This is a genomic window from Kitasatospora sp. NPDC086801, assembly GCF_044745805.1.
Lineage (GTDB): Bacteria > Actinomycetota > Actinomycetes > Streptomycetales > Streptomycetaceae > Kitasatospora.
The window spans coordinates 1-114,647 of sequence record NZ_JBIVAX010000004.1 but is presented as its reverse complement, the minus strand read 5'-3'; the positions used below and the strand labels follow the sequence as shown (position 1 = coordinate 114,647).

Annotated in this window: 100 protein-coding genes and 2 tRNA genes (1 of these 102 running past the window's edge); 58 read left to right on the top strand and 44 right to left on the bottom strand. The window is 73.0% G+C overall.

Features of this window, described 5'->3' with window-relative positions:
• From ACIPLC_RS07410 to ACIPLC_RS07380, 7 genes are all read left to right on the top strand, one after another.
• Nucleotides 1-420 carry the 3' end of an ROK family protein gene (locus ACIPLC_RS07410; protein ID WP_400471983.1) on the top strand. 771 nt of this gene lie to the left of the window's left edge, so 420 of the gene's 1,191 nt are visible here — the last part of the coding sequence; its start codon lies off the left edge, out of view; its stop codon occupies nt 418-420.
• 172 nt (nt 421-592) lie between these two features.
• Complete coding sequence (locus tag ACIPLC_RS07405; RefSeq protein ID WP_400471981.1) at nt 593-1,948, top strand: ABC transporter substrate-binding protein; 1,356 nt, start codon at nt 593-595, stop codon at nt 1,946-1,948.
• Between the two features lie 23 nt (nt 1,949-1,971).
• Nucleotides 1,972-2,970, top strand: a complete 999-nt coding sequence (locus tag ACIPLC_RS07400; protein ID WP_350884764.1) for a sugar ABC transporter permease — start codon at nt 1,972-1,974, stop codon at nt 2,968-2,970.
• Nucleotides 2,971-3,011: 41 nt separating this feature from the next.
• The gene (locus ACIPLC_RS07395; protein WP_400471978.1) at nt 3,012-3,920 is read left to right on the top strand and encodes a carbohydrate ABC transporter permease; all 909 of its coding nucleotides are present in this window, start codon (nt 3,012-3,014) and stop codon (nt 3,918-3,920) included.
• Complete coding sequence (locus tag ACIPLC_RS07390; protein ID WP_400471976.1) at nt 3,920-5,209, top strand: 6-phospho-beta-glucosidase; 1,290 nt, start codon at nt 3,920-3,922, stop codon at nt 5,207-5,209. The genes ACIPLC_RS07395 and ACIPLC_RS07390 overlap by 1 nt, the downstream gene beginning before the upstream one ends.
• 153 nt (nt 5,210-5,362) lie before the next feature.
• Entirely contained in the window at nt 5,363-6,382 is a 1,020-nt protein-coding gene (locus ACIPLC_RS07385; RefSeq protein ID WP_400471974.1) for an N-acetylglucosamine kinase, read from the top strand.
• Nucleotides 6,383-6,568: 186 nt separating this feature from the next.
• Complete coding sequence (locus ACIPLC_RS07380; protein ID WP_400471972.1) at nt 6,569-7,147, top strand: hypothetical protein; 579 nt, start codon at nt 6,569-6,571, stop codon at nt 7,145-7,147.
• 97 nt (nt 7,148-7,244) lie between these two features.
• Here the strand turns inward: ACIPLC_RS07380 and ACIPLC_RS07375 are convergent, their stop codons facing one another.
• Nucleotides 7,245-7,907 carry a response regulator gene (locus ACIPLC_RS07375; protein WP_400471970.1) on the bottom strand — a complete coding sequence of 221 codons (663 nt, stop codon included), beginning with the start codon at nt 7,905-7,907 and terminating at the stop codon, nt 7,245-7,247.
• 23 nt (nt 7,908-7,930) lie between these two features.
• Nucleotides 7,931-9,106, bottom strand: coding sequence for a sensor histidine kinase (locus tag ACIPLC_RS07370; RefSeq protein ID WP_400471968.1), 1,176 nt, complete (start codon nt 9,104-9,106; stop codon nt 7,931-7,933).
• A 134-nt stretch (nt 9,107-9,240) separates the two neighbouring features.
• Here ACIPLC_RS07370 and ACIPLC_RS07365 point away from each other — a divergent pair, with 134 nt between their 5' ends.
• Together ACIPLC_RS07365 and ACIPLC_RS07360 are read left to right on the top strand one after the other, a co-directional pair.
• The gene (locus ACIPLC_RS07365) at nt 9,241-10,155 is read left to right on the top strand and encodes an ABC transporter ATP-binding protein (protein WP_400471966.1); all 915 of its coding nucleotides are present in this window, start codon (nt 9,241-9,243) and stop codon (nt 10,153-10,155) included.
• Nucleotides 10,152-11,015, top strand: coding sequence for an ABC transporter permease (locus ACIPLC_RS07360; RefSeq protein WP_400471965.1), 864 nt, complete (start codon nt 10,152-10,154; stop codon nt 11,013-11,015). The genes ACIPLC_RS07365 and ACIPLC_RS07360 overlap by 4 nt, the downstream gene beginning before the upstream one ends.
• An 87-nt stretch (nt 11,016-11,102) precedes the next feature.
• On the opposite strand, the gene ACIPLC_RS07355 is transcribed toward ACIPLC_RS07360, so the two are convergent.
• Nucleotides 11,103-11,861: a tyrosine-protein phosphatase gene (locus ACIPLC_RS07355; protein ID WP_400471963.1), complete on the bottom strand. Its 759-nt coding sequence runs from the start codon at nt 11,859-11,861 to the stop codon at nt 11,103-11,105.
• Between the two features lie 219 nt (nt 11,862-12,080).
• Between ACIPLC_RS07355 and ACIPLC_RS07350 the strand changes: the two genes are divergently transcribed.
• Nucleotides 12,081-12,884, top strand: coding sequence for a GntR family transcriptional regulator (locus tag ACIPLC_RS07350; RefSeq protein WP_400471962.1), 804 nt, complete (start codon nt 12,081-12,083; stop codon nt 12,882-12,884).
• Nucleotides 12,885-12,995: 111 nt separating this feature from the next.
• Nucleotides 12,996-14,111: a PucR family transcriptional regulator gene (locus ACIPLC_RS07345; protein WP_400471960.1), complete on the top strand. Its 1,116-nt coding sequence runs from the start codon at nt 12,996-12,998 to the stop codon at nt 14,109-14,111.
• A gap of 95 nt (nt 14,112-14,206) precedes the next feature.
• Here ACIPLC_RS07345 and ACIPLC_RS07340 read toward each other — a convergent pair whose 3' ends face one another.
• Nucleotides 14,207-14,500 (bottom strand): hypothetical protein, encoded by a 294-nt coding sequence (locus ACIPLC_RS07340; protein WP_400471959.1) that lies wholly within the window; start codon nt 14,498-14,500, stop codon nt 14,207-14,209.
• A 75-nt stretch (nt 14,501-14,575) separates the two neighbouring features.
• On the opposite strand from ACIPLC_RS07340, the gene ACIPLC_RS07335 reads away from it, so the two are divergent.
• From ACIPLC_RS07335 to ACIPLC_RS07320, 4 genes are all read left to right on the top strand, one after another.
• Nucleotides 14,576-15,079, top strand: a complete 504-nt coding sequence (locus tag ACIPLC_RS07335) for a hypothetical protein (RefSeq protein ID WP_400471957.1) — start codon at nt 14,576-14,578, stop codon at nt 15,077-15,079.
• Between the two features lie 109 nt (nt 15,080-15,188).
• Nucleotides 15,189-17,207 carry a flotillin family protein gene (locus ACIPLC_RS07330; RefSeq protein WP_400471955.1) on the top strand — a complete coding sequence of 673 codons (2,019 nt, stop codon included), beginning with the start codon at nt 15,189-15,191 and terminating at the stop codon, nt 17,205-17,207.
• A 97-nt stretch (nt 17,208-17,304) separates the two neighbouring features.
• Nucleotides 17,305-22,116 carry a DNA repair ATPase gene (locus ACIPLC_RS07325; RefSeq protein WP_400471953.1) on the top strand — a complete coding sequence of 1,604 codons (4,812 nt, stop codon included), beginning with the start codon at nt 17,305-17,307 and terminating at the stop codon, nt 22,114-22,116.
• 666 nt (nt 22,117-22,782) lie between these two features.
• Nucleotides 22,783-23,484, top strand: coding sequence for a hypothetical protein (locus ACIPLC_RS07320; protein ID WP_400471951.1), 702 nt, complete (start codon nt 22,783-22,785; stop codon nt 23,482-23,484).
• Between the two features lie 212 nt (nt 23,485-23,696).
• Here the strand turns inward: ACIPLC_RS07320 and ACIPLC_RS07315 are convergent, their stop codons facing one another.
• From ACIPLC_RS07315 to ACIPLC_RS07305, 3 genes are all read right to left on the bottom strand, one after another.
• Nucleotides 23,697-24,887 carry an SDR family oxidoreductase gene (locus ACIPLC_RS07315; RefSeq protein ID WP_400471949.1) on the bottom strand — a complete coding sequence of 397 codons (1,191 nt, stop codon included), beginning with the start codon at nt 24,885-24,887 and terminating at the stop codon, nt 23,697-23,699.
• Nucleotides 24,888-25,788: 901 nt separating this feature from the next.
• Nucleotides 25,789-27,564, bottom strand: a complete 1,776-nt coding sequence (locus ACIPLC_RS07310; protein ID WP_400471947.1) for an FAD-dependent oxidoreductase — start codon at nt 27,562-27,564, stop codon at nt 25,789-25,791.
• Between the two features lie 69 nt (nt 27,565-27,633).
• Nucleotides 27,634-28,563 carry a diiron oxygenase gene (locus tag ACIPLC_RS07305; protein ID WP_400471944.1) on the bottom strand — a complete coding sequence of 310 codons (930 nt, stop codon included), beginning with the start codon at nt 28,561-28,563 and terminating at the stop codon, nt 27,634-27,636.
• Nucleotides 28,564-28,805: 242 nt separating this feature from the next.
• Here ACIPLC_RS07305 and ACIPLC_RS07300 point away from each other — a divergent pair, with 242 nt between their 5' ends.
• Entirely contained in the window at nt 28,806-29,498 is a 693-nt protein-coding gene (locus ACIPLC_RS07300) for a tyrosine-protein phosphatase (RefSeq protein WP_400471942.1), read from the top strand.
• Between the two features lie 94 nt (nt 29,499-29,592).
• Here ACIPLC_RS07300 and ACIPLC_RS07295 read toward each other — a convergent pair whose 3' ends face one another.
• Both ACIPLC_RS07295 and ACIPLC_RS07290 read right to left on the bottom strand, forming a co-directional pair.
• On the bottom strand, nt 29,593-30,645 hold the full coding sequence (locus ACIPLC_RS07295) for an alpha/beta hydrolase (RefSeq protein ID WP_400471941.1): 1,053 nt from the start codon (nt 30,643-30,645) through the stop codon (nt 29,593-29,595).
• A gap of 573 nt (nt 30,646-31,218) precedes the next feature.
• The gene (locus ACIPLC_RS07290; RefSeq protein WP_400471940.1) at nt 31,219-32,040 is read right to left on the bottom strand and encodes an SDR family oxidoreductase; all 822 of its coding nucleotides are present in this window, start codon (nt 32,038-32,040) and stop codon (nt 31,219-31,221) included.
• A 95-nt stretch (nt 32,041-32,135) separates the two neighbouring features.
• Between ACIPLC_RS07290 and ACIPLC_RS07285 the strand changes: the two genes are divergently transcribed.
• Nucleotides 32,136-32,753: a TetR/AcrR family transcriptional regulator gene (locus tag ACIPLC_RS07285; protein WP_400471939.1), complete on the top strand. Its 618-nt coding sequence runs from the start codon at nt 32,136-32,138 to the stop codon at nt 32,751-32,753.
• Here ACIPLC_RS07285 and ACIPLC_RS07280 read toward each other — a convergent pair.
• The 3 genes from ACIPLC_RS07280 to ACIPLC_RS07270 form a co-directional block, all read right to left on the bottom strand.
• Nucleotides 32,670-33,068 (bottom strand): alpha/beta fold hydrolase, encoded by a 399-nt coding sequence (locus ACIPLC_RS07280; protein WP_400471938.1) that lies wholly within the window; start codon nt 33,066-33,068, stop codon nt 32,670-32,672. The genes ACIPLC_RS07285 and ACIPLC_RS07280 overlap by 84 nt on opposite strands.
• A 181-nt stretch (nt 33,069-33,249) precedes the next feature.
• A complete protein-coding gene (locus tag ACIPLC_RS07275) occupies nt 33,250-33,864 on the bottom strand; it encodes a DUF6596 domain-containing protein (RefSeq protein WP_400471936.1) in 615 nt (204 codons plus the stop codon).
• Nucleotides 33,752-34,828: an RNA ligase family protein gene (locus ACIPLC_RS07270; RefSeq protein ID WP_400471934.1), complete on the bottom strand. Its 1,077-nt coding sequence runs from the start codon at nt 34,826-34,828 to the stop codon at nt 33,752-33,754. The genes ACIPLC_RS07275 and ACIPLC_RS07270 overlap by 113 nt, the downstream gene beginning before the upstream one ends.
• A gap of 779 nt (nt 34,829-35,607) precedes the next feature.
• Here ACIPLC_RS07270 and ACIPLC_RS07265 point away from each other — a divergent pair.
• The 4 genes from ACIPLC_RS07265 (at nt 35,608) to ACIPLC_RS07250 (ending at nt 39,427) form a co-directional block, all read left to right on the top strand.
• Nucleotides 35,608-36,825 (top strand): alpha/beta hydrolase family protein, encoded by a 1,218-nt coding sequence (locus ACIPLC_RS07265; RefSeq protein ID WP_400471932.1) that lies wholly within the window; start codon nt 35,608-35,610, stop codon nt 36,823-36,825.
• A 162-nt stretch (nt 36,826-36,987) separates the two neighbouring features.
• Nucleotides 36,988-37,278: a hypothetical protein gene (locus ACIPLC_RS07260; protein ID WP_400471930.1), complete on the top strand. Its 291-nt coding sequence runs from the start codon at nt 36,988-36,990 to the stop codon at nt 37,276-37,278.
• Nucleotides 37,279-37,703: 425 nt separating this feature from the next.
• Nucleotides 37,704-38,345, top strand: a complete 642-nt coding sequence (locus tag ACIPLC_RS07255; RefSeq protein ID WP_400471928.1) for an RNA polymerase sigma factor — start codon at nt 37,704-37,706, stop codon at nt 38,343-38,345.
• Nucleotides 38,342-39,427 carry a CU044_5270 family protein gene (locus ACIPLC_RS07250; RefSeq protein WP_400471926.1) on the top strand — a complete coding sequence of 362 codons (1,086 nt, stop codon included), beginning with the start codon at nt 38,342-38,344 and terminating at the stop codon, nt 39,425-39,427. Before ACIPLC_RS07255 ends, ACIPLC_RS07250 begins: the two co-directional genes overlap by 4 nt.
• A 182-nt stretch (nt 39,428-39,609) precedes the next feature.
• Here ACIPLC_RS07250 and ACIPLC_RS07245 read toward each other — a convergent pair whose 3' ends face one another.
• Complete coding sequence (locus tag ACIPLC_RS07245; RefSeq protein ID WP_400471925.1) at nt 39,610-40,440, bottom strand: lysostaphin resistance A-like protein; 831 nt, start codon at nt 40,438-40,440, stop codon at nt 39,610-39,612.
• Nucleotides 40,441-40,807: 367 nt separating this feature from the next.
• Entirely contained in the window at nt 40,808-41,182 is a 375-nt protein-coding gene (locus ACIPLC_RS07240) for a VOC family protein (protein WP_400471923.1), read from the bottom strand.
• 106 nt (nt 41,183-41,288) lie between these two features.
• Between ACIPLC_RS07240 and ACIPLC_RS07235 the strand changes: the two genes are divergently transcribed.
• Nucleotides 41,289-41,657: a winged helix-turn-helix transcriptional regulator gene (locus tag ACIPLC_RS07235; RefSeq protein ID WP_400471921.1), complete on the top strand. Its 369-nt coding sequence runs from the start codon at nt 41,289-41,291 to the stop codon at nt 41,655-41,657.
• Between the two features lie 570 nt (nt 41,658-42,227).
• Nucleotides 42,228-43,523 (top strand): RICIN domain-containing protein, encoded by a 1,296-nt coding sequence (locus ACIPLC_RS07230; protein ID WP_400471919.1) that lies wholly within the window; start codon nt 42,228-42,230, stop codon nt 43,521-43,523.
• 304 nt (nt 43,524-43,827) lie between these two features.
• Here ACIPLC_RS07230 and ACIPLC_RS07225 read toward each other — a convergent pair whose 3' ends face one another.
• The 4 genes from ACIPLC_RS07225 to ACIPLC_RS07210 all read right to left on the bottom strand — a co-directional run bounded on the left by ACIPLC_RS07225 (nt 43,828) and on the right by ACIPLC_RS07210 (nt 50,157).
• On the bottom strand, nt 43,828-44,496 hold the full coding sequence (locus tag ACIPLC_RS07225; protein WP_400471917.1) for a Type 1 glutamine amidotransferase-like domain-containing protein: 669 nt from the start codon (nt 44,494-44,496) through the stop codon (nt 43,828-43,830).
• A gap of 478 nt (nt 44,497-44,974) precedes the next feature.
• Nucleotides 44,975-47,827, bottom strand: coding sequence for a CARDB domain-containing protein (locus ACIPLC_RS07220; RefSeq protein ID WP_400471915.1), 2,853 nt, complete (start codon nt 47,825-47,827; stop codon nt 44,975-44,977).
• A gap of 415 nt (nt 47,828-48,242) precedes the next feature.
• The gene (locus ACIPLC_RS07215) at nt 48,243-49,037 is read right to left on the bottom strand and encodes an alpha/beta fold hydrolase (protein WP_400471913.1); all 795 of its coding nucleotides are present in this window, start codon (nt 49,035-49,037) and stop codon (nt 48,243-48,245) included.
• A gap of 316 nt (nt 49,038-49,353) precedes the next feature.
• On the bottom strand, nt 49,354-50,157 hold the full coding sequence (locus tag ACIPLC_RS07210; RefSeq protein ID WP_400471911.1) for an alpha/beta hydrolase: 804 nt from the start codon (nt 50,155-50,157) through the stop codon (nt 49,354-49,356).
• Nucleotides 50,158-50,292: 135 nt separating this feature from the next.
• On the opposite strand from ACIPLC_RS07210, the gene ACIPLC_RS07205 reads away from it, so the two are divergent.
• Nucleotides 50,293-50,871, top strand: a complete 579-nt coding sequence (locus ACIPLC_RS07205) for a TetR/AcrR family transcriptional regulator (RefSeq protein ID WP_400471909.1) — start codon at nt 50,293-50,295, stop codon at nt 50,869-50,871.
• Between the two features lie 291 nt (nt 50,872-51,162).
• On the opposite strand, the gene ACIPLC_RS07200 is transcribed toward ACIPLC_RS07205, so the two are convergent.
• Nucleotides 51,163-52,215, bottom strand: a complete 1,053-nt coding sequence (locus tag ACIPLC_RS07200) for an alpha/beta hydrolase (protein WP_400471907.1) — start codon at nt 52,213-52,215, stop codon at nt 51,163-51,165.
• Between the two features lie 114 nt (nt 52,216-52,329).
• Here ACIPLC_RS07200 and ACIPLC_RS07195 point away from each other — a divergent pair, with 114 nt between their 5' ends.
• A complete protein-coding gene (locus tag ACIPLC_RS07195; protein ID WP_400471905.1) occupies nt 52,330-52,935 on the top strand; it encodes a TetR/AcrR family transcriptional regulator in 606 nt (201 codons plus the stop codon).
• A gap of 86 nt (nt 52,936-53,021) precedes the next feature.
• Here ACIPLC_RS07195 and ACIPLC_RS07190 read toward each other — a convergent pair whose 3' ends face one another.
• The 7 genes from ACIPLC_RS07190 to ACIPLC_RS07160 form a co-directional block, all read right to left on the bottom strand.
• A complete protein-coding gene (locus ACIPLC_RS07190) occupies nt 53,022-54,275 on the bottom strand; it encodes a serine hydrolase (RefSeq protein ID WP_400471903.1) in 1,254 nt (417 codons plus the stop codon).
• A gap of 403 nt (nt 54,276-54,678) precedes the next feature.
• A tRNA-Leu gene (locus tag ACIPLC_RS07185) sits at nt 54,679-54,762 on the bottom strand.
• Between the two features lie 62 nt (nt 54,763-54,824).
• Nucleotides 54,825-56,153, bottom strand: coding sequence for a hypothetical protein (locus ACIPLC_RS07180; protein ID WP_363618795.1), 1,329 nt, complete (start codon nt 56,151-56,153; stop codon nt 54,825-54,827).
• Nucleotides 56,154-56,299: 146 nt separating this feature from the next.
• Nucleotides 56,300-56,548 carry a DUF397 domain-containing protein gene (locus ACIPLC_RS07175; protein ID WP_400471901.1) on the bottom strand — a complete coding sequence of 83 codons (249 nt, stop codon included), beginning with the start codon at nt 56,546-56,548 and terminating at the stop codon, nt 56,300-56,302.
• Between the two features lie 21 nt (nt 56,549-56,569).
• On the bottom strand, nt 56,570-56,821 hold the full coding sequence (locus ACIPLC_RS07170) for a DUF397 domain-containing protein (RefSeq protein WP_400471900.1): 252 nt from the start codon (nt 56,819-56,821) through the stop codon (nt 56,570-56,572).
• Nucleotides 56,822-56,839: 18 nt separating this feature from the next.
• Nucleotides 56,840-56,974 carry a DUF397 domain-containing protein gene (locus tag ACIPLC_RS07165; RefSeq protein WP_400471898.1) on the bottom strand — a complete coding sequence of 45 codons (135 nt, stop codon included), beginning with the start codon at nt 56,972-56,974 and terminating at the stop codon, nt 56,840-56,842.
• On the bottom strand, nt 56,934-57,884 hold the full coding sequence (locus tag ACIPLC_RS07160) for a Scr1 family TA system antitoxin-like transcriptional regulator (RefSeq protein ID WP_400471896.1): 951 nt from the start codon (nt 57,882-57,884) through the stop codon (nt 56,934-56,936). Before ACIPLC_RS07160 ends, ACIPLC_RS07165 begins: the two co-directional genes overlap by 41 nt.
• Before the next feature lie 159 nt (nt 57,885-58,043).
• Here ACIPLC_RS07160 and ACIPLC_RS07155 point away from each other — a divergent pair, with 159 nt between their 5' ends.
• From ACIPLC_RS07155 to ACIPLC_RS07130, 6 genes are all read left to right on the top strand, one after another.
• Nucleotides 58,044-58,493, top strand: coding sequence for an ATP-binding protein (locus ACIPLC_RS07155; RefSeq protein WP_400471895.1), 450 nt, complete (start codon nt 58,044-58,046; stop codon nt 58,491-58,493).
• Between the two features lie 13 nt (nt 58,494-58,506).
• On the top strand, nt 58,507-59,067 hold the full coding sequence (locus ACIPLC_RS07150) for a hypothetical protein (RefSeq protein WP_400471894.1): 561 nt from the start codon (nt 58,507-58,509) through the stop codon (nt 59,065-59,067).
• Nucleotides 59,068-59,214: 147 nt separating this feature from the next.
• The gene (gene tgmA / locus ACIPLC_RS07145) at nt 59,215-59,490 is read left to right on the top strand and encodes a putative ATP-grasp-modified RiPP (RefSeq protein WP_400471892.1); all 276 of its coding nucleotides are present in this window, start codon (nt 59,215-59,217) and stop codon (nt 59,488-59,490) included.
• On the top strand, nt 59,490-60,455 hold the full coding sequence (gene tgmB / locus ACIPLC_RS07140; RefSeq protein WP_400471890.1) for an ATP-grasp ribosomal peptide maturase: 966 nt from the start codon (nt 59,490-59,492) through the stop codon (nt 60,453-60,455). Before tgmA ends, tgmB begins: the two co-directional genes overlap by 1 nt.
• Nucleotides 60,452-61,597 (top strand): ATP-grasp peptide maturase system methyltransferase, encoded by a 1,146-nt coding sequence (tgmC, locus tag ACIPLC_RS07135; protein ID WP_400471889.1) that lies wholly within the window; start codon nt 60,452-60,454, stop codon nt 61,595-61,597. The genes tgmB and tgmC overlap by 4 nt, the downstream gene beginning before the upstream one ends.
• Nucleotides 61,598-61,767: 170 nt before the next feature.
• The gene (locus ACIPLC_RS07130; protein WP_400471887.1) at nt 61,768-62,025 is read left to right on the top strand and encodes a hypothetical protein; all 258 of its coding nucleotides are present in this window, start codon (nt 61,768-61,770) and stop codon (nt 62,023-62,025) included.
• Here ACIPLC_RS07130 and ACIPLC_RS07125 read toward each other — a convergent pair.
• Nucleotides 62,009-62,470, bottom strand: coding sequence for a nuclear transport factor 2 family protein (locus ACIPLC_RS07125; RefSeq protein ID WP_400471885.1), 462 nt, complete (start codon nt 62,468-62,470; stop codon nt 62,009-62,011). The two genes, ACIPLC_RS07130 and ACIPLC_RS07125, sit on opposite strands and share 17 nt — an antisense overlap.
• 368 nt (nt 62,471-62,838) lie before the next feature.
• On the opposite strand from ACIPLC_RS07125, the gene ACIPLC_RS07120 reads away from it, so the two are divergent.
• Nucleotides 62,839-63,357: a hypothetical protein gene (locus ACIPLC_RS07120; RefSeq protein WP_400471883.1), complete on the top strand. Its 519-nt coding sequence runs from the start codon at nt 62,839-62,841 to the stop codon at nt 63,355-63,357.
• A 126-nt stretch (nt 63,358-63,483) separates the two neighbouring features.
• On the opposite strand, the gene ACIPLC_RS07115 is transcribed toward ACIPLC_RS07120, so the two are convergent.
• Nucleotides 63,484-64,263, bottom strand: coding sequence for an SDR family NAD(P)-dependent oxidoreductase (locus tag ACIPLC_RS07115; RefSeq protein ID WP_400471881.1), 780 nt, complete (start codon nt 64,261-64,263; stop codon nt 63,484-63,486).
• 166 nt (nt 64,264-64,429) lie between these two features.
• Nucleotides 64,430-64,960: a hypothetical protein gene (locus tag ACIPLC_RS07110; RefSeq protein ID WP_400471879.1), complete on the bottom strand. Its 531-nt coding sequence runs from the start codon at nt 64,958-64,960 to the stop codon at nt 64,430-64,432.
• A gap of 207 nt (nt 64,961-65,167) precedes the next feature.
• Between ACIPLC_RS07110 and ACIPLC_RS07105 the strand changes: the two genes are divergently transcribed.
• The gene (locus ACIPLC_RS07105; protein WP_400471877.1) at nt 65,168-66,088 is read left to right on the top strand and encodes a sigma-70 family RNA polymerase sigma factor; all 921 of its coding nucleotides are present in this window, start codon (nt 65,168-65,170) and stop codon (nt 66,086-66,088) included.
• A gap of 130 nt (nt 66,089-66,218) precedes the next feature.
• On the opposite strand, the gene ACIPLC_RS07100 is transcribed toward ACIPLC_RS07105, so the two are convergent.
• On the bottom strand, nt 66,219-66,794 hold the full coding sequence (locus ACIPLC_RS07100; RefSeq protein WP_400471875.1) for a nucleosidase: 576 nt from the start codon (nt 66,792-66,794) through the stop codon (nt 66,219-66,221).
• Nucleotides 66,795-67,112: 318 nt separating this feature from the next.
• On the opposite strand from ACIPLC_RS07100, the gene ACIPLC_RS07095 reads away from it, so the two are divergent.
• From ACIPLC_RS07095 to ACIPLC_RS07050, 10 genes are all read left to right on the top strand, one after another.
• The gene (locus ACIPLC_RS07095; protein ID WP_400471874.1) at nt 67,113-68,603 is read left to right on the top strand and encodes a hypothetical protein; all 1,491 of its coding nucleotides are present in this window, start codon (nt 67,113-67,115) and stop codon (nt 68,601-68,603) included.
• A 15-nt stretch (nt 68,604-68,618) separates the two neighbouring features.
• Complete coding sequence (locus tag ACIPLC_RS07090; RefSeq protein ID WP_400471872.1) at nt 68,619-69,575, top strand: transporter substrate-binding domain-containing protein; 957 nt, start codon at nt 68,619-68,621, stop codon at nt 69,573-69,575.
• A 193-nt stretch (nt 69,576-69,768) separates the two neighbouring features.
• The gene (locus ACIPLC_RS07085) at nt 69,769-71,124 is read left to right on the top strand and encodes a hypothetical protein (RefSeq protein WP_400471870.1); all 1,356 of its coding nucleotides are present in this window, start codon (nt 69,769-69,771) and stop codon (nt 71,122-71,124) included.
• Between the two features lie 5 nt (nt 71,125-71,129).
• On the top strand, nt 71,130-73,778 hold the full coding sequence (locus ACIPLC_RS07080; RefSeq protein ID WP_400471868.1) for a tetratricopeptide repeat protein: 2,649 nt from the start codon (nt 71,130-71,132) through the stop codon (nt 73,776-73,778).
• A gap of 3 nt (nt 73,779-73,781) precedes the next feature.
• Entirely contained in the window at nt 73,782-75,134 is a 1,353-nt protein-coding gene (locus tag ACIPLC_RS07075) for a protein phosphatase 2C domain-containing protein (RefSeq protein ID WP_400471866.1), read from the top strand.
• Nucleotides 75,135-75,252: 118 nt separating this feature from the next.
• Complete coding sequence (locus ACIPLC_RS07070) at nt 75,253-76,611, top strand: VWA domain-containing protein (protein WP_400471865.1); 1,359 nt, start codon at nt 75,253-75,255, stop codon at nt 76,609-76,611.
• Nucleotides 76,612-76,684: 73 nt separating this feature from the next.
• On the top strand, nt 76,685-77,956 hold the full coding sequence (locus tag ACIPLC_RS07065; protein ID WP_400471863.1) for an FHA domain-containing protein: 1,272 nt from the start codon (nt 76,685-76,687) through the stop codon (nt 77,954-77,956).
• Between the two features lie 143 nt (nt 77,957-78,099).
• Nucleotides 78,100-79,017 carry an ABC transporter ATP-binding protein gene (locus tag ACIPLC_RS07060; protein ID WP_400471862.1) on the top strand — a complete coding sequence of 306 codons (918 nt, stop codon included), beginning with the start codon at nt 78,100-78,102 and terminating at the stop codon, nt 79,015-79,017.
• Nucleotides 79,014-80,162 carry an ABC transporter permease gene (locus ACIPLC_RS07055; protein ID WP_400471861.1) on the top strand — a complete coding sequence of 383 codons (1,149 nt, stop codon included), beginning with the start codon at nt 79,014-79,016 and terminating at the stop codon, nt 80,160-80,162. The genes ACIPLC_RS07060 and ACIPLC_RS07055 overlap by 4 nt, the downstream gene beginning before the upstream one ends.
• An 86-nt stretch (nt 80,163-80,248) precedes the next feature.
• Nucleotides 80,249-80,653 (top strand): globin, encoded by a 405-nt coding sequence (locus ACIPLC_RS07050; RefSeq protein ID WP_400471860.1) that lies wholly within the window; start codon nt 80,249-80,251, stop codon nt 80,651-80,653.
• A 15-nt stretch (nt 80,654-80,668) separates the two neighbouring features.
• On the opposite strand, the gene ACIPLC_RS07045 is transcribed toward ACIPLC_RS07050, so the two are convergent.
• From ACIPLC_RS07045 to ACIPLC_RS07025, 5 genes are all read right to left on the bottom strand, one after another.
• A complete protein-coding gene (locus ACIPLC_RS07045) occupies nt 80,669-81,361 on the bottom strand; it encodes a hypothetical protein (protein ID WP_400471859.1) in 693 nt (230 codons plus the stop codon).
• Nucleotides 81,362-81,394: 33 nt separating this feature from the next.
• Complete coding sequence (locus tag ACIPLC_RS07040) at nt 81,395-81,838, bottom strand: acyl-CoA thioesterase (protein ID WP_400471857.1); 444 nt, start codon at nt 81,836-81,838, stop codon at nt 81,395-81,397.
• Nucleotides 81,839-81,947: 109 nt separating this feature from the next.
• Entirely contained in the window at nt 81,948-83,612 is a 1,665-nt protein-coding gene (gene ettA, locus ACIPLC_RS07035; protein ID WP_079135893.1) for an energy-dependent translational throttle protein EttA, read from the bottom strand.
• Nucleotides 83,613-83,882: 270 nt separating this feature from the next.
• The gene (locus ACIPLC_RS07030) at nt 83,883-85,373 is read right to left on the bottom strand and encodes a Cys-Gln thioester bond-forming surface protein (protein ID WP_400471855.1); all 1,491 of its coding nucleotides are present in this window, start codon (nt 85,371-85,373) and stop codon (nt 83,883-83,885) included.
• Between the two features lie 354 nt (nt 85,374-85,727).
• A complete protein-coding gene (locus ACIPLC_RS07025) occupies nt 85,728-86,327 on the bottom strand; it encodes a single-stranded DNA-binding protein (protein ID WP_400472173.1) in 600 nt (199 codons plus the stop codon).
• Between the two features lie 644 nt (nt 86,328-86,971).
• Between ACIPLC_RS07025 and ACIPLC_RS07020 the strand changes: the two genes are divergently transcribed.
• Nucleotides 86,972-87,047 (top strand) — tRNA-Arg (locus ACIPLC_RS07020).
• 371 nt (nt 87,048-87,418) lie between these two features.
• On the opposite strand, the gene ACIPLC_RS07015 is transcribed toward ACIPLC_RS07020, so the two are convergent.
• Nucleotides 87,419-88,036: a TetR/AcrR family transcriptional regulator gene (locus ACIPLC_RS07015; RefSeq protein WP_400471853.1), complete on the bottom strand. Its 618-nt coding sequence runs from the start codon at nt 88,034-88,036 to the stop codon at nt 87,419-87,421.
• Nucleotides 88,037-88,143: 107 nt separating this feature from the next.
• Between ACIPLC_RS07015 and ACIPLC_RS07010 the strand changes: the two genes are divergently transcribed.
• Nucleotides 88,144-88,692 (top strand): GNAT family N-acetyltransferase, encoded by a 549-nt coding sequence (locus ACIPLC_RS07010; RefSeq protein ID WP_400471851.1) that lies wholly within the window; start codon nt 88,144-88,146, stop codon nt 88,690-88,692.
• Nucleotides 88,693-88,819: 127 nt separating this feature from the next.
• Here ACIPLC_RS07010 and ACIPLC_RS07005 read toward each other — a convergent pair whose 3' ends face one another.
• Nucleotides 88,820-90,304 carry an MFS transporter gene (locus ACIPLC_RS07005; RefSeq protein WP_400471849.1) on the bottom strand — a complete coding sequence of 495 codons (1,485 nt, stop codon included), beginning with the start codon at nt 90,302-90,304 and terminating at the stop codon, nt 88,820-88,822.
• A gap of 149 nt (nt 90,305-90,453) precedes the next feature.
• Between ACIPLC_RS07005 and ACIPLC_RS07000 the strand changes: the two genes are divergently transcribed.
• The 3 genes from ACIPLC_RS07000 to ACIPLC_RS06990 all read left to right on the top strand — a co-directional run bounded on the left by ACIPLC_RS07000 (nt 90,454) and on the right by ACIPLC_RS06990 (nt 92,822).
• Nucleotides 90,454-91,143: a TetR/AcrR family transcriptional regulator gene (locus ACIPLC_RS07000; RefSeq protein WP_400471847.1), complete on the top strand. Its 690-nt coding sequence runs from the start codon at nt 90,454-90,456 to the stop codon at nt 91,141-91,143.
• 35 nt (nt 91,144-91,178) lie between these two features.
• The gene (locus ACIPLC_RS06995; protein ID WP_400471845.1) at nt 91,179-91,988 is read left to right on the top strand and encodes an enoyl-CoA hydratase/isomerase family protein; all 810 of its coding nucleotides are present in this window, start codon (nt 91,179-91,181) and stop codon (nt 91,986-91,988) included.
• Between the two features lie 231 nt (nt 91,989-92,219).
• Entirely contained in the window at nt 92,220-92,822 is a 603-nt protein-coding gene (locus ACIPLC_RS06990; protein ID WP_400471843.1) for a hypothetical protein, read from the top strand.
• A 69-nt stretch (nt 92,823-92,891) separates the two neighbouring features.
• Here ACIPLC_RS06990 and ACIPLC_RS06985 read toward each other — a convergent pair whose 3' ends face one another.
• Complete coding sequence (locus ACIPLC_RS06985) at nt 92,892-94,118, bottom strand: acyl-CoA dehydrogenase family protein (RefSeq protein ID WP_400471841.1); 1,227 nt, start codon at nt 94,116-94,118, stop codon at nt 92,892-92,894.
• 127 nt (nt 94,119-94,245) lie between these two features.
• Between ACIPLC_RS06985 and ACIPLC_RS06980 the strand changes: the two genes are divergently transcribed.
• Both ACIPLC_RS06980 and ACIPLC_RS06975 read left to right on the top strand, forming a co-directional pair.
• Complete coding sequence (locus ACIPLC_RS06980; RefSeq protein WP_400471839.1) at nt 94,246-94,881, top strand: TetR family transcriptional regulator; 636 nt, start codon at nt 94,246-94,248, stop codon at nt 94,879-94,881.
• Nucleotides 94,882-94,933: 52 nt separating this feature from the next.
• On the top strand, nt 94,934-96,445 hold the full coding sequence (locus ACIPLC_RS06975; RefSeq protein ID WP_400471838.1) for a cellulase family glycosylhydrolase: 1,512 nt from the start codon (nt 94,934-94,936) through the stop codon (nt 96,443-96,445).
• Nucleotides 96,446-96,500: 55 nt separating this feature from the next.
• Here ACIPLC_RS06975 and ACIPLC_RS06970 read toward each other — a convergent pair whose 3' ends face one another.
• A complete protein-coding gene (locus ACIPLC_RS06970) occupies nt 96,501-98,525 on the bottom strand; it encodes a M3 family metallopeptidase (protein WP_400471836.1) in 2,025 nt (674 codons plus the stop codon).
• Between the two features lie 156 nt (nt 98,526-98,681).
• Here ACIPLC_RS06970 and ACIPLC_RS06965 point away from each other — a divergent pair, with 156 nt between their 5' ends.
• Complete coding sequence (locus tag ACIPLC_RS06965; protein ID WP_400471834.1) at nt 98,682-100,397, top strand: bifunctional 3'-5' exonuclease/DNA polymerase; 1,716 nt, start codon at nt 98,682-98,684, stop codon at nt 100,395-100,397.
• An 81-nt stretch (nt 100,398-100,478) separates the two neighbouring features.
• On the opposite strand, the gene dhaM is transcribed toward ACIPLC_RS06965, so the two are convergent.
• Nucleotides 100,479-100,871, bottom strand: a complete 393-nt coding sequence (gene dhaM, locus ACIPLC_RS06960) for a dihydroxyacetone kinase phosphoryl donor subunit DhaM (protein ID WP_400471832.1) — start codon at nt 100,869-100,871, stop codon at nt 100,479-100,481.
• 154 nt (nt 100,872-101,025) lie between these two features.
• On the opposite strand from dhaM, the gene dhaK reads away from it, so the two are divergent.
• Nucleotides 101,026-102,021, top strand: coding sequence for a dihydroxyacetone kinase subunit DhaK (gene dhaK, locus ACIPLC_RS06955; protein WP_400471830.1), 996 nt, complete (start codon nt 101,026-101,028; stop codon nt 102,019-102,021).
• A 13-nt stretch (nt 102,022-102,034) separates the two neighbouring features.
• The gene (locus tag ACIPLC_RS06950; RefSeq protein WP_400471829.1) at nt 102,035-102,721 is read left to right on the top strand and encodes a DAK2 domain-containing protein; all 687 of its coding nucleotides are present in this window, start codon (nt 102,035-102,037) and stop codon (nt 102,719-102,721) included.
• A 111-nt stretch (nt 102,722-102,832) separates the two neighbouring features.
• On the opposite strand, the gene ACIPLC_RS06945 is transcribed toward ACIPLC_RS06950, so the two are convergent.
• The gene (locus ACIPLC_RS06945) at nt 102,833-104,005 is read right to left on the bottom strand and encodes a PP2C family protein-serine/threonine phosphatase (protein ID WP_400471827.1); all 1,173 of its coding nucleotides are present in this window, start codon (nt 104,003-104,005) and stop codon (nt 102,833-102,835) included.
• 160 nt (nt 104,006-104,165) lie between these two features.
• On the opposite strand from ACIPLC_RS06945, the gene ACIPLC_RS06940 reads away from it, so the two are divergent.
• The 3 genes from ACIPLC_RS06940 to ACIPLC_RS06930 all read left to right on the top strand — a co-directional run bounded on the left by ACIPLC_RS06940 (nt 104,166) and on the right by ACIPLC_RS06930 (nt 107,896).
• Nucleotides 104,166-105,104, top strand: a complete 939-nt coding sequence (locus ACIPLC_RS06940) for a PrsW family intramembrane metalloprotease (RefSeq protein WP_400471825.1) — start codon at nt 104,166-104,168, stop codon at nt 105,102-105,104.
• 38 nt (nt 105,105-105,142) lie between these two features.
• Nucleotides 105,143-105,472 (top strand): heavy-metal-associated domain-containing protein, encoded by a 330-nt coding sequence (locus ACIPLC_RS06935; RefSeq protein ID WP_400471824.1) that lies wholly within the window; start codon nt 105,143-105,145, stop codon nt 105,470-105,472.
• An 81-nt stretch (nt 105,473-105,553) separates the two neighbouring features.
• Nucleotides 105,554-107,896, top strand: coding sequence for a heavy metal translocating P-type ATPase (locus ACIPLC_RS06930; RefSeq protein ID WP_400471822.1), 2,343 nt, complete (start codon nt 105,554-105,556; stop codon nt 107,894-107,896).
• An 84-nt stretch (nt 107,897-107,980) separates the two neighbouring features.
• Here the strand turns inward: ACIPLC_RS06930 and ACIPLC_RS06925 are convergent, their stop codons facing one another.
• From ACIPLC_RS06925 to ACIPLC_RS06915, 3 genes are all read right to left on the bottom strand, one after another.
• Nucleotides 107,981-108,700, bottom strand: a complete 720-nt coding sequence (locus ACIPLC_RS06925) for an SDR family NAD(P)-dependent oxidoreductase (RefSeq protein WP_400471820.1) — start codon at nt 108,698-108,700, stop codon at nt 107,981-107,983.
• A 535-nt stretch (nt 108,701-109,235) separates the two neighbouring features.
• A complete protein-coding gene (locus tag ACIPLC_RS06920; RefSeq protein WP_400471818.1) occupies nt 109,236-110,525 on the bottom strand; it encodes a citrate synthase in 1,290 nt (429 codons plus the stop codon).
• Nucleotides 110,526-110,750: 225 nt separating this feature from the next.
• Nucleotides 110,751-112,985 (bottom strand): ATP-dependent RecD-like DNA helicase, encoded by a 2,235-nt coding sequence (locus ACIPLC_RS06915; RefSeq protein WP_400471816.1) that lies wholly within the window; start codon nt 112,983-112,985, stop codon nt 110,751-110,753.
• 206 nt (nt 112,986-113,191) lie between these two features.
• Between ACIPLC_RS06915 and ACIPLC_RS06910 the strand changes: the two genes are divergently transcribed.
• Entirely contained in the window at nt 113,192-113,983 is a 792-nt protein-coding gene (locus ACIPLC_RS06910; protein WP_400471814.1) for a VOC family protein, read from the top strand.
• A 94-nt stretch (nt 113,984-114,077) separates the two neighbouring features.
• Nucleotides 114,078-114,530, top strand: a complete 453-nt coding sequence (locus ACIPLC_RS06905) for a GNAT family N-acetyltransferase (protein ID WP_400471812.1) — start codon at nt 114,078-114,080, stop codon at nt 114,528-114,530.
• The last annotated feature ends 117 nt before the right edge of the window (nt 114,531-114,647 follow it).

Here is a 114,647-nt window from a genome sequence, read left to right as displayed (position 1 = left end):
GTCGTGCGGGACGTGCGCCGCCGCAACTTCGGCGGGTTCCAGGACCTGGTCGGCGCACCCGCCGTCCGGACCCTGGCCCGCGAACACGGGATCGGCGCGCCCACCGCCGAGGAGTCGATCGCCAAGGCCCTGGAGACCCCGGGCGCCGGCGACGCCTTCCTCGCCGAACTGGCCGGCCGGCTCGCCGTCGGACTGGCCGCGATCGTCGCCGTCGTCGACCCCCAGCTGGTGGTCCTCTCCGGCGCGGTGCCCAGCGCGGGCGGCGAACGCCTGCGCGCCCTCGTCGAGGACGAACTGGCCAGGCTCTCCATCGCCCGGCCGGAGGTCCGCAGCAGTGCCCTGCCCGGCTCGCCCGTCCTGCTCGGCGCCCTGCAACGCGCCCTGACGGACGCCCGCGAGGCGGTCTTCTCCACCCACTGACAGCCACCCACCGACGCCCACCCGCCGACGCAGCCGCCCACCGACGCCCACCCGCCGACGCTCCCCCGGTCGCCCGCCACCCCGTACGCACCCCGCACCCACCTCTCCCCACCCCCGAACGCGGGCCCCGAGGCAATGACGCCTGCCCGCGCACCCCCAGGAGGACCTCGAAGTGCACTCCACCACCTCCCGCAGAGGCCGCCGCACGATCGCCGCCGTCACCGGCAGCGCCGTCCTGGCCCTGCTCGCCACCGCCTGTACCGGCAGCAGCGAGAGCAGCGGCAACGACGACTCGGCCAGCGGCAAGGACGTCACCATCACCTTCTGGCACGGCTGGAGCCAGGACAACGAGGTGAAGGCGATCAACGAGAACATCGCCGCCTTCGAGAAGGCCCACCCCAACATCCACGTCAAGGCCGTGGACAACATCGCGGACGACAAGCTCAACCAGGCCCTGCGGGCCGGCGGCAACGACGCGCCGGACGTGGTCTCCTCCTTCACCACCAACAACGTCGGCATGTTCTGCTCGACCAAGGCCTTCGCCGACCTCAAGCCCTTCCTGGACAAGAGCGGCATCGACCCGGCCAAGACCTTCCCGGCCGCGATGCTCAACTACACGCAGTTCCAGGGCAACCAGTGCTCGCTGCCGCTGCTCGGCGACGCCTACGGCCTCTACTACAACAAGAAGGCCTTCGCCGACGCGGGCATCGCCAACCCGCCGAAGACCTTCAGCGAGTTCGCCGAGGACGCCAAGAGGCTGACCCTCGCGGACGGCGACGGCTACAAGCAGCTCGGCTTCATGCCGCTGTACCACGGCTACGAGTCGACCAGCGAGCACTTCCTGGGCCAGTACGGCCCGACCTACTTCGGCGCCGACGGCAAGTCGAACATCGCCACCGACCCGAAGGTCGCCGCGATGCTCACCTGGCAGAAGGGCCTGGTCGACCAGCTCGGCGGCTACGCCAAGCTGGAGAAGTACCGCGCCACCTTCGGCGAGGAGTTCAGCGCCAAGAACCCCTTCCTCACCGGCCAGGTCGCGATGGCCATCGACGGCGAGTGGCGCACCGCCGCCCTCGCCGACAACAAGCCCGACTTCGACTGGGCCACCGCCGCGTTCCCCGTCCCGGACGACCAGGCCGACACCTACGGCCGCAGCTACCAGACCGGCACCATCGTCGGCATCGCCAGCAGCAGCAAGAAGCAGGCCGCGGCCTGGGAGCTGGTCAAGTACCTGACCACCGACACCGATGCGGTCGTCAGCTTCGCCAACGCGATCCACAACGTGCCCAGCACCTTCGACGCGCTCAACTCGCCGAAGCTGACGAACGACCCGAACTTCAAGACCTTCATCGACGTCGCCAAGAACAAGTACTCGGGCACCACCCCGGCGGCCGTCAACGGCAGCGGCTACATCGCCTCCCTGCAGAACCTCGGCTACGACTACGAGTCCGGCAAGCAGACCGATCTCGCGGCCGGCCTCGCGGCCACCGCCAAGGAGATCGACGCCGCCATCGCCCAGGCGAAGTAGCGGGAACGGTCCACGGAGCTCCCATGTCACTCGCGTTCGGCACCCGCAAGGGCACCGGCTCGACCGACCCGGCGGCGCCCTCCACGCAGCACCTGCTGCGCCGGAAGCGCCGCCGGGAGGCGGCCCGCAACCTCGCCTTCCTCTCCCCCTGGCTGATCGGCTTCGGCGTCTTCTTCCTGTACCCGCTGATCTCCACCGTCTACTTCTCGTTCACCAAGTACAACGGCTTCGGCGCCCCCTCCTTCAGCGGCCTGAAGAACTGGGACTACGTCTTCAACGACCTCCCGGCGTTCTGGCAGGGCCTGCGCAACACCGTGTGGCTCGTCTTCATCATGGTGAGCCTGCGGGTCGCCTTCGGCCTCGGCATCGGCCTGCTCATCACCAAGGTCAAGACCGGCGTCGGCTTCTTCCGCACCGCGTTCTACCTGCCGTACCTGGCACCGCCGGTGGCCGCGACCGTCGCCTTCGCCTTCCTGCTCAACCCCGGCACCGGCCCGGTCAACCACTTCCTCGGCGAGATCGGCCTCCCGCAGCCCGGCTGGTTCGCCAGCGCCGACTGGTCCAAGCCCGCGCTCACCATGCTCGCCATGTGGGGCATCGGCGACCTGATGGTCATCTTCATGGCCTCGCTGCTCGACGTCCCCAAGGAGCAGTACGAGGCGGCCGAACTGGACGGCGCCGGCCCCTTCCAACGGTTCCGGTACGTCACGCTGCCGAACATCTCGCCGATCATCATGTTCGCCGTGGTCACCGGGGTCATCCAGACCATGCAGTACTACACCCAGGCGATCGTCGCCGGGAAGGTCGCCGGCGGCATCGCGGGCAACTCCGGCCAGCAGTTCGAGCCCGGCTTCCCGCAGGGCTCCACCTGGACCCTGCCGCAGATGGTCTACAACCTCGGCTTCCAACGCTTCAACTACGGCGCGGCGTGCGTCGTCGCCCTGGTGCTGTTCGCCATCTCGATGGCCGTCACCTCGCTCCTGCTCCGCCGCAAGTCCGGCTTCATGGCGAGCGACGACTAGTCCGTGTGCTGCGGACCCAGCGGACCGATGAGGACCCGATCATGACTCTCAGCTCCACACTCACCAAGGCGCCCGCCCCGGCCGGCACCTCCCGCGCCTCCGGCCCGGCCGCCCGGGCGGCCCGCCGCCGCGCGATGCTCAACTGGGTGGCCGTGCACTCGCTGGCCATCGCCGCCGCGCTGTTCTTCCTGCTGCCGTTCGTCTTCGCCTTCCTCACCTCGGTGATGACCGACCAGCAGGCACTCACCACCGACTACTGGCCCACCTCCTGGCAATGGGGCAACTACGGCAAGGTCTGGGACACCCCCGGCTTCCTCACCTGGTGGCGCAACACCCTGATCTACGCGGGCCTCGGCACGGTGCTGACCATCGTCTCCAGCCTGCCGGTCGCCTACGCGCTCGCCAAGTTCCGCTTCCGGGGCCGCAACCTCGCGCTGATGGCCGTCATCGCCATGATGATGCTCCCGCCGCAGGTCACCGTCATCCCGATGTACCTGTTCTGGGCCAAGCAGCTCGGCCTCGGCGGCTCGCTCTGGCCGCTGATCATCCCGATGGCCTTCGGCGACGCGTTCTCGATCTTCCTGCTGCGCCAGTTCCTGCTGACCATCCCCAAGGAGTACATCGAGGCCGCCCGGATCGACGGCTGCAGCGATCTGCGCACCCTGCTGAAGGTCGTGCTGCCGATGGCCAAGCCGGCCATCGCCGCCGTCGCCCTGTTCCAGTTCTTCTACTGCTGGAACGACTACTTCGGCCCGCAGATCTACGCCAGCAACAACCACGAGGCCTGGACGCTCTCGTACGGCCTGGAGTCGTTCAAGAGCGCCCACCACACCAACTGGAACCTCACCATGGCCGCCACCCTCCTCGTGATGGCACCGGTGATCGTCCTCTTCTTCTTCGCACAGAAGGCCTTCATCGAAGGCGTGACACTGACAGGGGTCAAGGGCTGATGTCCGCACTCAAGTTGGCCATCGTCGGCGGCGGTTCGACGTACACACCGGAGCTGATCGACGGATTCGCCCGGCTCCGCGACAGCCTGCCGATCGGCGAGCTGGTGCTCATCGACCCGGCCGCCGACCGGCTGGAGCTGATCGGCGGGCTCGCCCGGCGGATCTTCGCCAAGCAGGGGCACGGTGCCGTCGTCACCACGACCGTGGACGTCGAGGCCGGTGTCGCCGACGCCGACGCCGTGCTGCTGCAACTGCGCGTCGGCGGGCAGGCCGCCCGCAACCAGGACGAGACCTGGCCGCTGGAGTGCGGCTGCGTCGGGCAGGAGACCACCGGCGCCGGCGGCCTCGCCAAGGCACTGCGCACCGTCCCGGTCGTCCTCGACATCGCCGAGAAGGTCCGGCGCACCAACCCGGACGCCTGGATCGTCGACTTCACCAACCCCGTCGGCATCGTCACCCGCGCCCTGCGCAACGCCGGTCACAAGGCCGTCGGCCTGTGCAACGTCGCCATCGGCTTCCAGCGAAAGTTCGCGACCCACCTCGGCGTCGACCCGGAGCTGATCCGGCTCGACCACGTCGGCCTCAACCACCTCACCTGGGAGCGCGGCGTCACCCTGCTCGACGCGCCCGGCGCGGCGGGCGGCCGGGAGGTGCTGCCCTCGTTGCTCCGCGACTTCGGCAAGGAGATCGCCGAGGACCTGCACCTGCCGCAGCCCGTCATCGAGCGGCTCGGCGTCGTGCCGTCCTACTACCTGCGCTACTTCTACCAGCACGACGCCGTCGTCGAGGAGCTCAAGGTGCAGGGCTCGCGGGCCGCCAAGGTCGCCGAGATCGAGCGGCAGCTGCTGGAGATGTACGCCGACCCGGCCCTCGACACCAAGCCGGAACTCCTCGGCCAGCGCGGCGGCGCCTTCTACTCCGAGGCGGCCGTCCAGCTGATCGCCGCGCTGCTCGGCACCGGCGGCGGGACGTCCGTGCAGGTCGTCAACGCCCCGAACAACGGCGTGCTGCCGTTCCTGCCCGACGACGCCGTCATCGAGGTCCCGGCCGAGGTCGACGCGAACGGCGTCCGGCCGCTCCCCCAGCGGGCCGTCGAGCCGCTGTACGCCGGCCTCATCGCCGCCGTCACCTCGTACGAGCACCTCGCCCTCGACGCCGCCCTGCACGGCGGCCGCGACCGGGTCTTCGACGCCCTGCTCGCCCACCCGCTGGTCGGCCAGATCGAACTCGCCGACCAGCTCACCGATCGGCTGCTCGCCCACAACCGCGAGCACCTCGCCTGGGCCTGACGGCCCGGGGCCTGTTCTCGCACCCAGGCTCCGCCGGGAAAGCCTCCCGGCCCGCGATATGAGGGTGTCGCGGGCCGGGCACTGCGAGGAGACCGACCACCCCCGGCCGGGGACAACGCCACGGCCGGGCCACGTACGAGCCGCGGGGACCTGATGACCCACCAGCCCGATCCGATCCTGCCCGGCGTCCTCGCCATCGACGCCGGCAACTCCAAGACCGACGTCGCCCTGATCGGCGCCGACGGCACCGTCCACGGCACCGCCCGCGGCGGCGGCTTCGCACCCCAGAAGATCGGCGGCGCCGCCGCCGTCGCCGGCCTCGCCCCGCTGGTCGAGCAGGCCGCCGCCGAGGCCGGCCACCCCGTCTGGAGCGGCGTCCTCACCAGCCACGTCAGCGCCTGCCTGGCCAACGCCGACCTGCCCGTCGAGGAGGAGGCCCTACGCGCCGCGCTGGAGTCCCACCCCTGGGGTGCCAGCAACACCGTCGTCAACGACACCTTCGGCCTGCTGCGGGCCGGCACCGACGGCCCGCGCGGCGTCGCCGTCGTCTGCGGCGCCGGCATCAACTGCGTGGGCCTGCTGCCCGACGGCCGCACCGCCCGCTTCCCCGCCCTCGGCGAGCTCACCGGCGACTGGGGCGGCGGCGGGGGCCTGGCCGTCACCAGCATGTGGCACGCCGTGCGCCACGAGGACGGCCGCGGCGGCCCCACCGGGCTCTCCCGCGCCATCGCCGAGCACTTCGGCCTGCCCAGCGCCGGCGCCGTCGCCGAGGCCGTCCACCTCGGGCACCTGCCGACCAGCCGGCTGCACGAGATCGTCCGGGTGCTGTTCGCCGTCGCGGAGCAGGGCGACGAGGTCGCCCTGGGGCTGATCGACCGACAGGCCGACGAGATCGTCCGGCTCGCCGTCGTCGCCCTGCGGCGGCTGGAACTGCTCGACACGCGGACCCCGCTGGTGCTCGGGGGCGGCGTGCTCGCCTCCCGGCAGCCGCTGCTGCTCGACAACCTGACCGCCCGACTGGCCGAGGCCGCGCCGCTCGCCGAACCGCGGGTCGTCGTCGCGCCGCCCGTCCTGGGCGCGGCGCTGCTCGGGCTCGACCACCTCGGCGCGGGCCCCGAGACCCAGGCCCGGCTGCGCGAGGCGTACGAGGCGCAACGGCCCGTCGCCGTCTGAACGGCCCGTCACCGCCCGAACGGCCCGTCACCACCTGAACGGCCGTTCGCCGTCTGACGGTTGCGCCGTTTCCAAGACTCCCGCCCCCGCCGGATCCGCACATCCGGCGGGGGCGGGAACCACGGTCCGTGCAGCAATCGTGTACCTGCGTGACGAGATCCGCCGCCGCCCGGGGAGACTAGTGCCATGGCCGTGCCCCGAACCCTCCTCGCCGCGCTGCTCTGCTGTACCGCCGCAGCCGCCCTCACCGCCTGCACTCCCGCCGACTCGGCGCCCACCGTCGCCGCCGCCTCCGCCGCGGCCGTCGCCGACGGGGCGTACGACGACGAGGACGACCTGCTGGACGACGACCTCGCCGACCCCGAGCCCAGCATGGACACCTCGCCCGCCACCCCCGTCGCCGACTGCGCCACCCCGACCCCGACCGAACGCCCCGGGCACACCGTCCTCGTGGTCACCGCCACCGAGGACGGCGAGGTCACCGCCCAGCCCGCCCGCTACCTCTGCGACGAAGCCCGCTACGAGGGGACGGGGGAAGCCGCCCGCTACGGCTTCGCGACCGCCGGCGTCGAGGCGACGCTCGTCGACCGCCCGCACGCCGACCCGACCAGACCGGTCCGGCTGGAGGAGGTGCTCGGCCATCTGGAGGACTGCCTGGTCGAGCACGGATCCGACGCGCCGGACGGGTGCTACGGCAACGTGTACGACGTGGTGCTGGACTCGCACGGGCGGATCATGCGGATCGGGGAGCTGGTCGGTCCGTGAACCGGTCGGGTGCCGGTCGGGTACTGGTCGGGTGCCGGTCGGGTGCTGAACCGGCTGAGCCCCGGTCTGGTGCCGGCCGGGCCGTGAACCGGCCCGGTCAGGACGGGGCGACGAGGCCGAACTCGTAGGCCTGGATGACCAGGTGGACCCGGTCGCGGGCGTCCAGCTTGGTGAACAGCCGGGCCACGTGCGCCTTGGCGGTGGCCACGCTGATGGTCAGCTCCTCGGCGATCTCGCCGTTGGACAGCCCGCGGCCGACCAGCGTCAGCACCTCGCGCTCGCGCTCGGTGATCCCGTCGACCCTCGCCCGGCCGGACTGGGCGGCGGCGGGCTGCGGGCGGGCGGCGAACTCGCCGATCAGGCGGCGGGTGATGCTCGGGGCGATCAGGGCGTCCCCGGCGGCGACCACCCGGACGCCGTCGAGGATGGTCTCCAGGGCGAGGTCCTTGACCAGGAAGCCGCTCGCCCCAGCCCGCAGCGCGCCGTACACGTAGTCGTCGTCGTCGAAGGTGGTGAGGACGAGGACGTGGGTCGGCAGGTCGGGGTCGGCGGTGATCCGGCGGGTCGCCTCGATGCCGTCCATGCCGGGCATCCGGATGTCCATCACCGCGACGTCGGGGCGCAGCCGGCCCACCAGGTCCACCGCCTCGGCGCCGTTGCCGGCCTCACCGACCACCTCCAGGTCCGGGGTGTCGGCGATGAGCACGCGCAGACCGGTGCGGATGAGCGGCTGGTCGTCGACCAGGACGACACGGATCATAGGAATCACGGGTATCACGGGGATCACGGGGAGACCTCCACGGGGAGCGGCAGTCGGGCGGCGACCTGGAAGCCGCCTTCGGGGCGCGGGCCGGCGCTGAACTCGCCGTGCAGCAGGCCGACCCGCTCGCGCATGCCGGCGATGCCGTAGCCCGAGCCCGCGGACGGCCCGGCGGCGCCGGCGCCGAGGTCGACGACGGTGACGGCGACCTCCTCGGGGCCGTAGTCGACGGTCACCCGGCAGTCCCGGGTGCCGGAGTGCTTGACCACGTTGGTGACCGCCTCCTGAACGATGCGGTAGGCGGCGAGGTCCACCTCGGGCGGCAGCGTACGGGGCTCGCCCAGGCGGGTGAGCGCGACCCGGACGCCGGCGCCGGCCGTCTGCTCGATCAGCCGGTCCAACTCGCCCAGCCCCGGGGCGACCTCCATCGGCGCGGACTCCGGCTCGGCGTGGCGCAGCGCGCCGAGCATCCGGCGCAGCCCGGCCAGGGTCTCCCGGCTGGTCGCCTCGATGGCGTTCAGCGCGTTGCGGGTCTCGGCGGGCTGGGTGTCCATGACCCGGCTGCCCATCCCCGCCTGGATCGCGATGATGCCGATGCTGTGGGCCACCATGTCGTGCAACTCGCGGGCGATCCGCAGCCGTTCGGCGGTGATCGCCTGCTCGGTGGCGCGGCCGCGCAGGGCCTCGGCGTGCGCGCGGTTCTGCCGGACGGTGTTGCCGACCAGCCAGGCGATCGCGGCGGTCGAGGCGAACGCGGCCTGGGCGACGAGGTCGGTGTGGTAGTCGTTGGCCACCCGCCAGACCGCCAGGACGGCCACCATGGCGACCGGCATCGCGGCGGCGCACAGCGACATGACCCGGGAGCGGGTGGCCGTGCAGTAGCCGATCGCCACCTCGGCGAGCAGCAGCTGCACCACGGCCGTCTCCTGGATCCGCATGCCGATCGTGAAGACGCACGCCACCAGCGGGATCGCCACCGCCAGCAGCGGCAGCCGGACCAGCAGCGAGGCCATCAGGATCGTGACCACCGCGGTGACCAGCAGCGGCATGTCCTCGAAGTTGCCGTTGTAGCGGAACAGGTGGGCCAGCTCGTCGCTCCGCTGGAAGCTGCGGAACGTGATGACGGCCACCCAGAACGCCGCCACCCAGACACTCGGCGGCAGGCGCCTGAGCAGGGGCGGACGCGGGTTGGTGATCATCGCCCGATGGTAGCGGCGGCCCGCGCGGCGACACATCGGCCCGGGGGCGTAATCCCCCGGGCCGGTGCGGCCGCCGACGGTTGTGGCCCGCGGCCCGATGCCCGGCCGGGACCCCGGGCGGCACCGTTGTCCCCGTGATCGAGATCGAGCGACTGACCAAGCGGTACGGCGCCACCACGGCCGTCGACCAGTTGACCTTCACCGTCCGGCCGGGCACCGTCACCGGTTTCCTCGGCCCCAACGGCGCCGGCAAGTCCACCACGCTGCGCATGATCCTGGGCCTCCACACCCCCACCGAGGGGTCCGTCACCGTGGACGGCGTGCCCTTCGCCAACCGGCCGCGCGGGCTGCGCCACGTTGGCGCCCTGCTGGACGCCCAGGACGTGCACGGCGGGCGCAGCGCCCGGGCCCACCTGTCGGCGCTCGCCCGCGGCAACCGCATCCCGCTCCGGCGGGTGGACGAGGTGCTCGCCGAGGTCGGCCTCGGCAAGGCCGCCGGGCGCCGGATCGGCGGCTACTCGCTGGGCATGAAGCAGCGGCTCGGCATCGCCGGCGCGCTGCTCGGCGACCCGCCGGTGCTGCTGTTCGACGAGCCGCTCAACGGCCTCGACCCGGAGGGCGTGCTGTGGGTGCGCGGCCTGTTCCGGCGCCTCGCCGAGGAGGGGCGGACGGTCTTCGTCTCCAGCCACATGATGGCCGAGATGGAGCACACCGCCGACCGCCTGGTGGTGATCGGCCGGGGCCGGCTGATCGCCGACGAGAGCCTGGCGGAGTTCTCCGCCCGCGACGCCGTCACCAGCGTGGCCGTCCGGACGCCCGAACTGTCCTCGCTCGCCAGGGTGTTGCGGGCCGAGGGGGCGGACGTACGGCAGGCGCAGGAGCCGGACGAGGCCGTGGTGACCGGGCTGCCCGCCGCCCGGATCGGTGAACTCGCCCTGCGGCACGGCCTGGTGCTGCACGAGCTCGCCACCCGTACCTCGTCCCTGGAGTCGGCGTTCATGTCCCTGACCGCCGACAGCGTCGAATACCCGGCAGGAGATGCCCGATGAGTACCGCCGCCCTCGCCCCCGCCCGCCCCCGCACCCGCCCGGCCGAGCAGCGACCCCGGTTCGGCGACCTGCTCGCCGCCGAGTGGATCAAGCTGCGCTCGCTGCGGTCCACGTACTGGGTGCTGGCGCTCGCCTCGCTGGCCGCGATCGTGGTCAACCTGAACGCCGTCCACACCGACCTGACCTACATCGACCATCCGCGCCCACCGGTGCCCGGCTTCCCCCCGTTCAAGTACGACCCGCTCTACCACGGCCTCAGCAGCATCTCCGGCGCCCTGATGGCCGTCGCGGCCGGCAGCCTCGGCGCGATCACCGTGTTCGGCGAGTACACCACCGGCATGATCCGCACCACCTTCGCCGCCGTGCCCGACCGGCGGGGCGTGGCCGTGGCCAAGGTGGTGCTGATCGCCGGCATCACCTCGCTCGCCGGGGCGGTGGTGTCCGCGGTGTCCTTCTTCGGCAGCAACGCCATGCTGGCCTCCCGGCACGTCGGGCTCTCCATCACCGACGAGGGCTGCCTGCGGGCCGTCCTCGGCTACGCGGCGCTCGTGCCCGTCTGCGCGCTGATCGGGATGGCCCTCGGCGCCCTGCTGCGGCACGCCACCGCCTCGATCGTCTCGCTGGTCATGCTGCTGTTCATCGTGCCGATGCTGTTCGGCGGCGACCGCTACCGCTGGCTGAAGGAGATCGGCAACCACCTGCCGCTCGCCGCCGAGGGGCGGCTGACGATCAACCCCAACTCCTCGACGACGATGGGCAAGTACGCGCCGAGCGTGCTCGACTCCTGGATCACCTTGGGCGCCTGGGCGGCCGTCGCGCTGGCGGCGACGGTGGTCCTGATGCGGCGGCGGGACGTCTAGGGCCTTGTCCGGCCCCTGCTCCGGCCCCCGCTCCGGCCCCTGTCCGGCCTCGGGCGGCTATCCCGACCTCGGGCGGCTGCAGCGGGCTCAGGCGGCCGCGGCGGCCGCCTTGGCGCGGAAGGCGCCGAGGGTGGTGGCGGGGACTCCGCAGGAGGGGAGGAAGGCCTCGGCGCCGCCGTGGCGGGTGCGGACGCGGTCGAGGAAGACGGCCATGGCCTCCGCCGGGGCTTCCAGGAGCGGGGCGGGGATGGTGAGTTCGCGGCCCTGGGAGTCGGTGACCCGGGCGCCGCGGGCGTTGAGGGCGGTGCGGTGGCGCTCGGCGAGGCCGGCGAAGATCTGCGGCAGGGCGTCGGCGGTGCGGGCGTAGTCGGCGACGATCCGTTCGGCGGGCACGCCGAGGAGGTCCAGCAGCAGGGCGGTCAGCAGGCCGGTGCGGTCCTTGCCTGCGGCGCAGTGCAGCAGGACGGCACCGGGGCGGGCGGCGGCCTCGACGGCGGCGGTGACGGCCTCGGGCGCGGACTCCGCCAGCAGCACGTAGTAGTCGCCGAGGTCGGCGGCGGTGGCCATGGTGCGCATCCGGGCGGCGAGGCCGTCGCCGGTGGGGTTCACCGGGGCCGCGACGACGGCTATCCCGGCGGCCTCGGCGGCGGCCCAGTCGGCGGGGTCGGTCTCGCGGGTGTCGCGCAGGTCGACGATGGTGCGGATGTCGCAGGCGCGCAGCTGGGCGACGGTGGCCTCGTCGGCGGCCGGGAACGGCTGGGCGGAGCGGTACAGCACGCCGGGGCGGATCCGCCGGCCCTCGGGGTCGCCGAGGACGGCGGGGTCGCGGAAGTTGACCAGGGACATGCGCGAGGCCTTTCGGTGGAGCCGCGGGAGGAGGGGGTTGGACATCTAGACGTCTAGATGTCTAGCCCCTCCCCGGGGTGCGGGGCAAACCGCGGCCGCCCGTACCCCTCCATCCCACTCCCCCGCTCTGGTCCCGTCGACCGGAGGGAGGGGTGGGATCGCGGGCGGGGAGCCCGGCGGCGGGCAGGCGGCGGGCCCGGGGTTCGTAGGATCGGGCGTGTGGCGACGAACCCTCCCAGCACCCCGCTCTACCGACGGCTGGCCCGGCGGCTCCAGGAGCGGATCGACGCCGGCGCGTACCCGGCGGGCGCCCGGCTGCCGAGCGAGCCCGAGCTGAGCGCCGAGTTCGGGGTGAACCGGCTGACCGTCCGGCAGGCGGTGGCGGAGCTGGAGCGGGCCGCCGTGGTGGAGATCCGGCGGGGCGTGGGCACGTTCGTCCGCCCGCCGGCCGTCCGCGTCTCGATCGCGGTGGACCCGCGCAGCCAGCGCTTCGACCTGGGCAGCGTGCACGCCGCACTCCCCGACGCCGGGGACGGCGAGTTCGTGCTGGGCACCCCGCCGGTGGCCGGGTCGACCGAGGACGAGGAGGCGGCCCGGCAGCTGGGCCGGGCACCGGCCGAGCTGTCCCGGGTGGACACGGTGATCCGGCTCGGCGGGCGGGCCCGGGCGGCGTGCAGCTACTGGGTGCCGTTCGGCCCGCTGCCGGACGCCCTGGTGCGGCCCGGCCGGCCCGGGAACCTGGTGCTGGACCTGGCCCGCGCGGCCGGGGTGGAGCTGGAGTACGACTGGCGGGCGTTCGGTGCGATCGGCGCGGACCTGGCCGACGCCGAGCTGCTGGGCGTCCCGCCGGGCACCCCGCTGCTGGTCCGCGAAGGGGTCAGCTGCACCCCGGACGGCGCCCCGGCGCTGTACGTCCGGCGGCGGATCGACGGCAGCAGCGCGCGCTTCGTCCTGAACTTCCGCGAGCCCCGGCCGGAGCCGCCGCCCGGCCCCACCGCGGACCAGCCGCCCGGCCCGCGATAACCCCAGGTCGAGCGCCAGGTCAGCCACCCACCCCGCACCCGTTGGCGCCGTATCAATCCTGCTAAAGTTCCGCGCCGGATCATCACGCGTCACGGGGGGCGGAGTACCGCGGTGTCCGAGGGGACCGAGCACGACATACCCACCGAACTGACCGAGGTCTGCCTCGGGCTGCTGGCCGACGCCTCCCGCACCGGGAGGCTGCTGCGCCGGGACGAACTGGAGTGCCTGCGCACGCTGGGCGAGCACTGCGCCGAGGCCGGGTACGGGCTGCGCGAGGTGGTCGCGCACTGCCTGTCGGCCACCCGGCGGGCCTGGCAGACGCTGCCGGGCATCACCGCGGCGGGCGGCGTCGGGGAACTGCGCCGGATCGGCGACGCCGTGCTCGCGGCGACCGAGGCCGCGCTGGCCGCACTCGGCGAGGGGCACGAGCGCGCACAGCGCATGGCGGTCCGTCAACAGGAGTCCGCGCGGCGGGAGTTCATCGACGACCTGCTGTACGGTCGCAGCGACCTGGGCCTGCTGGCGGAGCGCGCGGAGCGGTTCGGGCTGCGGCTGGCGGGCGCGTACTCGGTGGCGGTGGCGGTCGGCGACGCGCCGTTCGCGGACGTCCATCCGCTGGTGCACCGGGTGGAACGGGAGCTGGTCGGGCGGTTCGGCGAGCGGGACGTCCTGCTCGCCAGCAAGGACGGCCGACTGGTGTGCATCGCCCCCGACACCGAGCGCGCCGTCCTGGAGGCCTTCACCGACCTGGCGCTGCGCCCCGGCCCCGGTTACCGCCCGGTGCTGCGGGTCGCGACCGGACGCCGGCACTCCGGGGCCAGCGGGGTGCTGCGCAGCTACGAGGAGGCGCTGGGCGCGCTGGACTACGCGGACCGGCTGGACCTGCCGGCGCAGCAGCTGAAGGCCGAGGAACTGCTGGTCTTCCCGGTGCTGATGCGCGACCGGGCGGCGATGGCCGACCTGGTGCGCAGCGTGCTGGGCCCGCTGACCGAGGCGCGCGGCGGCGCCCGCCCGCTGCTGGACACCATCGTGGTCCAGGCGGAGGCGGCGTACGTGAACGCGGAGGCGGCCCGGCGGCTGGGGCTGAGCGTGCGCACGCTCGGCTACCGGCTGGAGCGGATCAAGGCGCTGACCGGCTACGACCCGTCGGACGCGCTCCAGCGGTTCACCCTGGAGACGGCGGCGATGGGGGCCCGGCTGCTGAACTGGCCGGAACAGCCGCTGTAGGCGGCGGCCAAACGCCTCCGGCCGGTGCGTTCCAGGGTGTCAAAGGGCCGTAAAGATTGCCGGATCCTGGCAATGTGCGAACGCCCCCTCCGCTGTCACGATCTCCATGGCGCCGAGGTGCGGCGCCGTGGGAAAAGCGGGGGAGCGTGGCCGGGATGGGGGGATTCGTCGCGGCCGCGCTGGCTTTTCCGACGGCGCTGTTCAGCTTCGCGCTGGTGGTGGTCGTCGGGTACTGGCTGCTGATGCTGGTCGGCGGCCTCGGCTTCGACGCCCTGCACGGGGGGCACGGTGTCGGCCATGCCGGTCACGTCGATCACGTGGGCCACGTCGGTCACGACGGTCATGTGGGCCACGTCGGTCATGTGGGCCACGTCGGTCACGTCGGTCACGCGGGCGACCTGGGGCACGGTGTCGGGGCCCACGGTGCCGGGGGGCACCCGGCCCACGGGGGACACGGGGGACCCGTGAGCCAGGACGGGCACGGCGCCGACGGCCGGGGCGTCCACCACCACGGAGGCGTGCTGGGCGCGCTGGGACTGGGCGGGGTGCCCGTGACGGTGGCGGTGTCGCTGCTGGTCGCGATCGCCTGGTTCGTCAGCCTGGCCGGCACCGTCCTCACCTCGGGGGCACCGGCGCGCGGCGGCGTGTTCGCCGTCGCGCTGGTCGCCTCCTGGGCGGGCACCCGACTGCTGGTCCGGCCGCTGTCCCGGCTGTTCCCCGAGGACCGCCCGGCGACCCGGGGGGACTTCGTCGGCCGCGTCTGCGTGATCCGGACCGGCCGGGTGACGGCCGACTTCGGGCAGGCCGAGGTCACCGCCGAGGACGGCTCCACCGCGACCGTCCAGGTGCGGACGCTCACCGAGGAGCCCGGGCTGGCGGCCGGCCGCACCGCCCTGATCTTCGACTACGACGCCGACGGCGAACACTTCCTGGTGGCGCCGTTCGACCCGGCGCTACCGGGCGGCTGACGGCCCCCGGGCGCCTGACGGCCGGGGCGTCACCACTTTCCTCTCATTCCACTTCTTTTCTTTCCGCTCGACCTCGCACCATCTCGTCATCTCGTCAAAGGACTCCGTGATGGACACCATCGCCGTGGGTTTCGGCGTTCTCGTCGCCGTCGTCCTGCTCATCGTGCTCGCCATGCTGCTGTTCGTGGGCCGCCTGTTCCAGAAGGTCGAGCAGGGCAAGGCGCTGATCGTCTCCCGCACGAAGAAGGTGGACGTCACCTTCACCGGCACGATCGTCCTCCCCGTGCTGCACAAGGCCGAGTTGATGGACATCTCGGTGAAGACGGTGGAGATCCACCGCGCCGGCCGGGACGGGCTGATCTGCCGGGACAACATCCGGGCGGACATCCGGATCTCCTTCTTCGTGCGGGTGAACAAGACCGTCGAGGACGTCATCAAGGTCGCGCAGGCCATCGGCACCGCCCGGGCCAGCGACCCGTCCGCGATCCAGGACTTCTTCGCGGCCAAGTTCGCCGAGGCGCTGAAGACCGTCGGCAAGCAGTTGGACTTCACCGACCTCTACACGCACCGGCACGAGTTCCGGGACCAGATCATCGCGGTGATCGGCACCGACCTCAACGGCTACACCCTTGAGGACGCGGCCATCGACCACCTCGAACAGACCCCGATGAACCAGTTGGACTCCGACAACATCCTCGACGCCCAGGGCATCCGCAAGATCACCGAGCTGACCGCGATCGAGCACGTGCGCACCAACGAGTACCAGCGCACCGAGGAGAAGGAGATCACCCGGCAGAACGTGGACGCCCGGGAGACCGTCCTGGAGCTCCAGCGCCGCCAGGCCGACGCCGAGATCCGCCAGCGCCGCGAGATCGAGACCCTGCGGGCCAAGGAGGACGCGGTGATCTCCCGGGTCCAGGAGGAGGAGCGGCTGAACGCCCAGACCGCCTTCCTGCGCACCGAGGAACTGCTCGGCGTTCAGCGCGAGAACCAGGCCCGCGAGGTCGCGGTGGCGCAGAAGAACCGCGAGCGGGTGATCGCGGTGGAGAACGAGCGGATCGAGAAGGACCGCCTGCTGGAGGTCGTCGGCCGCGAGCGGGAGACCGAACTCGCGGCGATGGAGAAGCAGAAGGAGGTCGAGTCCCGTCGGCGGGAGGTCGCCGACGTGGTCCGCGAGCGGGTCGCGGTGGAGCGGACCGTCGCCGAGCAGGAGGAGGCCGTCAAGACGCTGCGCGCCACCGAGGACGCCGAGCGCACCCGCCGCGCGGTGATCATCCAGGCCGAGGCGGAGGCGCAGGAGAAGCTCGTCAAGGACATCAAGGCCGCCGAGGCCGCCGAGCAGGCCGCCTCGCACAAGGCCCGCGAGGCGGTCGTGCTGGCCGAGGCCCGGCAGCAGGCCGCCGAACTGGACGCCGCCGCCAAGATCCGGATGGCCGAGGGCATCCGGGCGGAGGCCGCCGCCGAGGGGCTGGCCCAGGTGCAGGTGCGCGAGCAGGAGGCCGCGGCGGTGGAGAAGGTCGGCCGCGCCGAGGCCGCCGTCCAGGCCGAGAAGGCGAAGGCCGCCGCGCTGGAGATCGGCGCCAAGCTGAAGGCCGAGGCCGAGGGCCTCACCGAGAAGGCCGCGGCGATGGCGAAGCTCGACGAGGCCTCGCGCGGGCACGAGGAGTACCGGCTGCGGCTGGCCGCCGAGAAGGACGTCCGGCTGGCCGGGCTGGACACCCAGCGGCAGATCGCCGAGGCACAGGCCGCACTGGTCGCGGCCGGGCTGGAGAAGGCGAAGATCGACATCGTCGGCGGGGACGGGGTGTTCTTCGACCGCCTGGTGCAGTCGGTGACGGCCGCCAAGAGCGTCGACGCCTTCGTCGGGCACTCGCAGACCGCCCAGGCCCTGGCCGGGCCCTGGCTCGACGGCAGCGCCAGCTTCACCGAGGACCTGACCCGGGTGCTGTCCTCGGTGTCCACGGCGGACGTGCAGAACCTGACGGTGTCCGCGCTGCTGATGCGGATGATCGGTGCCGGGGGCGGCGAGCAGGCCGGGCAGCTTCGTCAACTCCTCACCTCGGCACAGAAGTTGGGGATCGCCGAGACGCCGATCGGGGCGCTGGGCGCGGTCAACGGCTCCAAGTGAGCGCCTGAGCACCCCGTCATCCGAGCACCCTGCCATCCGAGCTCCCTGCCATTAGAGCTCCCTGCCATCCGAGCACCTGAGTAGTTGAGGAACTGACGTGGTGGACGCCCTCGACGCCCGGCTCGACGCCGGCACCTACGAGGTCCTGCGCGACCGGATCGCCCGGTCCGCCGCCGAACTCGCCGACCGCGCGCAGGCGTTGAACGCCCGCCGGGTCGAGGAGTTCGGCGGCGGGGAGCTGCGGCTGGCCGGCACCGGGCGGCTCACCACCGGCCGGGCCTGCCTCCCGCAGGACCTCACCGCCGCCGGCGGGCTGCTGCTGCTCGGCGCCCGCCCGGGTACGGCAGCCGACGCCGCCGCCTCCGTCTCGGGCTCCGCCTCGGGCTCCGCCGACGCCCCGGCCGAGGGCTCCCCGGGCGCCGGGCTGCTCGGGGAGGTCCTCAGCGTCCACCACCCCGACCTCACCCCCGCCCCCGCCCCCGCCGAGGGCACCCTGCTGGACGACCCGCGCCTGCGCCAGGACCTCGCCGACCTGCACCGCTACTTCCGCGACGCCCGGCTGGAACGGCTGCGCCCCGTCGGCGGCCGCCTGCTCGCCGTCTTCCGCACCGGCCCCGCCGCCGCCGACGTCCGGGTGCTGCGCTGGCGCCTCGCCGACGACCTCGCCGACGACCGGCCCCCTGCCTACCAGGACGGCCGCGGCGAACGCGACCACACCCCCGCCGACGGCCAGCAGCTCGCCTGGACCGCCCTCACCCGGGACGACCAGCTGCCCGCCGCCCCCGGCAGCCCGCCGCGCGCCGACCTCGGCGGCGAACTCCGGCTCGGCGTCGACGGCGGCCGGCTGACCATCGCCGCCCCCGACGGCCGCGAGCTGCACCACGAACCCCTCGCCGAGGCCCTGCAGACCCTCGCCGACGCGCAGATCGCCCACGCCCGGCTCGGCACCCTGCTGCTGGTGCGCGTGCGCCCGTACCAGGAGGAGACCGTCCGGCACCTGGTCTGCCACCTGCCCACCGGCCGGGTCACCCGGATCGACGCGCTCGGCCAGGCCTGCCTGCGGCTGCCCGCCGACCAGGGCCTCGCCTTCCCCGGCGGCTGCCACCTCGCCGACGGCACCGTGCGCCGCTACGACCAGCCGGTGGACGGCCTGGCCTACGAGCGCACCCTCGTCTCGCCCAACGGCGAGGACGTGCTGTACGAGTTCCGCTCCCCCGTCGACGGCCGCGCCCTGCTCCAGCCGTACAACAGCGTCCGCCAGGAGGCCGCCGCCCCGCTGCCCTGCCAGGGCTACGCGCTGCTCGCCGACGGCACCCTGATCGCCCTCCGCCCGGCCGAGGACGGGCCCACCCGGCTGCACCCCGTCCAGCTGTGGCAGACCCCGTTCACCAGTGAGCGCCACGCCGCCGCGCAGCCGCCCGGCACCGGCCCGCTCGCCCGGATCGGCAACGCCGACCTCGTCCGCGGCCTCGCCGACTGCCTCTCCCTGGCCCGGCTCGCCACCGCCGGCGCCGACACCCCGGCCGGCCACCAGGCCGTCCTCGCCGCCTGCACCCGCACCGCCGACCGGCACCACTGGCTGGGCCAGCCCGACCTCGGCGACCTCGCCGCCCCGCTCGCCGAGATCCGCGACACCGCCCGGCAGGTCATCGCCGAGTACGAGGCCGTCGCCGAACTCACCGCGCACGCCGCCCGGCAGACCGAACAGGCCGCCGAGCACGTCGAAGGCCTGCTGCGCACCGCCCGCGGCGAGACCCTCGCCGACGCCGCCGAATGGGTCGACCGGCTCGCCGGGCTGCGCCGCGCCCAGGGCCGGGTCGAGGCGCTGCGCGACCTGCCGCGCGCCGACCACGCCCGGATCGACGCGCTCGCCGCCCACCTCGCCGAGGGTCTCGCCGAGGCCGCCGCCCGCGCCGTCGGACACCTCGCCGAACCCGAGGCCTTCGCCCCGCACCGCCGGCGCGCCGGCGAGCTCGCCGACCGCTGCGCCGCCCTCGCCACCGCCGCCGAGGCCGCACCATTGGGCCTTCAACTCTCCGAGCAGAGCGAGGCGTTGCAGACCGTATCGGAACTCGTCGGCACCCTCGACCTGGCCGACGCCACCACCCGCACCGCCATCCTCGACCGGCTCGCCGACGTCCTCGGACTGCTCAACCGCGCCCGCGCCGCCCTCACCGTCCGCCGCCGCGACCTGCGCACCCGCGAGGCCGCCGCCGAGTTCGCCGCCGAAACCGCCCTGCTCGCCCAGGCCACCACCGCCGCGCTCGCCGCCGCCGACACCCCCGAGGCCTGCGACGACCAGCTCGGCCGACTCCTGCTGCGCATCGAGCAGTTGGAGACCCGCTTCGCCGACGCCGACCCGGCGCTGAACGACCAGCTCGCCGACCGGCGCACCGCGATCCACGACGCCCTCACCGCCCGCCGCCAGCATCTGCTGGAGGAACGGGCCCGCCGCGCCGACCGGATCGCCGCCTCCGCCGAACGCATCCTCGACACCCTGCACCGGCGGCTCACCGCCCTCGACACCGCGGCCGAGATCGACGCCGCCCTGGCCGCCGACCCGACCGCCGTCAAACTCCGCGACCTCGCCGCCCAGTTGACCGCACTCGGCGACCGCGTCCGGGCCGAAGAGCTGACCGGACGACTGCGCGCCGCCCGCAGCCGCGCCCACCGGGCCCGGCGCGACCGCGCCGAACTCGCCGGCGACGGCCCCGGCACCCTGCGACTGGGCCGCCACCTGTTCGCCGTCACCACCCAGCGCCCCGAACTCACCCTCACCCCCTGGCGCGGCCGCCCCGCCTTCACCCTCACCGGCACCGACTACCGCTCCCCCGTCACCGACCCGGCCTTCGCCGCCACCGAGCGCTACTGGGGCCGGCCGCTGCCCTCCGAGACCCCCGCGCTCTACCGGGCCGAATACCTCGCCGCCAGCCTGCTGCTGGCCGCCGAACCGGACGGGCTGGACGCCCTGCGCGCCGAGAGAGACCTGCTGGACTTCGTCCGCCGCGCCGCCGAACAGCGCCCGGACGAGGGCTACCAGCGCGGCGTCCACGACCACGACGCGGCACTGCTGCTCCGTGCCCTGCTCGAACTCCACGCCGAGGCAGGCCTGTTGCGCCACCCGGCGGGCGCCCGGGCGGCCGCGCAGCTGTACTGGGCGTACGGCGCCGACGAACGGCAGCGGCTGGTCTGGCACACCCGGGCCCGCTCGCTCGCCCTCGCCCGGCAGGCCTTCGGCGCCGCCCCCGCCCCGGCCGCGCTGGCGGCCCTGGACGCCCTGGCCGACGAACTCAGCTCCGCCGTGGCGGAGTTCACCCCGTGCCCGCAGCCCGCCGGCGCCTACCTGGCGGCCGAACTCGCCGCCGCCACACCCACGTTCGCGTACGCGCCGGGGGCCGCCGCGCTGCTCGACAAGTTCCACGCCGCACCCGAGTCCGCCGGCCTCACCGAAGCGCTGGCCGCGCTGCCCGCCGAGCCCGCGCTGCTGCCCGCACGGCGCCAACTCGCCCAGGCCTGGCTGGAGTCCAGCGCCATCGACGCCGACCCCGGCGACCTCGCCGAGGCCGCCGCCGCCCTCCTCTGCCCGTCCCTGCCGCGCCGCGCCGCCGACGGGGCCGCCGCCACCCGCCTCACCGGCCTGCGCGGCGACCACCCCCGGCTCGCGGGCGGCGCACTCGACCTACGACTCGACGAACTCCTCGCCCGCGTCCAGGAGTTCGCCGCCACCGATGCCCCCGAGTACCGCGCCTACCAGCGGCTGCGCGCCGACCTGCTGACCGCCGAACACACCCGGCTACGGCTCGACCAGTACCGGCCGGCCCCGCTCAACGGCTTCGTCCGCAACCGGCTCATCGACCAGGTCTACCTGCCGCTGGTCGGCGACAACCTCGCCAAACAGCTCGGCACCGCCGACGCCGGCGGACCGGTCGACCGCAGCGGCCTGCTGCTCCTGGTCTCCCCGCCCGGCTACGGCAAGACCACCCTCGTCGAGTACCTCGCCGAACGGCTCGGCCTGCTGCTGGTCACCGTCAGCGGCCCCGCACTCGGCCACCGGGTCACCTCCCTCGACCCCGCCGAGGCCCCCGACGCCACCTCCCGCCGCGAGATCGAGAAACTCAACTTCGCCCTGCACGCGGGCGACAACGTGCTGCTCTACCTCGACGACGTCCAGCACACCTCGCCCGAGCTCCTCCAACGCTTCATCCCGCTCTGCGACGCCCAGCGCCGGATCGACGGGGTGTGGGACGGCGAGGCCCGCGAGTGGGACCTGCGCGGCAAGCGCTTCGCCGTCGTCATGGCCGCCAACCCGTACACCGAGTCCGGCCGCCTCTTCCGGCTGCCCGACATGCTCGCCAACCGCGCCGACGTCTGGAACCTCGGCGACGTCATCGCCGGCCGCGACGACCTCTTCGCGCTCAGCTTCGTCGAGAACGCCCTGCCCGCCAACCCGCACCTGGCCCCGCTCGCCACCGCCGACCGCGCCGACCTGGACACCCTGCTGGCCCGCGCCGCCGGCACCCCGGGCGGCCCCCTCACGGGCGCGTGGCCCGCCGCCGAGGTCGAACGGATGACCGCCGTCCTCGCCGGACTGCTCCACCTGCGCACCACCGTCCTCGCCGTCAACCGCGCCTACCTGGCCTCCGCCGCGCAGGACGACCGCACCCGCACCGAACCCCCGTTCCTCCTCCAGGGCTCCTACCGCAACCTGGCCAAACTCGCCCAGCGCCTCGACCCGGCCCTCACCCGCCCCGAACTCGACGCCCTCCTCACCGACCACTACCGCGCCGAAGCCCAACCCCTCGGCGCCGACGCCGAAGCGCAGCTGCTGAAGCTGGCCGAACTCCGGGGCGGCCTCACCCCCGCCCAGGCCGCCCGCTGGGAGGAGCTCAAGCACACCCGGCGGGGGTGAAGGGGCGGCGGCCGACCTGGATCCACCGGGGTCGGCCGCCGAAAGCTCGGCTTGGCTACGCCCGGCCGAGGACGTCGCCCACGAGCTCCAGCCACAGGTCGAGTTCAGGCGCCGCGAGCTTGAAGATGTGCTTCGAGCCGCGCAGCCGCTCGTAGGAGGCGACCAGCCGGTGGGCAACCCGCTCGGTCTCGGCCGCTCGGTCTCGGCCGCTCGGTCACCGTGGATGAGGTCGTTCCAGCGCGGCGGGTTCCTGCCGCCGTCGTAGAGCTTCTCCAGCGGAAGGATCCGGCAGGCCGTCCAGGTCACCAGTTCGGGTGCGTACTCAAGCAGCTTGTAGTAGCCCGTGTTGTGGTGCTTTCGGATTCGGCCGATGACCTTCTGTGTCTCGCGCCTGGCCTCGACCGCGACCTGCACGCTGATCGCCCGCAGGTTCTCATGCACGAGGCTCCGGTAGGAGGCACTGGCGATGTCCGACCAGAGCGCGTCCAGGCCTTCAGGGGCCTGGAGTTGATGACTCAGACAAGGGCGCGGCGCAGCCGAGAGCGCCGCGAGCGACCGGAACACGTCCGTAGGCGTGAATCCCACCGGGTGCGGCCCCGCCACAATGCCTCGCCGGGGGTCGAAGTAGCTCCCTTCCGCCTGGAACTCGGCCTGCACCGTGAGCAGGTGCGGGCAGCGAGCGAGGTTGTCCTGCCGCACGGCGGAGTTGACGTAGCGATCGCCGTGGTCATAGAACTCGCGAACCCGGTGGTGGTCGTCACCGGTCACGACGATGACCGACAGGACGGCCTTGGCCAGGTCTGCGGGCGGCAGTTCGCGGGAGATGTGGGCGATCGTGACAAGTCGCTGGAACCCGTCGAAGCACTGCACACCCGCCAATCCGAGCCGCCCCGCCCCGGCCGCCCGGTCCGGTTCCCAGTGCAGGCTCTGCGCACCGAGGATGATGGGGCCGACCAGCCCGAACTCCTCCGGCCGTTCGCGCAGCAGAGCCGCGAGGGCCCGGTTCTCCGGGCTGTCCGCCAAGTAGCCCCGTCGGCTTCCGAGCACGACGGCCGCATCAGGCATGGCGGCCAGGCCCGCCAGCTCGGTCGCGCTGATCTGGGTGAACCACCGGTTGCCGAACGTCGCGGCATGAAGCGCCCTGAGGATATGGCGGTCGGGAACCCAGCCGGTCTCTGCCGCCAACGAGAGTCCTCCCCGAGCACCGAGCGGTGCGGCATTGTTGTCCATGGCCGGTTCAACGTCGTAGCGGCGGCCGGGTTGCGGCGCACGGTGCCCCTGTGCGGGAGAGTTTCGATCAAGCCGGCTGCGGCCTCCTGGCCCCAGGCAGCCGTTGACGATAAGGCAGCTGATCGGCTCGCCGGCTGAAACGATCAAAGCCTCCCGAGGAGGCATTCCGCCGGGCTGCGGTGCGTGGCGTCGGTGGGCGCCGGTGGTTCTCCACCCGGGTGGCCAGGAACGCCCGGCACTGGGGGTGGACGGAGCCGGGGCAGTCCAAGTGGCGGCCGTGGCGGGCGCAGCGGCGGCAGCGGCAGCGGCAGGACGAGCTGAGGCGCAATCCGGCGCTGGGTGCGGCAGTTCTATCTGGGCGCCTGTCCGGCTGCCTGTCCGGACGCCGATTCGGACCCGGACGGCTCCCGCTGGACCCCGCCGCGTCGCGGACCGAAGGCGTCGGCGAGGTATTCGCCGTCCAGTGGCCCGGGCGGGGCGATGCCGGCGGCCCGGTCGGACCGGTCGAGGGTGGCGCGGTCGTACCGGCGGGTGAGCAGCGCGTACCGCTCGCCGCCGTACCGGAGCGCGCACAGGTAGGACTCGACCGGGCCGAACGGGACGGGCTCCGGCTCGATCCGCAGGTCGAGCCACGGGATCCGGGCGGCCATCGCGGCGAGCCAGCGGCGCACCGGCGTCCCGGTCGGGTGGACGACGTGGTGCGTGCGGACGCCGGGCCGGTGCGGGTCCAGCGCGGCCAGGCGCAACATCGCGTCGGCGGCGTAATCGGCGGGGACGAGGTTGAGCACGCTGCCCGGCGCCGTGTGCACCCGGGCGGGGAGCCTCCCGTCCGCGTCGAGCGGGACGCCGCACTGCCCGGCCAGCCAGGCCGGCCCGCGCGCGGCCGCCAGCGCCAGTTGCACGCCGACGGCGCTCTGCGGGTGGTGCGGCGCGCCCGGGGGGACGGGGCGGTGGCTGATCAGGACGCTCGGCCGCAGCACGGTGACGGCGGCGCCGGTGCGCTGTGCCCAGGCGCGGAGGAGAAGTTCACCGCGGTACTTGGTCTCCTCGTACGGCAGCAGGAAGCCGTACCGGTCGGTCAGGTCCTCCTCGCCGACGATGCCGTCCGGCCGGCCGCCGGCGACGAAGGCGGTGCTGACGTGCACCACCCGGGCGGGCCCGCCGGGGCGTTGCCCGGCGAGGTCCAGGACGCGGCGGGTGCCGTCCACGTTGGACGGGAGCAGGGCGGCGAGCGGGGCGTTGAGGTCGATGCCGGCGGCGCTGTGCCAGATCTCCTCGGTGGCGGCGGCGAGTTCGCAGTGCTGCGGCGCGGTGAGGCCTAGGCGGTCGACGGTCAGGTCGGCCCGGAGGAGGGTGACGTGCGGCAGCCGGGCCAGGTCCTCGGGCTGCGCTCCGGCGGCCTTGAGCGCGCGGGCGAGGCGTGCCCGCGCGGTGTCCGGTTGCTGCCGGACCAGCGCGGTGACCGGCCGGCCCTGCCGCAGCAGGCGCAGCAGGAGGTGGGAGCCGAGGAAGCCGGTGGCACCGGTGATCAGTGTGGACACGCCCACCCAACGAGGCCGGCGGCACGCTGGTGGCGGATGCGGTAAGCGGATCACCCGAAGGTGTGACTGGTCGGCTCCGCCGGAGCCGCCGTTTCCCACACCGGTTCTTCCCACACCGGATCCGGCAACCCGGGGACCGCCCGACCCGCGGCCTGCCACATCCGAGCCAACTCGGCGTAGATGGGCGCCCCCAGGTCGGGTTGCGGCCGGCTTCCCGCACTGTGGAGGATCGTTTCTTCGACCGACCGCCACCGCGGAGCCGGCATCACCCCAGGACTACTCACGCCCGCCCAACACGCCCCGCTCACCCCGGGACACGGCCACGTCAACCCCACAGCCCCGCAACAACCCGGCGCGGGCCCATACTGCTCCCGGGAAAATATGTAGACCGGTCTACATTTGACTGCTCGACGGGGCCGGGGGGGGGGGGGGGGGGGGGGGCCCCCCCCCGCCCCCCCCCCCCGGGGGGGGGGGGGGGGGGGGGGGGGGGGGGGGGGGGGGGGGGGGGGGGGGGGGACGTACGNNNGCGGGGGCCCAATCCGCCCCCGGTTAAAATTTGCCCCCCGTTCTAATTTGCCGGGCCCGCGGGGGCGGGCGCGCCGGTGGGGGGGCGGCCCGCCTCCCGGCCCGCGGCGCGGGCGGGCCTTGAGGGCGAGCGGGGTTGGGTCGAGGGAAGAATCAGTAGACCGACCTACATATTCTTGTCGCGCGGGCGAAAACTCAGTAGACCGGCCTACATATTTCTTGCTGGCCTCTCCCTGCCACGCGCAGGAAGTCGGATGGGCCGACTTCCTGCGCACGCCCCGCTCAGATTAAGTAGACCGACCGACATATTCCTCGGCTCCGGACCGCGCCCCGCCGCCCACACGCCTGCACGCCTGCGTACCCGGCCGCCCCCCGCCTATCGTCGGCGGGCGGCCGCCAGTAGGTCGGGGACGGTGGCGAGCTTGACGCGGGGGCGGCCTTCCGCCTCGCCCCGGGCGCGTTCCGCCCGCTCCACTGCGCGCAGTTCCTTCAGCCCGACGGCGTCCGGACGGCGGTGGCGGACGAGGCGGTCGAAGTCCGCGCGGCTCGCCGCCGGGGCGGCCAGGGCGCGGGCCGCCGCATCGTCGAGGAGTGCGTCCACGGTCTCGCGGGCGCAGGCCCGGTTGGCACCGATCCCGCCGGACGGTCCGCGTTTGGCCCACCCCACCACGTACGCCCCCGGCAACGGCCGCCCCGTCGCCGGGTCGACGACCCGCCCGCCCCGGTGCGCGACCGTCGCCGTCCGCTCGTCGAAGGGCAGCCCCGGCACCGGCACGCCCCGGTGCCCGATGGAGCGCACCACCAGGCCGGCCAGCAGTTCGTCGGTCTCCCCGGTCGGTTCGGCGGTCCGGCCGCCCGCAAGGGTGGTCCGGGCGACGGTCAGGCCCGTCACCCGCCCGCCCTCGGTAGACCCACCAGGCTCGGTGAGCGCGGTGAATGCGGTCGGCACGGACAGGAAGCGCAGCACGATCCGCCGGCCCGGCGCCGGCTCGGCGCCCCCGTCGAACGGCACCAGCGGCAGCCCGACGAGCAGCGCGGCCCGCGAGTCCGACGCGGTCGGCGCAGCAGTTGTCCCGGCGGTCGCCCCGGCGGTCGCCCCGGCGGTCGCCCCGGCGGTCGTCCCGATGGCCGTCCCAGCGGCCGCCTCGATCGCCGCCCGCACCTCCGGGTGGTCCTCGACCACCACTTCGACGCCCGGCAGTTGCCGCAGCGCCAGGAACTCCGCCTCGGTCCAGGCCGCCTGGGCGGGCCCGCGCCGGGCGAGCAGGACGACCTCCCGCACCCGGCTGCGGCGCAGTGCGGCGAGGGCGTGGTCGGCGATGTCGGTGGTGGCGAGCCGGTCGGGGTCGGTGAGCAGGATGCGTGCGATGTCGACGGCGACGTTGCCGTTGCCGATGACGACCACCCGTTCGACGCCGGGCCGGGACAGTTCCACCGCGTCGGCGGGCACCGTCGGTTGGGCGTTGTACCAGCCGACGAAGGTGGTTGCGGGCAGGCTGCCCGGCAGGTCCTCGCCAGGGATGCCGAGCCGCCGGTCGGCGGCCGCGCCGACGGCGTACACGACGGCGTGGTGGTGGGCGGCCAGTTCTTCGTGGGTCACGTCGGTGCCGATGTCCACGTTGAGGTGCATCCGCAGCCGGGGGTCGTGGAAGACGCCGGCGAAGCTGTCCGCGATGCGTTTGGTGGACTGGTGGTCGGGCGCGACGCCGTGCCGCAACAGGCCTCCGGTGACGGGCAGCCGGTCGATCATGGTGATCTCGGCACCGGTGCTGCGCAGCAGTTCCTGCGCGGTGTACCCGGCGGACGGGCCGGTGCCGACGATGGCGACGCGCAGTGCGCCGAGCCCGTCGGGCAGGCTGCGCGGGAAGCTGGGCGCGCCCCAGGCGTGGTCGTTGGGGTGGTCGCGGTACCAGTCGCGGTTGAGGTCGCCGAACACGGTGTCGGGCCCGCGCAGCCGGTCGACGGGGAACACCGCGTCCACGGGGCAGGCGTCCGCGCAGGCGCCGCAGTCGATGCAGGCCGCCGGGTCGATGTACAGCATGTCGGTGGTGCCGAACTCCGGTTCGTCCGGGGTCGGGTGGATGCAGTTGACCGGGCAGACGGACACGCACGAGGCGTCGTTGCAGCAGGTCCGGGTGATCGCGTAGGCCATGGCCGGGGTGAGGTCCCTCGCTGCAGGTGGAGAGGTACGGTGGTGTCGGGAGCCGGAATTGACACTTCGTCAGAGCATGTGGATGCGACGGTAGATGGCGGCCGAGCGGCTGGTGAGCAGCCCGGTCTCGGCGAGGAACGCCATCAGGTGCCGGGAACTGGTGCGCATCATCGCCTTGCGGTGCTCGTTGGCCCGCACTTCGGCGAGCGCCCGTTCGATGTCGAGCCCGGCGGCCCGGTAGACCCCGGGGTGCACCATGCTGGAGACGATGACGTACGCGCCGACGGCGATGCCGGTGGCCGAGGTGCGGCGCCGGGCGGGACCGGCGTGGCGCACCCGTTCACGGATCTCCTGCCGGGCGAACTTCATGTGCCGCGATTCCTCGACGACGTGGATCCGGGAGGTGCCGCGGACGATCTCCAGGACGTTCTCGCCGCGCATCCAGTCGCGCTGCATGACGTCGAGCACCTCTTCGGCCACCAGGATGCCGCCGTAAGCGAGTTCGCCCTTCGCGAGGGCCTTGAACGCGCGGCCGGCCTGGGCGATCACCTTGTTCGGCCGGTACGCGGGGACGCCCATCTTCTCGCAGGCGCGGGCGAACATGATCGAGTGGCGGCACTCGTCGGCGATCTCGGTGAGCGCGAACTGGAACTCGGCGTTGGCGGGGTTCTTCAGGTACTGGTCCCGCAGCACCATCTGCTGGAGGATCATCTCGAACCAGATCCCGGTGTTCATGATCGAGCAGACCTCGTGCCGGGTGAGGGTGACCCGCTGCCGCTCGGTCATCTCCCCCCACAGCCGGGTGCCGTAGAGGGTGCTCCACTGCGGGTTGAGGCCGTAGTGGTCAGCTGGGAGTGGCGCGTCCCAGTCGATCTCGGTCGAGGGGTCGTAGGAGAGGGCCGCGGCGGACTCCAGCAGCCGCTTCGAGACGTCGTCGTCGACCGCGGTGTGGCCGTGCGCATCCGCCGCCCGCCCCGACGCCGCGTTGGTGAGAGCCATGGCTGCCTCCAGGTGCCTGCTCCTGCGGGGGCTCGCCCACCCGCCTATTAGACGGACAGTACAATAAGAGCCCACCGTCGAGAACCCCCTGTGCAGCACCCGGCAGGCGCACCGCCGCAAGGCCCGCGCCCCCTCTCGTCCGTGGCCCGTCTCGCCCGCGTCCCCTCTCGTGTTCGGCCTCTCCCGTCCGCGGGCTCTCCCATCCGCGGCCTCTCCCGTCCGCGCCCCGGATACAGTGAGGCGTGATCATCGACCAGCCCGAGGCGAGGCCGGAGCACGTCGCCCCCACCGGCGTACGGAACTTTCGCGACGCCGGCGGCGTCGGATCCCTGCCGCGCGACGTGCTGTACCGCTCCGCCACCCTGCACGGTCTCGCGGCGGAGGACGCGGACGCGCTACGGCGCCTCGACCTGCGGACGGTCGTCGACCTGCGCAGCGACCCGGAGGTGGCGGAGCGCCCGGATGCCGTCGGCCTCGTCGGCGCCCGGTACCTGCACGCGCCGGTCTTCACCGAACGGCGCTGGCCCGCCGACCAGTTGGAGCTGTACCCGCTGATGGCCGAGCGCGCCGGCGCGGTAGCGGTGACCGTCCTGCGCCAACTGCTCACCGACGGGGGCGAGGCCGCGCCGGTACTGGTCCACTGCGCCTCGGGCAAGGACCGCACGGGAGTCGTCATCGCCGTCCTCCAGACGCTGCTGGGCGCCTCCGAGGCGGAGGTCCTCCAGGACTTCCTGCGCTCGAACACCGAACTGGGCCTCACCGACCAGCCCCCGGCCGGGACCGGGGCCGCGCACAACGCCCTGCCCGTACGCGAGGTCCATCTGCGGCGGGCGCTGCTGTCGATCCGGAGTCACCACGGATCGGTGGCGGAGTACCTCCTCGCGCACGGCGCGCGGGAGTCGGAGCTCACTTCGGCACGGCGGCTTCCGGCCTGAACGGGCAACCGGGCGGCGGCCGTTGAGTCCTCCGAACGGGCCCCGCCCGGTGCTGCGCCGAGCGCCTCCGAGCCGCGCCGTGCGCGGTTGCGCGCTACGCGGTGCCCAGCGCCTGCCGCAGCGCCTCGGCCGCCTCCGCCGTCGCCTCCCGGAAGCGGCGGCCGATGCCGAGGTAGTTGGCGTAGCCGTGGATGAGGTCGGGCTGCCGGCTCAGGCGCACCGTCACCCCGGCCGCCTTCAACGCCTCGGCGTAGGCCTCGCCCTCGTCCCGCAGCGGGTCGAAGCCCGCGGTGCCGACGTACGCGGGCGGAAGCCCGGACAGGTCGGCGGCGAGCAGGGGCGACAGACGCGGGTCGGTCCGGTCGGCCGACGCGGGCGCGTAGCGGTCCAGGAACCAGTCCATGTCCGCACTGGTCAGGAAGAAGCCGTCGGCGAACAGTTCGCGCGAGGGCCGCCGGACGGAGGCGTCGACCGCCGGATACAGCAGCAACTGGAACACCGGCGCCGGACCGCCCCGACGCACCGCCGCCTGCGCGGTGACGGCCGCCAGGTTCCCGCCCGCGCTGTCCCCGCCAATCGCGATCCGATCCGGATCCGCGCCCAGGTCGGCCGCCTTGGCGTGCGCGAAGTCGAACGCGGCCAGCGCGTCGTCCGCGGCCGCCGGGAACGCGTGCTCGGGCGCGCGCCGGTACTCCACCGACAGCACCCGCACCTGCGCCCGCTGCGCCAGGAACCGCACCACGTGGTCGTGGCTGCTCCGACTGCCGACCACCCAGCCCCCGCCGTGCAGGTACACCAGCAGCCCGGAACCCGCCGCCAGCCCGCCCGGCGTGTACAGCGTGGCCGCCAACTCGCCGTACTCCTGCGGGATTCCGACGTTCCGTACGGCGACCGGCTGGATCGTCGCCCCACCCACCAGGTACCGCGCGTGCTCCATCGCCTCCCGCGACGGCCCGACCCCGCTCGGCAGCACCAGAGCGGCCTTCGACAGGCGCTGCAACTTGAGAATCAACTGCGCGTCCAGCGCCAGCACTTGCCCGTCACGAACCACCGGCGCGCCCGCGATCGCCCGCCGCAGCCCCTCCGGCAGCGCGTACGCGCCCCGGACGACGGCGGACTGGATCCGGACAGGGAAGGGAATCGTCATCTCTGCTGCCTCCTGGAGCCTCTCCCGGAGCCCTCGACCGGGGACTCGGACCGGGAGCAGCCCATCATGGGCCCGGCCCACCACAGGCGGAAGCCCCCTCGACGCCTCCTTCACCCGCCCTCGACCGCTGGCGCGCCCAACGGGCCACCCCCTCCAGCGGGGAAGCACCGCCAACCACCTCTTCCCTCAGCAAAAAAATATGTAGACCGGTCTACTGTTTCTGCGTCGCCGCCACTTCCACCACCTCCATCCGCACGGGAAGTCGGCCCAGCCGACTTCCCGTGCTCACACCGCCCGGGCAGCGGCACAGAATCAGTAGACCGACCGATATATTCCACCCGGGCACCCACCGCGCCCGCACAGAAAGTCGGTCGGACCGACTTCCTGCGCACGCACCACCCCTCCACAAAATCAGTAGACCGACCGACATATTTTTCCCCGCACCCACGCCCCCACCCGCACCCCCACCCGCGCCGCCGCGACCCTACCTCGCAGGAACGCGCAGGAAGTCGTCCAGGCCGACTTCCTGCGCGCCAGGGTCGCGGCGGCGGCACGGGGCTACGCCGCGCGCGCTCAGCGGAAGGCGGCGGCGTTGCGCTGCGCCCAGGCGGCGAAGGGGCGGGCGGGTCGGCCGAGGAGGCATTCGACGTCCGGGGTGGGGCGCCGCTCTTCGGGGGTGGGCGCGCCGAGGATGGCGAGGGTGCCCTCGACGACGACCGGCGGCATGACCTCGGCCAGTTGGGACCAGGCCTGCTCGCGGGTCTGCTCCTGGAAGCCGACCGGCGCGCCGATCGCCTCGGCGATGGCCGTCGCCCGTTCGCGCGGGGTGACGGGCGCGGGCCCGGTCAGGACGTACGTGGCTCCGTGGTGGCCGTCCTCGCGCAGCACCACGGCCGCGACGGCGGCCACGTCGTCAGGGTCGACGAACGGCAGGCCGACATCTCCGAAGGGCGCGGCGGCGGTGCGGTGGGCGCGGACCGGTTCGGCCCAGGCGTACGCGTTCGAGGCCAGGCCGCCCGAGCGCAGCACCGTCCACTCCAACCCGCTGGCGACGAGCGCGGCTTCGAAAGCGGCCGGGTGCCGGTAGGCGTCCGGTCGGGTGCCGACGCCCTGGGAGGAGAGCAGGACGACCTTGCGGACGCCCGCACCCTTGGCCTGCTCCAGTAGCCCGCGCGGATCCTCGCCGGCCACCAGCAGGAACAGCCCGTCGGCGCCGTCCAGCGCGGGCCGCAGGGCGGGCGGGTCGGCGAGGTCGACGGCGTGGTGCCGCACGCCCGGCGGCAGCGAGCCGCCCGGGGTGCGGCGCGACACCGCCGCCACCTGCTCGCCCGCCTCGATGAGGTACTGCACCAGCGCGCGGCCGACGTTTCCGGTGGCCCCCGTGACGACGATCATGACAGCACTCTCCTTAATGAGTGAGTTGGCTGACTCACTTGCTTGGCGGTCATGACCGTAGCGCGCCCCGAGCGACGCTGTCTATAGTGAGTTGAGTGACTGACTCACAAGCGTCGACGGCCCCGAAGAGCTCCTCCCGCGCCGCCGCCTCGGCCGCCAAGCGCCGCCGCCTCACGGCCGCCGCCGCGCAGGTGCTTCACCAGAAGGGCGTCGAGCGCACCGCCATCGCCGACATCGCCCAGGCCGCCGCCGTGCCCGTCGGCAACGTGTACTACTACTTCAAGACCAAGGACGACCTGGTCGAAGCCGCCCTCAGCGAGCACACCGCCCGCCTCGACGCCCTCACCGACGAGCTCGACCGGCTCCCCGACCCGCGCGCCCGCCTCACGGGCCTGGTCGACGCCTGGGTCTCCCAACGCGAGACCGCCGCCCGCTACGGCTGCCCCACCGGCACCCTCGCCGCCGAACTGGACAAGCGCGACCCCGACGCCCCCGGCGGGCTCGACCAAGCCGCCGCCCAGGTCATCCGCCGCCTGCTCGCCTGGGCGGCCGGCCAGTTCCGCGAACTCGGCGTCCCGGACCCGGACGGCCACGCCGTCACCCTCGTCGCCGGCTACCAGGGCATGTCCCTACTGGCGAACGCCCTGCGCGACCCCGGGCTGATGACCCGCGAGGGCGACCGGCTCCGCTCCTGGCTGGACGCGCTCGGCTGAACCTTCAGGCCGACCGGCCAACAGGACGGCGCGCCAGCGGGCCGACGGGCCGGCAGGACCACACGCCAGCGAATCAGCGGAACCGCGAACCGGCAGGAAGCCCCGGCGGTCAGCCGAGCACCGCCCCGCGGTGCTGCCGCCCGTCGACTGCCCCACCAGCACCGGCCGCTCCAGGCCCAGTTCCCGCGCGACCGCCGCCACGTCGGCCACGTACGCCGCCCGCGACACGCCCTCCGGGCGCCGCTCGCTCGCACCGCGCCCGCGCTGGTCGACGGCCACCACCCGCTGCCCGCCAGCCCTCAACTCGCCTGCCACAGCGCCCTATTCACCGGCGTGCCCGGCCAGCCCGTGCAGCAGGACGACGGGGACACCGGAGCCAACCCGGCCCCGGCAGGACAGCCGGACCCCGTCGCGCACGACCATGCGCTCCACCTACGTCACGCCATATCCTCCCCATTCCAACCCCGAATCGCCGACGCGCCGCCGACCCGACCGATCAGGCCTCACACCGCCCCGGCCAGCCACTGGGCCCGCTCCGCGAGGTGCCGGGCGTTCCGGGGCACTGGCGGTGCGGGCGGCGGCCTCCCGGTAGGTGCCGGAAGCAGCGGCGGGGTCGGCGCCGAGGAGTTCGAGCAGGCGGGCACGGGCGGTGCGGAGGCGGTGGTGGCGGGTCAGCCGGCGGTCGGCTTCCAGGCTCGCGAGCAGGTCGAGTCCGGCGGCCGGGCCGTGGACCATCGCGACCGCCACCGCCCGGTTGAGGGCGACCATCGGGTTGGCATCGACGGGCAGCAGCAGGTCGTAGAGGGCGGGGATCTGCGGCCAGTCGGTGACGTCCGGGCGTCCGGGTGCGCGCCTGACGGTGGACGGCGACGATCGCGGCCTCCACCTGGTAGAGGTCGGCCGCGCCGCCTGGCAGCGTTGCGGTGATCAACTCCGCTTCCTCAGGGAGGAGTTCACGCTCCCAGCGGCTGCGGTCCTGCTCCGCGAGCGGGACGAGTTCACCGTGCGGCCCGGTGCGGGCCGGCCGGCGGGCGCCGGTCCTCGGTGTCGAATGCCGCCAGGGATCGCGCCCCGGGCCCGAGGGCGGCTTCCAGCGCGCGCAGGACGTCACCGTCCAATCCGCCTACCGCCTCGGCGAGTTCCTCCGCCACGTCGCCGGTGATCTCCGCCGCGACGACGTCCTCGGGTGTGTGCGGGCCGAGCTTGCTGACGGCGGCGGCCGCGCGGGCAGGGGTGAGCAGGGCCGAGGCCTGGACCAGGAGCCAGGCGGGGACTCCGGCCGCGCCCTGCGGTGGCGGCAGGTAGGGGCGGGCGCCGTCGTAGCGCTCGTCCTCGGCGAAGGCCTGCTGCTTCACCTTCACCACCGGCCGGGCCGCCGCCCCCGCCGCCCCCGCCGCCCCCGTCTCCCCCGTCTCCCCCGTCTCCCGCCACTCCCCCGCAGGCTTGAGCACGTACCCCTCGGCGAGGTTCTCCGCCAGTTCGGGCAGCCCGAACAGCGTGGGCACCCTGCTGGGGAAGGCCACCGGCAACTCCTGCAGCACGTTCAGCGGGCCGTGCCCGAGCAGCGGCACGCAGGTGAGTCCGGCAGCGGCCGCGGCGGCGCGCAGGTCGCGGTCGGCGATCCACCACCGGCCGTCGGCGGTCTCCACGGTGGCGTCGAACGGCAGCCACCGCAGATCCGGCGCGTACCAGACGCCGGTCTGCACCGGCTCGGCCCCGACGACGGCCGGCACGTCCGGGTGCGGGTAGCGGCCGCCGGCCAATTCGCCGTAGACCGTCACCACCGCCTCCTCGCCCCACCGGCTGCGGACGGCGGACGCGAGGCGGGCGGCCGCCACCGAGGTCGCCGGCCAGATCCGGCTCACGCCGAAGAAGCCGTCCAGCGCCTCCCCGTCCAGGAATTCGCGCCGCTTGGCCGCACGGACCCCGGCGCCGTCGCAGACCACCGCGAAGTGTGCCCCGTGCACCTTCTCCGCAGCGGTCCATTCCCGGCTGCCAGGCGCGCCGGAGCGCGCCCGCGCGGGGATCTTGGGATAGGGCCGCCACGCGGCATCCTCGAACGTGGTGTCGGACACGGACAGGATCTTCGCCGCCATCCCGCGCCGGAGCAACGGAGTTACCCACTCGGATCCCCTCGACTCAGGCCCCCTCGACTCGGGCTCCCTCGACTCAGGCCCCCTCGACTCGGGCTCCCTCGGCTCAGGCCCCCTCGGCTCCCAGCTCAGCGCTCCATGGCGGGACGCGGGCGGGCCGGTCCGGCAGGCCAGGTCAGCCCATTCGGGGCGGCCCGCTCAGGGCCCGGTGCCGGTGGCATTCCAGCAGGCGGTCGCGGTGGTGCCGCCGCCCGAGACACAACGAGGCGCGCGACGCCAAGAGACGGCTCCTGGACCGAGAACCACTGGAACCAGTGGAGCGGCAACAGGGACCACCCCAATGTCGTAAGCAAGCACGTCTTCATCGTCAATCGCGGTGGCACGCTCAAGGGAGCCATCAAGGAGGCCAACGAGATAGACGGTGCCAACGTTGACGATCCAGGCGGCGGCCGCATGAGGGGGCTCATCGGGCCGGGGATCGGTGAGCCCTGGCGGAGTTCAGGATTCGCGTGTCTGCGGCGTCGGGGGAACCGTAGGTGGGTGCAAGAAGTCGAAGGCGCGGCCGGTGCACCGCAGGGCGGCCCGAGCTGACGGGGTGGCCAACTCGGCGCAAAGGTGGGCGACTTGCGCAAGGGCGCTCAGGTGGAGGCGGGCTCGTCCCAGCGGGGGGCTCGGTCGGCGTGGCGGGTCCGACCTGGGGTGGAGGGGGTTGGGCCGCGGGCAGGACGCGGCGGGGGTGGGGGCGGGCCTAGCGTGGCGGTATGTCGACAACTCCTCGGTGGCGGACTGCTGCGCTGCTCGCCGTGCCCATTGCCGTCCTGCTTTCACTGGCCGGTCCGCAGGCCGCGCTGGCGGCTTCCCCGACAATCGGAACGCTCTCGTTGAGTGCGGCGGCCGAGGCGCCGCAGGTGCCGCAGGTGCCGCAGGCGCCGCAGGTACCACAGGTACCCGCGCCGACCACGCGCCGGCCGATCGGCGCCACGTCCGTCCACTTGGTGGACACCGCCCGGCACGACCCCTGGCGGGCGGACGCCGCCACCCGCGAGCTGATGGCCACCCTCTGGTACCCGGCGCAGTCCGCGCGCGGGGAGCACGGGGAGCAACTGCCGTACATGTCCCCCGAGGTGTCGACCGCCCTGTTCGGCGCCCCGGACCTCAGCTCCGTGGGGACGGGCGTGAAGGCCCGTACGGTGCCCGCGCCCGGGCGGCACCCCGTGGTCGTGCTCTCCCCCGGTTACGGCTACAGCCGCAGCTCGCTCACCGGCCTCGCCGAGGACCTCGCGGCCCGGGGCTACGTGGTGGCCGCGCTGGACCACACCTACGAGACGGTCGTGCAGTTCCCCGACGGGCGGGTGGAGACCTGCCTGATCTGCGACCGGGTGGACGAGCAGCGGGCGGCCGAGGTCACCCGCAGCCGGGCGAAGGACATCAGCTTCCTGATCGACCAGTTGACCGCGCCCGGGCCCGGGCTCGTCCGCGGGTTGCAGGTCGACCGTTCCCGGATCGGCGCGGCCGGCCACTCGATCGGCGGCGCGAGCGCCATCGAGGCGATGCGCGAGGACGGGCGGATCCGGGCCGCCGCCGACCTGGACGGCGACTTCTTCGTCCCGCTGCCGGCCGACGGCCTCTCCCGCCCGGTGCTGCTGCTCGGCGCCCAGCGGCACGCCGGCACGCCCGGGACCGCCAACTGGGACGAGACCTGGCAGCACCTGACCGGCTGGAAGCGCTGGCTGGACCTGCCGGACGCCGGCCACCTGTCGTTCTGCGACATGCCCTGGTTGGTGGACGCCCTCGGCATCCGTGACCAGCTGCCGCCCGACACCACCCCGGCGCAGTACGGCACCCTCAAGGGCGACCGTGCGCTCGCCACCACCCGGGCGTACCTCAGCGCGTTCTTCGACCGGCACCTGCTCAACCGCCCGAGCCGACTGCTGGACGCGCCCTCGGCGGCCTTCCCGGAGGTCCGCTTCGCCAAGTAGCGCAAGCAGCAAACAGCAAGCAGGCCGCCAACCGCACGGCGACCCCAGGCACCCGATCAGGTGGTTTCGGCCGCTGCGTGGCTGTGACCTGCGACGAATCGGGGCAGTCCTCCGGCGCAGCCGCCATCCGCGGCGGCTCCCCGGACACTCTGGAGTGACGACATGCGACGGATCAGCAAGGCCCTCGGCGCGGTGGCCCTGGCCGCGGTGGTGGCAGTGGCGGTGCCCGGCTCGGCCCAGGCGGCCACCGGTCAGCTCCGGGTCGGATTCAAGTCCTACGACAATCCCTCGGGCTGCTACGGCAGCGACATCTGGCCCCTCATCGTCGAGAACCGCACCGACCAGCCCGCCCAGGTCTACGACCAGCCGGGCTGCGCGGGGTCTGTCATCAGTGTGGTGAATCCGGGCGAGACCGGGACGTTCGAGTTCGGCGCGAGCGTGGGAATCGCCTGACGCTTCCGAGCAGCGAAGAGGCCGGTCGATCCGACGTGATGTCGGGTCGACCGGCCTCTTCGGGGGGCCCGGTGGCGGCGCGTTCCGCGGGCGCGGGAAGCAGGCGCGAGAAGCAGGCGTGTTCCGCGGGCGCGAGAAGCAGGCGCGGGAAGCAGGCGCGAGAAGGGGCCTTCGGACGGCAGGAACCCCGGAGCACCGTGGGGGCGACTGTCAGTCGGAGACCTTGCCCCGGTAGCCGACGGGCCCCTCGTTCGGGAACCGGGCGCCGCTCCCGCCGCAGGGTCCGGCGAACACCACTCCTTCGGGCTCACCGCCGCACTGCCCCACCCCGGCGACACGGCGGTGAAGGGAATGAAGAGCGAGGGGGCCGCGGCCTGTGACGCAGGTCACCGGAACCGTCCCGTGGCGGCAGGACAACCAGAGGTGTGGACTTTTCTCTGCACGAACGGATCAGAGCCGGGGACCCAGGCGCCTTCCGGCAGTTGTTCCAGGAGCACTCGCAGGCGGTGCTGTCGCACGCGGTCCGGGTGAGCGGTGACCGGGCCGGTGCCGAGGACGTCATGGCGGTGGTCTTCCTGGAGGCCTGGCGACTGCGGGACAAGCTCCGCGACGAGGGGACCACTCCTCGCCCGTGGTTGATGGGCATCACCGTCAACGTGCTGCGCAACCGGGCCAGGGCCGCCCGCCGTCATGCGGCCGCCCTCGCCCGCATGCCGCTCGCCGAACCCGCCCCGGACTTCGCCGACGAGGTGGTCGGCCGGCTCGCCGACCGCGATCAACTGCTGGCCGCCAGGGCGGCGTTGGAGAAGCTGCGGCGCGGGGAGCGGGAGGTGTTCTCGCTGTGCGTGTGGGCGGGCCTCAGCTACCCCGAGGCCGCCGAGGCTCTTGGCATCCCGGTCGGCACCGTGCGCTCCAGGCTCTCCAGGGCCCGGACCAGACTGCGTGATCTGGCCGACAAGGAACTGCGGCGGGCCTCGAAAACCCGCGGGGAACCCCTGCGGACAGTCGGACAAGTACAGGGTGGCCGGATGGTTCCGGCCCGGTCGAACAAGGAGTGGAACAGATGACCAGCACCCCGGAGCGGCAGCAGCCGCTTGACGACGCGGAGCTGAGGCACCTGCTGCCCCCGGCCGGAGCACCGGCCGCCCCGCTCGGCCGACAGCGCCAGATCGAGGAGTTCCTGATGAACGAGATCACCCGCACCCCCGAAACCACCCACGCACCCACCGCCGCACCCGCGGTGCCGGTCCGCACCGGGGCCAGGAGCCGTCGGCGGCTGCTGATCGCGCTGCCCTCCGCGGTGGCGGCCTTCGCCTTGGCCGCCACCGTGGCGGTCACCACGTTCGGCGGCCCGGAGAAGGCCCCCGGGCAGGACGAGCGCGTCGCGGCGCCCGTCGTCCAGGTCTCGGTGGGCGACACCGCGGGCCTGGCCGGCGCGGTGGAGCGGATCTCGCTGGCCGCCGCGGCCGCGCCGGACCTCGTCCTGCGCCCGGGGCAGTACGTCTACATCGAGAGCACCGTCTCCCACCTCACGGGCTCCATCGACGCCGGCAGCGGCACGCCGAACGTGTGGGTCGAGAAGCCCCACCAGCGGCAGGTCTGGCACTCGGCCGACGGCCGCACGGGCTGGCTCACCGAGGAGGGCAAGTCCCCGGAAGGCGGCAAGGCACTCGAATCGGGCACCGGCGCCTACCTGAACGCGCCCTCCTACGACTACCTGCGCACCCTGCCCACCGACTCGCAGGAACTGCTGCAGAAGATCTACGCCGAGACCAAGGGAAGCGGCAACGGGCCGGACCAGGAGGCGTTCGTCACCATCGCCGACCTGATCCGCGAACAGGCCGTCCCCGGCAAGCTCGCCGCCGCGCTCTACCAGGCCGCGGCCCGCATCCCCGGTGTCGTCCTTCTCGACAGTGCCACCGACGCCGCCGGGCGCACCGGCATCGCCATCGCCCGTACCAACGCCGCCACCGGCTCCCGCGACGAGGTCATCTTCGACCGCAGCTCCTACGCCTTCCTGGGCGAGCGCAGCGTCCAGGTCACCGAGGCCTACGGGGTCAAGCCCGGCACCGTCACCGCGAACACCGCCGTCCTCAAGCGCGCCGCCGCCGACGCCCCGGGCCAGCAGCCGGGCACCACGAAGGCCTGACCGCGCAAGCCTGATCACACAAGCCTGACCGCACCCGCGCGTCGCTCCGCCCGCCGCCCCGGCCCTCATCCTCGGCCCGGGGCGGCGGGCGGAGCCCTGGGGGCGGAGTCGGGCCCGGCCCGCACCAGTTCTCGGGGGCCCGGCTGAGCGTGTGCGGCGGAGGACCGGTACGGGCCGGTCTGTCAGCGGTCGGCTGTGCGGTGCGCGGTCGGCGGGCGGGGGCCGGTGCCGTCGGCGCGGGTGGCCGGTTCGATGGATCGGCGCTTGACGATCACGAGGACGATCAGGACGACCTGGAGCAGGATCGGCAGGGCGATCCCAGGAGAGGTCTCGGGGTCGGTGCCGGCCGTGTTGGAGATGAGGCTGAAGTCCCACAGGCCGTGCACGAGCATCGGCAGCAGGAGGGTGGAGCCGACCCGAAGGCAGAGGTAGAAGAAGTAGCCGGAGGTGGAGACGACCACGGCCTGCAGGATCGCCTGGGCGCCTTCGCCGAAGGCGTTGCTGACGTGGACGACGCCGAAGAGCACGGAGGACCAGAGGGCGACCTTGCCCTCGCTGAGGCCGGCGCGCTTGAAGACCTGGACGCCGATGCCGCGGAACATCAACTCCTCGCCGATGCCGACGAAAAGGGTGATCACGATCAGGCTCAGCACCAGGGTGAGCGGCTGGTCCGCGAGGTTGGGGTAGTTCACTGCGAGGACGGCGGCGACCAGCATTGAGATCGGTACGAACCGCACCCAGCGCCGCACCGGAACGCGGTAGCTCATGATGCTGCCCCACCAGCCGAGCCAGGTCACCACCGCCGCACCGAAGACGATCGACAGGCCGATCGGAATCACGCCGTTGCGGACGATCGACTCGGTGGTCGAGAACTGGCTGCCGCCGCTGCCACGGTCGACGCCGATGAGCGCGCCGAGCCCCTGGATGATCGCGAGGTAGACCACGACCACCGCCAGGAACCACGGCCAGGTGAGCTGGCGCCCGGCCGGAACGGGGGACGGCTGTTCGGACACGGCGGCGCTCCTTGCGGGGGTAGAGGCTGTCGTCCGCTCTCACGGTCAGCCATATGGTGCCATAACGCCCCTGACCGGCTACCGCACCACCAACCGACCCGCCCCCTCACGAACCCCACCCGACCAGCCACAACGCTTCCGACCCCGCACCACCGAGTGAGGGGCCGGAAGCACGTGGGTGTTCGTCGCGGTGCCCGTCGCGGTGCCCGTCGCGGTGTTCGTCGCAGTGTTCGTCGCAGTGCCCGTCGAGAAGGCAGGCGGCTTCCGAGGCGCCCCCCCCGTCGGTGACTGCGAGCTCTTCGTCGTGGACGGTGACGCCGGCAGGCGCGGTCCTCGCTGCGGGCGACGGGCTTCCGGCGGGGTGGCCCTACTTCAGGATCCGGTCCCGCAGTTCCGGCTTCCACTGGACGTACTCGACTTCGGCGCCGTCGAGGTGGCGGGCGAACAGGTAGGAGCCGGTCAGGCCCTCGGCCGGTCCGAAGGTGATCTCGGCACCGTGTGCGCGGAGCAGCGCCTGCGTCTCCGCGAGATCGCTCACGATGACGGTCGCGGACGCGCCGGGCAACTCGGCCGCGGCTTCCGCAGGGCCCGCGATCACCAGGAAGTCCCCGACGGCGGCCACCTCCACCGGACCGAACTCGAAGCGCAGGTCGCATTCCGCGCCCACCAGTTCGATCAGCGGGGGGAGTGCCGTGTCCAGGTCCGTGCTCCACAGCCGGGCATAGGTCTTGAGGACGGCCATGCCGCTCCCCCTTACTGTTCTGACTCTCCAGCAGTTACCTACGCACCGTAGGAGAGCTAGGGTTGACCGGCAAGAACGTACTTTTCGGTGCGAGAGGAACCCAGAGGTGACCGTGGAGACCGACTCCTCAGGACGGATCAACTCCTTGGCCAACGAGGTCTTCGCCGGCATCGCCACCAAGTGGGCGCTGCTGATCGTCGATGCCCTCGGCGCGGAGACCCTGCGTTTCAACCAGTTGCGCATGCAGGTCGAGGGCATCAGCCACAAGATGCTGGCCCAGACCCTGCGCACCTTGGAGCGGGACGGCATCGTCGACCGCACCGCGTACGCCACCGTGCCCCCGCGGGTGGACTACAACCTCACCGGAGCCGGCCGGGAACTGCAGGCCACCATCCATGGCATCTGCCGCTGGACGCACCACCACCTCGACCACATCCAGGCGGCACGCCACCGCTTCGACGGCCGGGCGCAGTAGCGCCGCCGGCCGCAAAGTGGGCGACGCCCGGGGCCGGGTCGGCCAGGAACGACCGGATGCCGCCATGGCGTTGCAGGGCGCGGATATTCGCGGAGAGGGAGAGCATCGGCCAGGTTGAGGTGACCGGATATCCGCCCGGCCCGGAGTACCGGTGCACGGGTGGGGGCGGTCCGGCCGGTGGCCGGGGCTCGGCTCGGCCCGACGTCCACGGATGGTCGCGAAGGGCCGCGAATGGCCACGGATGTGACGCCTCATCAGATCAAGGCCGGCCGCCCGGGCCCCGGACGGCCCCGATGTCCGGCGACCGCGCCTGCTCCCGGCCGGACCGGTGCTCCCGCACCCCGCGCCGCACGGCCATGACCGTGGCGGGGCGCCTGCCGCTCGCGCGATCGGGGAACCGGCCATTCCGACCTGCCCCGACCGATGGCCACGTTGACCGATTCCGACATGGCCCTGTCAATATTGCCGCCGCTATGTTCGTTTGCGACCGGCACCATCACGCCGACCACACCATCGGCCTCGGCTCCCGCCCGCCATGACGCGGGGTCCGGGCCCCAGGGGGGAACAACGATGCGCCACTCACGATCATCCGGCCGCCGGGTCGGAGGGCTGGTCGCCCTCACCGCGGCCGCGGCCTGCTCGCTCGGCACCATGACGGCCCTCGCCCCGGCCGCGGCCGCCGCTCCCGCTCCCGCTCCCGCATCGGGGCAGCCGGCCACCACCGTGGCGGGACAGCCCGAGCTCGGCGGCACCTGTACGGCCGCGGATCTCGGCACGCGCTACCCGTTCATCAAGTCCACCCAGATCGTCCCGACGATCACGCACTTCAAGGGCTGGTACATCACCGACGGCGCGACGGGCACCCAGACCGTGCAGACCAGTACGCAGTCGGTGGTGACGGTCTCGGTCGGCCTCGACCTCTCGATCAAGGGCGCCTTCGATCTCGCGACCCTCGCCAAGGTCGAGGCGAGCGCGGGCCTGAGCGTCAAGATGGAAGCCTCCACGACCAGCAGCGAGTCGAAGTCGATCACCTGGGACTTCCGCAAGCCCGGCTACTACGCCCTGTACGAGGGGACGCGGAAGGTCACCGGCCAGTACGGCAGCCTGAACTGCAACCGCGTCGACACGGGCAACGGCACATTCGCCACCAAGTGGGTCGAAGGCCCGGGCGGGGGCAGCTACACCACCTACACCACCCTGGAAGAGGGCGCGGTGCGCTGCGAGGACGCCGTGCCCGCCAGCAGCATCATGCGCAAGGCCCAGGACATCCTCGGCTGCGGCGCCGCCACGCTCCGCACCGAACGCGCCCCCGCCGCGGACGGGGCGGCCACTGCGGCCGCTCCCGCCAAGACAGCGGCCCAGCAGGACTGGCCCGGATTCCCCGGCACCACCGCGCCGCCCGGCTTCACCTGCGACGCGGCCAGCTACAAGATCGGCACACCCGACCGCGCGCTGTTCTGGTCCGCGCCCGGATTCCTGGACCTGAGCAACAGTGTCCAGCTGCGGCCTGCCGCCGCCCAGACCTGGCCGGCGGGACAGGACCAGTGGCAGCTGTGCAGCGGCCCTGCGGAGAACGGCATCGCGGAGCAGATCCTGATCAACCGCTCGAACAACAAGTGCCTGGCCATCGCGGCACCGACCGCCGCCGACGAGGGAGCCATCCTGCAGCAGGCCGACTGCAAGGTCGACGACCTGCAGCGGTTCTACGTCTACCGCGATGTCCCGGGCAGCGACAAGATCGGCGTCCAGAACAAGTACACCGGCTACATGATCGGACACGACCGCAAGGCCGACGGCCAGCCCCTGCACCAGTACAGCATGGGCAAGCCGGACGGCACCGGCACCTACGTCCTCGTCAAGGCCTGACCGACCCACCCCGAGCAACCCGCTCGATCAGCGCCAACAGATCTGCCCCCCGGCGAAGTTGACGAGGGGCAGATCGCGCTCCACGAAGCAATGCGGCCGGTCGAACCGACATGGTGTCGGGTTGGCCGGCCGCCCGTGACGGCCGGTTACTTGCACCGGCCGACGCCCGAGAGAGCTGGCCCCTCCCCGGTGACGGCGGGCGCCGCCCCTCACGTTCCCGCTCTGCCGCGGACTGGAAGCAGGTTGAACCGCTTGAAGTGCACCAACCGGGGGCAGGCGCTGAGGCGCCGCATCGCGCGTTGAGTCACGGATGAAACCGCCACCGGCCTTCGGAGATGACGTCCACTTCGTCGTCGCTGACGCGAATGGCCGTGTCGTCGTCGATGAAATAGATCGGGAAGTCCGCCCGCTCGACGATGCGATCGGCCCAGGCGTCATCCCGCTCCGGGAAGTCCGGCGAGTACAGGTGTGGCTTCAGATACCAGGCGAAGAGGCCGAAGGGCGGCTCCACCGTCGTAGCGCCGAGCACGTGCAGGTCCGCGGCATCCCCGATGACGTCGGCGGAATGCTCGGTGAGATTCCGGCTGAAGATCATCGACCCGGCGCTCACCCCCACATAGACCCGGCTCTCCAGCACTTCCAGGAAGCCCTCGGCCAGACCGTTGCCGGTGATGCTGCGCGCGAGATGGTAGTGGCTGCCGCCCTCGACATAAACGACATCGGCGTGCGACAGCCGGTCAAGCACCATCTGCCGAGGCAGGCCGTTCAGCTCCAGGACGTCGAACTCCCGCCAGCCGAGACCGTGCAGTCGGCTCATATCCGCGACGAACCACCCGTGGTCACCGGGCTCGGCGACGGATGCCGTGGGCACGTACACGATGTTCGCCGACTCGAACGGCTTTCCCAGCAGGTCCCGCAGTGCATCCCGCAGCGTCGCGTTACGCAGGCCGCTCGCCGTCAACAGAAGCTTCACCGGGCGACCCAATCATGGCTGCCAGGCGCGCGCAACGCACCGGGCGGCCGCCACCGCCGCCATCCCTGCTGAACCGAGCGGCTGGCCCGACCACCCCTACGTGGGACACCCTGGTGGCAGGCGGCACAGGACGACACGCACGAGGACGGACCGCGCATCCGTCCGCGACGTGACCCGCCAGGCCGGGAGCCCCGGCAACGGCGCCGGTCGTGCGCAGTGCCCGCCGAGCCCCTGCGCTTTCGTCAGCGTCGACGTCCGGGGGTGGTGCGTGGCGGCCCGGAGGCCGGCAAAGCCGTGCTGGACCGAGCCGGTCCGGGAGCCGCCGTGCCCTGACCGGGCGGGGTGGCTGTGGCTGCGTGGTCCGGGTGTCCGTCGCGGGCGGTGGTGCGGCCCGGGAACCTGGGGTTCCCGGGCCGCGTGTTCCGTCGGCATCCGGTGTTCGGCCGTGGGTCGTCCTGGCCGGTGCCGTGTTCGTGGCCTACCTGGTGCCGTTGCTCTGGCGCTTGCGGGTCTGGGCGAATCGGGTCAGCAGTGCCCCCACGGCCAGGAGCCAGCCTCCGGCGATGCCTGCGGTCTGCACCTGGGTGCCGGCGTGGGCGAGGGCGATCCCCCCGTTGGGGTGGTTGTCCCATTGGCCGGGGCCCGGGTGGTGGTCGCCCCAGCCGCCGTGGCCGCCCGGGTTGTGGCCGTCGCAGCCGCCGTGGTCCTGGTCCTCGCAGGGGGTGCAGGCGACGATGGTCACGGTGTTGCTGGTGGCGGTCACGGGGGCGCCGTCGGGGGTGGTGCCGGTGACGGTCGCGGTGTTGGTGATCTTCCCGGCCTGCACGTCGGACTCGGCGGTGGCGTAGGTCGCGGTGCAGGTGGTGGACGCGCCCGGGGCCAGGGTGGTCACCGGGCAGGAGACGGCCGGCGTGCCCGGGCCGGAGTCCGCGACACTGAGCGAACTCAGCGCCACGTCACCGGTGTTGGTGACGGTGAAGGTGTAGTGCAGGGCCTGCCCGGCGGCGGAGAACGAGGTCTCCTGGACGGCCTTGACGACCTTCAGACCGGCGAAGGGCACGGTCACCTTGTTGCTGGTCGAGGTGATGCTCTGACCACTCGGCGTGGTGCCGGTCACCTGCGCGGTGTCCACCACCTTGCCCGCGGCGACGTCCGCGTCGGTCGTGGTGTAGGTCGCGGCGCAGTCCTCCGAGGCGCCCGGCGCGAGCGGGCCCGTCGGGCAGGTGACGGTCGGCGTGCCGGGGCCGTTGTCGACCACCCCGATGTTGGTCAGCGGCTGGGCGCCGGTGTTGGTGACCGTGTAGGTGTAGTGGATGGTCTGCCCGGCGGCGGTGAACTGCGCCTCGGCGGCCGACTTCACCACCGTGATCGCGACCAGCGGGGTATTCACCTTGTTGCTGGTGGTGGTGACGGTCTGCCCGCCGGTGTCGGTGCCGGTGACCTGGCCCTGGTCGGGCACGTTCTGGGCGGCGACGTCCGCCGCCGTCGTGACGTAGGTGGCCTGGCAGGTGGTCGACTGGCCGGGCGCGAGCTGGTTGGTGCCGCAGCCCGAGACGGTCACACCGGGCGTCAGGTCGGTCACCGTCACGTTGGTCAGCGGGATCTGGCCGGTGTTGGTGACGGTGTAGGTGTAGTTGAGGGTCTCGCCGGGGGCCGTGAAGTCGGGCTGGACGGCGGACTTGGTGATGGTCAGCGCCCGCAGCGGGACGGTGACCTGGTTGCTGGTGGCGGTCACGGGCTGGGTGCCGACGGTGCCAGAGAGGTTCGCCGTGTCGGTGATCTTCCCGGCCGTGGCGTCGGCTGCGGTCGCGGTGTAGGTCGCGGTGCAGTTCTCCGAGGCGCCCGGTGCGAGCGGGCCCGCCGGGCAGGTGACCGTCGGGGTGCCGGGGCCGGTGTCGGTGACCGCGACGTTCGTCATCGGCACCGGGGCGTTGTTCGTCACCGTGTACGTGTAGTGGATCGTCTGCCCCGCCACGAACGAACTCTCCGCAGCCGCCTTGGTGATCGTCGAGGCGGGGACGTTGACCAGCACGGTGGTGGTGCAGCCCGTCGCGGTCGCGCAGGTGCCGCCGGCGATGGTCGGCGCGAGGTTGTTGGTCAGCGCGAGATTGCCGGTGTCGGGGTTGTTGACCTTGACCTGGTACGTCACGGTCACGGTGGACCCGGCGGCGGGCGGCGCCGTCAGCGTGCCCGACCAGGTCAGGGTGCTCCCGGTGACGGCGGCGGTGCCGGAGCTGGCGGTGATGGAGCCGGGCACCAGCGTGCCGTCCGTCAGCACGGCCGACAGGTCGTCACTGAAACCCGCGAAGGTGGCGGGGTTGGTGCCGGTGTTGGTGACGGTCTCGGTGTAGGTCAGGGTGTCGCCCTGGTTCACCGGGCCGGCCGGGGAGACCGACTTCGCGACGGTGTAGGAGGTGCCGGCCGGCAGGTTGCAGTTCCCGCTGTCCTGGGTGGCGGAGGCGCCGTAGAAGCGGTGCCCGGTGTTGGCGATCGTCGTGGTGGGCAGCGTCGCGGTCGAGGAGGCGGTCGGAACGCCGTCCAGCTCCTCGATGGTGCCGTTCGCGCGGAAGACGTAGACATTGCCGCCGGACTGGGCCATGCCGTAGATGGAGTTCGGGGTGGTCCCGATCTCGGTGATCGTGTTGTCCGGGTGGATGCGGAAGTAGTCGGTGGGGTTCAGCGTGCCCGGATTGAAGGCCGTCCCGAGGACATCGCCGTCGGGCAGGGTGACGAAGTCGCCCGAGGAGACGAGTCCGGCCGGGAACGCGACGGGGAACAGCGTGCTCACCCCGGTGGCCGGGTTGATCGTCCAGATCTGGTTCGAGAAGAACGACCCGACGAACAGGCTGCCGTCCGGGCGGGCGCTCAGCGCGTTGAAGTCGAATCCGTCGACCGCGGCCGGACCGGTGATCACCACCGAGCTGGTCTCCGCGCCGGTGGCCGGGTTGATCGTGTACAGCGTCGCCGGGGTTTCTTCCCAGGACACCCCGTACAGCGTCGTGCCGTCCGCACTCCACGCGATGTCCCCGTAGTCCCGCACCAGCGGCACGTCGGACAACTGCGTACCGGTCGGGCTGTACGAGTACAGCTGGTCACCGCCACCGCCGGTGTTCGCCCACAGAGGCGTCGGCGGACAGGTCAGCGCCCGGGTCCCGGACCTCTCGTCCGTGCCGTCCGCCGGCGAGGCGACGGCAGACCTGACGGACGCCGTGCCCCGCGCCGGGGAGGCCAGTGCCGCGCCTCCTCCCCAACCCGCCGTCATGCCGATGACCGCCAGCCCGATCGCCGCGGCGAGAGCGCCGCGCGATGGGCCGCGTCTGATCCCTGCCATACCGCCTCCGTTCCAGTCGGGCGTGATCACTGGAGGGCCCCACGCCACAGCATTTCAATGACACTGAGTGCCCATATGAACACCACAGGTGGCGCGGCGTGGGTCGGCTCGCGCGGGCAATCCGCACCCGAACCAGTCGGCGGCCCCCGCATGTGGGCCATCTGGCCCCATCACAGACTGTGTCGAGAGCCTCGACGGCCTTGGCGGCGATGCCAGGCGTTGTGCAATGCAGGTCGATTAGCCAGCTCGATGGCCTCGGTGAGCGGGGTCCCTCTCCATGGGATGGAGGGACCGGCAAGGGAACACCTCGCCGCTCTGCCTGCGGCGGCTGCCCTCGGCCTCGACCTGCCCGCTGTCACCTCGACAAGCCGAAACGGCCCGCCGGATGAACGACGGACCGTCACGAAGTGGAAGGCTAGCGGGAAGTGGAGCGGGCGGCGTCCTCGATGAGGTGCGTGACGGCTCCGGGGTGGGAGATCATCGCGACGTGCGAGCTGTTGACCTCTACCGTGTGGGAACCGGCGCGCTGGGCCTCGAAGCGTTCCACGTCCGCGCCCAGGGTCTTGTCCTGGGTGGCGATCATGGCCCACGACGGGATGGTGTGCCAGGCGGCGGCGGTGGCGGTGGAGGCGAAGGTGGCGGCGGTGACGGGCCGCTGCTCGGCCGCCATGAGGCTGGTCTCGGAGGTGGGGACGTCGGCTGCGAAGACGTCGTGGAACCGGGCGGGGTCAATGTACAGATCGGTCCCGCCGGTACCGTCGGCGTTGGCGTACGGGACGGGCTTGAGCGCGGGCTGCAACTGCGCCTGGGTGGACCTCGCGGTCAGCGCGCCGAGGACCTCTCCCTTCTCGGGCATCAGCGCGGCGATGTAGACGAGCGCCTTGACCTGGGGGTTGCCGGCGGCGGCCTGGGTGATGACGGCGCCCCCGTAGGAGTGGCCGACGAGCACGATCGGTCCCTGGACGCTCTTGAGGACGCTGGTGAGGTACGCGGAGTCCTCGGGCAGTCCGCGCAGCGGGTTGGCGGGGGCGATGACGGTGTAGCCGTCGTGCTGGAGGCGCTTGGCCACGCCGTTCCAACCGGAGGCGTCCGCGAACGCGCCGTGCTCCAGCACGACGGTCGGCTTCGCCTTGGCCGGGCCCGAGTCGGCCGACGCGAGGGGGGTCAGGGTGGCGCCCAGAAGGGCTGCCCCGGCTGCTGCGAGGGCCACGGTACGCACACGGACATGACGATTACGCATGATGTTCCCTAGGGAGGAGGAGGGGGCCCGGCCGGAAGGCGGACGGGCGTGGGGCGAAAAGCGGTCGGTGCGCAGTGCGGCGCACACCGCCGTCGGTCAACGGGAGCGGCTGCTCGACGACCGGGGTGACCGGGGTGTTGCCGTGGGCCGCCTTGGAGTGCGGGCGGCAGGCGTGGGTCTGCTCGACCAGCCCCGGGAGGCGGCCCGGCGGCTCGCCGCGTGGCGTCACCTCGATGCCGTTGCCTGTGGCGCGCGGGGCGTCCTGCCGTACCTGGGGGCTGGCTGCTCAGCTGATGTGGTGCTGGTCGAGCCAGTTGAGGGAGTGGTCGGCGAGTTCGGTCCAGCCGTGGTCGACGGTGAGGGAGTGGCCGCGGTCGTCGAAGCGGTGGTAGTCGGTGACGGTGGAGGACTTGCGGTACTGCTTGTGGGTGGAGCGGGTGAGGACGTCGGGGACGGTGTGGTCTTGCTTGCCGGACAGGAGGAGGAGTGGTCCGCGGTTCTGGTTGCGGGTGTCGACCTTGGCGGGGGAGTGCGGGGCGAAGTTGCTCAGGGCGAGTTGGAAGAGCGGGCGGGCGGGGCTGGGGATGGTCCACTCGCTGAAGAGTTCGTCGGACTCCTGCTGGGAGACGGCGTTGGCGAACGCGTAGCGGAACTGCTCGGGGTTGAGTGAGACGGCGCGCTTGGTGTTGGCGGGGTTGCGCAGGAACGCGAAGGCGGACTTGGCCTGGGCGGGTCCGACGGCCTTGACGCCCTTGATCTGGCCGGGGCAGATGGCGACGGCGGCCTGGGCGAGGTTCTGGCCGAGGAGGTGCTGGGCGATGAAGCCGCCGACGGAGTGGCCGACGATGACGGGCGGGGTGTCGAGGTCGCGGATGATGCGGGCGTGGTGGGCGGAGATCTCGGCGAGGCCGATTCCGCCCTGGGGGTCGGGGTTCCTGCGGGCCTGGGCGACGGTGGCGGGGACGCCGGGCCATTCGGGGAGGATCGGTTCGTAGCCGGCGTCGCGGAACCGGTCGGCCCAGCCCTGCCAGCTGGTGGAGTGCAGCCAGAGGCCGTGGATGAACATGACCGGGGTGCGGTTGCTGGGCATGGCGGGGTGACTCCTTGGTGGCGGGGCTTGGGGGCGCCGTCGACCTGGTCACGGGTCGGCGGTGCGGCCGGCACCTCGAGTAGAAGCACCGTTCTCTCTCCGAAGGTAGAACGTTCCTTCTGCTAGCGTCAAGTCATGACGCCGAACGACTCCAGTCCGCCGCGGGAACGCATCCTGGCCGCGGCGATGCGGCTCTTCTACACGCAGGGCGTGCGCGGGGTGGGCATCAACCAGCTGATCCGGGAGTCGGCGGTCGCGAACGCGACCTTCTACCGACACTTCCCGTCCAAGGACGAGGTGGTCCTCGCCTACGTCCGCGAGCACGACCGGGCGTTCCGCGAGGCCGCCGCGGCGGCCGGGCGCTCCCCGCAGGAGACGGTCGAGGCCCTGTTCGCGGGGATCGCGGAACAGTTCTGCGCACCGGGTTTCCGCGGCTGCCCGTTCATCAACGCCGCCGCCGACTACCCCGACCCGCACCATCCCGTCAGCCAGGCCATCCAGGAACACATGGCCTGGTTCCGCGCGCGGCTGCTGGAACCTCTCACCGCCATCGGCCACCCCGACCCGGCGGGCGCGGCCGACACGCTGCTGATCCTGCGCCACGGCGCGATGAACCACAGCCGCTTCACCACGCCCCGGACCGTACGGAGCGCGCTGTCCGGGGCGGTGGCCGCCATCCTGGAGCAGGCCCACGCCGGAATCGGCGCGCCCTGACCGGCCCGCCGCCGCCCCTCCGGCCGACACATGCTCAAGGACCCCCGAGCCTGGGCCCCGAAGGGCCACCTGCCCGACACCCCTCAGGGCGACTGATCCACCCCACCCCTCGCACCCCATCTGACCAGCGCAAAGCCCGGCTGCTCATCCGAAGCAGCCGGGCGACACAGTCGGGCGGAGCAACCGGGCGGAGCAGCCGGGCGGAGCAGCCGGGCGGAGCAGCCGGGCGGAGGAAGGCGCCGCCGTCCTGAACGGACTGCCAGGTGAGCCGTCCGCGGCAGGAGCGCCGGATCAGCCGGCCAGGGTGTCCTTCAGCCAGGGGGCGATCACGGCCATCGCCTCGCCGAAGCGCGAGATGGCGCAGTGGCCGGTGTCCGGGATCAGTTCGACCCGGGTGTCCCGGCGGCCCTGGAACACCAGGGTGTCGTCCAGGGGGACGTGGACGTCCTCGGTGCCGTTGACCACCAGCATCGGCCCGTTGGCGTCCTGGTCCAGCAGCGGGCGCAGGTCGAAGGCCGCGAAGGCCTTTTCGAGCTCGGCCCCGCTCGGCGCGGCGTCGAAGCCCAGGGCGTTGCCGACGATGCCGTCCATGCCGAAGGCGAAGCCGCGACCGGGGGCGAAGGAACGCTCCACCGGGCCGCCGAGCACCACGGAGGCGTCCACCGCGCCCGTCAGTCCGGTCCGGGCGGAGTAGTAGCCGCCCATCGAGATGCCGAAGTGGCCGACCTTCCCGTTGCCGGCCGCGCGGGCGAAGGAGACCAGTCCGGCGATCATTTCGGCCCCGCCGTCCGGGGTCATCGGCAGGTGGGCGGTCTCGCCGGTGCCGGGGAGGTCGAACAGCAGCAGCCGCGCCGGCAGGGTGAACGCGAGCTGCTCCCACATGCCGTGCAGATCGGTCTTCCAGGAGTCCACGCCGCCGCTGGCCAGCACGACCGGCGCGTCGGCGGGCAGGCCGGGGGCGGCCATCAGGTGGATCGGCAGGGTGGCGTCGCCGCCGCGGTACGGGACGGTGAGCGTGCGACGCTCGAACTCCACCGGGAAGCCGGGGGCGGCGAGGACGTACTGCTCGACCTGGCGGGCGAGCGCGGTGCGCTTCGGGTCGTCGGCGAGCGTGGGGAACTTGGCCCAGCCGTACGCCTGCGCGGCCAGGCGGTGGCGCCCGGCCTCGGCGTGCCGGGCGGCGAGGGCGGACCACTCGTACACCCAGCTGCCGGGCCGGTCGGGCCACATCTCGGTGACGGCGACGCGGACCGCGTCCACCTCGTCGGCGGGGAGGCCGAGGGTCATCTGCGGGTAGCGCTCGACGAACAGGTCCTGCGGGTCCAGGGGCCAGGTGAAGGACATGGTGGTGCCTCCTGCTGCACTTAAAGCCGGAACGCTTGCATTAGCGACTATGCGCCCGAGCGGCACCTAATGCAAGCGCTCTTGCGTTAATGTGGCGGCCGAGGTGATCGACACATGACCGAAGAAGAGCCGGACCCGATCCGCCGCCGCCCGGGCGGCCGTGCCGCGCGGGTCCGCCAGGCCGTCCTGGCCGCCGCCACGGAGGTGCTGGCCGAGGAGGGCATCGACCGGCTCAGCATCGCCGGGGTCGCTGCCCGCGCAGGGGTCAACGAGACGACGGTGTACCGGCGTTGGGGCAGCCGGGAGAAGCTCGTGCTGGACGCCATGCTCACCGGCAGCACCGAAGGCGTCCCCGTCCCCGACACCGGAGCCGTCCGCACCGACCTGGCCGCCTTCGCCCGCGCGCTGGCCGAGTACCTCGCCACCCCGACCGGCCGGTCCGTCGCCCGGGCAGCCGCACTCAGCTCCGACGATCCCGACCTCGCCGAGGCCTGGCAGACCTTCTGGCAGTCCCGCCTCGACCAGGCCGGCGTCATCGTCAGCCGGGCCGTCGAACGCGGGGAACTCCCGACGGGCACCGACACGGCCCTGGCACTGGAACTGCTCTGCGCCCCGCTCCAGACCCGCTGCCTGCTCGGCCACCGCCCGATCGAGCCGGATCTGCCGGAGCGCCTGACGGACATGGTGCTGGACGGCCTGCGGGGAGGAACCACGGGCTGACCCTCAGCAGGAGCCGGGTGGTGGTTCGGCGGTGCCGCAGCGACCGTGGCTCACGCGAGGCCTCAAGGCCCGGGACAGGACAGGATTCAATCCTGTGAGGTCAGCAAGTCGAATGCGCCTCGGATGATGGTCTGGCCTTTCAGCGCCGTGGCGGCCTTGTCAGGGGCTGTACCGGCGTCCGAGACCATCAGGCTGGTGACCAGAGTGCGGTCGTCGCTCGTGTGTGCCAGGTAGTTCAGCGTGACGACTCCGGGTTCGCTGCCGCCTTTGTACCAGACGGTCGGGAACCGGGACGGGGCCAGATTCAGTCCGTCGTCGTTGAGGGTGAGTGCGTGCCCGATCTCGGGCTGGTCGAACCGCCACAGCGCCGCGTAGGCGTTGCAGATGTCGATCGGTGAGGCGAACCATTCGATCTGGTCGATCTTCCTCGGCTGGGGCCAGGTCTCGCGAACATCGGGCAGGGGGAGTCGTTCAAGCTCCCGCAGCGCGGCGGAGCGGTGGTGTTCGGGCAGTGCCAGGTACTCGTCCGCGCGGGCCGGGTACTGGTTGGCCTTGAGTTGGAAGAACGCCTTGGTGGTCAGGCACGGAATGTTCGCTCGGGGCTGCTGGTGGCCGAACAGGTCCATTTGGTGCGCTACCGCGTCCTGGCCGAGCCGGTGGATGAGGTGGTCGGTCGCGGTGTTGTCACTGAGGGAGATCATGCAGTCGGCGGACTCGGCCATCGTGACCGCGGTGCCGGCCGGGTAGTCCTGCAGTCGGCCCGAGGGCAGGCTCTTGTGGTCATCGCGGATGACCAGCGATTCGTCCCAGGACGCTCGTTGTTCGCTGACGGCCTGCGTGAGTGCGCCCAGCACGTACAGTTTGAACGCCGAGCCGATCGGCCGCTGGGTGTCGGCGCGTACACCGTGCACCAGCTCGCAGCGCCCATCCGGGCCGATCCGCGATGCGGCGAACGACACGCGGGCTCCTAACTCGGCCAGCATGTCGTCGACTTGGGTCCACGACGAGAGCGGCGCCTCGTCGGGAGTGAGGCTCACATCATTCACCAGGCCCGAGGGAGCCACACACACCCGTAGAAGGTAGTCGCCGTCACGGCCGCTGACCGCCGCCTGCGCGCGATCCCGACCCGACTCGACGATCTTGTTCAGGGTGAGCGGACCCAGTTGGTGCAGCACTGCGTTGAAAGCGTTCGGACCGCCGCTGGCAGCCAGGAGTGGCGCAGCTATGTGGTCGTGGATCTCGGCGTCCGTCATCGGCACCCGGGCCGAGGCGTCCACAAGCCAGCCCACCTGGGCCTGAGCGGTCGGCGGTGGCGCGTCCGTACCGGGTGTTTCGATCATTTTTGCCCCCTCCGCAGGGTAAGGGCCGAGGGAGGCGGTCCCGCTCTCGGCGATTGATTCAACTCTGCTGCTGCGAACCATACTTGTTCACGCGAGACCACGGGTTCCGGGAACCTGCTGGTGGATGGTCCCCACCGCGTCGACGTCGAAGACGAGCCCCTGGCCGCCGGGCCGGTACATCGCCAGGAAGGAGACCAGCATGGGACGCGATCCGCGATCCGCGACTGCCTCTCGCCGACCCCGCACCCAGTCCCGTCGGTCCGGCAACCCCACCTGACCAGCCGCAACGCTTCCGGCCCCTCACCATCGAGTGAGGGGCCGGAAGCGCGCCCGGACAGCGAAGAGGCCGGTCGATCCGACGTCATGTCGGTTCGACCGGCCTCTTCTGGTCCGAGGACCTATGTGCGCGAGGGGGGAGTTGAACCCCCACGCCCTTTCGGGCACTGGAACCTGAATCCAGCGCGTCTGCCTATTCCGCCACCCGCGCATCTGGGTGATGAGGAATATCGTAGCCCATCCGCGCGGATGCTCCGAACCAGGTGGGAGGCGTCAGCGAGCGAGCTGCTCGACGATCCAGTCGACCAGCACGCGGGAGACGTGGCTGTGCTCGGTGTTGGCGTCGTCGAACTTCACGGCGTCCAGGTGTGCGTTCTCCAGGGCGGCGTCGGTGATCGCGGCGGCCGGATCGACGTCCCACTTCACCGGGTCGAAGTCCAGCGCCACCGCGCTGACGGCCGGGACGAAGGTGCCGCTGCGGTACTCCTCGGAGATCTTCGCCTTGAGGGCGGTCGCGACCTTGCCGAAGGAGTCCAGGGTGCCGCCGGGGACGGCGTCCAGCGCCGGGACCTCGGTGGTGGTGCTGCGGCGCACGGTGAGGGCGAGGTGCATGCCGCCGACCGGCTGCTTCTCCCCCTTGTTCGGCTGGAAGCGGGCCGTGGCACTGGCGAACAGTGCCTGCCAGTCGAACGCCACCTCGCCCGCCGGCAGCGGGAGGCCGACGCCGTCGCGCCGACCGTTGGAGACGCCGAGCTTGCGCGGGATCTGCGGGAAGTTGCCGACCCGGTCGAGGTCGGCGAGGAACTCCTTGCGCAGCTGGCTGGAGGTGGCCACCGGGCCCTCGTACTTCGAGTTCTCGACCCACGCCCAGAGCAGCTGCTGGGCGGCGGGGCTGCGGATCAGGTCGGCCTGCTTGACGCCGTCCGGGCCGGCCGGGGTGAAGCCCTCGAAGAAGTAGGCCATCTGCTGGAGGATCAGCGGGATCCAGGCGCCGTTGTGCGGGGAGTCGAAGGAGAGGTACGTCGCCGTCTCGTGGTCCACGGTTGCCGTCTCCAGCTTGGCGAGCGCGTAGCGGGTGATGATGCCACCCATGCTCACCCCGCCGACGGTCAGCCGCTCGTCACCCTTGCGCTCGGCGATGGCCCGGAGGATGGCCGCGATCGCGACCTCGGCGTTGGCCTGGATGTGGGTGTGGCGCTCGGTGAAACCGACCAGGACGATGTCGTAGCCCGCGCTGAGCAGTTGGTCGAAGAGGCCCGGCCCGCCGTCGGCGACGGTGTTGAAGTAGGCGAAGAGGCCGGGGAGGTCGCTCGGGCCGTAGTTGAAGCCGTCCGCGAAGAGGAACGGCTTGCGGAGGCCGAACTTCGGGTTGGCGTAGTAGACCGCCGCCTGCCCGGTCGCCGTCTGCCCCTCGTAGGGCGAGCCGGTCAGCTCCCACGTCACGTCGGCGGCGCGACCGGCGACCTCGCCCGACAGCGCGCTGGTGAACCAGACGCCGGGCGTGAGCGAGTTGGCGATCTCCGCCAACTCGGCCTTGCTGGGCTCCGCCTGGCCTTCGCTGAGGGCCGCCGGCGCTACGTCGATACGGGGTTCTGGTGCCATGACTGCTACCGCCTCTGTTGGGTCGAACAGGGACCACTCGTGCACTGCGGGTGACTGTAACTGCACAGTTACGCACCGCATCGACAGAACACGCAGAGTGGTCGAAGTTGTTCGAGAGGGGTTGTCAGGCGATCGGAACTGACCGGTCAGGCAGGGAAGTCCCCGGCCCGAACGGAGGCGATGAAGGAGTCCCAGGAGGCGGCGGGGAAGACGAGGGCCGGGCCGTCGGGGTCCTTGGAGTCACGCACCGGGACGGCGCCGGGCAGGAACCCGAGGGCCACCTCGATGCACTCGCCCCCATCGTCCCCGCTGTAGCTGCTCTTCCGCCAGGCGAGAGCGACCTCGATGCAGTCGCCGCCGTTGCCGCCGCTGTAGCTGCTCTTACACCAGGTCAACACAGCTGCCTCCCCTGAGACTTACGCCGGAAAGTCGCCCTCACGGACGGCCGACACGAAGGCTTCCCAGGCAGAGGCAGGGAAAACAAGAGCCGGGCCGTGCGGGTCCTTGGAGTCACGCACTGGGACGGCGCCGGGCAGGGATCCGAGGGCCACCTCGATGCACTCGCCCCCATTGCCCCCGCTGTAGCTGCTCTTACACCAGGCGAGAGCGACCTCGATGCAGTTGCCCCCGTTGTTGCCGCTGTAGCTGCTCTTACGCCAGGTCAACACAGCCGCCTCCTTGGAGACTTACGCCGGAAAGTCGCCCTCACGGACGGCCGACACGAAGGCTTCCCAGGCAGAGGCAGGGAAAACAAGGGCCGGGCCTTCAGGATCCTTGGAGTCACGCACTGGGACGGCGCCGGGCAGGAATCCGGGGGCCACCTCGATGCAGTTGCCGCCGTTGGTGCCGCTGTAGCTGCTCTTCCGCCAGGCGGCTGCGGCGAGCTCGTTGCTCATCATCCCTGTAACCCTCCAGCGCCTCGGCGATCAGCCGAAGCGAGTCGCTCTCTGACAGGCACTCGCCACGGAGCCGATCATAGCGACGCTGATGCCTGGCCACGTTGGCGGAATCATCGCTCAGATGCCCTCGATCGAGGCTCTCCGAGTACACCAGGCGCTGGCCGTCCGGCAGCTCCAACAACACCATAGCCGTGTCGATGAGAGTCCGCTGATTCGAGAACGGCATCACGTGAATGACGACGTTCCGAAGCTGGGCCACCTTCAAGAGGTGCTCCATCTGGCGTCTCATCACGCCGGGTCCGCCCACAACCCTGCGGATGGCGCTCTCATCGAGAATAACCAGCAACAGCGGCCCGTCGGGCAGGAGAAAGCGGCTCTGCCGACTGAGTCGAGCCCTGGTCAGCTCCTCGATCTCCTCCGAGTTGCCAGCCGCATCGCCAGCGGCGAAGAGCGCACGCGCGTACGACCAGCACTGCAACAGACCGTACATCACGCCGTCCTGGTACACCCGCATCCCGACGACGATGGCCTCCAGGTCCACGTACTCCTGGAACCAATCCGGGTGCTCGATCGACGCGTTCCAGTCGACCCGGCCATACAACCGCGTCAGCAGGTCGCCTGTGTTCAACAGCCGCTCAATCTCCTCGACTTCCTCGACCGGCGGCTTCCGCTTACCCCCTTCGGTCCGCGAGATCACCGTCCGGTCGCAGTGCAGGAGCTTGCTCAGCTCCTCCTGCGTGTAGCCCGCCGACTCACGCGCGTAGCGGATCTCCGCGCCGAACATGATCGCGGAGCTCGCCGTCGTCCCCCGCATGACCTTCCGCTGTGTCATCGCTGCCCCCAGTTGTGCGTCACACGTCCCACACGCCGATTTGGCGTCACCGTACCTCCGCAGCCCCGACCATTGACACCAGAACGCAATCATTTGCATGCACAGCGTGATTGCGCACTACCCTCGCACGCCCCCATCCGCCCCCTGAGGTGCCCCGCCATGCTCAAAATCCGTACCGCGTCCCGCCCCCGCACGTTCGCCGCGCGCCTGGACTCCCGCACGGAATCCACCCCCGCCGCCCGGCAGTTGCTCCGCGCCTACCTCGCCGCGCTCCCCACTGGCGACCGCTACCGCGACACCGCCGAACTCCTCCTCGGCGAGCTCTTCGCCAACGCCGTCCAGCACACCGACGCCCCCACCGACCGCCTCATCGAGATCCGCTTCGCCCTCACCGGCGACCGCCTCCGACTCGAAGTCCACGACGCCGGCACCGGCCGCCCCTCCCTCCGCACCCCCACGCCCGAGGACGAACACGGACGCGGCGTCCTCCTCGTCAACGAGCTGGCCGAGAAGTGGGGGTGCTGCCCCCGCGCCGGCGGCGTCGGCAAGTTCGTCTGGGCCCTGATCGCCCCCGCACCCTCCCCCACGTCCACCCTCCTCACCGTCTGAACAGGCACCCACCATGCGACTCCCCCTCACCGCCCGCCACCTGTTCGACACCGGCTCCACCCCTGCCGACGCCTACGCCACCCTCGCCCGCCGCACCCGCCAACCCCTGCGCTCCGCCCGCGCCGTCTGCACCGCCCTCGGCATCCCCGCCGCCGAGACGGAACGCCGCCTCGACGACTGCTACGACGCCCTGCTCGCCAGCCCCCGCCCCGGCTCCGAGAACGACACCGGCGAACTCCTCGAAGCCCTCGGCGTCTTCGACATCCCCAGGACCCCCGACGACCGCGACCTCGCCGTCATCGAACTCTTCCTCACCGCCATCGACGCCCACGGCAGCATCCGTGCCGGCCACCAACACGGCCTCACCCGCTGGTTCACCACCGGCAACCTCACCACCGCCTACCTCTCCCTCGCCGCCACCCACCCCCGCCCCACCACCGGCGACCCCGCCCACTACTGGACCACCCTCATCACCGCCGGCGAACTCCTCACCGCCACCCCCAACCCCGACCCCCGCCTCAAACCCGCCCTCACCCACTGCCGCACCCGCGCCAAGGCCGCCACGCCATGCTGACGCGCCGCCCCAACACCCTCGACCCGCCAGCGCGTTACAGGAGCATCGGGCGTCGAACGGGCCGATCTCCGCCGTCCGTCCCGGCGCGGCCCCGCAACCCACCGGACACACCGGACGGACACCGACACACCGAAACGGAGACGCCAGATGGCACACACCCTCGCCCCGCCGTGGGGCACGACCAGGATGCGCCCCTTCCCGGAGACCACCACGGTCCCCTCGGGCACCCCCGTCATCGACCCCGACACGCAGATCGCCGTGATCGTGGACGGCAGCGGCCGCACGGTCGAGTTCGGCGCTCACGGCACCAGCACCAGCGGCCTCACGCCCACCACGACCAGGCCCGGTGACGGGGCCGGACCGGGCGGGTCCACCGACTCGGACACCACCGAGTCCTACGACCAGGACCAGAGCTCCGGCTGATGACCCACCAACGCGGGTCGGTGCTGGTGCTGACCAACCCTCACGACGTGACCACCGACGTGGTCCTGCGCATCCTCGCGCAGCGCCGCGTTCGCGTGGTTCGCCTCGACCCCGGCACCGACCTGCACACGGGTGCCTCGCTGACCGCCGCGTACCGCACGGGCGGCCGGCGGGGCACCCTGCGCACCCCGAGCCGGGAACTCGACCTGACCCACGTGCGCTCGGTCTGGGTCCGACGTCCCTCCCCTTACGAGGGACCGCCCGAACTGCACGGCCAGGACCGGCGCTTCGCCGCCACGCAGTCCCTGTGGGGTGCCGGGGGCATCCTCGCCTCCCTTCCGGGGGCGCACTACGTCAACCACCCCTGGCACAATCGGGCCGCGGAGTACAAACCGGCGCAACTGGCCAGCGCGCAGCGGCTCGGGTTCACGCTCCCGGACACCCTGATCACGAACGACCCGGCGGAGGCGCGCGCCTTTGCTGCCCAGCACACCGGCGGGGTCGTCTACAAACCGCTGTGGAACACGTCGTACACCGTGAACGGAACGCCCAGGACGGTGTGGGTGCGGGAGGTGGAACCCCGCGAGATCACCGACGCGGTCGCCGTCTGCCCCCACCTGTTCCAGGCCACGGTGGTGAAGGCGTTCGACGCCCGGGTGACGGCCGTCGGCGACCGGCTGTTCGGGCTCCGGATCGCCAGCCCGGACCTCGACTGGCGGCGCCGGCAGAACCTGATGTCCTGCACGCCGGTCACGGTCCCCCCGCCCGTCGCGCGGTCCATCGCCGGTTACCTCGCCGACTTCCGCCTCGTGTACGGCGCATTCGACTTCGCCGTGACACCCGACGGCTCCTGGCAGTTCCTGGAGTGCAACCCGAACGGCCAATGGGCCTGGCAACCCGAGCAGGTGACGGACGCCATCGCCCAGGCCATCGCCAACCAGCTAGAGAAGGGACCCAACCCGTGAACCAGTCCACCGAGTTGCGCGCAGCCCTCGTCGACCGGCTCGCCTCGGACGGTGCGCTCACCGACCCGGCGTGGCGCGAGGCCGCCGAGGCCGTCCCGCGCGAGGCCTTCGCGGGCGCCTACTTCGAGGCCGTACCGGGCAGTTCACCGACCGGCTACCGGGCGGTGCTCGACACCTCGCCCGGGTGGCTCGCCGGGATCTACACCGACCGGACGTTGATCACCCAGCTGGACGGCCGGACCCGCCCCCGCGACGTCGACGGCGCCCCGGTCCCCGGCTCGCCCACCTCCTCGTCCACCCTCCCCTCCCTCGTCCTGCGCATGTGGCACCAGCTCGACACCAGGGCCGGGCACCGTGTCCTGGAGGTCGGCACCGGCACCGGCTATTCGACCGCCCTCGGCGCGCACCGCCTCGGGGACACCCACCTCACCAGCATCGAATACGACCCGGTGGTGGCCGAGGCCGCCGCATCCGCGCTCAAGGCCACCGGCTACGCCCCCCGGCTGATCGTCGGCGACGGCCTTCGGGGAGACCCCGACGGCGGCGACTACGACCGGCTCATCGCCACCTGCGCGGTCCGCTACCTCCCCCTGCCCTGGCTGCACCAGGTGAAGCCCGGCGGCAAGATCCTCGTCACGCTCTCCGGCTGGAGCTACGCCTCCGGCCTCGCCCTGCTCACCGTCACCGGCCCCGGCAGCGCCACCGGCCGGTTCCTGCCCGGCCACACCAGCTTCATGATCGCCCGCCCGCACGACCGGCCGCCCCGCCCGAGCCTGGCCCTGCTGCCCGGCGCCGAGCGGCCGACCCGCATCGACCCCGCGGTCATCGGCACCTGGACCGGCAGCTGGATCGCCCAACTCGCCGCTCCCTCCGCCGAACGCATGGGCGCGGACGGCCACCAGATCCTCTCCGACGTAGCCACCGGCTCCCAGGCCCGGACCACGCCGGACCCCGACGGCGGCGGATGGACCGTGGTCCAACGCGGCCCACTGCCCCTCTGGGACCGGGTCGAACAGGCCGTCGAGACCTGGCGGGCAGCCGGCGAACCCCACCAGGAGGAGTTCGGCATCACCGTCTCCCCCTCCGGGCAGCGCGTCTGGATCGGCAGCGAGACCGGGCCGGGCTGGGACCTGCCGATCTGAACCCGGCCCCAGCAGCACGCTGACCAGCCCGCCACGCCGATCAGCCGGCGCCTGGCGGCCGACGGCGCCTCTACGATCCGAGGCACGTACCACCTGCGGCACGGATGCAGCAGTCCACTGCCGAAGTTGGCCGCTCCCGGAGACCAGCTGACTGTCCACCAGGAGCGGCCATGACCCTCACCGTGCCGTGGAACCCGACCGCGCTCGCCGAGTTGCGCGATTGCCTGGACCTGATGACCGCCGACACCACCGTCCCCGGCGGCGTCATCGCCCACGGCACCCACGACACCGAGCCCGGCTACCTGGCCTCCAGCGTCGTCGCCCCCGAGTGCGGCGACGCCCGACCGGGCCCGGACACGGTGTACGACGTGGCGTCGCTGACGAAGGTGCTGGCCACCTGGCCGCTGGGTTTCAGTGGCGGTCGCTGAGGCTGGTGACCAAGGCGGCCAGTCGGTCCATCGCGTGGGCCACACCGAGCCCGTCCATGTAGTCGCGGACGTGCACGATCCGGCCGTTGCGGACCCGGATCACCAGGAGGCCGGGAATGCTGAAGGTCCGGCCGGTTGTGGTCACGGTCCCGGTGACGACCTGCTCGACGGTGATCACCTCGGGGTCGGTGCTCTCGTGTACGGCGACTTCGCGGATCTCCTGCGGTTGCGCCGGGCTGGCACCCCAGGCCGCTCGGTAGCCCGCGCGGACCTCTTCGCGTCCCTCATAGCGCGCCGGCATACCGGGGGAGAGGAACGGGAACTCGTGGACGGCGTCGACCGTGTAGAGATCGGCCAGGTCGTCCGCGGACTTGTCGAGCATCGCCCGCTGGTAGCGGGCCAGGACCTCACGAGGGCCGGGGCTGGCGGAGGTTGTATCCGACATGGCGCTTGGACTCCGTTCGGTCACCACGCGGCCGAGCTCTTTCGGGCGATGGGCCGGGACTTCGGGTGTGCGGATGTGGCCACGGCCTCCAAGATCCGCTTCTGAAGCCCGGCTTGGGGACCGCTTGATCGCACCCTACGTGAAGGTCGACAACGGGATCGGAGGAACGCGGCGGACGGGACGACCGCCCCGGTCGAGCGGCTCCGCACTCGGCGGCCGGCCCGAAGCCAGCGGGACAACAGGGGGACATCCGTCATCCCATCGCAGGGCCCGAGCGGGCGCCGGGCGGGAATTCACTCGCGCGCGGGCATGTCGCGGTCTACTGGTGACTCAACAGCCTTTTTTCACCGATCAGTTGGGGGATCCCTGTGTTCCACAGCAGCGAGCCGCGCAAGTTCCACCTCCCCACCGACCGCGAGACCGCCGAGGAGTGGGGCGGGCGGATCGCCGTCCTGCGCGACGCGCCGCCCGAGTGGTTCGTCCTCCTCGGGCGGATGGGCAGCGACGGCTACCTCTGCCACGTCGATCTGAACTACCACCTGAAACGCGAGCTCATCGCGATCGTCCAGACCTCCCGGCCCGTCCCCGACGGCTTCCGGGTGAAGTCCCTGACCACCCCCGGATCGCAGCTCTTCAACTTCCTCGGCAACTCCGGCCGCATCGACCCGCGCCACCACCTGGGCCCGCTCGACCCCGAATCCATCAGCGCCGGCGAGATCCGCCTGGACGGCGAGCCCGTCCCCGTCGAGATCCACCACAGCCACGGCTGCCGCAGCGCCCTGATCCCCCGCCTCCCCGGTCAGGAGGGCTACGTGATCGTCACCGCACCGAACGAGCACTGGGCGTCCGTCCTCGATCTGGTCCTTCAACCCCCGTCGGCGTTCTGACCCTGGCTCAGCACATCACCCCAAGGTGGGGTTTGGCTCAATGAACCCCACCTTCCGTGCCGAGAAGCGAACGGGGTGGCGGCGCTGAGGGCTGCCACCCCGCCGACTTTTCGACACCCCAAGGGATTACGCGGGCGGGATCGGGCCGAGGTAGGTGCCGCCGGAGGCGTCGACGGTCTGGCCGGTCACCCAGCGGCCCTGCGGGCCCGCCAGGAAGCCCACCACGTCCGCGATGTCCTCCGGCTGGCCGATCCGGCCGAGTGCGGTGACCGATTCGAGCCCGGCCATCGCCTCGGGGGCGCCCGTCCAGTCGGACGTCATGTCGGTGAGGACCACACCGGGGTTGACGGTGTTCACGGTGATCCCACGCCGACCGAGTTCATTGGCGAGCGGTGCGCCGAGGGCGACCAGCGCCGCCTTGCTGACGGTGTAGCCGATCTGGACCGGGGAGCCGATCCGGGTGGCCGCCGAGGCCACGTTGACGATCCGCCCGCCGTCCCGGAGCAGCGGCAGCGCCCGCTGGATCACGAAGACCGGCGTGCGCACGTTGATCGCCATCACCCGGTCGAACTCCTCCTCGGTGAGCTGCCCGATCGACCCGACCAGGTGGACACCCGCATTGTTGACCAGGATGTCCAGGCCGTCCTCGCCGTGCTCCGTCAGCCCGGCGGTGAGGCCCTCGAACAGTTGGTCCACCGCGCCGCTCTCGCCGAACCGGGCCCGCACCGCGAACGCCCGGCCGCCGGCCTTGGCGATCAGCTCCACCGTCTCCGCGGCGGCCGCCTCGTTGCCACCGTAGTGGACCGCGACCAGCGCCCCGTCAGCGGCGAGCCTCAGCGCCACCGCCCGCCCGATCCCGCGCGAGCCGCCCGTCACCAGTGCGGTCCTGCCGTCCAGTTCGCCCACGATCGCCTCTTCCCTCGTGCCGCCCCCGGTCGGATCCGGGACCGGTCTCCCGCCGTCACGACCCGATGCCGGACAACCCTTCATGTATGCCCGGGACCGGAGGGCTGATGCCGCCCGCACGCCAGCCCGCACGCCAGCCCGCACGACCGCCCGCACCGCCACCCGCTCAGGCCCGGACCAGCGGCTCGTAGGCGTTGCCCTCCTCGGCGTTGAGCAGCACGTACGCGGGCCCGAGGCCGAGCGCGACCTCCCGCAGCCGGGCCAACGCCGCCGCCACGCCCGGGACTTCGAGGCCGAGCGCGGCGGCGGCCGCGTCCCGGTCCGCGTAGAGGCCGGGCTCGTCCTCCAGGTACTCCTCGGCGGCCTCCGCGCTCTCCTCCACCGTCAGCCGCGGGCAGTCCCGCCACCACGGCACGGCCAGCAGCAGCCGGACCAGCTCCGGCAGCCCGACGGCCAGCACCGCCGCGCCGCCCTCCGAGTCGGCGTACAGGACGGGACGCTCCTCGCCGCCCTCCCCGCACAGGAAGAAGGTGCCGCCCGCGCCGTCCTTGGCCACCGGCTCCAGGGCCTCGCCGGAGGCGAGCACCACCTCCTCGACGTGCGGGTAGTGGTCGAGGCTGAGGTCGCCCGGCCAGGCCAGGTAGTCGAGGGCGGCGGGGTTGGCGCGGATCGCGTCGAGCAGCGGGGTCGTCGGCATGGCCGCCACCCTAGGACGCGGCACGGACAGCGCGGCAGCACCAGGACGGAAGCGCGACAGTGCCAGCCTCACGGCGCCGGCCCCGCTCGGGGGTGTTCGTCACGGTCGTCTCCGGTTCGCCACGGACGGGGAGTTGATCTCCTCGCCGCAGCCGTTGTTGGGTGGCTCCTGTTGCTCCGACCCCCGGCGACGAAGGAATGTGACACGGTGGACGAGAAATCCCCTCCGGACGATCGGGCCGCGCGCTTCGAGGCGCAGCGGCCCCGGCTGCGGGCCGTGGCGTACCGGATGCTCGGCTCGGTCGGCGAGGCCGAGGACGCCGTCCAGGAGGCCTGGCTGCGCTACGACCGCACCGACACCGCCGATGTGCAGAACCTCCCCGGCTGGCTCACCACGGTGGTCTCGCGGGTCTGCCTCAACCTGCTGCGCGGCCGGGAGCTGCGCCGCGGGGAGCCGCTGGAGGCCGGGCCGGACGAGCCGGGCCCGGCGCGCATCCCGGAGCCGCTGCTGCGGCGCGAGGGGGTGGTCGACCCCGAGCAGGAGGTGCTGCTCGCGGACTCCGTCGGCCTGGCGCTGATGGTGGTGATGGAGTCGCTGACCCCGGCCGAACGGGCCGCCTTCGTGCTGCACGACCTGTTCGCGGTGCCGTTCGACGAGATCGCCCCGCTGATCGAGCGGACGGCGGCGGCGACCCGCCAACTGGCCGGCCGGGCCCGCCGCCGGGTGCAGCGGCAGGCGCCGGCGCCCGACCCGGACCCGGGCCGCCAGCGGGCCGCCGTGGACGCCTTCTTCGCGGCCGCCCGCACCGGCGACCTGGACGCGCTGGTGGCCGTGCTCGCCCCGGGCGTGGTGCTGCGCTCGGACGGCGGCGCGGTGCGGGCCCGGCACACGGTGGTGCTGGCGGGCGCGGCCACGGTGGCCGACCAGGCGGTGCTGTGGGGCGGGCCGTCGCCGTTCGCCCGCCCGGCGCTGGTCAACGGCGCCGCGGGCGCGGTGGTGATCGGCGAGAGCGGCCGGCCGCTGTCGGTCATGGCGTTCACCGTGGTGGACGGCGCGATCGCGGCGATCGAGGTGCTCACCGACCCGGAGCGGCTGGCGGCGCTGGACCTCTCGGCGTTCCGCGGCTGACGGCGGCGGGCGAGAGGGAGGCCGACCCGCCCTCCCACCCGCCCGCGACCGCCCGCGACCGCCCGCGACCGCCCGCGCCGGTCAGCACCGGTCAGCGCCGGTCAGCGCCACGCGCCCTCGGGCCGCGGCGTCACCAGCCCTGCGCGACGACCCAGTCGGCGAGGTGGCGGGCGCACGCGTCGACCGACTCGCGCCAGGTGTGGCTGGCGCCCTCGCCGGCCTCGTCGCTGACGTGCTTGACCAGGCGCACCGGCACCCCGAAGCGGTGGGCGACCGCGGCGACGGCGTAGCCCTCCATGTCGACCAGGTCGGCGTGCTCGGCGAGCCGGTCGCGGGCCGCCGGGTCGGAGACGAAGAGGTCTCCGGTGGCCAGCACCGGACCGTCACCCTTGCCGACCACCAGCGGGGCACCGTAGCTGCGGCCGGTGAGCGCCAGCAGGGCCGGGGTGTCGAGGTCGTGCTGGATGACCTGGACGACGTGGTGGGTGCCCTCCCAGCCGGGGCGCAGCGCGCCGGCCGTGCCGAGGTTGATCACCTCGGCCGGCTTCTCGCCCTGGGCGAGGACGGTGGCCAGCGCGGCGGTGGCGTTGATCTTCCCTATTCCGGTGAGCAGGACGGGCAGCCGGTCGTCGAGGTGGGCGGCTTCCTCGCGCACGGCGACGACGAGCAGCGGGCGGTCGGGCGAGATCGTTCCAAGCAGGCGCATGCCGCCCATCGTACGGAGGGTGTCCGCCGAAACCGGGTGCACCGACCGCGCCGCGAACGGTGGCGTCACGGCGGGATCGCCGCCGCAACCGGACCTCGCCGCTCCGGCCTGTCCGGGGAACCGCATAGGGTGCATCCCGCGTCGGACGGTTCACCGCCCGCCCGTACCGGAGCGGTGGGCGCCGAAGGCGTGTGGAAGCCGTGCCGGGCAAGCTCAAGATCGGCGCAATTCGGGTGTGGCCAAGGGGAGTCACGGCCATACTGCTGGCATCGGACGGGCCCCGGACAGCGGGCCCGGCCCCTGGGGAGGATGAGGCGGGTGGCAACACCAGTAGGTAACGGCGCACCGGGCGCCGTGGTCCCGGTACGGCCGAGCGGCCCGCCGAGCGCGGTACCGGCCGGGCCGGGCGCCCCGGCGTCCAGACCCGGCGCCACGCCGGCCCGGCGGCCGTCGGCGGGGCCGGGGCCCGCGCCGCGCGGCCTGTCCGGCCTGCGGGCCCGGCTGGTGAACGCCACCCGGACGGCGCCGGGCCGGCTGCGGCTGGCCGGGGCGGTGCTCGCGGTGCTGACCGTGGCCTTCGGCGCGCTGACCGCCTGGCAGTTGGAGACCAAGGCGGAGGCCGCCAACCGGGTGGTCCGACACAGCCAGCCGCTGAGCAAGGACGCGGCCGACATCCACCGCCTGCTGGCCCGCGCCGACACCACCGCGGCCACCGGCTTCCTGCTCGCCGGGGCGGAGACGAAAGCCGTCCGGGGGGACTACGAAGGGGACTTGGCGGCGGCGACCGATCTGATCACCAGGGCCGCCGCCCAGACCACCGTCGACTCCCCCGCCTACCAGAAGCTCACCGAGCTGAACCGACAACTCCCGCTCTACGCAGGCCTGGTGGAGACCGCCCGGGCGAACAACCGGCTGGGCCTCCCGCTCGGCGGCGCCTACCTGCGGTACGCCTCCGAGCAGATGCAGGGCACCCTGCTGCCGCGCGCCGCCGAACTGACCGCCATCGAGAACAGCGAGCTGGACAAGGACTACGCCGCGGCCAAGTCCAGCCCGTGGGCCGCGTACGGCCTGGGGGTGCTCACCCTCGGCGCGCTGGTCTGGGTGCAGCTGACGCTGTTCCGCCGCACCAACCGGGTGTTCAACCCCGGCCTGCTCGGCGCCACCGCCGCCGTCCTGGCCGGGGCGCTCTGGCTGGCCGTCACCGGCCTGAGCACCAACGCCGCGCTCCAGCAGAGCTGGAAGCAGGGCGCGGAGCCGCTGCGGGCGCTCAACACCGCCCGGGTGCAGGTGCTCTCCGCCCGGCTGGCGGAGAACCTGAACCTCGTCGCCCGCGGCTCCACCAGCGCGTACGCGGACCAGTGGGACACGATCACCCGGCAGCTCGCCGGGGGCGAGCCCGCGAACGTCCCGATGGAGCAGCACTCCGGCTCGCTGCGCCAGGCCCTCGACCTGGCCCCCGCGGACGCCCGGCAGCAGATCGGCGAGGCCGACCGGCAGTACGAGACGTGGCGCACCAGGCACGACGCGGCGCACGTCCTGGAGACGCAGCAGGCCGACTACCAGGGCGCGCTGCAGGCGACCGTGACGGCGGACCCGGCCGCCGAGGCGAACACCGCGGACGGTGCCTTCAAGGCCACCGACCAGGCGCTCGACCAGGCCGCCACCGCCGAGCAGGACCACTTCAAGCGCTCCGCCAAGGACACCGAGGGCGACCTCCGGCTCGCCGCCCTCGCGGCCGCGCTGCTCGGCGTGGTGGCCGCGGCCGCCGCGCTGCGCGGCCTGGGCCGGCGACTGGCCGAGTACCGGTAGAGGGGGAACGGACACATGCGCAGGAGAACCGCAGGCACCAGGCCGGCCGCCGCGCTGGCGCTGCTGGCCGCCGGTGCGGCCGTACTCGGCGGGGGCGGGCCGTCCGGCGCCGCGCCCGCGGCGGCCACGGGCGCGCCGCAGGCCGTCCGGTCGACCGGGCAGGAACAGGCCGAGCCCTGCGACCTGACCAGCACCGTGCCGCCGAGCACGGTGGACGGCACGGCGGTGAAGGCCATCAAGGCCAAGGGCACCCTGATCGTCGGCGTGGACCAGAACAGCTACCGCTGGGGGGCCCGCAACCCGAACACCGGTGAGCTCGAAGGCTTCGACATCGACCTCGCGCGGGCGATCGGCACGGCCGTCATGGGCGACCCGAGCAAGGTGGTGCTCAAGCCGGTGTCGACCGCCGGCCGGGCCGACGCCCTCACGGGCAACCAGGTCGACCTGATCGTCCGCACCATGACGATCAACTGCGCCAACCTGAAGAAGGTCGCCTTCTCCCGGTCGTACTTCAACATCAAGCAGCGGGTCCTGGTGCCCCGGTCGTCCACCGCCAAGAACCTCGACGAGGCGGTCAACGGCAGGACGGTCTGCGCCGCGGACGGCTCGGTGGCCAAGGACGTGCTGGAGAAGAAGGGCGCCAAGCAGATCGTCCTGGTGACCAACCAGCTCGACTGCCTGGTCCGCATGCAGCTCGGCAAGGTCGACGCCACCATGACCGACGACGAACTGGCGGTCGGCCAGGCCGCGCAGGACCAGACGGTGAAGGTGGTGGACGGCTTCGAACAGCCGGAGACGATCGGGGTCGCGATGCGCCAGAACAGCACCGACCTCACCGCCCGGGTCAACCAGGTGATCTCCGACTACTACGCGGACAAGGACAAGGGCTGGCAGAAGTCGTTCGAGAAGTGGGTCCAGCCCTACCTGCCCGAGAACTCCAAGGACCCCGGCCTGTACTGGCCGGCCCGCTGACGCACCACGGCGGCGCACGGGCGTCAGCCGGCCGTTGACGCGGTCTTGACGCCCACCGCCCGCTCCGCCCGAACGGCCACCGGCTAGGGTTCGGGACGATCACCACGGGGAGACCGGTGGTGGGCACGGGGGTTGTCGTGGGATCGCACGTCACGTACGTCGGGATCGCACGCGAGGAAGGAAGGACACGGCGTTGGCGGCTTCGGCTGGCCCGGTACTGAGCCGGGAGGAGGTGGACCGCGCGCTGGCGCGCCTCGGCGCGGAGCGGGACGCGGTCGAGTCGGCACTGCTCGCGCTCCAGGACCACCCGGGACTGCGGCTGCTCGACGGCGCCGAACTGGCCGGGCGCACGCTGGAGCGCTGGTCCGTCGCCGGGAAGGGCCTGCCGCTGCTCTGGGCGCTGTTCGACCGCTACGCGGAGGCGCTGGCCTCGGCGCGCGCGGTACGGGCCCGCAAGGCCAAGCCCGGTGCACCCGAACTCGCCGAGCTGAGCGAACTGCTCGCCGGCGACGCGGTGACCGTCCCCGGCGGCGCGCTGCCGGACGGCCCGCAGCTGCTCGGCGCGCCCGCCCGGCTGGTCGAGCGGATCAGCCTGGACGCGCTGATGGCCCGGATGAACTCCTGGTACGCCACCGTGCTGGAGGTGGTCAGCGCCGCCGACGCGGTCTGGTCGGCGCTGCCGGCCCGGATCGACCTGCTGCTGGCCGAACTCCACCGGGTGCGGAACCTGGCCGCCTCGCTCGGCGTGCGGGCCGGCGGCCACCCGCTGGCCGACGACCTGGCCGGGCTGGACGCCGACCTCACCGGGCTGCGCACCGAGGTGCGCGAGGACCCGCTGGCGCTGTGGCGCCCGGCCCGGGTGCCCGCCCAGCGCGGCACCGTGCCGGAGGGCAGCGCCTTCGCCACGCCCGCCGGGGTGGTGGACACCGAGCGGTTCGACCGGGCCGGGCGGGCGCTGGACGGCGTCCGGCTGGAACTGGAGGACCTGCTGCGGCTGCGCGACGACGCCGAGGAGCGCCTGCAAGGCGTCGGCGACCTGCTCCAGCGGGCCGACGCCACCCTGGCCGAGGCCCGCCGGGCGCGCGGCGAGGTGCTGGCGAAGATAGCCGCCAGCGACGTCCCCGCGGTGCCCGGGCCGGCCTCGGCCCTGCGCGAACGGATCGTGACGGCACTGGAGTTGCGCCAGGGCGGGCAGTGGGGCCGGCTGGCGCCGCTGCTGGACACGCTGGAGGACGCCGCCGCCAAGGAGCTGTCCCGGGCCCGGCAGTCGCTCACCGAGGTGACCCAGCCGCTGGCCGTCCGCGCCGAACTGCGCGGCCGGCTGGACGCCTACAAGGCGATGGCCGCCCGGCTGCGGGTCGCCGAGGACCCGGAAGTGATCGAACGGTACGAGAAGGCGCGCTGGCTGCTGTGGAGCGCGCCCTGCGACCTGCGGGCGGCGGCCGCCGCGGTGGCCCGCTTCCAGCAGTCGCTGCGGCCGGCGCAGGCCGACGCCGCAAAGGAGACGACCGGTCAGACGCCGGTCGACGGACAGGTCCAGGGGGGCTGAGGTTGATGGGCGGGACGTGCGTACGGCCGGAGTGCTCCGGCGACGGCAGGATCGACGCGGACGGCTACTGCGACGAGTGCGGGCTCGCCCCGGCGGGCGGCGGCACCGTGGCCCCTCCGGCGGCGGCGCCTTCGACGGCGGCCACCGGGGCGACGGCGGCCGGAGCGACGACCACCGGGGCGACGGCGACCGGCCCCGGCGCGCCCTGCCCCCGGGACTGCTCCGGCACCATCGACGCCGACGGCTACTGCGACGAGTGCGGCCTCACCCCGCCCGGCGGCGACACCGGCGTCACCCAGCCCTACGTCCCGTCCGCCCGGGTCTCCCCCGACTCGGCGCGCAGCGGCTCGCTCCGCTCGCTCTCGTCCCGCACCGGCTCGGCCCGCTCGATGTCCGGCCGCTCCCGCTCGCACCGCTCGACCCGCACCGGCAGCAGCCGCTCGGTCTCGGTGCGCAGCACCCGCGGCAGCGTCAGCGCGGGCACCCGCAACCGGCTGGGCGCCGGCCTGGTGACCGTGCCGACCGTCGAGACGGCCGACCCGTCGCTGGCGGTGCTGGAGAACCCGGAGGTGCCGGAGCGCAAGCGGTACTGCTCCAAGTGCGAGACCCCGGTGGGCCGGGAGAAGAACGGCCTGCCGGGCCGCCCGGACGGCTTCTGCACCAAGTGCGGCACGCCGTACTCGTTCACGCCCAAGCTGCGCCGCGGCGACCTGGTCGGCGGGCAGTACGAGGTGGTGGGCTGCCTGGCGCACGGCGGGCTCGGCTGGATCTACCTGGCGGTCGACCGGCGGGTCAACGACAAGTGGGTGGTCCTCAAGGGCCTGCTGGACACCGGGGACGAGGACGCGCTCGCCGCCGCCGTCGCCGAGCGGCGCTTCCTGGCCGAGGTGGACCACCCGAACATCGTCCGGATCATCAACTTCGCCGAGCACCCGGACCTGCGCACCGGCTCCACCGACGGCTACATCGTGATGGAGTACGTCGGCGGCAAGTCGCTCAAGGACATCGCCAACGACCGCCGCACCCCGGACGGCCGGCGCGAGCCGCTGCCCGTCGAGCAGGCGATCGCGTACGCGCTGGAGGCGCTGCCGGCACTCGGCTACCTGCACGGCCGGGGCCTGATCTACTGCGACTTCAAGATCGACAACGCGATCCAGAGCGGCGACGCGCTCAAGATCATCGACATGGGCGCCGTCCGCCGCCTCGACGACGACGGTCCGATCTACGGCACCATCGGCTACCAGGCCCCCGAGATCGCCACCGACGGCCCCTCCCCCGCCTCCGACCTGTACACCGTGGCCCGCACCCTCGCGGTGCTCACCTTCGACTTCCAGGGCTACAGCAGCACCTACCGGGACACCCTGCCCGGCCCCGAGGACGTCGAGGTCTTCGCCCGCTACGAGTCGTACTACCGCTTCCTGGTCCGCGCCACCGACCCGGACCCGGCCCGCCGGTTCTCCTCCGCCGACGAGATGGCCGACCAGCTCACCGGCGTGCTGCGCGAGATCCTCGCCCTCCAGGACGGCCGCCCCCGGCCCGCCCTGTCCACCCTGTTCGGCCCCGAACTGCGCGTCGTGGACACCGAGTTGGTCATGCCCACCGAGCAGCCCGGACAACTCCGGGTGACCGCCCTCGACCCGGCCGCCGCCGCCCTCGCGCTGCCCGTCCCGCGCGTCGACCCGGGCGACCCCAACGCCGGCTTCCTCGCCACCCTGCTCGCCACCGACCCCGGGGAGGCGCTCGCCGCCCTGGCCGGCGCGCCCGCCCTCTCCATCGAACGGCGGCTGCGCGAACTGCGCGCCCACCTCGAACTCGGCCACCGCGGCGCCGCCCGGGAGGCCCTCGACGCCCTGGAGCAGGAGTACCCGGACGACTGGCGGGTCGTCTGGTACCGCGGCCTGGTCGCCCTGGTCGGCGCCGCGCACGGCCCGGACGGCCCGGACGGCCCTGGCAGCTCGATCGCCCTCGTCGGCGCCGCGCACGGCCCGGACGGCCCGGACGGCCCGGACGGCCCGGCTTCGCCCGACGAGGCCGGGCTGCGCGCCGCCGCCGAGGCCTTCGACGCGGTCTACGACGCCTTCCCCGGCGAGGCCGCCCCCAAGCTGGCCCTCGCCATCTGCGCCGAACTCCTCGGCGACGGCGGCGACGCCGCCGAGTTCTACCGGCTGGTCTGGACCACCGACCCGGCCTACCTCAGCGCCGCCTTCGGGCTCGCCCGGGTCCGGCTGGCCGAGGACGACCGGCCCGGCGCCGTCCGCGTCCTGGAGTCCGTCCCGGCCACCTCCAACCAGTACACCGCCGCCCGGATCGCGGCCGTCCGCGCCCGGCTGCGCGAACGGCCCGCCACCGACCCGCTCGCCGCCGACCTCGGCGCCAGCTCCGACCAGCTGACCGCGCTGCGCCTGGACGACCGCCGCCGCGAGGAGCTGGCCGTCGAACTGCTCGGCGCCGCCCTCGGCTGGGTCACCGCGGGCTCGACCGGCGCCCAGCAGGGCGGCGGCACCACGGTGCTGGGACGACCCGCCGTCGAGCGGGAACTGCGCTTCGCCCTGGAACAGTCCTACCGGGTACTCGCCCGGTTGGCCGACCGGGCCGAGACCAGGATCGAGATGGTGGAGCGGGCCAACCGCGCCCGCCCCAGGACGTGGGTGTAGCCGATGCCGCAGCAGACCGTGTGCCCGAGCTGTTCCGAACCGCTGGAGCCGGAGGACGCCTACTGCGGCGCCTGCGGCGCCAGCCGGGACGGCCGGGCCGCCCCGGGCGCGATGCCCGCGAACTGGGCCACCGCCCGGGCCGAGGCCGCCCCGCCCCAGCACGGGCCGGTCTGCGCGCACTGCGGGCTGCCGCAGGTCACCGCGGACGGCTACTGCGAGGCCTGCGGCGGCGCCCAGCCGCGCCCGCGCGACCACATGGAGAAGGCCCTCGGGGGCGTCGCCGGGGTCAGCGACCGCGGCGTGCGCCACCACCGCAACGAGGACTCCTTCACCGTCGCCGCCACCTCGCTGCCCGGCGGCGAGCCGGTCGTGGTCGCCGTGGTCTGCGACGGCGTCTCCTCCTCCGACCGCCCGGACGAGGCCTCCGAGACCGCCGTCGACGCCGCCTCCGAGTCGCTGCTGACCGCCCTGGAGGCCGGCCGCGAGCCCACCGCCGCCATGCGCCAGGCCGTCGCCGACGCCGCCCGGGCCGTCGCCGACCTCGCCCGGAGCGGCCCCGGGCCCGCCCGGCCCGACCTCAACGCGCCCGCCTGCACCTACGTCAGCGCCATAGCCTCCGGCGGCCGGATCACCATCGGCTGGGTCGGCGACACCCGCGCCTACTGGATCCCGGACGACCGCGCCGGCGCCGAACCCTTCCGGCTCACCCAGGACGACTCCTGGGCGGCCCGGATGGTCGAGGCCGGGCTGATGAGCGAGGCCGAGGCGTACGCCGACCCGCGCGCCCACGCGATCACCGGGTGGCTCGGCGCCGACGCCGAGGAGGTCGTGCCGCACATCCTCGACTTCACGCCGCACGTCCCCGGGGTGCTGCTGATCTGCACCGACGGGCTGTGGAACTACGCCGAGGCCGCCACCGACCTGGCGTACTTCGTCCGGCCGGACGCCCGCACCGAACCGCTCGCGGCGGCGCAGATCCTGGTGAAGTTCGCGGTCGCCGCCGGCGGCCACGACAACATCACCGTCGCCGTCCTGCCGATCGACCCGCCGGCCGTGGACGTCGGCGCCGGTGTCGGCGTCAGCGCCGGTGCCGGTGCCGGTGCCGGTGCCGAGGGCGAGGACGAGGACGACGCCCGGACCGCCACCGCGCTCGACCTGCCGGTGATCACCGCGGCGGGTGCCCGGCGGGCCGCCGAGGAGGACGAGGACTACGAGCCGACCCTGCCGGACCTCCCGGTGATCGGCTCCCCCGCCGCCCCGCTGCCCCCGGCCGCCCCACCGGCACCGCCCGCACCGCCCGCACCGCCGACCGCTCCCGCCGTTCCCCCGCAGCCGCCGCACCCGCCGACGGCCTGACCGGACGCCGCCCGGCGCCGCACCCCGCGGCCGCCCGGTCCGCCGGCCCGCCCCCGGCGCGGCCGGCCCCCACCGACCGATCCGTACCGACGACCCTTCCGACGGGAGCCACCGGCCCATGGCAACACTGGCGAAGCCGAACCTGCCCAGGTTCGACGTGGAGATCTTCCAGAACGAGTACCTGGCCGACGGCGCCCGCGAGGTCAACGCCATCGTCACGGTCACCGCGACCGGCGGCGGCACCTCCGGCGGCCGCCCGCTCGGCATCGCCGACGCGGGCGGCCCGCCGAGCGCCGACACCGCCGCGGCCGTGGTGATCCTGGTGGACTGCTCGGGCTCGATGGACTACCCCAAGACCAAGATCCACGGCGCCCGGGAGGCCACCGCCGCCGCCATCGACGCGCTGCGCGACGGCACCGCCTTCGCCGTGGTCGCCGGCACCCACGAGGCCCGCGACATCTACCCCGGCGACGGCACCCTCGCGACCGCCTCCGCCACCACCCGCGGCCACGCCAAGGAGGCCCTGCGCCGCCTCACCGCCGCCGGCGGCACCGCGATGGGCACCTGGCTGGCCAAGGCCGACAAGCTCTTCCTGACCCGCCGCGACATCGCCATCCGGCACGCCGTCCTGCTCACCGACGGCAACAACGAGCACGAGTCGGCGGTCGACCTGGAACGCGCCGTCGAGCGGGTCGCCGGTCACTTCACCGCCGACTGCCGCGGCGTCGGCACCGACTGGCGGATCGACGAGCTGCGCAAGATCTCCTCGGCGCTGCTCGGCACCGTCGACATCGTCGCCGAACCCTCCGGCCTGGCCGAGGACTTCCGCTCGATGATGGCCGGCGCGATGGGCAAGCAGGTCGCCGACGTCGCGCTGCGGATCTGGACCCCGGCCAACGCCGCGGTCAAGTTCGTCAAGCAGGTCGCCCCCGCGGTCGAGGACCTGACCGCCCGGCGCACCGAGGCCGGCCCCCGGGCCGGCGACTACCCCACCGGCTCCTGGGGCGACGAGAGCCGCGACTACCACGTCTGCGTCGAGGTCCCGGCCGCCTCGGTCGGCAACGAGATGCTCGCCGCCCGGATCAGCCTGGTGCTGCCCCCGCAGGTCGGCGGCGGCACCCCGGAGGTGCTCTCCCAGGGCCTGGTCAAGGCGGTCTGGACCGACGACCTGGCCTCCTCCACCCGGATCAGCCCGCAGGTCGCCCACTACACCGGGCAGGCCGAGCTGGCCTCCTCCATCCAGGAGGGCCTGGAGGCCCACCGGGCCGGGGACGTCGACACCGCCACCTCCAAGCTGGGCGCCGCCGTCCGGATCGCGCACGCGACCGGCAACGAGGGCACCTACAAACTGCTGCAGAAGGTGGTGGACGTGGTGGACCCGAAGGAGGGTACGGTTCGGTTCCGTAAGAACGTGAGCGAGGCCGACTCGATGACCCTTGAGACCCGGTCGACCAAGACGGTACGTGTGAAGAAGTGACCGCTGAAGACGTGACCGGGCCGGCGGCCCGGTGCGACGCCGCCCCAAGCCGGCTCGAAGTGAGGGGGAACTGATGTCGATCTGCCCGAGGGGCCATGATTCGCAGGCCGAGGACTGGTGCGACGTCTGCGGCTTCCCGATGACTCCGCCGGCCCCGACGCCGCCCGGAGCCCACCCGGGAGCCCACGGGGCCCAGGGGAACCACCCGGGGGCGTACGGCGCCCACCCCGCGCCCGAGGCACCCGCCTGGCCCGAGGCACCCGCCGCGCACCCGGACCACCGCGGCACGCCCTACGGCGCGCCGCTGTCGCCTCCGCCGATGCCGCCGGGGGCCGTCCCGCCGCCGCCCGGCGCGATGCCACCGCCCGGTGCCGTGCCGCCGCCACCGGCCCAGGGCTACCCCAATCTGACCGAGGGCCTGACGGTCTGCCCGATCTGCCGCAGCCCGCAGACCGGGCGGTTCTGTGAGGAGTGCGGGTACGACTACGAGCTCTCCACCCCCTCGCGCCGCCAGCCGCCGCCCGTCGGCGGACCGGCGCACGGCGGACCGGCGCACGGCGGACCGGCCCAGCCGCCGCCGCTGAACATCCCGGCGGCGTACGGCGGCGCCCCGCAGCAGGCCGCCCAGCCGCCGCTCGGCCAGCCACCCGTCCCGCAGCAGCCGCAGCACCACCAGCCGCAGCACACCCAGCACCCGCAGCAGACCGCCGCGCCCGCGCACACCTACGGCTACCCTCCCTCCCTGCCCGCCAACGGGCAGGAGGGGCCCGCGCCGGAGGCCGCGTTCCCCGAGGCTCCGGTCCGCGAGGACTCCGGCCCGGTGTACGCCCAGCCCCCCGGCCCGAACAACCGCGGCGGCGACTTCGGCACCTCGTTCCACCTCGCCCCGCCGCAGCGGCAGCCCCCGCCGGAGGCCGTCCCCGCGGAGCCGGTCCGGACGAACTGGATCGCGGTGGTCTCGGCCGACCGCCAGTACTTCACCGAGATGATGGCCCGCAGCGGCCCCGAGGCGGCCGGGCTGTTCTTCCCGCCGTACTGCCCCGAGCGGCGCATCCCGCTGACCGGCCGCGGCCAGCTGCGGATCGGGCGGCGCAGCCAGCACCGCGGCACCGTGCCGGAGATCGACCTGTCGGTGCCGCCGGAGGACCCGGGCGCCTCGCACCAGCACGCGATGCTCGCCGAACAGGCGGACGGCAGCTGGGTGCTGGTGGACCAGGACTCGACCAACGGCACCACCGTGAACGGCGGCGCGGAGCCGATCGCCCCGCACACCGCCGTGCCGCTGAACGACGGCGACCGGATCCACATCGGCGCCTGGACGACGATCACGGTGCACCGCGCCTGAAGGACTGTCAGCAATAACTCCGGCCGGGCCGGGCGGAATTCAACTTCCGCCCGGCCCGGCTTGTTCCCGATTCCTCAAACAATCCGCAAATTCGTCGCCGCCGATGTGCGCAGGGACCTCCGAAAGCCCTAGGCTCAGGCCACATGACTGCAGCTATATCCGCCGACGGCATCCGTCAGCGGTACGGGGACGTGCAGGCTGTCGACGGGGTTTCACTCACCGTCGAAGCCGGCGAGTTTTATGGAATCCTGGGCCCCAACGGCGCCGGGAAGACCACCACGATGGAGATCCTGGAAGGCGTCCGCAAGCCGGACGAGGGCCGGGTCGAGCTGCTGGGGATGGCTCCCTGGCCGCGCAATCCGAAACTGCTGCCGCGCATCGGCGTGCAGTTCCAGGCCTCCGCGTTCTTCCGGAAACTGACGGCCCGGGAGACCATCCGCACCTTCGCGTCGTTCTACGGGGTCGGCCCCAAGCGGGCCGACGCGATGCTGGAGCGGGTCGGCCTGACCGACAAGGCCGCCGTCATGACCGACCAGATGTCGGGCGGTCAGGCGCAGCGCCTGTCGATCGCCTGCGCGCTGGCCCACGACCCGGAGATCGTCTTCCTGGACGAGCCCACCACCGGCCTCGACCCGCAGGCCCGGCGCAACCTCTGGGACCTCCTGCGGGACATCAACGACGAGGGCCGCACGGTCGTCCTGACCACCCACTACCTGGACGAGGCCGAGGTGCTCTGCGACCGGGTCTCGATCATGGACCACGGGAAGATCCTGCACACCGGCGCCCCGGCGACGCTGATCCGCGAGATCGACGACACCGTCCGGATCAGCATCGCGTCCGGCCAGCTGACCGTCGAGCGCGCCCGTGACCTGCTCACCGCGGCCGGCACCGACATCACCGCCCTGGAGGATGACAGCGTCTCGCTCTCCGTCTCCACCCGCCTCCCGGCCCCGGTCCTGAGCGTCCTGGCCGAGCAGAACGCGCTGCGCGGCCTCGAAGTGCGCGGCGCCACCCTGGAGGACGTCTTCCTCCAGCTGACCGGACGGGAGTACCGCGCATGAGCGCCAGCACCTCCACCGAGCCGAAGGCCCCCGCCCCGCGCGGCGGATCGAGCGGCGGCGCGAGCGCCGAACGGGAGCGGGTCAGCGCGTTCTGGAGCCTGTCCCGCGCGATGCTGCTCGGCATGAAGCGCGACCGCACCGCGACCTTCTTCATCCTGCTCTTCCCGCTGGTGTTCCTGGTGTTCTTCGGCAGCGTGGGCAAGGGCTCCGGCAGCCCGCACGCCAAGGTGGCGCAGGTCGGCGCGGTGAAGCTGTTCGACTCGATCCAGGGCGAGGGCCGGGTCGATCTGGACAAGGTCCTCACCATCACCAGGACCGACGACGAGGCCGCCACGCTGGAGAAGGTCCGCAAGGGCGACTTCGACGCGATGATCGAGCAGGGCCCGGACGGCAAGGTCGAGCTGCGCTTCAGCGCCGCCGACACGGTCCGCGCCGGCGCGCTCCAGGGCATCGTCAACTCGGTGGTCCAGAGCGCCAACCAGGCCGCCACCGGCCAGAAGCCGGCCTACGTGCTGGACGCCCAGCAGGTCGAGGACCAATCGCTGAAGCCGATCCAGTTCCTCACCCCCGGCCTGCTCGGCTGGGCCGTCGCCACCGGCGCGGTGTTCGGCGCCGCACTGACCCTGGTCGGGTGGCGCAAGTCCAAGGTGCTGCGCCGGCTGCGGCTGGCCCCGGTGAGTGCGGGCACGGTCGTCAGCTCCAGGATCCTGGTCTCGCTGCTGACGGCGCTCCTCCAGACCACCGTCTTCCTGGTGGTCGCCACCAACTTCTTCGGACTCAAGCTCACCGGCAACTGGTGGCTGGTCATCCCGCTGGTGGCCTGCGCGACGCTCGCCTTCATGTCGATCGGCCTGCTGGCCGGTTCGGTCGCCAAGACCGAGGAGGCGGCCAACGGCATCTCTCAGATCATCGTGCTGCCGATGTCCTTCCTGTCCGGTGCGTTCTTCCCGATGGACAACGCACCCGGCTGGCTGGAGACCATCTCCAAGGTGATGCCGCTGCGGTACCTGGTGAAGGCCGCCCAGTCGGTGCTGACCCGCGGCGGCGGCGTCATGGACGCCCTGCCCACCATGGGCGGACTGCTGCTCTTCGCGGCCGTGCTGACCGGCGTCGCCTGGAAGCTGTTCAAGTGGGAGGACGTGTAACCGCCTCCCCGGTCGCCCGGGCCCTGCGGGGTCGTACGCCTTTGGTCCCGGTGTACGACCCCGTCGGCGTCTGCGACCATGGTCGGGTGAAAGAGATCCGGCGAGGAACGTTCAGCGAGGAGACCTTCTTCGACCAGGTCGGCGGCGAACCGACCTTCCGGCGACTGGTCCACCGGTTCTACCAGGGCATCGCCGAGGACGAGTTGCTCCGGCCGATGTACCCCGAGGAGGACCTCGGCCCGGCCGAGGAGCGGATGACCCTGTTCCTGATGCAGTACTGGGGCGGCCCGCGCACCTACAGCGAGCAACGCGGACACCCCCGGCTGCGGATGCGGCACGTGCCGTTCAAGGTCGACCGCGCCGCGCACGACGCCTGGCTCAAGAACATGCGGGCGGCCGTGGACGACCTGGCCCTGCCCGCCGAGGCCGAGCGGCAGCTCTGGGACTACCTCACCTACGCCGCCGCCTCGATGATCAACACCCCGGGCTGAGCCGGCCCGACCCGGTCACCGCAGCGGGCTGAGCCCCAGCCCCGCGCCGGGCGCGGCCGCCGTCCGCACCGCCACCGAGCCGGCCGGGGCGCTCAGCCGCAGCCAGCCGCCCGCCCGGTGCACGGTGAGCGGGGCCCCCGGCTTCAGGAAGCCGATCACGTACGCCGCGTGCACCGCCCGCAGCGGCAGCTCCGGCAGCACGGAGACCGGGCGGGACCAGATCTCGTCGGCCAGCGCGTCCAGCACCGCGCGCGTGCGGTGGTGCTCCGGGACGGCCTCGCTGCGCTCACGGAACTCCCGGACCCCGGCCATCAGTTCGGGGTACACCTCGGCCGCCGGCGGCGCCCCGACCGGCCGCCAGCCGGTGCGCGGCGGCAGCAGCCCGGCCCAGGCCGGTCCGGTCACCGGGGCGGGCAGCGCGACGGCCCCGGTCCCGCCGTCCACGCCGTCCAGCAGTTGGCCCGCCGAGACCGTCAGATCGGTCGGCGCGGTCGGCCCGGTCAGCCGGGCGGTGCGGATCGCCAGCGCGCCCGAACCGCCCAGCGGCAGCCGGCCGAAGACCGCCAGCACGCCGTCCTCCCCGGCCGGGGCCACCGCCTGCAACCGGACGGCCGCCGCCTTGTCGAAGCGCAGCAGGCGCAGCAGGAAGGCGGAGAGGTCGGCGGCCTCCCCGGCGTCGGTGAGGGCGAGACGGGCGGTGATGGTCAACGCTGGTCAGCTCGAATCGTCGGGGGTGGGCGCTCAGGCGGCGACTACGGCGGGCTCCTCGTCCATGAAACGGGACAGGAACTCCCGCTCCACGGGCGAGATCCGGCGCGGCCGGCCCTCCGCCAGGTCGTAGGGCACGACCACGGTGGACGCCCGGACGTACACCGTCTCGGTGCCGTCCGCGGCAACGTCCTTGATCTCGTAGGACACGGTCAGCGAGGCGCCGCCGATGCGGGTCACCCGGGTCTCGATGGTGACCGGCTCGGGCCGGTGCACCAGCGGAAGCTTGTAGTCGATCTCGTGGCGGGCCACCACCGAGCCGCCCGCGAACTCCCCGGCGCCGGCCTCGGCGGCCTGGGTGAACATGAAGTCGATCCGGGCCTCCTCCAGGTAGCGCAGGAAGACCACGTTGTTGACGTGGCCGAACGCGTCCATGTCGGACCAGCGCAGCGGGCAGGCGTAGATGTGGCGGGCCACAGGTGTTCTCCTCGACGTCCGGTCGCCCGCCGCCGTGCGGTGGCGGCGGGCCGGCGGCCGGCAGGCCGCCCCGAGGGGCAGTCTGCCGGGCCGCCGTGACGGCTGGGTGTCAGCCGCGGGTCAGCTTCTTGTACGTGGCCCGGTGCGGGCGGGCGGCGTCCGCGCCGAGCCGCTCGATCTTGTTCTTCTCGTACGACTCGAAGTTGCCCTCGAACCAGAACCACTTGCTCTCGCCCTCGTAGGCGAGGATGTGGGTGGCCACCCGGTCCAGGAACCAGCGGTCGTGGGAGATGACCACGGCGCAGCCGGGGAACTCCAGCAGGGCGTTCTCCAGCGAGGAGAGCGTCTCGACGTCGAGGTCGTTGGTGGGCTCGTCGAGGAGCAGCAGGTTGCCGCCCTGCTTGAGGGTGAGCGCCAGGTTCAGGCGGTTGCGCTCACCACCGGACAGCACGCCGGCCGGCTTCTGCTGGTCCGGGCCCTTGAAGCCGAAGGCCGACACGTAGGCGCGGGACGGCATCTCGACCTGGCCGACGTTGATCCAGTCCAGACCGTCGGAGACGACCTCCCAGAGGGTCTTCTTCGGGTCGATGTTGGCGCGGCTCTGGTCGACGTAGCTGATCTTGACGGTCTCGCCGACCTTGACCACGCCGGAGTCCGGGGTCTCCATGTCCTGGAGCATCTTGAACAGCGTGGTCTTGCCGGCGCCGTTGGGGCCGATGATGCCGACGATGCCGTTGCGCGGCAGGGTGAAGCTGAGGTCGTCGATCAGGATCTTCTCGCCGAAGGCCTTGGAGAGGTTCTCCACCTCGATGACGATGCTGCCCAGACGCGGGCCCGGCGGGATCTGGATCTCCTCGAAGTCCAGCTTCCGCATCTTGTCCGCCTCGGCCGCCATCTCCTCGTAGCGGGCCAGACGGGCCTTGGACTTCGCCTGGCGGCCCTTGGCGTTGGAGCGGACCCACTCCAGCTCCTCCCGGAGCCGCTTGGCGCGCTTGGCGTCCTTCTGGCCCTCGACCTTGAGGCGGGACTGCTTGGACTCCAGGTAGGTGGAGTAGTTGCCCTCGTAGCCGATGGCGCGGCCGCGGTCGAGCTCCAGGATCCAGCCGGCCACGTTGTCCAGGAAGTACCGGTCGTGGGTGACGGCGACGACGGTGCCGGGGTACTTGGCCAGGTGCTGCTCCAGCCAGTTCACCGACTCGGCGTCCAGGTGGTTGGTGGGCTCGTCGAGCAGCAGCAGGTCGGGGGACTCCAGCAGCAGCTTGCAGAGCGCCACGCGGCGCTTCTCGCCACCGGAGAGCTTGGTGACCGGCCAGTCGCCGGGCGGGCAGCCCAGGGCGTCCATGGCCTGCTCCAGCTGGGCCTCCAGGTCCCACGCGTTGGCGTGGTCCAGGTCCTCCTGGAGCTTGCCCATCTCGTCCAGCAGGGCGTCCGAGTAGTCGGTCGCCATCAGCTCGGCGATCTCGTTGAAGCGGTTGAGCTTCCCCTTGATCTCCTTGACGCCGTCCTCGACGTTCTCCAGGACGGTCTTGGTCTCGTCGAGCGGCGGCTCCTGGAGCAGCATGCCGACGGTGAAACCGGGCGAGAGGAAGGCGTCGCCGTTGGAGGGGTGCTCCAGGCCGGCCATCATCTTCAGCACGGTGGACTTGCCCGCGCCGTTGGGGCCCACGACGCCGATCTTCGCCCCGGGGAGGAAGCTGAGCGTCACGTCGTCAAGGATGACCTTGTCTCCGTGCGCCTTGCGCACCTTGCGCATCGTGTAGATGTATTCCGCCACGTGAGATCGCTCCGGCGTCGTCGGGAGTATTCGGCTTGCAGCCTTCCATTGTGCCGCACCCGGCCGGGAGCCCCGAACGCCCGGGGTGCCCCACGGGGGTATCGGGAAGGCGGGGTTGAACGGCGAAGGCCCGGCCCCCGCAGCGGGTGCGGGGGCCGGGCCGGGTGTCGCCTCAGGGCCTCAAGGGCCCCGGAGGTCAGCGCCTCCGGGCCTGCGGGGCGGTTCGGGCGACCACAGGTTCAGGCGACAGCTGGTTCGGACGACAGTGGTTCAGGCGGCGGTGCGACCGTGGCGGCCACGGCGGCGCAGGACGAAGACCGCGGCGCCACCGGCCAGGACCAGGGCGCCGGCGACGCCGGCCAGGATCGGGGTGGAGTCACTGGCACCGGTCTGGGCCAGGCCACCGGTGCCCGGGGCCGAGCTGGTCGCGGCCGGGCTCGGGTGCGCACCGGCGGCGGTGCTGGCACCGGCCGACGGGGTGCCGGTCGGGGCGTTGCTCGGGGTGCCACTCGGGGTGCCGGTCGGGGCGTTGCTCGGGGTGCCGGTCGCGGCCGGGGTGGACGGGCCGGAGGTCGGCGGGGTCACACCGGTCTTGCAGTCCAGGACGCCCTTGAACTCCTTGGCGAAGCCGTTCGGGCCGGTGACGGTGATGTCGTAGGCGGCCTTCTCGGCGACCGGGACGAGCACGCTCTCGGTCTTGCCCGGCTGGACGGTCAGCTGCTTGCCCGGCTTGACCGTGACGGTGGCGGCCTCGTCACCGCCGTTGGTGACGGCGACGCGCACGCCGTTGTTCTCGCACTCGACCTGGGCGGTGCTGTCGACCAGCGCGCCCTTGCCCTGCTTCCAGGTGGCCTTGGCGTCGGCGGCGACGCTGAGCTTGCTGGAGCCGGCCAGGATCATGCTCTGGCTGTGCCGCTTCGGGTCGTAGCCCTCGCTGAGGAAGACCCGGCCGCTGGGCACGACGGTGTCGGCGGCGGCGGCGAGGGCGACCGAGCCGTCCGGGGTGCCGGCCGGCACGTCCAGGAACAGCTGGGTGTCCTTGCCGATCGGACCGGTGAGGGTGGCGCCGACCGGCTTGCCGTCCTTGTCCACCACCTTGACCTTGTCGGCGGCGTCACCGGTGACGGTGAGCTTCACCTCGGTGGCGCTGGAGTTGAGGGTGAAGGGGCCGAGCTTGCCGCCGGACTTGCCGGAGACGGAGTCCGGGTTGAGGGTCAGCGAGGGCTTGGGCTCGGCGGCGATGCCCTTGTTGGCGTCGCCGAGCAGGTAGTCGCGCAGCTTCTTGGCCTTGGCGTTGCGCGGGGTGGCGTTCTTGTTGTCCGAGAACTTCCAGATCGCGGCCTGGGTGCCCGCGGCGGCGTCCTCGGCGGTCAGGCCGTCGACGCCGGCGGTCTTGCCCAGCGCCGTCAGGTCCTTGACCTGCGGGTAGGAGTTCTCCAGGATCCAGCGGATCTTGGCGGCCGCCTCGACCTTGTTCTTGCCGCCGAGGGAGCTCGACTTCCAGTCCGACTCCTGGTACTTCGCACCGCTGTCCAGGTAGACCGGGTTGTCGAAGTCGATGCAGTAGGTCTGGATCTCGCCGTTGGACGTCTTGAGGGTGAACAGGCCGCCGTCGACCGTCCCCTTGCCCTCGACGTCGATCTTCTCGCCCAGCATCGTGTTCTGGAGGACGGCCTTGACGCCCGCACCCGGGGCGCCCGCCGCGGCCGCCGCACCGGCTGCGAACAGGCCCCCGCCCAACACCAGGCTGGTCGTGAGCATGACAGTGGTTATGCGGGGGAGACTCCGCGCCTGCCTCTGGAACATCTGGGATCCCTCCGGGCCGGGCCGCACCGATGGGCAGCCCGCCGACTTGCCGTGCCGCGCGCGCCCCCTGTGGCGCTGCTGCGGGGTATGAACCAGACGAATCCTATTGAGCCCCGCAGGCCCCGAAACCCCCATGCGAAATCAGGACGATTCCGTATCTGGATCGTTATCAACCCCCTCAGTTCCCACACAAGCTGACGATCAGCCAGAATCCCTTCGCCACTTTTCGTTATCCGGGCGAGATTGCGCGTGCGGGCGCAACAACAGTCTCGATCAACATATTTGTCGACAGTTAAGGTCATCGACCCGTCAGATCAGCGCAGCCTGCTCGCCACCTCCCCGCTCCCCCTCGGACACCCGGCCTCGATCCCCCACCGCCGCCTCCGACGCCCCGTCCGACCCCGGCCGCACCGGCGGCGGGGGCTCCGGCGGGCGCGGCACCGAGGCCACCGCCGAGGCCTTCCGCGCCTCCAGCGCGTCCGCGATCCACCCCGGCACCACCCCTCCCCCGGACTGCGCCCCGTCCTGCCCGGCGGCGCCCGGAGGCTGCCCGCGCACCCCCGCCGCCCAGCGGAACGCCGAGGTACCGCGGGTGAGGTCGTGTCCGACCGATCGGGCGTCGATCTCGGCCCTGGTGCGCTTCGCCCCTCCGTCGACCCACTCCCGCACCCGCAGCCGACCGCTCACCAGCACCGGATCCCCCTTGGCGAGCGAACCGATCAGGTTCACCGCGAGCGCCCGCCAGGCCGTCACCGTCAGCCACTGCGTCTCGCCGTCCACCCAGCACTCGCGCTGCCGGTCGTACCGGCGCTCGGTGCAGCCAAGCCGGAAGTTGGCCATCGGCACCCCGCTGCCCGTTTCGCCGTAGCTCACCTCCGTCGCGACATTGCCGACGACCGTCACCTGCATCTCGTTCACAGTGCACTCTCCGTTCTCGCCGATGCACCGTACGGAATCAACCGGTGCGCGTTGAGAGTGCGCTTCACGGGAAATCCCCGCCAGCGAGTTCCGAAATCCTGTGGACAACTCGACGCCATGGAAAACCGACGTCACTCGCGGGGGTGAATTTCGGCCTTTCGGCGCCCCTTCGCGCCCATCTCATCGCGGCCATGACAACAAACCGGCTGCTCGCCGCCCCAGCCCGCGCGCCCCGGAACACCGCCGGCCGACCGTCCGCGCACGTCATCCGACCGAAGGAACCCGAATACGGCCCCCCACCCGCACCGGCGGCGACACATTCTCCGTGCCGAATCCATAACGGGTGGGGCGGCAGCCCCGTAACGACTGCACAACGTCCGGCTCGGAACACTCCCAGACCGCTGCACTCACGGCGTTCACCTGCGATTATCGGACCGCTCCACCCAACCGACACACCAACGGCGGTGTCGTCGCAACCGGCCGAGGAACTGGGCACCCTTATCCTGTCCCCGACAGGGCGAGGGCCCACCGACCCCCACCCCCACCCTCGCGGTACGGGGCCGGACACGCGCGCCCCCAGCGCTCGTCGCCCGAACCCGGCCACGGTCACGCCCACCCCGGGCACAGCCCGTCCCGCCCCCATAGCTCAGCGGATAGAGCACCCGCCTTCTAAGCGGTAGGTCGCAGGTTCGAATCCTGCTGGGGGCACCACCTCGACATTCCCGCAGGCCGCCAGGCCGACGGCCGCATTGCCCGGCCGCCGCGGGCCGCCCGGAAATCCCGTACGCACACCTCCCGATCGCGCGCACCCACTGCACACCCACTGCGCACCATCCGTGACCATGCGTGTCGTGGCGCCGCGAAAACCGGCCGCCCCGGATGGGCGCCACCGCGGGCCGGACGCGGGAGAAGGCCCCGGACGACCGAAATCCCGGGCGAATCACACCCCGGGGCAATCCGCTCCCCCGACTCGACCGGGGCCTCCCGGCCGGGAGCCGCCCGACCACCGACCGGCCGCCCGACCACCGACCGACCGGCCGACGGATCGACCCGCCCGCTCGGCCGACACCCCGGCCGGGCGCTCAGCCGGTGGCGACGAGCCCGGCCAGGTAGGCGTCCAGCAGGGCGGTCTGCCGCTCGGGCGGGAACTCCGCCGGGGCGAACAGCACCTGCACCACCAGGCCGAGCGCGAAGGCCTGCGCGCCGGTCGCGAGGGCGGTGGCGTCGGCCCCGGCCGGGAGCTCCCCGCGCCGCTGGGCGTCCGCGACGTGCGCCGTGAGGGCCTCGCGCGAGCGGGCGTAGCGGCCCGCGTGCGCGGCCGCGAGCGCGGGGTCGGACAGGGCGACGTCCCAGGAGCCGACCCAGATCCGGTTGCCGGCCGCCGCCGCCTCGTCCAGCGGCAGGACGTCGAGCAGTGCGGCCCGCAGCCGGGCCAGCCCGGGGGGTGGCGGCGGGGTGCCGTCAGCGGGGGCGGTCCGCCGGGGCCGGGAGCCGGAGCGCCGGTCGAGTTCGTCCAGTGCGTGGCTCAGCAGGGCCCGCTTGTTGGGGAAGTAGTGCGTCAACAGGCCGGTGGAGGCGCCGAGTTCGGCGGCCACAGCGCGCAGGGTAAGCCCCTCGAAGCCGCGGCTGGAGAGCACCCGCCACACGCCCTCGGACACTTCCAGGCGGCGGGCGTCATGGTCTCCACGGGCCGGTGTCATGGGGGTCATCGTACATACCAAACGTTTGTTATGTATGGTTCCCAGCACACCGCGCATCCCGCGGACCGTGCATCCCACGAACCGTGCACCCCGTGAAAGGCCAGCCCATGTTTGCCGTACCGCTCGCCGAGAACGCCGAACTGCGCCCGCTGGAGCCGTGGCAGGCGGCCGAGTTCCTGGCCCACATCGACCGCGCCCGCGCCCACACCGACCCGTGGATCCCCTGGGCCACCCGCTCCACCGACCTCGACTCCGCCCGCGCCACCCTGCAGCGCTACGCCGACCAGCAGGCCGCCGACACCGGCCGGATCTACGGCATCTGGCGGGACGGCACGCTGGTCGGCGGCGTGATGTTCGTGAGCTTCAACGCCCAGAGCGGCATCTGCGAGATCGGCGCCTGGACCGAACCGGCCGGCGAGGGCGGCGGGCTGATCACCGCCGCCGTCCGGCTGCTGGTCGACTACGCCTTCGCCACCCGCGGCCTGCACCGCGCCGAGTGGTGGTGCTCCGCCGCCAACGCCCGCAGCCGGGCCGTCGCCGAGCGGGTCGGCATGACGCTGGACGGCACCCTGCGCGAGTGGTTCCTGCACAACGGGGTCCGCCACGACAAGGAGATCTGGTCGATCCTGGCCCCGGAGTGGACGTCCGGGGCCTGACCCGAACGCGGCGGGGCCCGGTGGACACCCCCGTGTCCCACCGGGCCCCGCACCGCCCCCGCCGCTCCCCCGCCGTCGCTCCCGGGCCCTCAGACCCTCGGGCCCCGACCCCTCGGGCCCCGGCCCCTCAGGCCGCCAGCACCGGAGGCTCCGCCGCCCCCACCGCCCTGGGCACCCGCAGCGCGAGCAGCAGGACCAGCACCAGCATCCCGCCCGCCGACAGGAACACCACGTCGACGGCGTCCGTGAAGCTGCTCAGCGCGTGCTCGCGGGCCGCTCCGCCGAGCGTCCGGACGGCGCCGAGCGGCAGACCGGGCTCGCCCTCCGCGAAGACCCGGGCCAGCACGGTGCCGAAGAGCGCCGCACCGAGCGCGCTGCCGAGGGTCTGGAAGAAGCGGATCCCGGTGGTCGCGACGCCGAGCTGGTGCCGGGGAACGGACTCCTGCACCACCGTGACCAACTGGCCGATCAGCTGGCCCAGCCCGCAGCCCAGCAGGGCGAGTTCGCCGCAGACCGCCCACAGCCCGGTGGTCGGGCCGCTGAGGCCGAGCAGGAGCAGGGCGAGCGCCGCACAGCCCGCGCCGGCCACCAGGAAGGTGCGCTCCGCGTGGCCGCGGGCGGTGAGCCGGCCGGCCAGCAGGCCGACCGCCGTCATCCCGCCCGCCATCGGGATCAGGTAGAGGCTGGCCGAGGTGAGGTCGATGCCGCGGGCGATCTGCAGGTAGAGCATCACGTAGACGATCGAGCCGGTCATGCCCATCCCGACCAGGCCCTGGATCGCGAAGCCGAGACGCACCACGCCGATCCGGAACAGCGACAGCGGCAGCACCGGCTCGGCGGCGGTGGCCTGGCGCCACACGAAGAGACCGAGCGCGGCCAGGGTGGCGGCGACGAGCCCGAGGATCACCGGGGAGGTCCAGGCGTAGTCCTTGCCGCCCCACTCGGTGACCAGCAGCAGCCCGGTCGCGAAGGCGGCGGCGAGGGCCGCGCCGAAGAAGTCCAGGCTGCGGCGGCCGGCCGCCGGCGGCAGCTTGATCACCAGGGCGGTGCCGACCAGGACGAGCAGGCCGAGCGGCAGGTTGATGTAGAAGATCCAGCGCCAGCTGAGGTGGTCGGTGAACAGCGCCCCGATCAGCGGGCCGACCGCCATGCCGATGCCCGCGACGACCCCGCCCATCGCTCCGCCCTTGCCGCTGCCGCGCTCGGCCGGGTCCTTGAGGTGGGCGACGACCACCATGGTGACGCTCATCAGCCCGCCGCCGCCGACGCCCTGGACGGCCCGGAAGGCGATCAGCTGGCCCATCGACTGCGCGAACCCGCAGAGCGCCGAGCCGACCAGGAAGGTGCCGACCGCGCCGAGCAGCACGCGCTTGGCGCCGTACAGGTCGCAGAGCTTGCCGTAGAGCGGCAGCAGCGCGGTCGCGGCGAGAGCGAAGGAGCTGATCAGCCAGGGCAGCCGGTCGACGCCGTGGACGGGGTCGAGTTCCCGGACGATCGGCACGGTGGCCGCGGACACGATGTTCATGTCGAGCACGGCCAGCACGATCGTGACCAGGCAGAGCAGCATGCCCAGCTTGCGCTGGGCCGGTGTCATCAGGGCAGCGGGCGCCATCGGTAAGTCCCCCCGGGGTCGGTGGAGTTCGGGCCGGTCCGGTGCGGCCGGGCACGTCCTCACCATGGCAGTTTTCTTATACCCGGTCAATTCTTAATCCTGGCTCAATCTTCATCCAGGTCGATCTTTGATCCTGGTACAGTCGGGCCATGGCGACGCACACCGGCTTCGGCCCCGACGACGACCGCGACCTCGACGCCCTCCCGCTGCGCGAGCGCAAGAAGATCCAGACCGGCGTCCGGATCTGGCGCACCGCCATCGGGCTGTTCGCCGAGCGGGACTTCGACCAGGTCTCGGTGGCCGAGATCGCGGCCGCCGCCGAGGTGTCCAAGATGACCGTCTTCAACTACTTCCCCACCAAGGAAGACCTGGTCATGGCTCCCATGGAGCAGCACCTCGACGAGCCGGCCCGGGTGGTCCGCGAACGCGCCCCGGGCGCCTCGGCGGTGGCGGCCCTGCGCGAGCAGTACCTGGCCGCGCTGGAGCAGCACGACCCGGCCACCGGGTTGAGCGACGAACCGCTCGTGCTCGACGTGGTCCGGCTGATCCACCGCACCCCGGCCCTGGCGATGCGCGCCGCCGCCGGCTTCGGCCGGCACGCGCAGACCCTGCTGACCGCCGAACTCCTCGCCCAGGACCCGGCCCGCGACGAGCTCACCGCGCAGATCGCCGCCGCCCAGCTGCTCGCCGCCCGACTGGCCCTGACCACCGAGAACCAGCGCCGGATGCTGGCCGGCGAACGCGCCGCGGCCGCCCTGCCCGCCGCCCTCGACCGGGCCGCGCGGGCCTTCGCCCTGGTCGAGGGCGGCCTCGGCGACTACTGCGCCGGCGCCTCCTGAGAGAGTGGGCGCACCACGACCGCCCGGAGGTGCGCATGGACCAGCCGCTGCTCACGCGGGACCGCTCCGCCCTGCCCGCCCACGCCGAGGGCCTGCACGCGTACGTCGGCGAGGACGGCGTCGCCGTCCTGGAGTTCGCCCGCCCGCACCGGCGCAACGCGGTGACCCTGGAGATCTGGCAGGCGCTGCCGAAGGTGCTGCTGCGCCTCGCCGAGCAGCCGGGGGTGCGCGCCCTGCTGGTCACCGGCGCCGGCGGCACCTTCAGCGCGGGCGCGGACATCGCCGAACTCGCCGAGGTGTACGGCGATCCGGAGCGCGCGGACGCCTACCACGCGGTCAACGTCGCCGCCGAGGAGGCGCTGGCGGCCTTCCCGCATCCGACCGTCGCCGTGGTGCAGGGCGCCTGCGTGGGCGGCGGCTGCCAGCTGGCCGTCGCGTGCGACCTGCGGTTCGTCGCCGAGGACGCCCGGCTGGGCATCACCCCGGCCAAGCTCGGCGTGGTCTACCCGGCGGTGCCGACCGTGCGGCTGGCCCGGCTGGTCGGCCCGGCCCGCGCCAAGTACCTGCTGTTCTCCGGCGAGTTGGTGACGGGCCGCGACGCGCTGCCGCTGGGGCTGGCGGAGCGCGTCCTGCCGGGCGCCGAACTGGACGCCGCCGCGCTGGAGTTCGCGCGGCTGCTGACCCGGCGCTCGACCCAGACCATCGGCGCGGTGAAGGCCGCGCTGGCCGTCCCGGCGGAGCGGGCGGCGCAGGCGCTGGCGCCCTGGGAGCGCCGCTCCCGGGAGACCCCGGACGTGCCCGAGGGGCTGGCCGCGTTCCTGGAGGGCCGCCCGGCGCGGTTCTGACCAGGTCCGGGCACCGGCTCCGGCCAGGTCCGGACACCGGCTCCGGCCAGGTCCGGACACTGGCTCCGGCCAGGTCCGACCAGGTCCCGGTACCGGCTCCGGCCAGGTCCGGGCACCGACTTCGACCAGGTCCGGGCACCGGCCGCACGGACGGGCTCGCGTACGATCATCCGATCGGCGCCGAGCCGTCCCGCCGCCCCCCCTCTTTGCGCACCCGGAGCACACACCCCGATGACGACCGAGGCCACGACCGCCCCCACCAGCCGGACGATCTGGGCCCGCCGGGTCACCGACGGCGTAGAGCCGAAGAACGTGATCATCGCGATGTGCCTGCTGATGGGCACCGTCAGCCACGGCTGGACCGGCCTCGCCTGGGCCGCCTTCGCCGCGCTGTTCGCGGCCGTCATCCCGACCATGTTCATCCAGCGCGGCATCCGCAAGGGCACCCTGGAGGACCGCCACGTCGGCCACCGGCAGCGCCGGCTGACCGTCATCCCGTTCATCATGGGCTCGGTCGCGACCAGCTTCGCGGTGATGCTCTGGCTGGACGCCCCGGCCGACCTGACCGCGATGGTGCTGGCGATGTTCGCCTCGCTGGTCCCGATCCTGGTGATCACCGTCTGGTGGAAGGTCTCCGTGCACACCGCCGTCGCCGCCGGCGCGGTGGTCTGCCTCGGGATCGCACTCGGCCCGCTGTGGTTGCTGCTCGCCCCGCTGGTCGCGGTGATCGGCTGGTCCCGGGTGGTGCTGCGGGACCACACCACCGCGCAGACCGTCGTCGGCGCGGCGGTGGGCGCGCTCACCGCCGGGCTCACCTTCTGGGCGGCCCGGTGAGCCCCCGGGCCCGGTAAACCCTCGGGCCCGGTGAACCCCCGGGCTCGACGGCCCGCCAGCCCGCCGGGCTCAGCGGATCGGCATCCCGGAGATCGCCCGTGCGATCACCAGCCGCTGGATCTCACTGGTCCCCTCGAAGATCGAGTAGATCGCGCTGTCCCGGTGCATCCGCTCCACCGGGTACTCCCGGGTGAAGCCGTTGCCGCCGAGGATCTGCATCGCCTGCGCGGTGACCCACTTGGCCGTCTCGCCCGCGTACAGCTTGGACATCGAGCCCTCGGCCGCGGTGAACGGCTGGTTGTTGGCCGCCATCCAGGAGGCCCGCCACACCAGCAGGCGGGAGGCGTCGATCCGGGTCTTCATGTCGGCGAGCTGGAAGGCCACGCCCTGGTTGTCGATGATCGGACGGCCGAACTGCTCGCGGGTCCTCGCGTAGTCCAGCGCCACCTCGTACGCGGCCCGGGCGATGCCGATCGCCTGCGCGCCGACGGCCGGCCGGGAGGCCTCGAAGGTGGCCATCGCCGCGTTGCCCCGGCCGCCCGGGCGCTTGCCCCCCTCGCGGGCCCGGGCCAGCCGCTCGTCCAGCTTCTCCTTGCCGCCGAGCAGGCAACTGCCGGGCACCCGGACGTCGTCCAGCACCACCTCGGCGGTGTGCGAGGCGCGGATGCCGTGCTTCTTGAACTTCTGGCCCTGGCTCAGCCCGGGGGTGCCGGGCGGGACGACGAAGGAGGCCTGTCCCTTCGCCCCGAGCTCCGGGTCGACGGTGGCGACGACGACGTGGACGGCGGCGATCCCGCCGTTGGTGGCCCAGGTCTTGGTGCCGTTGAGCACCCACTCGTCCTTGGCCCCGTCGTACACCGCCCGGGTGCGCAGCGCGGAGACGTCCGAGCCGGCATCGGGCTCGGAGGAGCAGAACGCGGCCACCTTGAGGTCGTCCGGGGTGCCGAACATCTGCGGGGTCCAGGTGCCGATCTGCTCGTCGGTGCCGTTGGCGAGCACCGCGACGGCGGCCAGCGTGGTGCCGACGATGGACAGCCCGATGCCCGCGTCGCCCCAGAACAGCTCCTCCATGGCGATCGGGATGCCGACGCCGGAGGGGTCGAAGTACTGCTGGGCGTAGAAGTCCAGCGAGTAGATGCCCAGTCTGGCGGCCTCCTGGATGATCGGCCAGGGGGTCTCCTCGCGCTCGTCCCACTCGGCGGCGGCGGGGCGGACGACGTCGGCGGCGAAGCCGTGCAGCCAGTCGCGTACGGCGAGCTGGTCCGCGCCCGGGTCCAGCGAGAACGTGCTGCTCATGGTGCTTGCCTCCGAAGAAGGGGTACGGCCGACCAGGGGTGTTACCGGGGGTAACATCGTCGGAGTCTGCTACTGATTGGTAACCGGTGTCAACGCCCAGGCAGACCCCAACTCCAAGGAGCAGCACATGTCCCGAGAGCCCCGCCGCGAGCAGCTGCTCAACGCCGCCGACCGGGTCATCCAGCGGGACGGGCCGAGCGCCAGCATGAACGCCATCGCCGCCGAGGCCGGCATCACCAAACCGATCCTCTACCGCCACTTCGGCGACCGGAACGGCCTGATCAGCGCCCTCACCGAGCGCCACACCAGCGGCCTGCTGGCCGCCGTCCGGGCCGCCCTCGCCGAACCGCTGGAGCGCCGCGACCGGGTCGAACACGTCCTGGACACCTACCTGGCCGGGATCGAGGCCCGCCCACAGGTCTACCGGCTGCTCACCCACCCCGAACCGGGCGACCCGAGCGGCGCCGGCAACGCGCTCGCCCCCGCGCTGCGGAAGATCGCCGCCGAGATCACCCGGGCCGTACAGAGCCAGGTCGACCTCGGCGCCGACCGCGACCTGCTCGCCGAGGCCTGGGGCCGGGGCATCACCGGCATGGTGCTGGCGGCCGGCGACTGGTGGCTGGAGACCAGACCCTGCTCGCGCACCCGCATGGTGCAGGCGCTCGCCGACCTGCTCTGGGGCCGCCTGGCCGCCGCCGCGGACCTGCCCACCCCCGCCCTGCCGGCCACCCCCGCCACACCCCCGGCCCCGGCAGCCGGCTGAACTCCCCATCCGGGCAAGGCCCTTCTACACAAGGCCCTTCTACACAAGACCCTTGTGCGACACCCGGCACCGCGGGCATCATCGGGCCCCCACCCCCGCGCCGTACGAGGTCCCGATGCGCCTGCGCCGCACCGCCGTCGCCCTGCTGCTCGCCGCCACCGCGGCCCTCACCGCGGCCCCCGCCACCCCCGCCACCGCACACGGCGGCCCGCCCGCGCGGTTCCCCGCCGGAACGGCCACCGGCCCGGACGGCCGCACCGCCTTCACCGACGCCCAGGGCCGCCGCCTCCAACTGCGCGGCTTCAACCTCGACAAGTACGCCGAGACCACCGAGGCCGACCTCAAGTCCCTGGCCGCGCAGGGCTTCACGCTGATCCGGGTGGCGGTCTCCTGGACCAGACTGGAGCCCGTCCGCGGCCGCCTCGACCCGGCCGAACTGCACCGGCTGCGCCAACTCCTCGGCCGGGCCGACCGGTACGGCCTGCTCGCCCTGATCGACCTCCACCAGGACGTCTACGGGCCGGCGTTCGGCGGCGGCGACCGCGGCATCCCGCCCTGGGCCACCCGGGACGACGGCCTGCCGTTCACCCCCGACCCGGACGACTGGTTCGCCGGCTACTTCCAGCCCGCCGTCCAGGCCGCCTTCCGCCACCTCTACGACGACCCCGACCTGCGCGCCTGGCAGGCCGACTTCTACACCCGGCTCGCCCTCGAACTGCGCGGCCACCGCTCGCTGCTGGGCTACGACCTGTTCAACGAGCCGTTCGGCCCGGTGGACGGCGACCCGACCGACCCGGCCGTGCTCGCCGCCGCCTCCGCCGCCCTCGAACAGGGCCGGCTCGCCGATCTGTACCGCCGCCTGATCGCCGCCGTGCGCCGGGTCGACTCCCGCGCCTGGCTGTTCGTCGAGCCCACCGTCCTGGTCGGCCAGGGCGTGCCCACCCGGCTGCCAGGCTTCGACGACCCCCGCCCCGGCCCGCCCCGGCTCGGCTACGCGCCGCACTTCTACGACACCGCGGTCGAGAACGGCGCCGACTGGGACCCGGCCGACGGCTTCGTCGAGCGCTACACCGCCGCGATCACCGCCTACCCCGCCGCCCACCGGCTGCCGGTCCTGGTCGGCGAATGGGGCCCGCCCGACTCCCGCAGGCCGGGCAACACCCTGCTGGTCCGCCGACAGGTCGCCGCGATGGACGGCTTCGCCGAGGGCTGGACCATGTGGTACTGGTGCCGCGGCACCGGCGGCTACTGCGCCCTCGACCCGGCCGGGCACCCCGCCCCCGGCGACGAGCCCGCCTTCGGCCCGTACCCGGCGGCCGTCGCCGGGACGGACGTGCGCACCGGCGCCACCACCGTCCGCTGGAGCGCCGACGGCACCCGGCACAGCAGCGAACTCGTCCTGCCCCCGGCCGCGTTCCCGCACGGCGCCGAGGTCACCGCCACCCCCGCCGCCGCCCGCGTCGACGTCGAGCAGCCGACCGGCGGTCGGGCCGGCACCGTCCGGATCCGCCTCCCGCACGCCGGCCCGGGCACCCCGGTGACGGTGACGATCACACCGCGCTGACCGCCACCGGGGCCGCCCGCAGCCGGGCAGGCCCAGGGCCTTCGCCGGGCAGGCCCTAGACCAGGCCCCGCCGCGCCAGCAGCGGCCCGGTCTCCGGCGCCCGGCCGACCACCGCGCGGAAGGACTCCAGCGGGTCCCGGCCGTAGCCGCGCGCCAGCAGCTCGCGCCGGAACAGCTCGCCGCTCTCCCGCACCGCGCGCCCGTTGCCCTCGAACCACTGCACGGTGTCGGCGTCCAGCACCTCCGACCAGATGTACGCGTAGTACCCGGCGCTGTAGCCGCTGGCGAAGACGTGCTGGAAGTAGGCCGTCCGGTAGCGCGGCGGGATCGCCGGCACCGCGATCCCGGCCTCCGCCAGCGCCCGCGCCTCGAACTCCTCGGCGTCCGCGATCTCCCGGCCCTGCGGCACGGTGTGCCAGGCCCAGTCCAGCAGCGTCGCCGCCAGGTACTCCACCGTCCGGAAGCCCTCCCCGAAGCCCTCGGCCGCCACCATCCGCTCGACCAGCTCGGCCGGCAGCGACTCCCCGGTCACCTGGTGGCGCGCGTAGTTGGCCAGCACCTCCGGCCGGACCATCCACATCTCGTTGACCTGCGAGGGGAACTCGACGAAGTCCCGGGGCACCAGGGTGCCCGCGAACAGCGGGTACCGCACGTCCGAGAACAGCCCGTGCAGCGCGTGCCCGAACTCGTGGAAGAGCGTGCGCACCTCGTCCCAGGCCAGCAGCACCGGCTCGCCCGGCGCCGGGCGCGGGATGTTCAGGTTGTTCAGCACCACCGGCCGCCGGCCGGTCAGCCCCGACTGGCTCACCAGCTCGTCCATCCAGGCGCCGCCGCGCTTGGACGCCCGGGCGTGGAAGTCGCCGATGAACAGGCCCAGCGAACCGCCGTCCTCCTCGAACACCTCGAAGACCCGCGCGTCCGGGTGGTAGGCCGTCAGGTCCGGCCGCTCGGTGAAGGTCAGCCCGTACGCCAGCTTCGCGGCGAAGAACACGCCGTCCCGGAGCACCCGCTCCAGCTCGAAGTACGGGCGCAGCACCGCCGCGTCCACCTGGTAGGAGCTCTGCCGGACCTTCTCCGAGTAGTACGCCCAGTCGTGCGCGGCGATCTCCTCGATGCCGTCCGCGGCCGCCACCTTGGCCAACTCGGCGGCCTCCCGGCGGGCGTTGGCCACCGCCGGCCCCACCAGCCGGGCCAGCAGCCCGGACACCGCCTCCACGGTGCCCGCGGTCTCGCCCTCCACCACGTACGCGGCGTGGCTCGGGTGCCCCAGCAGCGCGGCCCGCTCGGCGCGCAGCCCGGCCATCCGGATCGCCAGCGGGCCGTTGGCCGCCAGGCCCCGGTCGAGCGAGGCCGCCAGCAGCCGCTCGCGCACCGACCGGTCCGTGAGCCGGGCCAGTTCGGGCTGGCCGGAGGTGCTCTTCAGGGACAGCACGAACCGGCCCTCGTGCCCGAGCACCCGGGCGTTCTCCGCAGCGCCGGCGACCTCGTCAGCGGACAGCCCGTCCAACTCCTCGGCCGCGTCCACGACCAGCGCGGCGGCCTTGGTGGCGGCGTTCACGTTCTGCTGGAACGTCGTGCCGAGCGCCGCGAGTTCGGCGTTCAGCTCGCGCAGCCGGGCCTGCTCGGCCCCGCCCAGCCGGGCGCCGGCGCGGACGAAACGGGTGTGCCGGGTCTCCAGCAGCCGCAGCGACTCCGGGTCCAGGCCCAGGTCGGCGCGGCGCCCGTACAGCTCCTCGATCCGGGCGAACAGCGCGCGGTCCAGGTGGATCGCGTCGTGGTGCGCGGCCAGCAGCGGGCTCACCTTCGCGTCCACCTCGTCGACCAGCTCGCTGGTGTCCGAGGCCGACTGGTTGCGGAACACCGCGTCCACCCGGCGCAACAGTTCCCCGGAACGCTCCAGGGCGACCAGCGTGTTGTCCGGCGTCGGCGGCTGCGGATCCGCGGTGATCGCCGCGATCTCTGCCAGCTGCTCCGCCATCCCGCGCTCGTACGCGGGCAGGAAGTGCTCCGGCCGGATCTCGGCGAAGGGCGGCAGTTCGTAGACCAGGGTGCTGGGCTTGAAGAAGGGGTTCTCGGTCATTTCGCCGACCATACGCCGTGTCACCCACCCTGCCTATGCGCCCCCGCCCCCCGTTGTCGTACCCACCCGTTAACGTCGAGCCCGGACACCCGAACGACCGCACACCCGTGCCCGTACCCGCACGCCCGAACAGCGCGCCGGAGAGGAGAAGCCCCCGTGGCACCCAGGACGGCCCTCGCCCCCGACCCGCACGGCCCCGGCGGCCGGCTCCAGCCGCTCGACGACGCCGGCACCCCGCTCGGCCCGCCCGAGACGGTCCCCGACCTCGCCGCCGCCGTCGCCGCCCGGGAGGCCTCAGGCCACCCCCGCTGGGTGTGGGCCGCCACCGACAGCGCCTACGCGCCGCTGCTTCCCCGGCTGCCCGACCGGCTCGCCCGCTGCCACGACCTGCGCCTGGTCGAGGCCCTGCTGCTGGCGCACGAAGGCCGGTTCGGCGCGCCGCGCTCGCTCGGCGCCGCCTGGTCCCGGCTGCGCGGCCTGCCCGTCCCGGACGACCTGCCCGAGCCCGGCTCCGCCGAGGCCGACGACGGGCAGGACACCCTGTTCGCCCCCGACCGGCTGCAACTGCCGCCCGGCGCCGACCCGCTGACCGCCGTCGTCGCCGTCCACGCCGAACAGCAGCGCCGGCTCGCCGCGATCGCCGACCCGGCCGCCCGGCACCGGTTCCGGCTGCTGGTCGCCGCCGAGTCCGCCGGCGCGCTGGTCGCCGCCGAGATCGCGTACGACGGGCTGCCCTGGCGCGCCGATGTCCACGACCGGCTGCTCACCGAACTCCTCGGCCCGCGCCCGACCGTCCCCGGCGCCCAGCCGAGACTGCTCGCCGACCTCGCCGCCGAACTCCAACAGGCCCTCGGCGGGCGCCCGTTCAACCCCGACTCGCACACCCAGGTGCTACGCGCCTTCGCCGAGAACGGCATCCAGCTCGGCTCCACCCGCTCCTGGGAGCTCAAGGGCGTCGCCCACCCGGCCGCCGCGCTGCTGATCCGCTACAAGGAGCTGTCCCGGATCCACGCCGCGCACGGCTGGGCCTGGCAGGACGCCTGGGCCCGCGGCGGCCGGTTCCGGCCCGAGTACGTGGTCGGCGGCGTGGTCTCCGGGCGCTGGGCCAGCCGCGGCGGCGGCGCGCTGCAGATCCCGCGCATCCTGCGCCGCGCCGTCGTCGCCGACCCGGGCTGGCTGCTGGTCGTCGCCGACGCCGCCCAGTTGGAGCCCCGGGTGCTCGCCGCCCTCTCCCAGGACGCCGGGCTGGCCCGCACCGCCGCCGGCGGCGACCTGTACGAGGCACTGGCCGCCAACGCCTTCCAGGGCGACCGCGACAAGGCCAAACTCGGCCTGCTCGGCGCCATGTACGGGCAGACCAGCGGCGACATCGGCCCGCTGCTGAACACCCTGCGCCACCGCTACCCCGCCGCGATGGGCTACGTCGAGGCCGCCGCCCGCACCGGCGAGGACGGCGGCGTGGTCGCCTCCCGGCTGGGCCGGGTCTGCCCGCCCGCCTCCGCCGAGTTCCTCGACCTCACCGAGGCCCCCGACACCGCCGGCGAGGCCGGCGGCCGGCAGGCCCGCGCCCGCGGCCGCTTCACCCGCAACTTCGTCATCCAGGCCAGCGCCGCCGACTGGGCACTCGCCCTGCTCGCCGCCCTGCGCCGCCGACTGGGCGACCTCCCGGCGGCCAGCCCGGCGGACCGCCCGCACCTGGTGTTCTTCCAGCACGACGAGGTGATCGTGCACACCCCGGCCAACCTCGCCGACGAGGTGGCCGCCGCGGTCACCGAGGCGGCCGACGAGGCCCGCCGCCTGGTGTTCGGCGACACCCCGGTCCGCTTCCCGCTCACCACGGCGGTGGTGGACTGCTACGCCGACGCCAAGTAGCCGCGACGGCTTCACCGCCGCGACTTCGCGGCTACCCTTTCGCGGCTGCGGCCTCACTGCCACAACTTCACAGCTGCGGCGTCACCACTTCCGGAACGAGCGGGCCTCCTCGGCCGCCGCGACCACCTCGGCCAGCGCCGCCCCGGTCGAGGCGGTGACGGCGGCAGCCACCGCGCCCTCCACGAACGGCGCGTCCACCAGCCGCACGCCCGGGCGCGGCTCGTCCTCCAGCACCGTGACGGCGGTGAGCACCGAGCTGCCGAGGTCCGGCAGCACGACCACGCCCGCCCCGCCGTCCGCCTCGGCGACGGCCCGCGCGATCAGGTCGTAGCTGGTGCCGAGCCCGCCGTCCTCCGTGCCCGCCGCGCACACCACCCGCACACCGTCCGAGGCGAGTTCGGCGAGCAGCTCGCGCAGCCCGGCGGCCAGTCGGGCACTGTGCGAGACCAGGACGATACCCACGTGTTCGCTCATGCGCCCGACCCTACGACCGACCCCACGGCCGACGCCGCTACTCCGGGAGAGTGACCAGAACCCGCGTGTCGCACCCCGTGCCCGACACCCCCGTCTGGCGTAGCGTCGGGGCAGCGTCCACGGCCTACGACCCGCCACAAGGGAGCGAAGAGCGTTGAAGAAGCTGATCAACACCCCGGAGAGCGTCCTGGAGGACGCGCTGGCCGGAGTCGCCGCCGCCCACCCCGAGCTGACGGTGGACATCCCCAACCGGGTGATCACCCGGGCCGCCCGCCCGGCCGGGCCCAAGGTCGCGGTGATCTCCGGCGGCGGCTCCGGCCACGAGCCGCTGCACGGCGGCTTCGTCGGCCCCGGCATGCTGGACGCGGCCTGCCCCGGCGAGGTCTTCACCTCCCCGGTGCCGGACCAGATGCTGGCCGCCGCCAAGGCCGTGGAGAGCGGCGCCGGCGTCGTCTTCGTCGTGAAGAACTACACCGGCGACGTGATGAACTTCGAGCTCGCCGCCGAGCTCGCCGCCGAGGAGGGCCTGGAGGTCCGCACCGTCCTGGTCGACGACGACGTCGCGGTCGAGGACTCCACCTGGACGGCCGGCCGCCGCGGCACCGGCGCGACCGTCCTGGTCGAGAAGGCCACCGGGGCGCTGGCCGAACGCGGCGCCCCGCTCGACGAGGTGGCCGCCCTGGGCGAGCGGGTCAACGCCGCCTCCCGCTCCTTCGCCATCGCGCTCACCTCGGCCACCGTCCCAGCCGCCGGCAAGCCCGGCTTCGACCTGCCCGAGGACGAGATCGAAGTCGGCGTCGGCATCCACGGCGAGCCCGGCCGCCGCCGCGAGAAGCTGCGCCCGGCCCGCGAACTGGCCGCCGAGGTGGTCGACACCATCCTCGCCGACCACCACCTGAACTCGGGTGACGAGGTGATCGCCCTGCTCAACGGCCTCGGCGCGACCCCCCTGCTGGAGCTGTACATCGCCTACGGCGAGGTCGCCGCCCGGCTCGCCGAGCGCGGCATCACGGTGGCCCGCAGCCTGGTCGGCAACTACGTCACCAGCCTGGACATGGCGGGCTTCTCGCTCACCCTCACCAAGGCCGACGCGCAGCTGCTGGAGCTGTGGGACGCGCCCGTCGACACCCCCGCCCTCAAGCGGGCCTGAGCCGGGAGACGACATGGACTTCGACACCCCCCTCGCCGAGGCCTGGGTCCGAGCGATCGCCGCCGCCGTCGAGGAGGAGCAGGGCCGGCTCACCGAGCTGGACTCGGCGATCGGCGACGGTGACCACGGCAGCAATCTCCAACGCGGCTTCTCCGCCGCCCTGGCCGCCCTCGACGGCCTCCGGCCGGCCGGCCCGGGCGCCGTGCTCACCAAGGTGGGCAGCACGCTGATCTCCAAGGTCGGCGGCGCCTCCGGCCCGCTCTACGGCAAGGCCTTCCGCGCCATCGGCGCCGCTCTGCCTGATCCCGCCCTGCCCGACCCCGCCGCCCTACCCGATCCGGTCGGCCCGGTCGGCCCGGTCGGCCCGGTCGGCCCGGCCGCCGTCGCCGAGGCACTGGCGGCCGGCCTGGACGCCGTCCGCGCCCTCGGCAAGGCCGCCCCCGGGGACAAGACCATCGTCGACGCCTACACCCCGGCCGTCGCCGCCTTCCGCGCCGCGGCCGCCGCCGGGGCCGCCCTCCCCGAGGCCGCCGCCGCGGCCGCCGACGCCGCCGACCAGGGCGCCCGCGACACCGTCCCCCTCCAGGCCCGCAAGGGCCGCGCCTCCTACCTCGGCGAGCGCAGCATCGGCCACCAGGACCCGGGCGCCACCTCCACCGCCCTCCTCTTCCGCGCCCTCGCCGACGTCACCGCGTCCTGAGGCACCGTCTCCTCGCGCGGGCGCCCGCGCGAGGAGTGAGGAGAAGCCGGCGGAGGAGAAGGAGACGGAGGGGGAGGCGGAGGAGGGGGAGGCGGAGGAGTCAGCCGGCCCTCAGCCGTCCGTCCTGGCGATCAGCAGCAGCAGGGCGTCGTCCCGCAGCTCCCCGCCCGTGTGCGCGAGCAGATCCGCGTACACCCGCCCCACCGCCGCCTCCAGGTCCCCTTCCGACCGCGCGGCGCCCCGCACCAGCGGCCCGACCCGCTCGGCCAGCGGGTAGAACTCCCCGCTCTTGCGGTGCCGCGCCTCGACCACCCCGTCCGTGCAGAGCACCAGCACGTCCTCCGCCCCGAACGGCTGGTCCCAGCTGGCCGGTTCGCCGGCCGCCAGCCGTCCGAGGCCCAGCGGCACCCAGGGGTCGGGGGCGTCCAGCACGTGCGCCCGTCCGTCGCCGTCGACCCGGATCGGCGGGACGTGCCCGTACTGCAGCAGTTCCATCACCCCGGGCGTGCGGAACTCCGCGAACAGCGCGGTGGTGAACTCCCCGTCCGGGACGTGCCGCTCGACGCTGGCCTCGATCCGCGCCGCGACGCCCCGCAGCCCCGCCTCGTCGTACGCGGCCTCGCGGAACGCGCCCAGCACCACGGCCGCGGTCTGCACGGCGGCGAGCCCCTTGCCCCGGACGTCCCCGACCGCGACCCGGGTGCCGTGCGGCGTCTCCAGCACCGAGTACAGGTCCCCGCCGATGCGTGAGGCGTCGGCCGCCGACACGTACCGGACGGCCAGCCGCAGCGGCCCGACGGCCGGCCCGGGCAGTTGCAGCAGGGCCCGCTGGGCGGCCTCGGCGACGGAGCTGACGGCCGCGAAGGCCGCCGCGCGCCGCATCCGGACCTTGGCGACCCAGGCGGAGAAGAGCGTCAACACGGCGTAGCTGACCATCGCACCGTAAAGGAAGCGTGCGTCGTTGATGTTGTCGACCTCGTCGTAGTGGCTGAGTCCGAAGACCGTGAGCAGGCCGAGCGAGCAGACGGCGATCAGTTCGCCGGGTCTGAGGGTGAGCGCGGCGACGGCCGGGACGACGGTCATCAGCGGTGCGAGGTAGCGGTCCTTGCCGGAAAGGAGGTCAGCGAGTGCGACCAGGAGCACGGCGAGCAGCGCCGGGCTGGCCCGCCGCCAGAACGGCACGTCCTGGAGGTCGGCGGCCAGCAGGGCGCCGCGCCGCCGGTCCGGCGGCAGCCCGGCGGCGCTGGGGGCCGAGGGGGACTGGGCGCGGCGGGTCGGGAACACATATCGAACATAAGGGACGTTCGCGGCGCCCACCCATCCGCCTGCCCCGCTTCCGGCCGCCACGGCCGCCGACCCACCGGACGATGACCCCGATCGCCCCGAAATACCCTATTTGTCATACAGTTCGACCAAAGCGGCTACCCCGAGGAGGCTCCGACCGGTGTCCGGCTACCGCAACACCCCCCGCATCTCCGACCCCCCGGCCCGTACGACGGCCACGTCCGACCACTGGCTGCGGTTCTTCGCCGTCGGCCTGCTGCTCTGGGGCGCCACCGTCACCGTCACGTTCCTCACCGGGAACAGCAACCTGGTCCCGACGGTCGTGCTGCTCGGCAGCTTCCTGGTCCCGGCCACCCTGGTGATCTGGGCCTACGAGCGCTACGCCGGCGACCTCGGCCCGGACCGGATCTTCGTCTGCTTCGGCATCGGCGGCATCATCGGCATCCTGGGCGCCTCGGTGCTGGAGAGCTACCTGGTCTCGCCCTCGGCGTGGATGTACGTCACCGTCGGCCTGATCGAGGAAGCGGCCAAGCTCGCCGCCCTGGTCATGGTGAGCCGCCGGCTGCGGGTCAGCGGACTGCGGCACGGGCTGGTGCTCGGCGCCACCGTCGGCGCGGGGTTCGCCGCGTTCGAGAGCGCCGGATACGCGTTCAACGCCGTGCTGAGCATCCAGGGGCTTTCGCTCGAGGACCTGGTCGAGACGGAGATCCTGCGCGGGGTGCTCTCGCCGGTCGGCCACATCCTGTGGACGGCGATCATCGGCGGGGTGCTGTTCAGCGAGCGCCGCGGCGGGCGGTTCCGCTTCACCGCCCCGGTCATCGTCACCTACCTGGGCGTATCGCTGCTGCACGCGCTCTGGGACAGCACGAGCGGGATCGCCGTCTGGCTGGTCGCCAAGACCACCGCGAGCTCCTGGCAGCGCGCGCTGTTCGAGCTCGGCCACATGCCCGACCCCACCAGCGAGCAGGTGCACCTGTACACCTTCTACGACACGGCCGGCCTGCTCGTGGTCTCCTTGGGCGGGCTGCTCTGGCTGCGGCTGCTGATCCGGCGCGAGCGCGCGCCGATCCCGGCCCAACTACCGGCCTCCCCGGCCTGAGGCGGTCCGGCGCATACTCTCGACCGGCGCACGCGTCCGTGACGCGCGCCACCTCACCCACTCCTCCCGGAAATACCCCTGAGGGGTATGGTGTTATCAGAGTAGAACCCGGGCCGACGCCCGGGGCGCCCCACCTCCCGGAGGCCCGGATGTCCAGCACCACCACCTACACCGTGACCGGCATGAGCTGCGGCCACTGCGAGAAGGCGATCAGCGAGGAGCTCTCCGCCCTCACCGGCGTCACCGAGGTCGCCGCCGACTCCAAGGCCGGCACCGTGACGGTCTCCTCCCTCGCCCCGCTGGACGACGAGCAGGTCCGCAGCGCCGTCGACGAGGCCGGCTACGAACTGGTCGGCCGCAGCGCCTAAGCCCTGCCCGGTACGGCGGGGCCCGGGCAGCGGACCCCGCCGTACACCCCCCACCGAGGAGCTGTCGAGGAGCCGATCCGCATGAGCGAGCGAAGCGAACTGGTCACCACCGCCCCCGGCGTCCAGGGCACACCCGGGGCCAGGGACCGGGTCGAGCTGTCGATCGGCGGCATGACCTGCGCCTCCTGCGCGGCCCGGATCGAGAAGAAGCTCAACCGGATGGACGGCGTCGAGGCCACCGTCAACCTCGCCACCGAGAAGGCCCGGGTCGACTACGGCCCCGGGGTGACGGTCGAGGACCTGATCGCCACGGTCGAGCGCACCGGCTACACCGCCGAACTCCCGCCGCCCCCGGCCCCCGCCGCCCCCGCGCACGTCGGCCCCGCACACGTCGGCCCCGCACACGTCGGCCCCGACGCGGGGGCCACCGCCGGTGCCGACCGGCCCGCCGCCGACCCGCTGTACGACCGGCTGCTGATCAGCGCCGTCCTCAGCGTGCCGGTGGTCATGCTGTCGATGATCCCGGCCCTCCAGTTCGCCAACTGGCAGTGGCTGGCCTTCGCGCTCACCGGCCCGGTCGTGGTCTACGGCGGCCTGCCGTTCCACCGCGCCGCCTGGACCAACCTCAGGCACGGCGCCGCGACCATGGACACCCTGGTCTCGCTCGGCACCCTGGCCGCCTTCGGCTGGTCGTTCTGGGCACTGTTCTGGGGCCACGCCGGGATGCCCGGGATGCACCACGACTTCTCACTGGCGATCGGCGACACCGACGCCTCGTCCACCCTCTACCTGGAGACGGCCGCCGCCGTCACCGTGCTGATCCTGCTCGGCCGCCACCTGGAGGCCCGCTCCAAGCGCCGGGCCGGGGCCGCCCTGCACGCCCTGCTCGACCTCGGCGCCAAGGACGTGTCGGTGCTGCGCGGCGGGGCCGAGGTCCGGATCCCGGTCGGCGGCCTGGCCGTGGGCGACCGGTTCGTGGTGCGGCCGGGCGAGAAGATCGCGACCGACGGCGTGGTGGTCGAGGGCGGCTCGGCGGTCGACGCCTCGATGCTGACCGGCGAGTCCGTACCGGTCGAGGTCGGCGTCGGCGACCAGGTCACCGGCGCCACCGTCAACGCGGGCGGCCGCCTGGTGGTCGAAGCCACCCGGATCGGCGCCGACACCCAGCTGTCCCGGATGGCCAGGCTGGTCGAGGACGCCCAGAACGGCAAGGCCGCCGCCCAGCGCCTCGCCGACCGGATCTCCGCCGTCTTCGTCCCGGTCGTCATCCTGATCGCGCTCACCACCCTGGTCGGCTGGCTGCTGGCCTCGAACAGCCCCACCGAGGCGTTCACCGCCGCCGTGGCCGTGCTGATCATCGCCTGCCCGTGCGCCCTGGGCCTGGCCACCCCGACCGCACTCATGGTCGGCACCGGCCGCGGCGCCCAGCTGGGCATCCTGATCAAGGGCCCCGAAGTGCTGGAGACCACCCGCCGGGTGGACACTGTCGTGCTGGACAAGACCGGCACCGTCACCACCGGCCGGATGACCCTGCTCGCCGTGCACACCGCCGAGGGCGTCGGCGAGACCGAGGCGCTGCGCCTGGCCGGCGCCCTGGAGCACGCCTCCGAGCACCCGATCGCCGCCGCCGTCGCCACCGCCGCCGTGGAGCGGACCGGCGGGCTGCCGCCGGTCGAGGACTTCCGGAACCTCCCCGGGCGGGGCGTGCAGGGCGTCGTCGAGGGCCGGGCGGTGGTCGCCGGGCGCGAGGCCCTACTCGCCGACCGGGCCCAGCACCTGCCGCCCGTTCTGGCCCGCGCCATGGCCGCGGCCGAGGCGGCCGGGCGGACCGCGATCGCGGTGGGCTGGGACGGCGAGGCCCGGGCCGTCCTGGAGGTCGCGGACGCGGTCAGGCCGACCAGCGCCGAGGCGATCGCCCGACTGCGCGCACTGGGCCTGACCCCGGTGCTGCTGACCGGCGACAACCGGGCGGTCGCCGAGGCCGTCGCGGCCGAGGTCGGCATCGCCCCGGAACACGTCATCGCCGAGGTCATGCCCGAGGACAAGGTCGACACCGTCAAGCGGCTCCAGGCCGAGGGCAAGGCCGTGGCGATGGTCGGCGACGGCGTCAACGACGCGGCCGCGCTCGCCCAGGCCGACCTCGGCCTGGCGATGGGCACCGGCACCGACGCCGCGATCGAGGCCGGCGACCTCACCCTGGTCCGCGGCGACCTGCGCTCGGCGGCCGACGCCATCCGGCTCTCCCGCCGCACGCTCGGCACGATCAAGGGCAACCTGTGCTGGGCCTTCGGCTACAACGTGGCGGCGATCCCGCTGGCCGCCGCCGGGCTGCTCAACCCGATGATCGCCGGCGCCGCGATGGCCTTCTCCTCGGTCTTCGTGGTCACCAACAGCCTGCGGCTGCGCCGCTTCCAACCCGCCTGACCCACCCGCGCCGAGGCGCCCGCGTTGACACGGGGAAGGGCCCGGCCCCGCTCGGCCCTTCCCCGTGTCAACGCGTCAAACGCGTCAACGCCCGAGCAGCTCGCCGCCGTTGCAGTGCAGGATCTCGCCGGTGATGAACCCGGCCTCGGGCGAGGCCAGGAAGTGGACCGCGGCCGCGACCTCACCGGTCTCCCCGATCCGGCCCAGCAGGGTGCGGGCCGCCCGGCGGGAGACCTCGGCCTCGTCCAGCCGCGGGCCGAAGAACTCGGTGCCGGCCACCGTCCCGGGCGCGACGATGTTGGCGGTGATCCCGGAGGTGCCCAACTGGGCGGCCAGGAAGTGGTTCCAGGCGTGCAGCGAGGCCTTCGCCGCGCCGAACGAGCCAGCCCCGCGCAGGGCGGCGATCGAGCTGATGGTGACGACCCGGCCGGCGCCGGGGGTGAGCCGGTCCCGGATCGACTCGGTGAGCAGCACCACGGTCAGCACGTTGCGCTCGAAGTCGCCGCGCCAGCGGGCCAGCAGGGCGTGCGGCCCGGCGCCGATCACGGTCTCCCGGCTGCCGGCGTTGTTGACCAGGACGTCGATCCGCTCGGGCAGTTCGGCGAGCGCGGCCTCGACGGCATCGGGGTCGGCGAGATCGCACACCAGCGGGGTGATGTTCGGTCCGAGGTCCGCCGCGGCCTTCTCCAGGACCGCGCGGCGGCGGCCCACGATCACGACCCGTTCGCCCGCCTCGGCGAACCGCCGCGCGACTTCGTACCCGATTCCCGTGCCACCGCCGGTGACAACGACGTTCCTGGCCATCTGCGCACTCCCTCCCCAGCTCCGCCGCCACGCTGCGAGGGTGCGGGACGGTCCGTACCGGAATGCCACGATTCCTATCACGCTCGGTTGCCGTGACTGCGGGGAGGGTGACGTCACGCGCGGGGGAACGTGTGGTATGGGCGCGGTACGACGCGCACACGGAGCGTGGCGAGAGGCAGCTCACACCCCCCTGGCGTAACTTCTCGCACCCTGATACGTCTTAGGTTGGTAGTGCGGCAGTTTTCCGGTGGGCGGAGACGCGACGAACGGCAACGCGTCCCCGCGCTTCCACCGGCTGCCGCCGACGGGGCTCCGGCGGGCCCCGGGACGGTCGTCGACCTTGACGGCCTTCGCGCACGGCGCCGGGGTTGCGGCGGGTCAGGGACGCTTTGAGCGGCCGTCCCCGGCTGCGGCCCGGCCCCGGAGTCGTGCGCCGTACGGTTCCGTCCCCGCGCGGGCGCCCACCCGGGCCCACCGCACGGGGACGCGGAAGGGCCCGGCCGCGAGGTGCGGCCGGGCCCTTCCGGGTGCAGCGTCAGCGGTCGCCGAGGGCGACGTAGTCGCGGATCTCCACGCCGGTGTAGATCTGGCGCGGACGGCCGATCCGGCTGGTCGGGTCGTTGATCATCTCGTGCCAGTGGGCGATCCAGCCCGGCAGCCGGCCGAGGGCGAACAGCACGGTGAACATGCTGGTCGGGAAGCCCATGGCGCGGTAGATCAGGCCGGTGTAGAAGTCCACGTTCGGGTAGAGCTTGCGCGAGATGAAGAAGTCGTCCTTGAGGGCGTGCTCCTCCAGCTTGAGCGCGATGTCCAGCAGCTCGTCGTTCTTGCCGAGCTGGCCGAGGACCTCGTGCGCGAGCAGCTTGACCTGCGCGGCGCGCGGGTCGAAGGCCTTGTAGACGCGGTGGCCGAAGCCCATCAGCTTGACGCCGGCTTCCTTGTTCTTCACCTTGGTGATGAACGCGTCGACGTCGCCGCCGTCCTTCTGGATGCTCTCCAGCATCTCCAGCACGGCCTGGTTGGCGCCGCCGTGCAGCGGGCCCCAGAGCGCCGAGATGCCCGCCGAGATCGAGGCGAACAGGTTGGCGTGGCTGGAGCCGACCAGGCGCACGGTGGAGGTCGAGCAGTTCTGCTCGTGGTCCGCGTGCAGGATGAGCAGCTTGTCCAGGGCGTTGACGATGACCGGGTTGAGCTCGTAGTCCTCGGCGGGGACCGCGAAGGTCATCCGCAGGAAGTTCTCGACGTAGCTCAGGTCGTTGCGCGGGTAGACGAAGGGCTGGCCCATCGCCTTCTTGTACGCGTAGGCGGCGATCGTCGGCAGCTTGGCCAGCAGGCGGACGGTCGACAGGTGGCGCTGGCCCGCGTCGAACGGGTTGTGGCTCTCCGGGTAGAACGTGGACAGCGCGCCGACCACCGAGGACAGCATCGCCATCGGGTGGGCGTCCCGCGGGAAACCCTGGAAGAAGCGCTTGACGTCCTCGTGCAGCAGGGTGTGCTGGGTGATCTCGCGGTTGAACTCGGCCAGCTGGCCCGCGTCGGGCAGCTCACCGTTGATCAGGAGGTACGCGGTCTCGATGAAGCCGCCCTGTCCTGCGAGCTGCTCGATCGGGTAGCCGCGGTACCGCAGGATGCCGTTGTCACCGTCCACGAAGGTGATCGCGGACTTGTACGCGGCGGTGTTACCGAAGCCGTTGTCCAGGGTGACCAGGCCGGTCTGCGGGAGCAGCTTCGAGATGTCGAAGCCGGCGTTGCCCGCAGTGCTCTCGACGACGGGGTACTCGTACTCGCCGTCCTGGTACCGCAGTACTACCGAGTTGTCGCTCACGTCTTCCTCACCGACGAAATGAATCCTCTTCCAAGGTGCCCTGACTGTCTCTACCATCCCCCATCTGGAGGACAGCCGCGCACCCGGGGTGGCCCGAAAGGGCCCGCCCCTACAAAACCTGCCGCCGCAGCCGGTACGAACCGGACAAGATCGGCACCACCCTAGGCTCTGCCGTAAATCTCTTCACGTCAAGAGAACATTAGAGGCAACCATCCTGTTGGATAATCATCCAGTTGCCAGCCGATGATCGAGCGCCGCATGCCGTCGACCTGCACTGACGTTCCGTACGGCCTGGGCGATCGCCTTCCGTGACCCCACCAGCACCACCAGTTTCCTAGCCCTGGTCACAGCGGTGTAGAGCAGGTTTCGCTGGAGCATCGTCCAAGCGGACATGGTGACCGGAATCACCACCACCGGGTACTCGCTGCCCTGCGAGCGGTGGATCGTCACCGCGTACGCGTGGGCCAGCTCGTCCAGTTCGTCGAAGTCGTACGGCACCTCCTCGTCCTCGTCGGTGAGCACCGTCAACCGCTGGTCGTCCACGCTGAGGGCGGTCACCACCCCCACGGTGCCGTTGAAGACCCCGTTGCGCCCCTTGTCGTAGTTGTTGCGCACCTGCGTGACCTTGTCCCCGACCCTGAACGTCCGCCCGCCGAACCGCCGTTCCGCCAGCCCCTCCCGGGCCGGCGTCACCGCCCCCTGGAGCAGCGTGTTCAGGTTCCCCGCCCCGGCCGGCCCCCGGTGCATCGGCGCCAGCACCTGGACGTCCCGCCGCGGGTCGAAGCCGAACCGCTGCGGGATCCGCCGCGCCACCACGTCCACCGTCAGACCGGCCGCCAGCTCCGCGTCGTCCTCCGCGAACAGGAAGAAGTCCGGCAGACCGTCCGTCAGCGGCGGCCTCCCCTCGTTGATCCGGTGCGCGTTCGTCACCACCCCCGACTGCTGGGCCTGCCGGAAGATCCTGGTCAGCCGCACCGACGGGATCGGGCCGCCCTCCGCCAGGAGGTCCCGCAGCACCTCGCCGGCGCCCACCGACGGCAACTGGTCCACGTCCCCCACGAACAGCAGGTGCGCCCCCGGCGGCACCGCCTTGACCAGCTTGTTCGCCAGGATCAGATCCAGCATCGAGGCCTCGTCCACCACCACCAGATCGGCGTCCAGCGGCCGGTCCCGGTCGTACGCGGCGTCCCCGCCCGGCCTCAGCTCCAGCAGCCGGTGCACCGTCGAGGCCTCCGCCCCGGTCAGCTCCGCCAGCCGCTTCGCCGCCCGCCCGGTCGGCGCCGCCAGCACCACCTTCGCCCGCTTGGCCAGCGCCAGCGTCACGATCGACTTCACCGTGAACGACTTGCCGCAGCCCGGACCACCCGTCAGCACCGCGACCCGCTCGGTCAGCGCCAGCCGCACCGCCTGCTCCTGCTCCGGCGCGAGCTCCGCCCCGGTGCGCTTCGCCAGCCACTCCAGCGCCACCGGCCAGTCCACCCCGCCGAACCACGGCATCCGGTCGGAATCCGAACGCAGCAGCCGCAGCAGCTGGTTGGCAAGCGAGATCTCCGCCCGGTGGAACGGCACCAGGTACACCGCGGCGATCGGCTCGCCCGCCTCCCCCGGCACCGACTCCCGCACCACCCCCTCCGTCGCGACCAGCTCCGCCAGGCAGTCGATCACCAGCCCCACGTCCACCTGCAACAGCTTCACGCCGTCCGCGATCAGCCGCTCCTCCGGCAGGTAGCAGTGCCCCTGGTCGCTGCTCTGCGACAGCGCGTACTGCAGCCCCGCCTTCACCCGCTCCGGGCTGTCGTGCGGGATCCCCACCGCCTGGGCGATCCGGTCCGCCGTCAGGAAACCGATCCCCCACACGTCCGACGCCAGCCGGTACGGCTCGTTCCTCACCACCCCGATCGAGGCGTCCCCGTACTGCTTGTAGATCCGCACCGCGAGCGAGGTCGACACCCCGACCCCCTGGAGGAAGACCATCACCTCCTTGATGGCCTTCTGCTCCTCCCAGGCCGCCGCGATCTTCTTCGTCCGCTTCGGCCCCAGCCCCGGCACCTCGATCAGCCGGCCCGGCTCGTTCTCGATCACCTCCAGGGTGTCCACCCCGAAGCGCTCCACGATCCGCTCGGCGAACCGCGGCCCGATCCCCTTGATCAGCCCCGAACCCAGGTACCGCTGGATGCCCTGCACCGTCGCCGGCAGTACCGTCGTGTAGTTCTCCACCGTGAACTGCCGCCCGTACTGCGGATGCGAGCCCCACCGCCCGTGCAGCCGCAGCGACTCCCCCACCTGCGCGCCCAGCAGCGCGCCCACCACCGTCAGCAGGTCGTTCGCGCCCCGGCCCGTGTCCACCCGGGCCACCGTGTAACCGGTCTCCTCGTTGGCGTACGTGATCCGCTCCAGCACGCCCTCGACCTGCGCGAGCTGGCGCGGCGCCTCCTGCCCCGACTGCGCCTGCCTGGTCACCGGGACCCCCTTCGACCGGTACGGGTGGACCTTTCCGTTACGCACCGTACCGCCCGGCTACGACAAGCCCGCACCCGCGCCGGCACGGCCCCGCGCCGGGACCGCCTCCGGGCCCCACCGTGCAGCGCCCCCGCGCAGGTGCCAGGCTGGGAGGGGCAGGGGGGCACGATCGCGCCCGCACGGGCCCCGTCCGAGGAGCAGTGCCCATGCTCAACACCGCCTTCCGCCCCGGCTCCCCCGACTGGCTCGACCTGGGCAGTCCCGACACCCGGGCCTCCGTCGACTTCTACACCGCCCTGTTCGGCTGGACCTTCGACCCGGCCGGCCCCGAGGCCGGCGGGTACGGCTTCTTCCAGCTCGACGGCCGGACGGTCGCCGCCCTCGGCCCGCTCGCCGAGGAGGGCTCCGTGCCCGCCTGGACGCTGTACTTCTCCACCCTCGACGCCGACCGCACCACCGAACTCGTCGAACAGGCCGGCGGGCACGTCCGGTTCACCCCCTTCGACGTCTTCGCCGCGGGCCGGATGGCCGGCTACACCGACCCGACCGGCGCCGAGTTCGCCGTCTGGCAGCCGCACGACACCCGCGGCCTGGACCTCGTCAACGAGGAGGGCAGCCTCTGCTGGGCCGAGTGCCACAGCGTCGACGCCGAACGCGCCAAGACCTTCTACCGGACCGTCTTCAGCTGGCAGGAACAGGACGTCCCGCTCGAAGGCACCTCCTACACCGTCCTCACCCCCGCCGGCGCCGGCAGCGACGACGCCCACGGCGGCATCGTGCAGCTCGGCCCCGAGCAGACCGCCGCCGGCACCTCCTCGCACTGGCTCCCCTACTTCGAGGTCCCCAACGTGGACGCCAGCCTCGCCATCGCCGACAAACTCGGGGCCACCGTGCGGATCCCCGCCATGGACGTCCACGGCGTGGGCCGCCTCGCCCAGTTCCACGACCCGCACGGCGCCGTCTTCGCCGTCATCACCAGCGCCAAGCCCGGGGAGTGACAGCGCATCACCCCCGAGAAGGGGCCTGAAGGGGTGCTACGGGCGGTGGCGGCGGAGGGGTGGGCGACTGGGAAGGCCTGCCTATCCTCTGATCATGACTGATCTGACGATCCGCCGGGCCACCGAAGAGGACCTGCCCGCGATAGTGGCCATGCTCGCCGACGACGCCCTGGGGGCCACCCGCGAGAGCCCCGACGACCTCACGCCGTACCGTGCCGCCTTCGCCCGCATCGACGGCGACCCGCACCAGCACCTGGTCGCCGCCGAGCGCGCCGGCCGAACCGTCGGCACCCTACAGCTGACCGTGATCCCCGGCCTCTCCCGGAAGGGCTCCACCCGGACCATCATCGAGGCCGTCCGCATCCACGCCGACGAACGGGGCAGCGGCCTCGGCACCGAACTGATCCAGTGGGCGATCGAGCGCTCCCGCGAACTCGGCGCCGACCTCGTCCAGCTCACCTCCGACGCGACCCGCACCGACGCCCACCGCTTCTACGAGAAGCTCGGCTTCGTCCCGTCACACCTCGGATTCAAACTCCAGCTCTGAGGCCTGAAACCCCGGAAACGCGAAAAGACCCCCTCCCGGACGGGAGGGGGTCTTTTCGGAATGATTGTTCGGCGGCGTCCTACTCTCCCACAGGGTCCCCCCTGCAGTACCATCGGC

Bases quoted from the DNA above. Each gene is read 5' to 3' on its own strand.
- ACIPLC_RS07400 (WP_350884764.1), top strand. From the start codon at position 1,972: ATGTCACTCGCGTTCGGCACCCGCAAGGGCACCGGCTCGACCGACCCG.
- ACIPLC_RS07395 (WP_400471978.1), top strand. From the start codon at position 3,012: ATGACTCTCAGCTCCACACTCACCAAGGCGCCCGCCCCGGCCGGCACC.
- ACIPLC_RS07390 (WP_400471976.1), top strand. From the start codon at position 3,920: ATGTCCGCACTCAAGTTGGCCATCGTCGGCGGCGGTTCGACGTACACA.
- ACIPLC_RS07385 (WP_400471974.1), top strand. From the start codon at position 5,363: ATGACCCACCAGCCCGATCCGATCCTGCCCGGCGTCCTCGCCATCGAC.
- ACIPLC_RS07380 (WP_400471972.1), top strand. From the start codon at position 6,569: ATGGCCGTGCCCCGAACCCTCCTCGCCGCGCTGCTCTGCTGTACCGCC.
- ACIPLC_RS07375 (WP_400471970.1), bottom strand. From the start codon at position 7,907: ATGATCCGTGTCGTCCTGGTCGACGACCAGCCGCTCATCCGCACCGGT.
- ACIPLC_RS07370 (WP_400471968.1), bottom strand. From the start codon at position 9,106: ATGATCACCAACCCGCGTCCGCCCCTGCTCAGGCGCCTGCCGCCGAGT.
- ACIPLC_RS07360 (WP_400471965.1), top strand. From the start codon at position 10,152: ATGAGTACCGCCGCCCTCGCCCCCGCCCGCCCCCGCACCCGCCCGGCC.
- ACIPLC_RS07355 (WP_400471963.1), bottom strand. From the start codon at position 11,861: ATGTCCCTGGTCAACTTCCGCGACCCCGCCGTCCTCGGCGACCCCGAG.
- ACIPLC_RS07330 (WP_400471955.1), top strand. From the start codon at position 15,189: ATGGACACCATCGCCGTGGGTTTCGGCGTTCTCGTCGCCGTCGTCCTG.
- ACIPLC_RS07310 (WP_400471947.1), bottom strand. From the start codon at position 27,564: ATGGCCTACGCGATCACCCGGACCTGCTGCAACGACGCCTCGTGCGTG.
- ACIPLC_RS07305 (WP_400471944.1), bottom strand. From the start codon at position 28,563: ATGGCTCTCACCAACGCGGCGTCGGGGCGGGCGGCGGATGCGCACGGC.
- ACIPLC_RS07295 (WP_400471941.1), bottom strand. From the start codon at position 30,645: ATGACGATTCCCTTCCCTGTCCGGATCCAGTCCGCCGTCGTCCGGGGC.
- ACIPLC_RS07290 (WP_400471940.1), bottom strand. From the start codon at position 32,040: ATGATCGTCGTCACGGGGGCCACCGGAAACGTCGGCCGCGCGCTGGTG.
- ACIPLC_RS07265 (WP_400471932.1), top strand. From the start codon at position 35,608: ATGTCGACAACTCCTCGGTGGCGGACTGCTGCGCTGCTCGCCGTGCCC.
- ACIPLC_RS07260 (WP_400471930.1), top strand. From the start codon at position 36,988: ATGCGACGGATCAGCAAGGCCCTCGGCGCGGTGGCCCTGGCCGCGGTG.
- ACIPLC_RS07250 (WP_400471926.1), top strand. From the start codon at position 38,342: ATGACCAGCACCCCGGAGCGGCAGCAGCCGCTTGACGACGCGGAGCTG.
- ACIPLC_RS07240 (WP_400471923.1), bottom strand. From the start codon at position 41,182: ATGGCCGTCCTCAAGACCTATGCCCGGCTGTGGAGCACGGACCTGGAC.
- ACIPLC_RS07230 (WP_400471919.1), top strand. From the start codon at position 42,228: ATGCGCCACTCACGATCATCCGGCCGCCGGGTCGGAGGGCTGGTCGCC.
- ACIPLC_RS07220 (WP_400471915.1), bottom strand. From the start codon at position 47,827: ATGGCAGGGATCAGACGCGGCCCATCGCGCGGCGCTCTCGCCGCGGCG.
- ACIPLC_RS07210 (WP_400471911.1), bottom strand. From the start codon at position 50,157: ATGCCCAGCAACCGCACCCCGGTCATGTTCATCCACGGCCTCTGGCTG.
- ACIPLC_RS07205 (WP_400471909.1), top strand. From the start codon at position 50,293: ATGACGCCGAACGACTCCAGTCCGCCGCGGGAACGCATCCTGGCCGCG.
- ACIPLC_RS07200 (WP_400471907.1), bottom strand. From the start codon at position 52,215: ATGTCCTTCACCTGGCCCCTGGACCCGCAGGACCTGTTCGTCGAGCGC.
- ACIPLC_RS07195 (WP_400471905.1), top strand. From the start codon at position 52,330: ATGACCGAAGAAGAGCCGGACCCGATCCGCCGCCGCCCGGGCGGCCGT.
- ACIPLC_RS07190 (WP_400471903.1), bottom strand. From the start codon at position 54,275: ATGATCGAAACACCCGGTACGGACGCGCCACCGCCGACCGCTCAGGCC.
- ACIPLC_RS07180 (WP_363618795.1), bottom strand. From the start codon at position 56,153: ATGGCACCAGAACCCCGTATCGACGTAGCGCCGGCGGCCCTCAGCGAA.
- ACIPLC_RS07160 (WP_400471896.1), bottom strand. From the start codon at position 57,884: ATGACACAGCGGAAGGTCATGCGGGGGACGACGGCGAGCTCCGCGATC.
- ACIPLC_RS07155 (WP_400471895.1), top strand. From the start codon at position 58,044: ATGCTCAAAATCCGTACCGCGTCCCGCCCCCGCACGTTCGCCGCGCGC.
- ACIPLC_RS07150 (WP_400471894.1), top strand. From the start codon at position 58,507: ATGCGACTCCCCCTCACCGCCCGCCACCTGTTCGACACCGGCTCCACC.
- tgmA (WP_400471892.1), top strand. From the start codon at position 59,215: ATGGCACACACCCTCGCCCCGCCGTGGGGCACGACCAGGATGCGCCCC.
- tgmB (WP_400471890.1), top strand. From the start codon at position 59,490: ATGACCCACCAACGCGGGTCGGTGCTGGTGCTGACCAACCCTCACGAC.
- ACIPLC_RS07130 (WP_400471887.1), top strand. From the start codon at position 61,768: ATGACCCTCACCGTGCCGTGGAACCCGACCGCGCTCGCCGAGTTGCGC.
- ACIPLC_RS07125 (WP_400471885.1), bottom strand. From the start codon at position 62,470: ATGTCGGATACAACCTCCGCCAGCCCCGGCCCTCGTGAGGTCCTGGCC.
- ACIPLC_RS07110 (WP_400471879.1), bottom strand. From the start codon at position 64,960: ATGCCGACGACCCCGCTGCTCGACGCGATCCGCGCCAACCCCGCCGCC.
- ACIPLC_RS07100 (WP_400471875.1), bottom strand. From the start codon at position 66,794: ATGCGCCTGCTTGGAACGATCTCGCCCGACCGCCCGCTGCTCGTCGTC.
- ACIPLC_RS07090 (WP_400471872.1), top strand. From the start codon at position 68,619: ATGCGCAGGAGAACCGCAGGCACCAGGCCGGCCGCCGCGCTGGCGCTG.
- ACIPLC_RS07080 (WP_400471868.1), top strand. From the start codon at position 71,130: ATGGGCGGGACGTGCGTACGGCCGGAGTGCTCCGGCGACGGCAGGATC.
- ACIPLC_RS07075 (WP_400471866.1), top strand. From the start codon at position 73,782: ATGCCGCAGCAGACCGTGTGCCCGAGCTGTTCCGAACCGCTGGAGCCG.
- ACIPLC_RS07070 (WP_400471865.1), top strand. From the start codon at position 75,253: ATGGCAACACTGGCGAAGCCGAACCTGCCCAGGTTCGACGTGGAGATC.
- ACIPLC_RS07065 (WP_400471863.1), top strand. From the start codon at position 76,685: ATGTCGATCTGCCCGAGGGGCCATGATTCGCAGGCCGAGGACTGGTGC.
- ACIPLC_RS07060 (WP_400471862.1), top strand. From the start codon at position 78,100: ATGACTGCAGCTATATCCGCCGACGGCATCCGTCAGCGGTACGGGGAC.
- ACIPLC_RS07055 (WP_400471861.1), top strand. From the start codon at position 79,014: ATGAGCGCCAGCACCTCCACCGAGCCGAAGGCCCCCGCCCCGCGCGGC.
- ACIPLC_RS07030 (WP_400471855.1), bottom strand. From the start codon at position 85,373: ATGCTCACGACCAGCCTGGTGTTGGGCGGGGGCCTGTTCGCAGCCGGT.
- ACIPLC_RS07025 (WP_400472173.1), bottom strand. From the start codon at position 86,327: ATGCAGGTGACGGTCGTCGGCAATGTCGCGACGGAGGTGAGCTACGGC.
- ACIPLC_RS07015 (WP_400471853.1), bottom strand. From the start codon at position 88,036: ATGACACCGGCCCGTGGAGACCATGACGCCCGCCGCCTGGAAGTGTCC.
- ACIPLC_RS07010 (WP_400471851.1), top strand. From the start codon at position 88,144: ATGTTTGCCGTACCGCTCGCCGAGAACGCCGAACTGCGCCCGCTGGAG.
- ACIPLC_RS07005 (WP_400471849.1), bottom strand. From the start codon at position 90,304: ATGGCGCCCGCTGCCCTGATGACACCGGCCCAGCGCAAGCTGGGCATG.
- ACIPLC_RS07000 (WP_400471847.1), top strand. From the start codon at position 90,454: ATGGCGACGCACACCGGCTTCGGCCCCGACGACGACCGCGACCTCGAC.
- ACIPLC_RS06995 (WP_400471845.1), top strand. From the start codon at position 91,179: ATGGACCAGCCGCTGCTCACGCGGGACCGCTCCGCCCTGCCCGCCCAC.
- ACIPLC_RS06990 (WP_400471843.1), top strand. From the start codon at position 92,220: ATGACGACCGAGGCCACGACCGCCCCCACCAGCCGGACGATCTGGGCC.
- ACIPLC_RS06985 (WP_400471841.1), bottom strand. From the start codon at position 94,118: ATGAGCAGCACGTTCTCGCTGGACCCGGGCGCGGACCAGCTCGCCGTA.
- ACIPLC_RS06980 (WP_400471839.1), top strand. From the start codon at position 94,246: ATGTCCCGAGAGCCCCGCCGCGAGCAGCTGCTCAACGCCGCCGACCGG.
- ACIPLC_RS06970 (WP_400471836.1), bottom strand. From the start codon at position 98,525: ATGACCGAGAACCCCTTCTTCAAGCCCAGCACCCTGGTCTACGAACTG.
- dhaM (WP_400471832.1), bottom strand. From the start codon at position 100,871: ATGAGCGAACACGTGGGTATCGTCCTGGTCTCGCACAGTGCCCGACTG.
- ACIPLC_RS06950 (WP_400471829.1), top strand. From the start codon at position 102,035: ATGGACTTCGACACCCCCCTCGCCGAGGCCTGGGTCCGAGCGATCGCC.
- ACIPLC_RS06930 (WP_400471822.1), top strand. From the start codon at position 105,554: ATGAGCGAGCGAAGCGAACTGGTCACCACCGCCCCCGGCGTCCAGGGC.
- ACIPLC_RS06925 (WP_400471820.1), bottom strand. From the start codon at position 108,700: ATGGCCAGGAACGTCGTTGTCACCGGCGGTGGCACGGGAATCGGGTAC.
- ACIPLC_RS06910 (WP_400471814.1), top strand. From the start codon at position 113,192: ATGCTCAACACCGCCTTCCGCCCCGGCTCCCCCGACTGGCTCGACCTG.
- ACIPLC_RS06905 (WP_400471812.1), top strand. From the start codon at position 114,078: ATGACTGATCTGACGATCCGCCGGGCCACCGAAGAGGACCTGCCCGCG.